Genomic DNA, 113,952 nt, shown 5'->3' on the forward strand with positions numbered 1-113,952 from the left:
CGCTGTTCTTCTTCTGCGTCTCCGAGCCGCTGACGCACATGCTGCAACCGCCCCAGGGCGAGGGCGGCACCGCCGAGGCCGGGCGCGAGGCGATGAAGCTGCTGTTTCTGCACTGGGGCCTGCATGGCTGGGGCGTGTTTGCCTTTGTCGGCATGGCGCTGGCCTACTTCGCCTACCGGCACAACCTGCCGCTGGCGCTGCGTTCGGCGCTGTACCCGCTGATCGGCAAGCGTATCAACGGCCCGATCGGTTACGCGGTGGATGGCTTCGGCATCATTGCCACGGTGTTCGGCCTGGGCGCCGACATGGGCTTTGGTGTGCTGCACCTTAACTCCGGCCTCGATTACCTGTTCGGCATCCCGCACAGCCAATGGGTGCAGGTCGCGCTGATCACGCTGATGATGGGCGCCGCAGTCGCGGTTGCCGTGGCCGGGGTCGAGAAGGGCGTGCGGGTGATGTCCGACATCAACCTGTTCCTGGCCTGCGCCTTGCTGCTGTTCGTACTGTTTGCCGGCCCGACCCAGCACTTGTTCAATACCCTGATCCAGAACCTCGGTGACTACCTTGGCGCCTTGCCAGGCAAGAGCTTCGACGTCTATGCCTACGGCGAGAACCGCGACTGGCTGGGTGGCTGGACAGTGTTCTACTGGGCCTGGTGGATTGCCTGGGCGCCGTTCGTGGGCCTGTTCATCGCGCGGATTTCCCGTGGCCGGACCATTCGTGAATTCGTCTTCGGCGTGCTGTTGATCCCGCTTGGTTTCACCCTGGCGTGGATGTCGATCTTCGCCAACAGCGCGATGGACCAGGTGCTCAACCACGGCCTGGTCGCGCTCGGCCAGTCGGCGCTGGAAAACCCGTCGATGAGCCTGTACCTGCTGCTCGAAACCTATCCGTGGAGCAAGGCGGTAATCGCTGTGACGGTGTTCATCAGCTTCGTCTTCTTCGTCACCTCGGCCGACTCCGGCACCGTGGTGCTGTCGACCTTGTCGGCGAAGGGCGGCAGCCCTGACGAAGACGGCCCGAACTGGCTGCGGATCTTCTGGGGGGCGATGACCGCGTTGATCACCAGTGCCTTGCTGTTCGCTGGCAGCATCGATTCGCTGAAGTCTGCGGTGGTGCTGACCTCATTGCCGTTCTCGCTGATCCTGCTGTGCATGATGTGGGGCCTGCACAAGGCGTTCTACCTAGAGTCGCAGCGGCGGATTGCCCAGTTGCACTCGCTGGCACCTGTCGCCCAGAGCCGCCGTGGTCGCGGCGGCTGGCGTCAGCGCTTGAGCCAGGCTGTGCACTTCCCATCGCGCGATGAGGTGTACCGCTTCATGGATGACGTGGTGCGCCCGGCGATCAATGACGTGCGCGAGGTGTTCGAGCAGAAAGGCCTGGTGCTGATCACTCAGGATGACCCGAGCCACGACAACGTCAGCCTGAAAGTCGGCCATGGTGAAGAGCAGCCGTTCATCTACCAGGTGCAGATGCGCGGTTATTTCACGCCGTCCTTCGCCTTGGGTGGGTTGGGTGCGCAAGAGCTGAAAAACCGTCGCTATTACCGCGCCGAGGTGCATCTGTCAGAAGGTAGCCAGGATTACGATCTGGTCGGCTACAGCAAGGAGCAGATCATCAACGACATCCTCGACCAGTACGAACGGCATATGCAGTTCCTGCACATGGTCAGGTAGTTGCGTGAGGGGCTGCTGGGCAGCCCCTCGCCTGCGCTAGAACGGCGCGTCGCCAAGGATGGTGGCGCGGTGCATGACCCGCCGCTGCGGGCGGTAGTCATCAACGGCGTAATGCTGGGTCACGCGGTTGTCCCAAAAGGCCACGTCGTTTTCCTGCCAGCGCCAGCGGATGCTGTACTCCGGCCGCGTCGCATGGGCAAACAGCAGCTTGAGCAGGGCCTCGCTTTCCTGCTCGTTGAGCTCGTTGATGCGCGTGGTAAACCCTTCATTGACGAATAACGCCTTGCGCCCGCTGACCGGATGCGTACGCACCACCGGGTGCGTCAGCGGCGGGTTGTTGCGCCGGGTCGCTTCCCAGCGGGCGAGGTCTTCGGCGGTGGTGCCGAAGCGCTCCAGCGGGAATGACTTGGTGAAGTCATGGGTGGCTGTGAGGCCGTCGAGCATCGTCCGAAGGGGCGCCGACAAGCCTTCGAATGCCGCTACGCCACTGGCCCACAAGGTATCGCCGCCGTAGGCCGGCAACTGCTTGGCACTCAGTACCGCGCCCAGCGCCGGGGTCGGCAGGAAGGTCACGTCGGTGTGCCACACGGCATTGTCGCGCACGTCGGTGACGGCGGTATCGAGGATCAGCACTTGTGGCGTTTGCGGCACATTGGGGTAGATCGGGTGGATATGCAGATCGCCAAAACGCGCAGCGAAGCGGGCTTGCTGCTGCGGGTTGAGCGGCTGCTCGCGGAAGAACAGCACTTGATGCTTGAGCAGCGCCTGCTCGATGGCGTCGCGTTGTTCGGCTGTGATTTCACGGCTGATGTCGACGCCAGTGATCTGCGCGCCGAGGGCCGGGCTTAACGGAGTGATGGTCAGGCTCATGGCAGTCTCTTTGTCGGGCGCCGGAGTGCCGGCGTGGTCAGTCGTGCTTAGTGGGTCTGGCCGTGCCAAGGCACCAGCTTGCGTTGCAGGGCGCGCAGGCCCATTTCCAGGGCGAAGGCGATCAGGGCAATCAGCAGGATCCCCAGCACCACCACGTCAGTGACCAGAAACTGCGCCGCTGACTGGACCATGAAGCCGAGGCCGCTGGTGGCGGCGATCAATTCCGCTGCAACCAGGGTCGACCAGCCGACGCCCAGGCCGATACGCACGCCGGTGAGGATGTCGGGCAGGGCGCTGGGCAATATCACATGGCGAATCAGCTGGGCCTTGGTGGCGCCCAGCGACTGCGCGGCGCGCAGTTTGGCCGGGTCGACGGTGCGCACGCCGGTGGCGGTGGCGATGGCAATCGGGGCGAAGATCGCCAGGTAGATCAGCAGCACCTTGGACAGCTCACCGATGCCGCACCAGATCACGATCAGCGGCAGGTAGGCCAGCGGCGGAATTGGCCGGTAGAACTCGATCAGTGGGTCGAAAATGCCCCGGGCAATGCGGTTGGAGCCGATGGCAATGCCGATCGGGATCGCCGTGAGGATGGCTGCGCCGAGCGCCAGGCCAATCCGCCCAAGGCTTGCGCCCAGGTGCTGCCACAGGCTGGCGTCCATGTAGCCCTGGGTCAGCAGCACCCAGGCTTTGCCGAGGATGTCTGCCGGTGGTGGCAGAAACAGCGGTTCGACCAGCTCGGCGGCGGTCACCGCCCACCACAGCAGTAACAGGCTGGCCAGGGTCAGGGCGCTGATCCAGCGGGTCGACAGTGGTTTGCGCGGCAGCGTGTTGAGGTTGGCCGGTTTGGCGGCCAGCGGCAGTTCGACAGTGCTCATGCTGAGTGCTCCCGGCGGGCGTCTTCGCGTTGCGAGAAGACTCTCGCCAGCACGTGTTCGCGGGTTTCGATAAAGCGCGGGTCGGACTTGATCGCCCGCGCCGATTCTCCGGCGGCGTAGCGTTGGCCGAAGTCCAGTTGCAGGTGTTCGACGACACGCCCTGGGTTGGGCGCAAGCAGCACTAGTTCGCTGGCGAGAAACACCGCTTCTTCGATGTCATGGGTAATCAGGAATACTGGTTTGGCTGTGCGTTGCCACACCTGCAGCAACAACTCCTGCATCTGCTCGCGGGTAAACGCATCGAGGGCGCCGAACGGCTCGTCCATCAGCAGCACACGCGGGTTGGCGGCCAGGGCGCGGGCCAGGCCGACGCGCTGCTTCTGGCCGCCCGAAAGCTGCCAGATGCGCCGCTCGGCGAAACCTGCGAGGTCGACCAGTGCGAGCATTTCGCGCGCCTTGGCTTCGCGCTCGGCACGGCTTACGCCGGCCAGCTCCAGGCCGAAGGCGACGTTGCCGAGCACGTTTTGCCAGGGCAGCAGGGCGTCGTCCTGAAACACCACGCCGCGCTCGGCACTCGGGCCTTGCACCGGCACGCCGTCGAGGCTGATACGGCCAGCACTGGCAGGCACGAAGCCAGCGATCAGGTTGAGCAGCGAGGTCTTGCCGCTGCCCGATGGCCCAAGGGCCACCAGCAGCTGGCGCGGACCCAGGCTCAGGTTGATATCGGCCAGCACCGGGGTGTCGGCACCGGGGTACTGTGCGCTGATGCGCTCCAGCTCGAGCAAGGCCATGACGGGCTCCGGATCAGTTGGGCAGGTATTTGGCGGTGACGTATGGGGCGTAGTCAGGCAGCACGGCGTCGACCTTGCCTTGCTCCTTGAGGAAGGCTGCGGTGTTGCTCAGGGCCTGGGTGGTCGGCGCGCCGAGGGCGCTGGCCTGGTCGGCGGCCAGCGGGTAGACGTTGCCTTGCAGCAGCACCGGGATATCGCTGCTCTTGGCGCCCGAGAGCTTGGCCAGTTTGGCGACGTTGTCCGGGTTGGCCAGCCAGGCTGCCGGGTCCTTGCGGTAGTCGGCGTAGGCATCCAGGGTGACCTTGGCGAAGGCCTTGACCACGTCCGGGTGTTTGGCGGCAAAGTCTTTGCGCACGATCCAGGCGTCGAAGGTCGGCGCGCCTTTTTGTGCCAGCTCACCGGAGGTGATCAGCACCTTGCCGTTCTCCTTGGCGACGCCCAGCGCTGGGTCCCAGACGTAGGTGGCGTCGATATCGCCACGCTTCCAGGCGGCGATGATGGCCGGCGGGGCGAGGTTGAGGATCTGCACCTTGGACGCATCGATGTTCCACGCTTTGAGCGCAGCGAGCAGGCTGTAGTGGCCGGTCGAAACGAACGGTACGGCGACCTTTTTGCCGATCAGGTCCTGCGGGGTCTTGATGCTGTCGCGGGCAACCAGCGCTTCACCGGCGCCGATCTGGGTGGCGATCAAAAAGGTTTCGACCGGCAGCTTGCGGGTCGCGGCTGCGGCCAGCGGGCTGGAGCCGAGGTAGCCGATCTGTACATCGCCCGAGGCCACGGCCGTGATCACGTCGGCGCCGTTATCGAATTTGCGCCAGTCGATATCGGCCTTGCTGGCTTTTTCGTAGGCGCCATCGACTTGGGCAACCTTGGCTGGGTCGACGGTGGTCTGGTAGGCCACGGTAAGGTCAGCGGCCTGGGCCAACCAGCTGCTGCTGGCGAGGGTCAGGGCGGCGAACAGGCGCAGCGGAGCGTGCGGGATCATGGGTTTGCCTCTCGTCAGCAATCTGGGTAGTTGATGGCGAGAGACTAAATGATCTAAGAATCTTCAAATAAATAACTTTTTAGTATTAGCTTAGGTGCCTTTTGGGGGCGCTGCGCGCCCCTTTCGCGACACAAGGCCGCTCCTACAGGGACCGCGTTGCCTGCACGTTGCGCGGTCGGCGTAGGAGCGGGCTGGCGTAATGACCGTTCACTGCTACGCTTTCCCGGCCTAGAGCAAAAGGAAATAAGGTTATGAGCAAACGTTTGCAAATAACCTAAAGCTCTTAAGGGGCCCTGCCGATACCGCAAATGGTAGTAAAGGTTCCTACGATATGCCGCAATAGTCTTAGCAATTCATAAAACAGTCATTTTGGATTTATAGGATTGTCATTATCCTGTAGCCCAGGGTGGTGGCTTAGACCTTAGTCGTGAAACGTTCGGAAATGATTGACTGGACGGTCACGCTCTGCGACTAAATCGCCAGTCCATGGTGAGTGAGGCAATAGACCTCGCCGCCACTGATATACAAAAATTAGAACGTAGAGGAGCAAAACATGTACAAGTCAAGCCTGGCTCTGGCCGTGGCACTGGGGGTTCTCGCCCAACAAGCAGGTGCTGCTGGCTTCGTCGAGGACAGCAAGCTGTCCGTAAGCTCGCGTACCATGTACTTCAACAACGATAACCGTGAAGCCGGCGGCAACAAGCCACGTCCTGACAACCGCGAGTCGGGTCAGGGCTTCAAGCTTGACTTCATTTCCGGCTTCACCGAAGGCACCGTTGGTTTTGGTGTAGATGCTCAGGCGCTGTGGGGCATCCACCTTGACGGCGGCAAGGGCTACCACCCTGATGGCAGCAGCTTCTTCCCAAGCGACTCCGACGGTTCGTCCGAGAAGCAATGGGCACGCTTTGGCGCCAACGCCAAGGCTCGTTTCTCCAAGACCGAAGCTCACTTCGGTAGCGCGCTGTCGCCAGCCTTGCCGATCCTGGTTGCCAACGATGGCCGTCTGCTGCCGCAGACCTTCGAAGGTGCCACCATTTCCTCCAAGGAAATCGACAACCTGACCATCAACGCCGGTCAGATGACTCACGCCATGGGCCGTGCGTCCAGCAACCGGACTGGTCTGTCGGTCAACGGTGCTACCGCTGACAGCAACAAGTTCCGCTACGGTGGTCTGGACTACAAGCTCACCCCAGACCTGACCCTGCAGTACTACTACTCGAACCTGGAAGACTTCTACAAGCAGCACTTCCTGGGCGCGACTCACGTCTTCAAGATCGCTGACGACCAGTCGTTCAAAACCGACCTGCGCTACTTCGACAGCAGCAGCGACGGCAAAAACGGCAACGGCGGTGGTTACAACTTCAACAACAACGGTGGCTACGCCAAGAACGTAGGCGAGGTCGACAACAAGACCTGGTCTGCCATGTTCACCTACTCCCTGGGTGGTCATGCCTTCTTGCTCGGTCATCAACGCGTCAGCGATGACGGCGGTTTCGTCTGGTTGAACCAGGGTTCGGTACGTGATGGCAATGGCCGTCCGGAAGGCGCAGGCGGCGCGAGCTTCTACCTGTTCACCGACAGCATGATCAACCAGTTCGCCAAGGCCGGTGAAAACACCACCTTCGGTCAGTACTCCTATGACTTCGCGCGCGTTGGCGTGCCGGGTCTGAAAGCGGCTGTTTCGTACCTGCGCGGTGAAGATGGCCGCAACGCCAACGGCAACGGCACCTTCTCTGAATGGGAACGCGACGCCCGGATCGACTACGTGATCCAGCAAGGCACCCTGAAAGGCCTGGGCGCTACCCTGCGCCATGGTATGTACCGCGGCACTGGCACCAGCTCGCTGGCTGACCAGGACCAGACCCGCTTCATCGTCAACTACACTTACGCTTTCAAGTAAGTCGTAGCTGCACGCCAAAAAGCCTCGCCTAGTGCGAGGCTTTTTTATGCCTGCAATTCGTAATGCATTCTGGTTATAAATAAATCGATATTTATTCTTTTTAATCTCTTTCGATTGCAGGCACATTGGACCCATAACGCAGACACAGGAGCCGCACCATGAGCCTCAAACTCGGCGACATCGCCCCCGATTTCGAACAGGATTCCAGCGAAGGCAAGATTCGCTTCCACGAGTGGTTGGGCAATAGCTGGGGCGTGCTGTTCTCGCACCCTGCCGACTTCACCCCGGTGTGCACCACTGAGCTGGGCCTGACCGCCAAGCTCAAGGACGACTTCGCCAAGCGCGGGGTCAAGGCCATCGCGCTGTCGGTCGACCCGGTCGATTCGCACCACAAGTGGATCGATGACATCAATGAAACCCAGAACACCGTGGTCAACTTCCCGATCATTGCCGATGCTGATCGCAAGGTCTCCGACCTGTACGACCTGATCCACCCCAACGCCAACGACACCCTCACCGTGCGCTCGCTGTTCGTCATCGACCCGAACAAGAAGGTGCGTCTGACCATTACCTATCCGGCCAGCACCGGGCGCAACTTCAACGAAATCCTGCGGGTGATCGACTCGCTGCAGCTGACCGACAACTACAAGGTCGCCACGCCAGGCAACTGGCAGGACGGCGACGAGGTAGTGATCGTGCCTTCGCTCAAGGATGAAGCCGAGATCAAGGAACGCTTCCCCAAAGGCTACCGCGCCGTGAAGCCCTATCTGCGCCTGACGCCGCAGCCCAACCGCTGAATACAGAATCCTCGTTGCACATGCTCTTAGCCAAGCAGGGATATTCGGGCCGCTCACGCGGCCCTTTTTTATTCGCCCCCCCCGGCCCCTGTAGGAGCGGCCTTGCGTCGCGAAAGGGCTGCGTAGCGGCCCCAGCAATCTGTGCTGCTGCATAAATCTTGGGGCCGCTACGCGACCCTTTCGCGACGCAAGGCCGCTCCTACAGAGGATTGTGCGAGGCTTGGCTTTATATGCATTAAAAGAATAAACAAATGAAAAAATATGATTTATAGGTATATACGAACTGCTGTTAAGGTCACTTACATCAAGCGGGAGCACTACTGAACAGGCCCCGCCACGAATCGAAGGAAGCGTTGCTCATGTTGGTTGTCTCGGTAGGTGGTAGCCCAAGTACCCGTTCCCGCTCCGGCGTGTTGCTGGAGCGTTCACGCCAGTGGCTGCAAGAGCGTGGGGTCGAGGTCGTGACCTTTCAGGTCCGCGAGTTTGCTGCCGAAGACCTCCTCCATGCGCGCTTCGACAGCCCGCAGGTGCAGCACTTTCAGCAGCTGGTAGCGCAGGCCGATGGCCTTATCGTCGCCACCCCGGTGTACAAGGCGTCGTTTGCCGGCGCCCTGAAAACCCTGCTCGATCTGCTGCCCGAGCGCGCTCTGGAACACAAGGTGGTGCTGCCAATCGCAACCGGCGGCAGCATCGCCCACATGCTGGCGGTGGACTACGCCCTCAAGCCCGTGCTGTCGGCACTCAAGGCGCAAGAGACCCTGCAAGGGATCTTCGCCGACGACAGCCAGATCGCCTATGGCGAAGGCAGCGCCCCGGCGCAGCTCGCGGCCAGCCTCGAAGCGCGCCTGCTGGACTCGCTCGACACGTTTCACAGCGCCTTGGTTCGCCGGCCACAACCGGTCGCCCCAGGCGTGCTCAATGAACGCTTGATCAGTGCTCGCTGGAGCATCTGAAGCCACACGTTTTTCCACCTTACTCGCCCGTCAACGAGGCAAGCAGGTGCAACCCGAACCCTATACGTCTTGGAGAGCGCCATGCGCACAGTCTTCTTGCGTCGCGGTCTGGTCGCCCTGTTTGCGGCGGCTGTATCCTTCGGCGCCATTACTCAAGCCCAGGCCGAGAGCCTGCGCATCGGTTATCAGAAATACGGCACGCTGGTGCTGCTCAAGGCCAAGGGCACGTTGGAAAAGCGCCTGGCCGAGCAAGGCATTCAGGTGCAGTGGACCGAATTCCCCGGCGGCCCGCAGCTGCTTGAAGGGCTCAACGTCGGCTCGATCGACTTTGGCGTCACTGGCGAAACGCCGCCGGTGTTTGCCCAGGCCGCCGGCGCCGATCTGCTCTACGTCGCCTACGAGCCGCCAGCGCCGCACAGCGAAGCGATCCTGGTGCCGAAGGGCTCCACGGTGCAGTCGGTAAAAGACCTCAAGGGCAAGAAAGTCGCCCTCAACAAAGGCTCCAACGTGCACTACCTGCTGGTGCGTGCGCTGGAAGATGCCGGCCTCAAGTACAGCGATATCCAACCGGTTTACCTGCCGCCCTCAGATGCCCGCGCCGCGTTCGAGCGTGGCAGCGTCGACGCCTGGGTGATCTGGGACCCGTACCAGGCCGCCGCCGAAAAGCAGCTGCAGGCGCGTACCCTGCGTGACGGCCAGGGCCTGGTCGACAACCACCAGTTCTACCTGGCGACTCGCGACTATGCGACCCAGCACCCGGCGGTGATCAACACCTTGATCGAAGAAGTCCGCGCGGTTGGCCAGTGGTCCCAGGCCAATCCGCAGGAGGTCACCGATCAGGTCGCACCGCTGCTGGGCCTGCCGGCCGACATCACCCTGACCTCGGTCAAACGTCAGGGCTACGGCGCAGCGCCGCTGACCCCCGAAGTAGTCGCGGCACAACAGAAAATTGCCGACACCTTCCAGGCGCTCAAGCTGATCCCCAAGCCGCTGAGCATCAAGGACGTGATCTGGACACCCCCGGCCAAGGTCGCAACTGCGCCTTGATTGATCTGCCTGCGCCGGGGCGCCGCTCCGGCTTGAGCCACCTTTGAGGAGACAACTCCAGTGAGCCTTAATATTTTCTGGTTCCTTCCAACCCACGGTGACGGCAAGTACCTGGGTACTTCCGATGGCGCCCGTGCGGTCGACCACGGTTACCTGCAACAGATTGCCCAGGCGGCGGACCGCCTTGGTTTCGGCGGCGTGCTGATCCCGACCGGACGCTCCTGCGAAGACTCCTGGCTGGTGGCCGCGTCGCTGATCCCGGTCACGCAGAACCTGAAGTTTCTGGTCGCGCTGCGTCCCGGCATCATTTCGCCGACCGTGGCGGCGCGCCAGGCAGCCACGCTGGATCGGCTGTCCAATGGCCGGGCGCTGTTCAACCTGGTCACTGGCGGTGATCCGGATGAGCTGGCCGGCGATGGCCTGCACCTCAACCACCAGGAGCGTTACGAAGCCTCGGTCGAGTTCACCCGTATCTGGCGCAAAGTGCTCGAAGGCGAAAACGTCGACTACGAAGGCAAACACATTCAGGTCAAGGGCGCCAAGCTGCTCTACCCACCGATCCAGCAACCACGTCCGCCGCTGTACTTCGGCGGCTCTTCGGAGGCCGCGCAGGACCTGGCTGCCGAGCAGGTCGAGCTGTACCTGACCTGGGGCGAACCGCCTGCAGCAGTAGCCGAGAAGATCGCCCAGGTGCGCGAGAAGGCCGCCGCGCAAGGCCGCGAAGTACGCTTCGGCATCCGCCTGCATGTGATCGTGCGGGAAACCAACGAAGAAGCCTGGGCCGCCGCCGACAAGCTGATCTCGCACCTGGACGACGCCACCATTGCCCGTGCCCAGGCCTCGCTGGCGCGCTTCGACTCGGTTGGCCAGCAACGCATGGCCGCTCTGCACGGCGGCAGCCGCGACAACCTTGAAGTCAGCCCAAACCTGTGGGCCGGGGTTGGCCTGGTGCGCGGCGGTGCTGGCACCGCGCTGGTCGGCGATGGCCCGACCGTGGCAGCGCGGGTCAAGGAATACGCAGCGCTGGGCATCGACACCTTCATCTTCTCTGGCTACCCGCACCTGGAAGAGTCATACCGCGTGGCCGAGTTGCTGTTCCCGCACCTGGATGTACAGCGCCCGGAGCAACCGAAAGCGGGTGGCTACGTCAGCCCGTTTGGCGAGATGGTCGCCAACGACATCCTGCCCAAGTCCGTGTCGCAGAGCTGAGGACCGGACCATGAGTCGTGCAACCTCATCCACCCTGGCTCAGCGCCTGGCCCCTTGGGCACTGCCGGTACTGCTGCTGGCGATCTGGCAACTGGCGGTCAGCGCTGGCTGGCTGTCGACGCGCATCCTGCCCGCCCCCAGCGCAGTGGTCAGCGCTGGTGTCGAGCTGGTACGCAGCGGCGAGATCTGGACTCACCTGGCCATCAGCGGCTGGCGTGCAGGGCTGGGTTTTGTCATCGGCGGCAGCATCGGCCTGGTGCTGGGCTTTATCACCGGCCTGTCGAACTGGGGTGAACGCCTGCTCGACAGCTCGGTGCAGATGATTCGTAACGTGCCGCACCTGGCGCTGATCCCACTGGTGATCCTGTGGTTCGGTATCGATGAGTCGGCGAAGATCTTTCTGGTCGCGCTGGGCACGCTGTTCCCGATCTACCTGAACACCTACCACGGTATCCGCAACGTTGACCCGGCCCTGGTGGAAATGGCCCGCAGCTACGGCCTGTCCGGCTTCAGCCTGTTCCGCCAGGTGATCCTGCCGGGTGCGCTGCCATCGATTCTGGTCGGTGTGCGCTTTGCTCTGGGCTTCATGTGGCTGACCTTGATCGTCGCCGAAACCATCTCGGCAAACGCCGGTATCGGTTACCTGGCGATGAACGCTCGGGAGTTTCTGCAGACCGACGTGGTGGTGCTGGCAATCGTGCTCTACGCCGTGCTCGGCAAGCTTGCTGACCTCGCCGCCCGCGGCCTGGAACGCGCCTGGCTGCGCTGGCACCCGGCCTATCAAGTGGCCAAGAAGGAGGGCGCATGACCGTGCTCAAGGAACAACCGCCGCGCTTGTTGCGTGGCATCCCGCTGGCCACCCAGGGTGTGCGCAAGAGCTTTGGCCAGCGCGAAGTGCTGCGCGGCATTGATCTGCATATTCCGGCCGGGCAGTTCGTCGCCATCGTGGGCCGCAGTGGCTGCGGCAAGAGCACCTTGCTGCGCTTGCTGGCGGGCCTCGACCAGCCCACCGACGGCCAGTTGCTGGCCGGCGCTGCGCCGCTGGCCGAGGCCCGCGAAGAAACCCGCTTGATGTTCCAGGACGCGCGCCTGCTGCCGTGGAAAAAGGTCATCGACAACGTCGGCCTCGGCCTCAAGGGCGACTGGCGGCAAAAGGCGCTGGACGCACTGGAAGCCGTCGGCCTGGCCGACCGCGCCAATGAGTGGCCAGCGGCGTTATCTGGCGGGCAGAAGCAGCGTGTGGCCCTGGCCCGCGCACTGATTCACCAGCCACGCCTGCTGCTGCTCGACGAGCCACTTGGCGCGCTGGATGCGCTGACCCGGATCGAGATGCAGCAACTGATCGAACGCCTGTGGCGCCAGCATGGCTTCACCGTGCTGCTGGTCACCCATGACGTCAGCGAGGCGGTTGCCGTGGCCGACCGGGTGATCCTGATCGAAGACGGTGCGGTCGGCCTCGACCTCAACGTCGAGCTGGCGCGGCCCCGGGTGCGCGGCTCGCACCGTCTGGCTGCACTGGAAAGCGAAGTTCTCAACCGAGTTTTGTCTGTACCGGGCGCTGCGCCCGAGCCGGACCCTGTAGCACCTTTGCCCACGCAGTTGCGTTGGGCTCACTGAACCCTGAAACCAGCACAAAGGAATCACACCATGACTATCAAAGCGATCAACGTCCGCAACCAGTTCAAAGGCACTGTGAAAGAAATCCTCGAAGGCCCGGTATTGTCGGAAATCGACGTGCAGACCGCCTCCGGTGTGGTCACCTCGGTGATCACCACGCGTTCGGTAAAAGAGTTGGAATTGCAGGTGGGCAGTGAAGTGATTGCCTTCGTCAAATCGACCGAAGTCTCTATCGCCAAGCTGTGATGGCGTTTGGTGTGTCGGGGCCGTTTTGCGGCCCTTCGCGGGCAAGCCCGCTCCCACAGGGATCGTTGTGGGAGCGGGCTTGCCCGCGAAGGATCGCAAAGCGCCCCAAAACTATCAGCGTTTAGGCAGGAACAGCGGCAAATACAACCCCAGATACGCCTCACACACCCGCTTGCCTTCCTCGGCCATGCGCGGGGTGATCTGCTCGTGCAGCTGCACCGAACGGGCATAGACCCGGTCGCTCAGTTCCATCGCCAGGGCAAACACATCGACGTCGTGGGGCATTGCCGGTAGCTGGAAATGCTGATCGAACAGCTTGTGCATCAGCTCGCCCAACTCCAGATCATGCTTGCGATCCGCCTGGGTCACTTCGCTCAAGCCATGCTGGGCCAGAATCAACTGCCGCGCTGCGGCATCCTCCTGATAGATCTCCAACATACGTTGCTCGATCAGCCGCGACAGGTCATGCCAGGTGGTCAGCGCGCTGCTGTCGATCGGCGCGCGCAGTGCCTCACGAAAGGCCCGGTGCACATCTGCCGTCAGCGCTTCGAGCAGGGCCGGCACGCTGGCAAAGAAGTGGTACACCGACGACGGCGGGATCTGCGCGTGTTCAGCCACGCTGTAGATCGACAGCCCGGCCACACCGTGCGCCGCAAGCAACTCGCGGGCTGCCGCCAGGATCGTGACGATCCTGGCCTGGCTGCTGGCGCGCGGCTTGCGTGGTGTGGGCGTGCGGGTCATCAGTTGCTGATGGCCAGGATGCTGGCCTGGTAGGCACCGACGAACAGGTCGAAGTCACCCACCTCGTCCTGCTCCAGGCGCGCCTGCTCGGCCAGCGAGTCACGTGCCAGCGTCTCGAAAGCTTGCTGGCGCTCGGGGCTCAACGGCTGCTCACGGAAGGTTTCGGCATGCAGACGGCTCTGACGCATGGAGAATTCGACAAAGCTCTCATCGTGCTCGGTCATGCGCGCCAGCACCTGCGCCGACGGCGTCAGTTCGGGATCATCGACCTTGGCCTGCTGCGCTTCAACCGCTTTGGCGTGGGCGTCGCCGCCGTTGGCTTGATCGAGCAACGCGGCCAGCGGCGCGATACGCTCGATCAGCTCGCCGGCCCACTCCTTGAGCGTCACCGGTTGGCCATTGCGCTGCAGCTCCAGGCCCGGCTTGCGGCCTTGCTTGACCACGCTGAGGAAGTTGCTGGTGCACTGGCCGCATTCGCCGTTGCTCAGCTGCGGGCTGTCGTCCAGCGCGCACAGCAGCAGGAATGCATCGAGGAAGCGCGACTGCTGCAGGTCGATACCGACCGGCAGGAACGGGTTGATGTCCAGGCAGCGCACTTCGACGTACTGCACGCCGCGCGAGGCCAGCGCCTGGATCGGCCGCTCGCCGGTGTAGGTCACGCGCTTGGGGCGGATGTTCGAGTAGTACTCGTTTTCAATCTGCAGGATATTGGTGTTGAGCTGAACCCACTCGCCATCCTTGTGCGTACCGATCTCGACGTATGGCGGGTACGGCGTGCCGACCGCCTTGCGCAGGCTGTCGGTGTAGCTGGCGAGGTCGTTGTAGCACGGCGTCAGGCCGGCCTGGGCGTTGCTCTGGTAACCCAGGTCGCTCATGCGCAGGCTGGTCGCGTAGGGCAGGTACAGGGTGTCGGGGTCGAGCTGTTCGAGCTGGTGCGCACGGCCACGCATGAAGCCTGCATCCAGCGCCGGAGAAGCGCCGAACAGGTACATCAGCAGCCAGCTGTAGCGGCGGAAGTTACGAATCAGGGCGATGTACGCCGCCGACTGGAAGTCACGGTCGCTATCGGCGCCGCCTTCCTTTTCGCGCAGCAGAGGCCACAGGGCCTCGGGCAGCGAGAAGTTGTAGTGAATACCGGCAATGCACTGCATGGTACGGCCGTAACGCAGGGCCAGGCCCTTGCGGTAGACATACTTGAGCTGGCCGATATTGGAGGTGCCGTAATAGCCGATCGGAATATCCTCTTCGGCCGGCAATGCACAGGGCATCGACGGGCTCCACAGGTATTCGTTACCCAGCTTGGACTGGACGAAGCGATGCACCTCTTCGAGGTTATCCAGCACCGCTGCCGGGTCGGCCAGGGCCGGAGTAATGAACTCCAGCAGCGATTCTGAATAATCGGTGGTGATCTGCTCGTTGGTCAGCGCCGATCCCAGGGCCTCGGGATGCGGGGTCTGGGCCAGGCGACCTTGATCGGTCACGCGCAGGCATTCGCGCTCAATACCGTGCAGGCACTGCTTGAGCAAGGGGAGATTGGCACTGAGCAGGCTCAGGCGGCTGTTGAGGAGTTCGCTCAAGATGTATTCCTTCACGCGTCAGTCGCCCCAATATGGGGGTAGAAATAACGGTCTACAAGGGTAGGGACAAAGGAACTGGCGTTGTCGCCTGGTTACGCGGTTTCGGCAGTGCCATCACACTGCCGAAAATACCGCAGATAGCGCTTTGTGAGCTAGAGAACCGCGAAGGTTCCCTGAGCTTTCGCAACCAGCTTGTCGTCTTGGACTACGTCGGCGTCGACCACCAGTGTGCGCCGGCCCGCGTGCAGCACGCGCGCGGTGCATAGCACCTCGCCGTCGCTGACGGCGCGCATGTAGTTGATCTTGCATTCGATGGTCACGCTTTGCTGGTCAAAGCCATGGCTGGCCGAGCAGGCCAGGCCCATGGCGATGTCGACCAGGCTGAAGATCGCCCCGCCGTGCAGCTTCTGGCCGCGATTACGCAGCTGTGGCGTCAGTGTCAGGGCCACCGTCGCAACACCCTCTTCAAGGCGCTGCAGGCGGCAGCCAAGCAACTGGCTGAAGGCGCTTTCGACGTATTCGCTGGGCAGGTTGGTCATTTCTTCTTCAACTGCTTGGCGTTGGCGAACAGCGAGGCCATGGCGTTGTTGGCTGGTGCGGCCGTGGTAGTTTCACGCGGGCGCGCTGGCTGCTGCGGGCGGTTGCCGCCATTGGCCCGGCCACCACCGCGGTTGCCTTCGACCTTCTCGCCCGGGGTGTCGCCCATGCGCATCGACAGGGCGATACGTTTGCGCGGGATATCCACCTCCATCACCTTGACCTTGACCACATCGCCGGCCTTGACCGCTTCACGCGGGTCCTTGATGAACTTCTCCGACAGCGACGAGATGTGCACCAGGCCATCCTGATGCACGCCGATATCGACGAAGGCACCGAAGTTGGTGACGTTGGTTACCACACCTTCGAGGATCATCCCAGGCTCGAGGTCCTTGAGCTCTTCGACGCCGTCCTGGAACGAGGCGGTCTTGAACTCCGGGCGCGGGTCACGGCCGGGCTTGTCCAGCTCTTGCAGGATGTCGGTGACGGTCGGCAGGCCGAAGGTCTCGTCGGTGAAGTTCTTCGGGTCGAGGCGCTTGAGAAAGGCGCTGTCGCCGATCAGCGAGCGGATGTCGCGGTCGGTGCCGGCGGCAATCCGCTGCACCAGCGGGTAGGCTTCCGGGTGCACGGCGGAGGCGTCCAGCGGGTTGTCGCCGTTCATCACACGGAGGAAGCCGGCGGCCTGTTCGAAGGTTTTTTCGCCGAGGCGGCTGACCTTTTTCAGTGCAGCGCGGGTGGCGAAGGGGCCATTGGCGTCGCGGTGGGCAACGATATTCTGCGCCAGGGTCCCGTTCAGCCCAGAGATGCGCGTCAGCAGCGCCACCGAGGCGGTGTTGACGTCGACGCCAACGGCGTTCACGCAGTCTTCCACTACCGCGTCCAGGCCGCGGGCCAGCTTCAACTGGGAGACATCATGCTGGTACTGGCCGACGCCGATCGATTTCGGGTCGATCTTGACCAGCTCGGCGAGCGGGTCCTGCAGGCGTCGGGCAATCGACACCGCGCCACGGATCGACACGTCCAGGTCCGGGAACTCGCGTGCTGCCAACTCCGAGGCGGAGTACACCGAAGCGCCGGCTTCGGAGACCATCACCTTGGTCATCTTCAGTGCTGGGTATTTTTTGATCAGTTCAGCAGCCAGCTTGTCGGTCTCGCGGCTGGCGGTGCCGTTGCCGATCGCGATCAGCTCCACCGAATGCTTGGCGCACAGTGCGGCCAGCACGGCGATGGTGCGGTCCCAGTCGTTGCGCGGCACGTGCGGGTAGACCGTGGCGGTGTCTAGCAGTTTGCCGGTGGCATCCACCACCGCAACCTTGCAGCCGGTACGCAGGCCCGGGTCCAGGCCCAACGTCGTGCGCGGGCCTGCCGGGGCGGCGAGCAGCAGGTCGTGCAGGTTATGCGCGAAGACGTTGATCGCTTCGCTCTCGGCGGCTTCACGCAGCTCGCCGAACAGGTCGGTTTCAAGGTGGGTGTAGAGCTTGACCTTCCAGGTCCAGCGCACCACTTCGCCGAGCCATTTGTCTGCCGGGCGGGCGCGGTTTTCCACGCCGAAGTGCTGGCCGATCATCAGCTCGCACGGGTGCAGGGTGCCCGGCAGCTCTTCGCCGACTTTCAGCGCGGCGCTGAGTACGCCTTCGTTGCGGCCACGGAAGATTGCCAGCGCACGGTGCGACGGCGCGCTGCGCAGCAGCTCGTCATGGGCGAAGTAATCGCGGAACTTGGCGCCTTCCTCTTCCTTGCCCGGTACCAGGCGGGCACTGAGTACGGCTTCCTGCTTGAGGAAGTTGCGCAGTTTTTCCAGCAGGCCGGCGTCTTCGGCGAAGCGCTCCATGAGGATGTACTTGGCGCCTTCCAGCGCGGCCTTGACGTCAGCTACGCCCTTGTCGGCATCGACGAAGCGCGCGGCTTCGCTTTCCGGGGTCAGTTGCGGGTCGTTGAACAGGCCGTCGGCCAGCTCGCCGAGGCCGGCTTCGAGAGCGATCTGGCCCTTGGTGCGGCGCTTTTGCTTGTACGGCAGGTACAGGTCTTCGAGGCGGGTCTTGGTGTCGGCCAGCTTGATTTCGCGGGCCAGCTCCGGGGTCAGCTTGCCTTGCTCGTCGATGCTGGCAAGGATGCTCGCGCGACGGTCATCCAGCTCGCGCAGGTAGCGCAGGCGCTCATCCAGGTGGCGCAGCTGGGTGTCGTCGAGGCTGCCGGTGACTTCCTTGCGGTAACGGGCGATGAAGGGCACCGTCGAGCCTTCGTCCAACAGGGCCACGGCCGCCTCGACCTGTTGCGGGCGAACGCCGAGTTCTGCGGCAATACGGCTGTTGATGCTGTCCATGAAAACCACCTGACAATATGTGAATACTGGAGGCCGCAGGTGGGCATTCGTGCCCGGCGGCGCTGGGTGAAAGGCGCGCATTATACCCATCGCGCCGGGCTTGCGGTGATAGCGCCGCGCCATCGGCGGCCGCGTGGAAGTGGCGCCCGGGGAAAAATCTGCTAACAATGCACACGGCACGCGCTGCAATGGCTACGCCATAATGCGCAGCGATCTCAGAGGAGTTATTGATGACCAGCACGCCTAACACAGTTGAAGGTGACAAGATTCTCATCGTCGACGACGATCCGGGGCTCAGCAGCCTGCTGGAGCGTTTTTTCACCAGCAAGGGCTACCGCACCCGGGCAGTACCCAATGTCGAACAGATGGACCGGCTGCTGGCCCGTGAGGTGTTCAACCTGGTTGTACTCGACCTGATGCTGCCTGGCGAAGATGGCTTGTCTGCCTGCCGCCGCCTGCGCGCAGCGAACAACCAGATCCCGATCATCATGCTTACCGCCAAGGGCGACGAGTTGAGCCGGATCAAGGGCCTGGAACTGGGCGCCGACGATTACCTGGCCAAGCCGTTCAACCCCGACGAGCTGATGGCGCGGGTCAAGGCCGTGCTGCGCCGCCAGTCGGCGCCGGTGCCTGGTGCGCCTGGCAGCGAAGACGAGACCGTGACCTTCGGTGACTACGAGCTGTCGCTGGCCACCCGCGAGCTCAAGCGTGGCAATGAAGTGCACATGCTCACCACCGGCGAATTCGCCGTGCTCAAGGCGCTGGTGATGCACGCCCGCGAGCCGCTCACCCGCGACAAGCTGATGAACCTCGCCCGTGGCCGCGAGTGGGATGCGCTGGAGCGCTCCATCGATGTGCAGATCTCGCGCTTGCGCCGCATGATTGAACCGGACCCGTCCAAGCCGCGCTATATCCAGACGGTCTGGGGCGTGGGCTACGTGTTCGTGCCGGACGGAAACTCCGGCAAATGAGTCTGCAGGCTTGCCACTACGCTGCAGGGCGACCCGAACGGGCCGCCCTGTTTGCGTCTTTGGCCAGCCGGCAATCTGGCGGGCTCTGCTCGCGCCTGTTCTGCAGTAGATGTCCTCGATGAAAACCCCTGTTTGGTTCCCGCAAAGCTTCTTCGCCCGCACCCTGTGGCTGGTGCTTATCGTCGTGCTGTTCTCCAAGGCGCTGACCCTGGTCTACCTGCTGATGAACGAAGACGTGCTGGTCGACCGTCAGTACAGCCATGGCGTGGCCCTGACCTTGCGCGCCTATTGGGCAGCCGATGAAGAAAACCGCGAGAAGATCGCCGAAGCGGCCGGCCTGATCCGGGTAACCGGGGCCGGCGTGCCGGAAGGCGAACAGCACTGGCCGTACAGCGAAATTTATCAGCGGCAGATGCAGGCCGAGCTGGGCGAGGACACCGAAGTGCGCCTGCGCGTGCATGCGCCGCCGGCGCTGTGGGTCAATGCGCCGAGCCTGGGCCCAGGCTGGCTGAAGGTGCCGCTGTACCCGCACCCGTTGCGCGGGCAAAAAATCTGGAACGTACTCGGCTGGTTCCTGGCCATTGGTTTGCTGTCGACAGCGTCGGCGTGGATCTTCGTCCGTCAGCTCAACCAGCCGCTCAAGCGCCTGGTGTTTGCCGCGCGTCAGCTTGGCCAGGGGCGCAGTGTGCGCTTGCCGGTCAGCGACACGCCAAGCGAGATGGCCGAGGTGTACCGCTCGTTCAACCAGATGGCTGAAGACGTCGAACAGGCCGGGCGCGAGCGTGAGCTGATGCTGGCGGGGGTTTCGCATGACCTGCGCACGCCGCTGACGCGCTTGCGCCTGTCGCTGTCACTGATGGACAACGACAACGACCTGACCGACGACATGGTCCGCGACATCGAAGACATGGACGCGATTCTCGATCAGTTTCTGGCGTTTATCCGTGATGGCCGTGACGAGCCGTTGGAAGAAATCGACTTCTCCGACCTGGTGCGTGAGGTGGTTGCGCCGTACAACCAGCCGGAAGAACGCGTGCGCTTGTGCCTGGAGCCTATTCCGCCGTTCCCGCTGCGCCGTGTTTCGCTCAAGCGTATGCTCGGCAACCTGATCGGCAATGCCTTGCACCATGCGGGGCAGGGCGTTGAAGTAGCAGCTTATGTATCGGGCGACGATAGCGCGCCGTATGTGGTGTTGAGCGTGCTCGACCGCGGCGCGGGGATCGACGAGTCGGAGCTGGAAACCATCTTCAACCCGTTCATCCGGGGTGACCGTGCGCGCGGTGGCAAGGGCACGGGGCTGGGCCTGGCCATCGTCAAACGGATTGCGGCGCAGCATGGCGGCAATGTCGAGTTGCGTAATCGCTCTGGCGGCGGCATTGAAGCGCGGGTGCGTTTGCCGTTGGGCTTGCTGCTACCGCGCAACGCAGTGTGATTGCCGGGGCCGCTCAGCGGCCCCGACAATGTCAGCCCTTACCTTTGGTGCGGGTCTGATTCGGCCCGCCGTTCTTCTCCAGGTGCTCGATGATCATCCCGGCAACGTCCTTGCTGGTGGTGACCTCGATGCCTTCCAGGCCTGGCGATGAGTTGACCTCCATCACCAGTGGGCCGTGGTTGGAGCGCAGGATGTCGACGCCGGCCACGCTCAAACCCATGACCTTCGCCGCGCGAATGGCGGTGATGCGCTCTTCCGGGGTGATCTTGATCAGGCTGGCAACGCCGCCACGATGCAGGTTTGAACGGAATTCACCCGGCTTGGCCTGACGCTTCATCGAGGCAATTACCTTGTCGCCAACCACGAAGCAGCGGATATCGGCGCCGCCGGCTTCCTTGATGTATTCCTGAACCATGATGTTCTGCTTCAGGCCCATGAACGCCTCGATCACCGATTCGGCGGCCTGGGTGGTCTCGCACAGCACCACGCCAATGCCCTGGGTGCCTTCCAGCACCTTGATCACCAGGGGCGCGCCGTTGACCATCTGGATCAGGTCGGGGATATCGTCCGGCGAATGGGCAAAGCCGGTAATCGGCAAGCCGATACCGCGCCGCGACAGCAGTTGCAACGAGCGCAGCTTGTCCCGCGAGCGGGCGATTGCCACCGATTCGTTGAGCGGATTCACGCCCATCATCTCGAACTGGCGCAGCACTGCGCAGCCATAGAAGGTAACGGACGCGCCGATCCGCGGGATCACCGCATCAAAGCCCTCCAGCGGCCGCCCACGATAGTGGATCTGCGGCTTGTGGCTGGCGATGTTCATGTAGGCACGCAGGGTATCGATCACAACCATCTCGTGGCCACGCTGGGTACCGGCTTCAACCAGGCGGCGGGTGGAATACAGACGCGGGTTCCGCGACAGCACAGCGATCTTCATGCAGCACCTGTGACAGGGAGAGGGTTGACCGGAAAGGCCGGTTTTTCCTGAACGTATTTCGAGCTTGGGTCCACCACCAGTTGGCCGTGGATCAATGCCTTGGAACCGAGCAGCAAGCGGTAGCGCATGGCCTTGCGACAGGCCAGTGTGAATTCGACCTCCCAGACCCGGTCTCCCAGCGCCAGCGGCGTGCGGATCACATAGCGGACCTGGGCATGGCCGTTGGAGCTCTTGATGCTTTTCATGGTCACCAGCGGGGCTTCACAGCGGCGATGGCGCAGCTGCACCACGGAGCCGAGGTGTGCAGTAAATCGGACCCACTGCTCACCGTCGCGTTCAAACGGCTCGACATCGGTGGCGTGCAGGCTCGAGGTGCTGGCGCCGGTGTCGATCTTGGCGCGCAGGCCGGCCAGCCCGAGCTCGGGCAGCGCCACCCACTCGCGCAGGCCGATCACACTCAGATGGTCAAATGTCTTCACTAATCACACCCTGGGGATAAGGTGGTGAACTTTAAGCACCGCGCAGAATTTTTGCATCCGTCAGTGACGGTAGTACAGTTCGGTTAAAGACAGAATTCGAGGTAAAGAGATGGCACAAAAGTCGGAAGAAGACGACAAGGTACGCCTGGACAAATGGCTGTGGGCCGCGCGGTTCTACAAGACCCGCGCCCTGGCCAAGGCGGCCATCGAAAGCGGCAAGGTGCACTGCCGCGGCGAGCGCTGCAAGCCCGGCAAGGAGCCACGGGTGGGCGACGAGTTCGTCCTGCGTACCGGCTTTGACGAGCGCACCATCGTCGTCAAGGCGCTGTCGGTGGTACGCCGTGGCGCGCCTGAGGCGCAGCTGCTGTATGGCGAAACCGAAGAGAGCATCCGCCGCCGCGAGCAGGCCGCGCAGCAGCGCAAGGATGGCGCCCTGGGGATGACGACCGATGGTCGGCCCAACAAGAAACAGCGCCGGCAGATCCACCAGCTGCACGGCAGCTTCGACTGATCTGTGCTGTTGTAAGAGGATGAGACAGGGAGCGCCTCATGCGTGGGCCGTACCAGGCCTGTTAATATGTGGACATTATTTTTCCAGATAGCCAGAACCTTATGAGCGACCTCCCTGCTACCGATTTCACTCAACGTTTCCTGTTCGACGACCGCGACGTGCGTGGCGAGATGGTCGGGCTGGAGCGCAGTTATGCCGAAGTGCTGGCCAAGCACCCCTACCCGCAGCCGGTCGCGCTCCTGCTCGGTGAGTTGATGGCCGCCGCCGCGCTACTGGTGGGCACCCTCAAGTTCGACGGCCTGTTGATCCTGCAGGCGCGCTCTGAAGGCCCAGTGCCGTTGCTGATGATCGAATGCTCCAGCGAGCATGACATCCGTGGCCTGGCCCGTTATGAGGCGGACCAGATTGCCGCCGATGCAACCCTCACCGACCTGATGCCAGACGGCGTGCTGGCCTTGACCGTCGACCCGATCAACGGTCAGCGCTACCAGGGCATGGTCGACCTGCACGGCAAGGACCTGTCGGAGTGCTTCACCAACTACTTCGTCATGTCGCAGCAGATCAACACCACCATCACCCTCGCTGCCGACGGCTCGCGTGCCCGTGGCTTGCTGGTGCAGCAGTTGCCTGCCGACCGTCAGAAAGACAGCGATGAGCGCGATGAAAGCTGGAACCACGTCAAGGCTTTGGCGAACACTGTCAAAGCCGAGGAATTACTGGGCCTGGACAACGAAACCATGCTCCATCGCCTGTACCACGAAGAGGCTGTGCGCCTGTTCGACCTGCAGCCGTTGCAGTTCCGCTGCAGCTGCTCACGGGAACGTTCAGGCAATGCCTTGGTCAGTCTCGGTCAGGAAGACGCTCAGCAGCTGGTAGTCGAACATGGTGGCCAAATCGAGGTCGATTGCCAGTTCTGCAATCAGCGTTATCTGTTTGATGCGACCGACGTTACGCAATTGTTTGCTGGCGGCGGCACAAGCGGCGCAGCAGAAACACGTCACTGAAACGTTTAATTCCAGTGGATTCTCCTGTCGTTCTGCGATAAACCGCAGTTCTGACAGGAGGGGTCTACTTTTTTTGGGCTTTTCTGGCATAATCCGGCCACTTTTTTCGCTGTAGTCGTTTTTTTCGGACCACTACAAAACGTTTGGAGCACTCGGCCTCGGGCCGGATGGGGTATCTCATGACGCAAGCCAACAACACCGTGTACACCGACCTGAGCGTCGATGAGCTGGTAAAAGAAGCGCTGTCCCGCGGTGAAGGCGAGCTGGCCGATACTGGCGCGCTGGTCGTGAAAACCGGTCACCGCACCGGCCGTTCGCCAGCTGACCGTTTCATCGTCGACGAACCCAGCACCACCGAGGCAATTGCCTGGGGCCCGATCAACCGCAAGTTCCCGGCCGACAAGTTCGATGCCTTGTGGGCTCGCGTTGAAGCGTTCAACAACGCCCAGGACCATTTTGTGTCCTACGTTCATGTAGGTGCTGCCGCCGAGCACTACCTGCCAGTGCGCATGACCACCCAGACTGCCTGGCAGAACCTGTTCGGTCGTTGCCTGTTCATCAACCCGGAGCAGTACAACCCGGCCGGTCGTGATGAGTGGCAAGTGCTCAACGTTGCCAACTTCGAATGCTCGCCTGAGCGCGATGGCACCAACTCCGACGGTTGCGTGATCATCAACTTCGCCCAGAAGAAGGTGCTGATCGCGGGCATGCGTTACGCCGGCGAAATGAAGAAAGCCATGTTCTCGGTGCAGAACTTCCTGCTGCCGGCCGCTGACGTACTGCCTATGCACTGCGCAGCCAACATCGGCGAAGAAGGCGATGTAACCCTGTTCTTCGGCCTGTCCGGCACTGGCAAGACCACTCTGTCGGCCGATGAAAGCCGTTACCTGATCGGTGACGACGAACACGGCTGGGGCGAAGGCGTTGTCTTCAACATCGAAGGCGGCTGCTATGCCAAGTGCATCGACCTGTCCGAGAAGAACGAACCGGTCATCTGGAAAGCCATCAAGCACGGTGCAGTTCTGGAAAACGTGGTCATCGACGACGCCTCCAAGCACGCCGACTACGCCGATGTCAGCCTGACCCAGAACAGCCGCGCGGCCTATCCGCTGGAGCACGTTGCCAAGCGTTCCGAGAAGAACCTGGGCGGCGAGCCAAATGCCGTTATCTTCCTGACCTGCGACCTGACCGGCGTGCTGCCGCCAGTGTCGATCCTGAACAACGAGCAAGCGGCCTACCACTTCCTGTCGGGTTACACCGCGCTGGTCGGTTCGACTGAGATGGGTTCGGGCGGCGGCATCAAGTCCACCTTCTCCACCTGCTTCGGCGCGCCGTTCTTCCCGCGTCCTGCTGGCGAATACGCTGAGCTGCTGATCAAGCGCATCAACGGCTTCGGCTCCAAGGTCTACCTGGTCAACACCGGCTGGACCGGCGGCGGCTACGGCGTTGGCAAGCGCTTCAGCATCCCGACCACCCGTGCTGTGATCGCTGCGATCCAGAGCGGCGCGCTGGTGGGTGCCGAAACCGAACACCTGGACATCATCAACCTCGACGTGCCGAAAGCCGTTGAAGGTGTTGATACCAACCTGCTCAACCCACGCACCAACTGGGAAGACAAGGCTGCCTACGACGAGGCTGCCAAAGGTCTGGCCAAGCTGTTCATCGAGAACTTCAAGAAGTTTGAAGTTTCCGACGCGATCAAGGCTGCTGGGCCGAAGCTGTAAGCTTTAACCGGTACGCTGGATAGAAGCCGCCCTTAGGGGCGGCTTTTTTTTAACTGTGGTTTTGTTCAGGGCCACTGCTGCCGTGCATGCAGGATGCGAATAATCTCGAGTTTTTCACCTGCGCAGCGGTAGACCATCACGTAATTGGGGCGAACCACGATCTCTCTGGTGCCGGGATAACGCCCCTGCTTGTATAGATTGGGTTGCTGAGCCGCTTGCCTTGCTTTGTCTCTGAATTCAGTATCCAGCGTGATGGCCGCGCCAGGGTTGCTTTCGGCAATGATATTCATGATTCGCAAGCGGTCTTCCAGAGCCATATTCAACCAAACCAGACGCATCAGTGCGGTTTGGCCCTGAGCGCGGCCCGGCGGGCGGCGAAGGCGCTCTCGGCGTCTTCGTCATCCGTCGCCGGCGTTGTATCACTCAGGCTGGCCTCAACCTGTTCAAAAAACCAAGTCTCGTAGGCGGCTGCATCATGCACCCTCTTCAGCGCTTCAGCTCGATCAGGCCGTTGATAAGTGCTCAATTGGCGAGGATCGTAATTGGAACTGTCGATCTCGAAGTGATCAATGCCCAGTTCATGTAGATAAACGACCAAGGTCTCCAGCTTCTTGAATAGCCTGACACTGCCGCTGCGTTGGGCGGTAAGCAGATGCTCGCTTTCATCGACATTGATCTGCACGGCCCAGCCACCCGGCTGGCCTACTACATGTGTCGCATGGACGCGGCCGGTCTCTGCTATCCGCCGAAGCTCGGCATGATTGAGTTGTAGTGTAGGCACGGGGGTATGTCTCGGTTTCATAGGAGCGACCATGCTATGCGATCTACAATTGATTGCGACTATATGACTTCCCCAGCCTTTGTGGGAAGCTTCGCCTTCATGTAACCAACCCGCGTGGCAAGCCATGACCGAATCCCCCCTGCGCTCCGACTTCAACCACTTCCACCCAATCCTCACCCGTCCGCAAGACAACGACGTCAACGGCCACATCGCTGGCGCCACTGTGCATGGCTTTTTTGAAACCGCGATACAGGCATTTCTGGTGGAGCAGGCCGAGCTCGACCTGCGCGACGGCGCGCTGGCGGGGCTGGTGATCAGTTCGGCAGCCGACTTCTACGCCTTGCCGGCGTTTCCGGATGTGCTCGAGGTGGGCCTGGGCGTGACGCGGCTGGCTGGCAGTACCGTTGAGTACCGTTTGGCGCTGTTCCGCCCAGGCGAGACCCAGGCGTGTGCGGCGGGCAGCCTGGTGCAGGTCTTCATCGAGCGCAGCTCAGGCCAGCCTGCCGTGCTGCCTGAGGCCATGCAGGCGACCCTCGCAGGCCTGCGGCCCAACCTTTAAAGGGTACAAATGCAAAGGCCCCGCCGGGAGGGGCGGGGCCTTTTGATGCCTGGGCCAAGCCCTTGGCTATCAGTGACGCCAGTGGCGTTTCGGCTTGTGCTTGCGATGGCCATAGTGGTGGCCGCGGTCGTAGTGACGACGGTCATCGTAGCCGCGACGGTAACGACGGTCGTCGCGCTCGTCTTCATCGGCCTTGTTGCCCATGTAGTTACCCAGCGCGCCACCTGCGCCGCCGCCTGCGGCTGCACCGATGTAGCTGCCGTTGGTGCCGCCTACGCTGCGGCCAATCACGTTACCGCCGGCTGCGCCCAGGGCACCACCGATTGCGGCTTCACCGCGTTGACGTTTATCGGCACCGACCGCACTGCCGGCTGCGCCGCCCAGGCCTGCGCCAATCGCGCCGCCGGTGCTGCCGCCAAGCTGCTGGCCGACCACTGAGCCGAGTACCCCACCCAGTGCGCCGCCAATACCTGCTTCAGTCGTGCCGCCTGCCATGGCAACGCCGCTGAGCAAGCCAAAAGACAACAACAGAATCGAGGAGTACTTCTTCATCAAGAGAACCTCAGAGGGATGACGAGGGCGAATTTGAGGCTCGGCGAGCACTCTGGCAATTGAAATCCGACGAGTAACACGAGTTGTACACAATTCTCTAAGTTACTGTTTTCAATATGAAACTTAATCGTTTTTTGCCTGTCATACGCTACTTGAGACAAAGCCCTGACCATTGCGGACAGGGCTTTTTTTTGTCTCCAGAAAGCCGATGAGGCTATGCCGTCAGAGGATTCGACCGGTGTCGCTGGCACGTTCCAGCTTGATCGCGATGAACTTGGAAGTCGGCGTGTGGCTGCCGTCGCCAATGCTCTCCAGCGGCACCAGCGGGTTAACCTCTGGATAGTAGGCCGCCGCCTGCCCAGCCGGAATATCGTAGGCCAGCAGAGTGAAGCCACGTACCCGGCGCTCGATGCCATCGTCCCACAGCGACACGATATCGGCCTTCTGCCCAGGCGCGAAGCCCAGACGAATGATGTCGGCTTCGTTGACGAACAGCACGTCGCGCTGCGCCTTGACCCCGCGGTAACGGTCATCCAGGCCATAGATGGTGGTGTTGTACTGATCGTGCGAGCGCATCGATTGCATGATCAGGTCCGGCAACTGGCCGCTGGCGCGTACGCGCTCATCGAGCAGCGAGTCGGGCAGCAGGTTGGCCTTGAAGTTGGCGCGCCCGTTCGCGGTTTGCCACTTGCGGCTGCCAGCGCTGTTGCCCAGGTAGAAACCGCCCGGGTGTTTCAAGCGCTGATTGAAGTCGGCAAAACCGGGGATGGTGTCGGCGATCAGCTGGCGAATGCGGTCGTAGTCAGCCACCAGCCAGTGCCAGTCGACCGGGCGCTTGCCCAGCGTTGCGGCGGCAATACCGGCAATCACTGCAGGCTCGGAACGCATCTGTTTCGACAGCGGCTTGAGCTGGCCATTGGAGGCGTGGACCATGCTGAACGAGTCTTCCACCGTGACCGCCTGCGGGCCATCGGCCTGCATGTCGATATCGGTACGGCCCAGGCACGGCAGGATCAACGCCTGCTTGCCATGCATCAGATGGCTGCGGTTGAGCTTGGTACTGATCTGCACGGTCAGGTCGCAGTTGCGCAGCGCCTGAGCGGTGCGCGCGGTGTCTGGCGTGGCTTGGGCGAAGTTGCCACCCAGGCCGATGAATACCTTGGAACGGCCATCGAGCATGGCGTGGATCGCCTCGACGGTGTTGTGGCCGTTGGCGCGCGGCACCGGGAAGGCGAAGCGTTGTTGCAGGGCATTGAGCAGCGCTGCTGGCGGCCGCTCGTTGATGCCCATGGTGCGGTCGCCCTGCACGTTACTGTGGCCGCGCACCGGGCACAGGCCGGCCCCGGGCTGGCCGATGTTGCCGCGCAGCAGCATCACGTTGACCATTTCCTGAATGGTAGGCACTGAGTGGCGATGCTGGGTGATGCCCATCGCCCAGCACATGATCACGCGCTTGCCCTTGCAGTACATGCGCGCAGCCTGTTCGATCTCGGCCAGCTCCAGGCCCGACTGGGCCTGCAGCTGATCCCATGGGGTGGCATCAACCACCGCCAGGTACTCATTGATGCCGTGGCCGTGCTCGGCAATGAACACATGATCGAAGATCGCCGGCTCGCCCTTGGCCTGGGCCTCGCGCTCCCACTGCAGGAGGAACTTGGCCATACCGCGCAGCAGGGCCATGTCGCCGCCCAGGGCCGGGCGGAAATACGCCGAGTTGGTTGGGCGGTCGCTGTTGGTGAGCATCTCCAGCGCGTTCTGCGGGTGCTGGAAGCGCTCCAGGCCACGCTCCTTGAGCGGGTTGACGCAGATCACCTGTGCGCCGCGTTTGACCGCATCGCGCAGCGGGTCGAGCATGCGTGGGTGGTTGGTGCCGGGGTTCTGGCCCCAGACGAAGATCGCATCGGCGTGCTCGAAATCATCGAAGGTCACCGTGCCCTTGCCGACCCCGACGCTCTGGCCCAGGGCCACGCCGCTGGCTTCGTGGCACATGTTCGAGCAGTCCGGGAAGTTGTTGGTGCCGAACGCGCGGACAAACAGCTGATACAGGTAGGCCGCTTCGTTGCTGGCCCGGCCCGAGGTGTAGAACTCGGCCTGGTCCGGGCTGGTGAGGCCGTTCAGGTGCTGGGCGATCAGGGCGAAGGCGCTGTCCCAGTCGATCGGCTGGTAACGGTCGCTGGCCGGGTTGTAGAGCATCGGCTCGGTCAGGCGACCCTGGTACTCGAGCCAGTAATCGCTCTGCTCAAGCAGCGAGGTCACGCTGTGGCGAGCGAAGAAGGCCGCATCGACACGGCGCTTGGTGGCTTCCCAGTTGACTGCCTTGGCGCCGTTCTCGCAGAACTTGACCATGCCGCTTTCAGGCGAGTCGCCCCAGGCACAGCCCGGGCAGTCGAAACCGCCGTTCTGGTTGGTCTTGAGCAGGGCGCGGATGTTCTTCAGTGCGTTGTCGCTGCCGACCCAGGCCTTGGCCACACTGCGCAGCGCACCCCAGCCGCCGGCGGCGCCGTTGTAGGGCTTGTAGCGAGGTGGGGTTTGTTCTTGCGGAAGCTTCTGATGGGAGGTCACGGCGATTTCGACTCCGCCACGGGGCTGAACACCCGTGGTGCACTGTGTTTGGGCAAATGAATAAGGTTGAGCTGATGCTTGCGCGCCCATTGCAGGGCAAGGCCGGTGGGCGCCGACAAACTGACCAGGGTCTGGATGCCTGCGCGCAGCACCTTCTGGATCAGTTCCAGGCTGCAGCGGCTGGTGACGATGGCCAGGCCGCCCTGGGTGTCGATCTGCTCGCGCAGCAAGGCGCCGATCAACTTGTCCAGCGCGTTGTGCCGGCCGATGTCTTCACGGCCCAGCAACAGCTCACCTTGGCTATTCATGAACAACGCCGCATGGACTGCACCACAGTGCTGGCCCAGCGGTTGAAACTGATCGATGCGCCGGCGCAGGTCGTGCAGCCACTCGACCGGCGGCAGCGGCGCGCCGGGCAGGCTGGCCAGTTCTGGCAGCGCTTGCTCCAACGCTTCGACACCGCACAGGCCGCAGCCACTGGTACCGGCCAACTGGCGGCGCTGGTTTTTCAGGTTCCAGAACGCCCGGCTGGCAATCTCCAGGTCGGCATACAGCGCCGAGCCACTGCCAGAAACCTTTACGTCGTAGATTTCATCGGTGCTTTCGACGATGCCGCTGCCGACACTGAAACCGACGGCAAAATCTTCCAGATCGGTCGGGCTGACCAGCATCACGGCCTGGCTCAAGCCGTTGTAGGCGATCGCCAGCGCGACTTCTTCGGCAAGCGGCGTGCTGGCACGCTCGGCATCGCTGAGTTGGACGTAGTCGTAGGTGTTGCTGGCGGCAGGCAGGGACAGTGCAGTGGACGCCGCGCAGACCGGAGGTTTGCTGTTCATCGGGCGCAGTACCGTCTGGCTCATTAGTGCACAAGCCTAGGCTTGTGCGTCGGCGACGTCTAATCGCAAGGTTCTATGCCGTGATAGAGCGCGTCGATTGGTCGCACCCGGGCGGGTTGGGCAAACCTGTCCTAGACTTGCCGTTCCGAGGATTTATCAACATGGAGCGCGCAATGAGCCTATTCAGTTTCGTGAAGGAAGCCGGCGAGAAGTTGATCGACCTGCTTACGCCTGGCAATGCCAAGGCCGAAGAGCAGATCAAGGAGCACGTGAGCAAGGTGGGGCTGGGTAACCCCAACATCACCGCTACGGTTGATGGGGACAAGATTACCCTCACGGGCGACGTGGCCAGCCAGGAGGAGAAGGAAAAGATCATTCTCGCGGCGGGCAACATCGAGGGTGTGGCCAGCGTTGACGACCAGATTACCGTGACCGGGCCGGTGGTTAAGGCGGCTGTTTTCGTCACTGTCGTGAAGGGTGACACGCTGAGCGCGATCTCCAAGCGGGTTTATGGTGACGCGAACAAGTACAACAAGATTTTTGAGGCTAACAAGCCGATGTTGTCGCATCCGGACAAGATTTATGTGGGGCAGGTTTTGCGGATTCCTGAGTAAGGAATTCAGGTCCGCGTATTGGGGCTGCTTTGCAGCCCTTTCGCGACACAAGGCCGCTCCTACAGGGGGCCGCGAACGTCTAGACGACGCGGTCGATGTAGGAGCGGCCTTGTGTCGCGAAAGGGGCGCAGAGCGCCCCCAAAATCCCGAATATCACACCCTCTATCAGTGCATCCTATTCCGCGCTATCTCGATGTCATCCATGATCGCCTTGGCAAACGCACTCAGATAATCCGCTGCCCCCAACAGCTTGTGATCATTTTCCATGTCGCCCTCGCGGACCAGGTGCTTGATATAACCAAGCAATACCGACACCTGCTCATAGGCATGCTCAAACGGCACCCCCGGCATCACCCGAAAAATATGACAGGGCTTGTCGCCTGCCTCGAAAAACGTCTCTACGCCAACGGTGACGTCTGTGCGTGGGAGGTCGCTCATGCCGTTGCCTCCTGACGTGCCTGTAGCCGATGGAATACGTGCTCGACCAACCCGCGTGCGGTATCGGTACAGTGGCCGGCATTGATCAGCAAGTGGGTACCTGGCTCACCAGTATGGGTACGGCAGTGTTGCTCCAGGGTTGCTGAAACTCCGCGCAATAGTTCGCTGGCGTGGGCGTGGGCGAGGGCGTCGGGTGGGTACAGGTCGGGTTGGATGGAGGCGTAGAAGACGCTGGCGGTGGGTGGGTCGGGGACGATTTTTTTCATGGCAAAACTCCTCAATTCCATTGACGGAGGCTGCCGCTCGACTTTCTCAGGGATCGAGGGTGGCAGCCGTGCGCGGGGTGAGAAACCGAGGGAATCAAGGAAAACTCGGCCGGACCGAAGTCCGCCCGCGCACGGCCGCCATAACGGCTTGCCGCGTGATTCATTCAACGGGTTCTCACACCCGGTCACCGGAAAACGGCAACCCAAGGACGTTATCCCTGAGCCATTTCCCCGACAACAGCGAAGGTTCGGCAAGGCGCGTAGGATAGTTCCGAAGCGACGTCGATTTGAAGCATTTGGTTGCAGTTTGGGAAATGTCTTACGGCTTTGGATCGGTGGATTGGTGCCGCTTTGCGGCCCTTTCGCGCCTTGCTCACAACCCCGCCAACAACTCCCGATAATCATCAACCGCCGCAAACTCCTGGGTATCCCGCGGCGCTGCCTTGCTGTCCGGCTGCCGCACCGCGAGCAAATGCCCGACCCCATACCGCTGCGCACTGCGCAAAATCGCCAGGGTGTCATCAATGAACAAGCTGCGCGCCGGATCGAAACCGATGTCGGCCTGCAAGGCATTCCAGAACAGCGGGCTTTCCTTGGGATAGCCGTAATCATGCGAGCTGATCAAACGCTCGAAATACCCCGCCAGCTCCACCCGCTCCAACTTCAACGACAACGAATCACGATGGGCATTGGTGATCATCACCACACGCTTGCCCGCTTTGCGAATCGCCGCCAAAAACGTATCGGCATCCGGGCGCAGGGCAATCAGGTCGGCGATCTCTTGCTTCAGCTCGCGGATCGGCAGGTTCAGCTCCTGGCTCCAGAAGTCCAGGCAGTACCAGTTCAGCGTGCCGGCGTTACGCTCGAACAGCGGCTGCAGCTCGAGCTCGGCCATCGCCCGGCTGATACCGTGCAGCTCGGCGTAGCGCTGGGGCAGGTGTTGCAGCCAGAACTGGTTGTCGTAGTGCAGGTCGAGCAGGGTGCCGTCCATGTCGAGCAGAACGGTGTCGATGGCAGACCAGGGAAGAACAGGCATGGGAAACTCTCGATCAGTCGGCTAGCCACGGTATAGTAACCCGTTCACGCCAAGGAGCTGCCCCATGCGCCAGAAACCCACCGTCCTCAGCCGCGAAATCGTCGCCAATAGCCGTTTGTTCCGGGTCGAATCCGTCGAGCTGCGCTTTTCCAACGGTGTCGAGCGGACCTACGAACGGTTGGTCGGGCGCGGTAATGGCTATGGCGCGGTGATGATCGTGGCGATGCTCGACGCCGAGCATGCAGTGCTGGTCGAGGAATACTGCGGCGGCACCGACGAATACGAGCTGTCGCTGCCCAAGGGCCTGATCGAGCCGGGCGAGGATGTGCTGGCGGCGGCCAACCGCGAGCTCAAGGAAGAAGCCGGTTTTGGCGCACGCCAGCTGGAACATTTGACCGAGCTGTCGCTGTCGCCGGGCTACATGAGCCAGAAGATCCAGGTGGTGCTGGCGACCGACCTCTTTGAGGAACGCCTCGAAGGCGACGAGCCGGAGCCGATGGGTGTCGACAAGGTAAACCTGCGCGAGCTGTCGGCCCTGGCCATGCACCCGCAGTTCAGCGAAGGCCGCGCCCTGGCGGCGCTGTACCTGGTACGGGACATGCTCACCCAACGCGGGTTGCTCAGCATATGAACGATCAACAACTGATGCACGAAGTGGTCAAGCTGGCGCTGGCTGCCGGCGAAGCGATCCTGCCGCACTGGCGCGCTGATGTGGCGGTAATGTCCAAGGCGGATGATTCGCCGGTCACCGCTGCCGATCTGGCGGCCCATCACGTCATCGCTGCAGGCTTGCAGGCGCTGGCGCCGCAGATCCCGGTGCTGTCGGAAGAAGACTGCGACATTGCCCTCGCCGAACGCGCCGGCTGGAGCCGCTGGTGGCTGGTCGATCCGCTGGACGGGACCAAGGAATTCATTGCCGGCAGCGAAGAGTTCACTGTCAACATCGCCCTGATCGAGCAGGGCGAAGTGGTATTTGGCGTGGTCAGTATGCCGACCAACAACCGCTGCTATTTTGGTGGCCGCGAGCTGGGCGCCTGGCGCGCCGATCAGGACGCGCCAGCTGCGCCAATCCGGGTGCGCACTGCGCCGCCTGCTGACGCCCAATTCACGGTGGTCGCCAGCCGCCGTCACTCCAGCCCACAGCAGGAAGCGCTGCTGGCTGGCTTGAGCGGTGCAGTGGGTGAGCTGGACTTGGTCAGCGTCGGTAGCTCGCTGAAGTTCTGCCTGCTGGCAGAGGGTGAAGCCGATTGTTATCCGCGCCTGGCACCGACCTCACAGTGGGACACCGCTGCTGCACAAGGCGTGCTCGAAGGCGCTGGCGGTGAGGTGATCGGCCTGGACGGCCAGCCGTTCCGGTACCCGGCGCGGGAGTCGCTGCTCAACCCATTCTTCCTGGCCTTGCCCAGCGCCGCACCGTGGCGCCAGGCACTGATCAAGCTCGCTTCAGCGATGTAGCACGTACTGCCCGCTGAACGTGACGGCGGGCTCAGTACTGCCACTGTTGCTGACCACCGTGTCCAGCGTCAGGCGCGCTCGCCCTCGGCGCTGGTACATCGTCACGAAGCGCTCCCAGGCCTTGTCTTGCGGCGGCTGGCACCGGGCAACCGCGGCGCCGGTGACCGGCAGCGGATAGCTGATCCGGCCTTCCTGAATGACGATATGGCCGTCATCGATGCCCGCCTCGCGCAAGCGCAGGTGCAGCCAGCCCCAACCCACCAGCACCGCCGCGCAGTACAGGCTGCCGCCAAACATGGTGCTCTTGTGGTTGACGTTGGCCTCCAGCGGCAGCTGCAGTTGCAGGCACTGGTCTTGCCAGCTGAGCACTTGCAGGCCCATCTCGCGGGTCAACGGGATGTCGCTGTGCAGTACTTCTTCCAGATATCGGCGGTCGTCGCTCATGTACGCGAGTCCTCGTGATCGTCAGCGCCGCCGGCATGATCAGCAAAGCTCAGGCCGTGCTTGCGCAGCTTGTCGTGGAGGGTTTTGCGCGGTACGCCCAGCGCTTCGGCGAGGCTGCGCATGGAGCTGTGTGGCTGGGTCAGTTCGGCGGCAATCAGCGAGCGTTCAAACTGCTCGACCTGATCGCTGAGGTTGCCGCTGAGCAGCGGCGCGGCGCTGGCCGTGGCGGGCGGCTGCTGGCCGTCGAGGGCCAGTTCCAGGCCGAGGGCAAAGCGTTCCGCGGCGTTTTGCAGCTCGCGGACGTTACCCGGCCAGTCATGGCGCAGCAGCAGTGCCCGTTGCGCCGGTTGCAGGCTGTGCGGGGCGAGGCCGTGGCGCTGGCTGGCGGCATCGGCGAAGTGCTGGAACAACACCAGGATATCGTCGCCGCGCTCGCGTAGTGCAGGGATGCGCAGCGGTGCGACGTTCAGGCGGTAATACAGGTCAGCACGGAACCGGCCCTGGTCAGCAGCCTGGCGCAGGTCTTCCTTGGTGGCGGCGATCACGCGGATATCCAGCGGGATCAGCTGATTGCCGCCCAGGCGTTCGACCACCCGCTCCTGCAGCATGCGCAGCAGTTTCACCTGCACATCCAGGCTCATGCTCTCGATCTCGTCGAGGAACAGCGTGCCGCCATTGGCGAATTCGAACTTGCCGATGCGGCGCTTCTGCGCGCCGGTGAACGCGCCGGGCTCGTGGCCGAACAGCTCGCTCTCGACCACTGACTCTGCCAGGGCGCCGGCGTTGATTGCCACAAACGGGCCATCGCGGCGGCTCGACAGATCATGCAGGGCGCGGGCGACGACCTCTTTGCCGGCACCGGTCTCACCGAGAATCAGCACATCGGCGCGGGTGCCGGCGAGGGCGCCGATCTGGTCGCGCAGGCGCTGCATCGACGGCGACTGGCCCACCAGGCGGGTCGACAGTTGCTGGCGATCACTCAAGGCCAGACGCAGGCTGCGGTTGTCCAGCACCAACCGGCGCAGAGCCAGGGCGCGGCGCACGCTGTCGAGCAGGGCGTCGCTGGCGAAGGGTTTTTCAAGGAAGTCGTAAGCCCCGGCGCGCATCGCCTGCACCGCCAGCGGCACGTCGCCGTGGCCGGTGATCAGCAGCACCGGCAGCTCCTGATCGCGGCCACGCAGGTGCTCGAGCAGTTGCAGGCCGTCGATCCCGGGCATGCGGATATCGCTGACGACGACGCCCGGCCAGTCTGGCTCGATGCGCTCGGCCAGGCCCTGGGCATCGGCCAGGGTGACTACCTTGAGCCCGGCCAGGTCGAGGGTCTGGCCCAGGGCCTGACGCAGGTGCGGATCATCGTCGACCAGGATCACCTGGGTACGGCTGTCGATCAGTGTCGTCTCGGGCGTCATGCCGAGGGGTCCTCCGAAGTGGGCAGGGTCGCGCCGGGCTTGGCCACGCGCATGCGCAAGGTCAGCAGGGCGCCACCTTCAGGGTGGTTGCCGAGCAGCAGTTCACCGTCCAGCGCGAGCATCAGGCTCTCGCAGATCGCCAGGCCCAGGCCGAGGCCTTGGGTGCGGGTCTTGGTGGTGAAGAACGGCTCCTTGGCGCGCTCCAGCGCCTGGCGGGTAAAGCCTGGGCCGTTGTCGCGAATGTACAGATAGACGTGCTCGTCGCGCCGTTCGGCACTCAGCCACAGCTTGCGCGGGTTGGCTTTTTCGGTGAGCGCATCGAGGGCGTTGGCAAGCAGGTTGCCGAGCACCTGGCGCAGGCGCGTTTCGCCGGCCTGAACCCACAGCGGCGCGTCCGGCAGGTCGCGAACCAGCTCCACCGCCATCGCCCGGCGACGCTTGGCCAGCAGGGCCAGGGCGTCGTCCAGCGCCGGTTGCAGGGCGACGCTTTCCGGCGCATGGCGATCACGCCGGGCAAAGGCGCGCAGGTGGGCGATGATCGAGGCCATGCGCCCGGTCAGCTCGCCGATCAGCTTGAGGTTGCCGCGGGCGTCTTCGGTACGTTCATGGTCGAGCAGCACTTCGGCGTTTTCGGCGTAGCTGCGGATCGCCGCCAGCGGCTGGTTGAGCTCGTGGCTGATGCTTGCCGACATGGTGCCGAGCACCGACAGCTTGCCGGCCTGGACCAACTCGTCCTGAGCGCGGACCAGTTCCTGCTGGGCGCTCTCGCGCTCGAGCACGGCGCTTTTCAGCAGGGTATTAAGGCCTTCGAGGTCGGCGGTCCGCGCCACCACGCGGTTTTCCAGGTCTTGCCGGCCGCGGGCTTCGAGGTCGATGCGGTCGATATAGTGGCGCCGGCGCTGCATCACCAAACCGGTCAGCAGGATCAACACCAGCAGTGCGCCGGCGCCAATTGCCATGACCGTCTGCACCGAGCGGTCGATGAGGATGTGCGGGGCAAGGATGCTCACCTGCCAGCCGGTTTCCTTGATGTCGCGGGTCTGGATCAGCCAGGCCTCGGGGTTGAGGTTCAGCGGCTGCGGTGCCTGGGTCGGGTAGGGCTGGATGGCGAGCATCGCCGAGCGCTCCGCCGGAGTCAGCGGGCGGGTGGCACGGAAGCGCCAGTCCGGGCGCGAGGTCAGCACCACTACGCCGTTCTGATCGGTCAGCAGCAGTTGCTCGGGGGTATTGCCCCAGAGCGTTTCGGTGTGGTCAAGGTCGACCTTGACCACCAGCACGCCGATCACCCGCTCGCCATCGCGCACCGCAGCCGCGAAGAAGTAGCCGCGCTTGGCTGAGGTCGTGCCTTGGCCAAAGAAGCGCCCCAGGCGGCCTTCCATGGCTTCGATGAAATACGGCCGGAAGGCGAAGTTACGACCGACGAAACTGTCGCGTTTATCCCAGTTGGAGCCGGCCAGGGTGTTGCCGCTGACGTCCATCAGGTACATCACCTCGGCCCCGGTCTGGCGGGTGATGTCCTTGAGCAGGCGGTTGGCGTTGGTGATTGCTTCGATCCTGAACGGATCGGCCAAGGCCTGGCGTAGCGCCGGCAGCTCGCCGAGGATCTGCGGCAAGGTTTCGTAGCGGTGCAGGGTGCCGAGCAGGTTGGCCACGTACAGGTCGAGGGTCTGGCGATTCTGCGAGGCGAGCTGGTCCTGGTAATAGCGTTCGGCCAGGTGATGCAGCGGCCACAGCAGCGGCGCCAGGCACACTGCCAGAAGGGCCAGGCTGCGCCAGCGGGGGCGTCGCGGGGAGGTCGGGGTGTGCATCATGTGCCAACTGCGCCAGAAAGAGTCTGGCGCAATTATGCGCTAGTTCAGGCAGTCGTTGAGCGCGTCCCGCCAATGCGCCTGGCTGACGTGCCACTGTTGCGCCAGAAGCGAGCAGTCCAGCCGCGAATTGGCTGGGCGCTGCGCTGGGGTTGGGTACTCACTGGAGCTGATCGGGATCAGCTCGGCGCAAGGCAGGCCGCGCGCCTTGAGCTGCGCGGCGATCGCCTCGGCAAAGCCGAACCACGAGGTTTCACCTTGGGCGCTCAGGTGGTAAGTGCCCCAGGCGCCCGCATCGCCGGCCTGCCAGCGCTCGAACAAGGCCAGGGTGCTGGCGGCAATGGTGCCGGCCCAGGTGGGCGCGCCGATCTGGTCGGCGACCACCCGCAGTTGCGGTTTCTCCTGCAACAGGCGTTGCATGGTCAGGAGGAAGTTGCGCCCGTGCTGCGAGTAGACCCAGCTGGTGCGCAGGATCAGGTGCTGGCCGCCAACAGCGGTGATCGCCTGTTCACCGGCCAGCTTGCTGCTGCCGTACACGCCCAAAGGGTTGGGCGCGTCGTACTCGGTGTAGGGCGTGGCTTTGCTGCCGTCGAAGACGTAATCGGTGGAGTAGTGGATCAACGGCACACCGAGCTGGGCGGCTTCTTCAGCCAGCACCTGCGGGGCTTGGGCATTGATCGCGAAAGCCAGCTCCGGCTCGCTTTCGGCCTGGTCGACGGCAGTGTGGGCAGCGGCGTTGATGATCAAGTCCGGAGCCAGCTCGCGCAGCGGCGTGCGCAGCTGTTCGGGACGGGCCAGATCGAGCCGATCGCGGCCCAGGGCGTGCACGTCAGCTCGGCCTTTGAATTGTGCCTGTAGGGCCTGGGCGACCTGACCGTTGTGGCCGCATATGAGAATCTTCAGTGGCTTCATGGGAACAGCTCACGAAAGCTCAGCCCTTGCTGGTCTTTGGCCGACAGCAACGGCGCTTCGACCAGCCCCCAGTCGATTGCCAGGTCCGGGTCGTCCCAGCGGATGCAGCGCTCGGCAGTCGGGTTGAAGTAGTCGGTGGTCTTGTAGAGGAAGTCGGCCGACTCGCTCAGCACCAAAAAGCCGTGGGCCAGGCCCGGTGGAATCCAGAACTGGCGATGGCTTTCGGCGCTCAACCGGGTGGCCACCCAGCGGCCAAACGTCGGCGAGTCAACGCGCACGTCTACCGCAACGTCGAGCACTTCGCCCTGGACCACGCGCACCAGTTTGCCTTGTGGGTTTTCCACTTGATAGTGCAAGCCGCGTAGCACGTTTTTTTGCGAGCGCGAGTGGTTGTCCTGAACGAAGTTGATGCTGACCCCGGTCTGCTCCTTGAAGGCGCGCTCATTGAAGCTTTCGAAGAAAAAGCCACGGCTGTCGCCAAACAGCTTTGGCTCGATGATCAATACATCAGGGATGTCGGTAGCGATGACGTTCATGGGTACTCTTCAGCCAGTTTGCGCAGGTACTGGCCGTAGCCGGTTTTCTTCAAGCCTTCAGCCTTGGCCAGCAGTTGCTCACGGCAGATCCAGCCCTTCTGGAAGGCGATTTCTTCCAGGCAGGCGACCTTCAGGCCTTGGCGGTTTTCGATGGTCTGCACATATTGCGACGCTTCCAGCAGGCTCTCGTGGGTGCCGGTGTCGAGCCAGGCGAAACCACGGCCAAAGCGCTCGACGCGCAGGTCGCCGCGTTGCAGGTAGGCATTGGTGATGTCGGTGATTTCCAGCTCGCCGCGTGCCGAGGGGCGCACGGCCTTGGCGATCTCGACCACATCGTTGTCGTAGAAATACAGGCCGGTGACGGCGTAGTTGGACTTGGCCACAGCGGGTTTTTCTTCGATCGACAGGGCGCGGCCCTGCTCGTCGAACTCGACTACGCCAAAGCGCTCCGGATCTTTCACCAGGTAGCCGAACACCGTTGCTCCGGACGGCTGGCTGACTGCGCGCAGCAGCTGCTCGCTGAAGCCTTGGCCGTGGAAGATGTTGTCGCCGAGGATCAGGCACACCGGGTCTTTGCCGATGAATTCTTCGCCGATAATGAACGCCTGGGCGAGGCCATCCGGCGAAGGCTGCTCGGCATAGCTCAGGTGGATGCCGAACTGGCTGCCGTCGCCGAACAGCTGGCGGTACTGCGGCAAGTCCTGCGGGGTGGAAATCAGCAGGATGTCGCGGATGCCGGCGAGCATCAGTACCGAGATCGGGTAGTAGATCATCGGTTTGTCGTAGATCGGCAGCAGCTGCTTGGACACGCCGAGGGTGATCGGGTGCAGGCGGGTGCCGGAGCCGCCCGCCAGGACAATGCCTTTGGTCATGAGATCAGATCCTTGAATTGGGTGTTGCCCAGCCGCTCGCCCTGGTAACTGCCATCCTGGACGTTACGGCACCACTCGCGGTTGTCGAGGTACCACTGCACGGTCTTGCGCAGGCCGCTGGCGAAGGTCTCGGCCGGCACCCAGTCGAGTTCGCGCTCGATCTTGCTGGCGTCGATGGCATAGCGCAGGTCGTGGCCTGGGCGGTCCTGGACAAAGGTGATCAAGTCGGCGTACTGGCTGACCCCGGCCGGATGCTGGGGTGCCAGCTCATCGAGCAGGGCGCAGATGGCGCGGACCACGTCGAGGTTGGTCTGCTCGTTGTGGCCACCGATGTTGTAGGTCTCGCCGACCTGACCCTGGCTGACCACGGTGAGCAAGGCGCGGGCATGATCCTCGACAAACAGCCAGTCGCGCACTTGCTGGCCGTTGCCATATACCGGCAGCGGCTTGCCGGCGAGGGCGTTGAGGATCACCAGTGGAATCAGTTTTTCCGGGAAGTGATACGGGCCGTAGTTGTTCGAGCAGTTGGTCAGCAGCACCGGCAGGCCATAGGTACGCTGCCAGGCGCGGACCAAGTGGTCGGACGCCGCCTTGCTGGCCGAATAGGGCGAGCTGGGCGCGTAGGGGGTGGTTTCGGTGAACAGGTCATCGACACCGTGCAGGTCGCCGTAGACCTCGTCGGTAGAAATGTGATGAAAGCGAAACGCTTCGCGCCGCGCCGCCGGCAGCTTGCTCCACCAGGCGCGGGTGGCCTCGAGCAGAGCGTAGGTGCCAACGATGTTGGTCTGGATGAACGCTGCCGGGCCGTCAATCGAACGGTCCACGTGCGACTCGGCCGCCAGGTGCATGATCGCGTCTGGCTGGAACCGCTCGAGCACGGCGCTGACCAGCGGCTGGTCGGCGATATCGGCCTGGACGAACTCGTAACGGGTGTTGCTGGCGATCGGCTGCAACGACTCAAGGTTGCCGGCGTAGGTCAGCTTGTCGAGGTTGAGCACATCGTGTTCGGTGTGGGTGATCAGGTGGCGGATCAGCGCCGAGCCGATAAAGCCGGCACCGCCGGTGACGAGTATGCGCATCAGTCTGCCTCTGTAAAACCGGTTGACGTCGGATGGAGCGTAGCTTGTCGATTGCCGCCGGTACTGACAAGCGCATTGATTTGCGCAGCTGTTCTGTCGGCTTGTTTGCAGCTGCCCCTTGTATATCGGCCGCAGCAGTGGCGATATAAGCGACAAAAAAACCGAGGTCACACGCAAAATGCCCCTCAGCACCCTGATTCAGCGTTCCAGCCAGCCAAGCCCTTCGCTCAGCGAAGCGCAGGCACATGCTTTGCTCAGGGCGCATTTTGACCTCGACGGCAACCTGCAGGCGCTGGGCAGCCAACAGGACCTGAACCTGCGACTGGACAGCGACCAAGGCCGCTTCGTGCTCAAGGCCTGCCACGGCAGCTATGCCGAGATCGAGCTGCAGGCGCAGCATGCGGCGCTGGCCTATCTGGCCGAGCAGGGCGTGCCGGTGCCGGGTGTGCGCGCTGCGCGCAACGGCGAGACGCTGCTGGCGCTGGACGTCGACGGCCAGCCACTGCGCGTGCGCGTGCTCGAGTATATCGAAGGGCAATCGCTGACCCGCCTCAAGCATATGCCGGCCAGTTTGATGGCCGAGCTCGGCGCCTTGTGCGCGAAGGTTGACCTGGCCCTGGTCGACTTCGACCATCCGGGCCTTGCGCGCACCCTGCAGTGGGACCCGCAACATGCCCAGGCGTTGATCGAGCACCTGTTGCCGGTGCTGGGCGATACGCCGCGCCGCGCCCAGCTGCAGGCGGTGGTTGCGCAGGCAGTTGAGGTGTTGGCCAAGGTGCAGGCGCAACTGCCGAGCCAGGCGGTGCATCTGGATATCACCGATGACAATGTGGTCTGGCAGCGCGATGCCCAGCGCGAGTGGCAGTTGCAAGGTGTGATCGACTTTGGCGACCTGGTACGCACCTGGCGCATCGCTGACTTGTCGGTGACCTGTGCTGCGCTACTGCACCATGCCGAAGGTGATCCGCTGCGGATTCTGCCGGTGGTCAGCGCCTATCACGAGGTCAATCTGCTCAGCGAGGCCGAGTTGCTGGCGCTGTGGCCGCTGGTGTTGATGCGTGCTGCGGTGCTGGTGCTGAGCAGCGAGCAGCAACTGACGGTCGATCCGGACAATCAATACATCCGCGACAACATCGCCCACGAGTGGGAGATCTTCGAGACCGCCACCCGTGTGCCAGCAGCATTGATGGAAGCGGCGATTCTGCAAGCCGCTGGCCAGCAATTGCCGACGCTTGCATTGACCGACTGCGCACCTTTACTGCCGACGCTGGCAGGCCAGGCAGTCACCCGCGTCGACCTCGGCGTGCTCAGCAGGCACTGCGAGGCGGGCAACTGGCAGCAGCCTGGTTTTGATCAGGCTGTGCTGGCCGCCGAACCTGGCGTGGCTTGCAGCCTGCATGGGCAATATCGGCTGTCGCAAACCCACATCGACCGTCCCGACGAGCCGGCCACCTGTGCCCTCGGTGTCGAGCTGAAGCTACCTGAGGGCAGCCCGCTGCAAGCGCCGCATGCTGGTGTATGGCAGCGTGTGAGCGCCAACCACGGCTGCCTGCGCAGCGAGCATTTCAGCCTGTGGCTGCAAGGCTTGCAGAGCATGCCGGAGGATGGCCAAGCGCTGAATCTGGGTGAAGCGCTCGGCACTACTGGCAGCCTGCTCAGCGTGCAGCTGTGCCGCGATAGCAGCGTGCAGCCGCCGTTCTTCGCCACGCCTTCAGCGGCGGCCGCCTGGCTGGCGCTGTGCCCGTCACCGCAAGCCTTGCTGGGGTTTGCCTGCGACGCCGAGCCGCTGCCCGATGCGCAAGCGCTGCTGGCGCGCCGCGATGCCAGCTTCGCCCGCTCGCAGAAGCACTACTACGCACAGCCGCCGCATATCGAGCGCGGCTGGCGCAACTACCTGATCGACATGCAGGGCCGCTCGTACCTGGACATGCTCAACAACGTCGCCGTGCTTGGCCACGGCCACCCGCGCATGGCCGCCGAGTCGGCGCGGCAGTGGTCGCTGCTCAACACCAACTCGCGCTTCCACTACGCCGCTGTCGCGGAGTTCTCCGAGCGCTTGCTGGCGCTGGCGCCGGAAGGCTTTGATCGGGTGTTTCTGGTCAACAGCGGCACCGAGGCCAACGACCTCGCCATCCGCCTGGCCTGGGCCTACAGCGGCGGGCGTGACCTGATCAGCGTGCTGGAGGCTTATCACGGCTGGTCGGTGGCTACCGATGCGATTTCCACCTCGATTGCCGACAACCCGCAAGCGCTGCAAACCCGCCCGGAATGGGTGCATCCGGTGGAGGCGCCGAACACCTTCCGCGGTCGCTATCGCGGCGATGACAGCACTGCTGACTACCTGCGTGACGTCGATGCCAAGCTGGCCGACCTCGACGCCCGCGGCCGTCAGCTGGCGGGAATGATCTGCGAGCCGGTGTACGGCAACGCCGGCGGTATTTCGCTGCCGCCGGGCTACCTGCGCGAGGCCTACGCCAAGGTCCGTGCCCGTGGTGGGGTGTGCATCGCCGATGAGGTGCAGGTCGGTTATGGCCGCCTCGGTGATTACTTCTGGGGCTTCGAGCAACAGGGTGTTGCCCCGGACATCATCACCATGGCCAAAGGCATGGGCAACGGCCAGCCGCTGGGTGCGGTGATCACCCGTCGTGAGATCGCCGAGGCGCTGGAAGCCGAGGGTTACTTCTTCTCGTCCGCCGGCGGCAGCCCGGTCAGTTGCCGGATCGGCCTGGCCGTGCTCGACGTGATGCAGGAGGAGGGCCTGTGGGACAACACCCGCAAGGTCGGCGGCTACTTCAAGGCGCGCTTGCAGGCATTGGTCGATAAACATCCGCTGGCGGGTGCTACCCATGGCTCCGGTTTCTATCTGGGGCTGGAGCTGGTGCGTGATCGGCACACCCTTGAACCGGCCACTGAAGAAACCACTACCTTGTGCAATCGCCTGCGCGATCTGGGCATCTTCATGCAGCCAACCGGCGATTACCTGAACATTCTCAAGATCAAACCACCGATGTGCACCACCCGGGCCAGCGTCGATTACTTCGTCGATTGCGTGGATCGCATCCTGCAAGAAGGCCTTTAGCAGCGAACTGGGCCGTCTCAATACTCGATTGTTATCGGTTATTGAGTCGGCCCTTCGTCTGTATTTTCTTCTTCTTCACTATAATTACAGATAATTATCGGCTATAACTGCTCTCAGTGCATGCCGGGCTACCCTGTGCGCCCGCACATACCTCAACTGTAATGCAGAGGACACCGATGAAAACCCTCACCTCGACTCCCCGTGCCGATGGCTTCCATATGCCTGCCGAGTGGGCGCCACAGACCCAGGCCTGGATGATCTGGCCCGAGCGCCCGGACAACTGGCGCCTCGGTGGCAAGCCGGTGCAGGCGGCGCACGTGACCCTGGCCAAGGCAATCGCTCGCTTTGAGCCGGTGACGGTTGGGGTGTCTGCTGCTCAATACCAGAACGCCCGGCGCCAACTCGACCTGCCTAACATCCGCGTGGTCGAGCTGAGCAACGACGACGCCTGGGTGCGTGACACCGGCCCGACCTTCGTGATCAACGACCACGGCGAAGTGCGCGGTGTCGATTGGGCTTTCAACGCCTGGGGCGGTTTTGATGGTGGCTTGTATGCACCGTGGAACCGTGACGAAGACGTCGCAACCAAAATTCTCGAAATGGAACGCTGCCAGCGTTATCAGACCGAAGGCTTCGTGCTTGAAGGCGGCTCGATCCACGTCGACGGTGAAGGCACGCTGATCACCACCGAAGAGTGCCTGCTCAACCGTAACCGCAACCCGCACCTGAGCCGCGAGCAGATCGAACAGATCCTGCGCGACCAGTTGGCGGTAGACACCATTGTCTGGCTGCCTGACGGCCTGTTCAACGACGAGACCGATGGCCACGTCGACAACTTCTGCTGTTACGTCGCCCCAGGTGAGGTGTTACTGGCCTGGACCGATGATTCCAACGACCCCAACTACGCGCGCTGCCACGCCGCATTGGAAGTGCTGGAAAACACCCGTGACGCCAAAGGCCGCACCTTTGTAGTGCACAAGATGCCGATCCCAGGCCCGCTCTACGCAACCGAAGAAGAGTGCGCAGGCGTCGACCAGGTGGCCGGTAGCCAGGAGCGCAGCCCTGCCGAGCGCCTGGCGGGCTCGTACGTGAACTTCCTGATCGTCAACGGCGGCATCATCGCGCCGAGCTTTGATGACCCGGCAGATGCCGAAGCTAGAGCCATCCTGGCGAAGATCTTCCCCAACCATGAGGTGGTGATGATCCCCGGACGCGAGCTGCTGCTCGGTGGCGGTAACATCCACTGCCTGACTCAGCAACAACCGGCGCCGCATAAGCGCTAACTCCCTGATAGAAGAGAAGCCCGTCGATTGACGGGCTTTTTTTATGCGCGGCCGACGGCAGACGCGGTAAATGGCACACCTCTTGTATCGTTTCCCATTGTGTTTCAAGCAGATAGGTTTAAACCGATCTGTCACAAACTCAACGTAAGTTAGCCGCTCACGGGCCCAGGGAGTACGTGTTGAAATGAATGCAGCAAGTGAGTCGGTTTTGCACCCATCGGCAGTAAATCACCAATCGCTCAAAATGCTGACGCAGTGGTTGAAGCACCATGGAAGCAAGCGGGTCAGGACGACCGATACCCGACGTCTGTTGCATGAGCGCTATCCACGAGGACTGATCAGCGATGCTGAGCTTGAGGCGCTGGTAGCCATCTGGCATTGAGCAGGCAGTGCTCCCGAGCTGTTGAACAAGAACGCCACCGCTGATTGCGGTGGCGTTTTTATTGGGCGAGTGAATCAGAAGTTGTAGGTGCCGGTCACGACCAGGCTGCGCGGGTCGCCCAGCTGGATCTGTGCGGCGCTGGTGGCGGAGGCGTAGTAAGTCTTGTCGGTCAGGTTGTTCAGTGCGGCGCGCACATCCCAGTCCGTGGTGCGCAGGCCGACCAGCGCGTCCCAGCGGCCATAGCCTGGCAGCAGGGTGGTGTTCTGGTTGTCGGCAAAGCGCTCGCCAACCATTGTCAGGCCGGTTTCGGCGTACCAGCCCAGTTGCGGTTTCCAGCTGATGAACAGACTGCCGTTGCGCTTGGCCACATCATTGATGCGGTTGCCTTGCTGGTTGCTGTTGTCCTTGACGATGGTCGCATCCTGAAGGCCGATGCCACCGCGCACATACCAGTTGCCAACGATGTTGCCGGTCGCGGTCAGCTCGATGCCGCGTGAGCGTTGCAGGCCGCTGAGCAGGAACAGTTCAGGGTTATCGGCATCGCGGGTACGACGGTTGTACAGCTCCAGTTCATAGATGGCCAGGGTGGTGCTCAGGCGCTCGTCGAACCAGTCGCTCTTGACCCCGATTTCCTTCTGCCGGCTCAGCTCAGGGTCGGTTTTGTTGGTATTGCCGGCGGCGCCCGGCGTGATACCGATCAGGCCACCGCCGACTGGCGAGAAGGTCTTGCTCCACGAGGCGTAGAACGAGTGCTCGCGCCACGGTGAGTACACCACGCCGATGCGCGGGCTGGTGCTGGTGCTGGTTTGCGGCTCGCTGGCGCTGTTAAGGCGGTTGGTGGTCTCGACCTCGAAGCGGTCAAAGCGCAGTCCCGCCAGAATCTGCCATTGCTCGTTCAGGCGGATCTGGTCTTGCAGGTACAGGCCGCGGCTGTCGACCACGGTGTGGTTGTTGCTCGACACGCGCATGCGGCCGTTGTGTTGCAGGCTGCGATCAGGGTTGTCCAGGTCAAGGCTCGGCACCGCTGTGCCGCCTTGGTTGGTCGGCAAGGCGTTGCGCAACAGCGGGTCGCGGCGCTGGTGGCCCAGCTCCAGGCCGACCATCACGGTGTGGTGCAGGCCCCAAGTGGCGAACTCGCCTTCGGCTTCAAGGTTGTTGAACAGGTTGCGAGTTTTCAGATCCTGCTGCCACCGCTGGCGAGTCACCGTGTTGCTGGCGGCGTTGTAGCCGGTGGCGTAGGTATTGTCGAACTGGCTGTCGAGCTGGAACAGGCCCAGCGTGTGGCGCAACTGCCAGTTGTCGCTGAGCTGATAGTTCAAGCGCGAGCGCAGCGACTGCGCCTGGTCATCGATGAAGTCGCGCTGGGTATCGCTGTAAGTCGTGCCCCGGTCGACGTCGGCCGGGCGGCCATTGACGCCGGGAATGCCGCGGTCCGGGGTGCGGTTGAAGCGGCTGTATTCGTACTGCACCAGCCAGTTCAGGTCTGGCGTCAGTTGCCAGCTCATCGACGGCGCGAACAGCTGGCGGTTGCCATCGACGCCATCGCGAAAGCTGTTGTAGTCGAGGTTGCCCATGTTCAAACGCAGGCTGATGGTGTCGCTTGGGTCGGCGCTGAGGTCGGCGTACAGGCTGCGCATATCTTCGCTGCCCGCCTGGGCTTCGATGCTCGAGCGCCGGCCATGCTCTGGCGCCTTGCTCACCCGGTTGACGATACCGCCCTGGCCGCCACGGCCATACAGCACCGCGGCCGGGCCCTTGAGCACCTCGACCCGCTCGATATTGTGCAGATCGCGTATGTATTGGCTGTCGTCGCGAATGCCGTCCAGATAGAAGTCGTTGCTGCTCTCGAAGCCGCGGATACGCACGCTGTCGAAACGCGTATCGGCACCGCTGCTGACGTTGGGGATGCCTTCCAGCGCCTTGCCCAGGTTGTTGCTGCCGTAATCCAGCAGGTTGCTGGTCTTCACCGTGTCGATGGCTTGCGGTACGTCGCGCACCGCTGTGGAGGTGCGAGTCGCAGTGCTGACTTCCTTGACCCGGGGGTTGTCCCGTTCACGCTCGCCATCGGCGGTGACCGAGAGCTCTGGCAGGGTAGTGGTGGCGGCAGTGGCAACGCCCGCGCTGCACAGCAGCGACAGGCTCAGGGACAGGGGCGAAAGGCGGCGAGGCACACGCATGACGGCATCCAAACAAGCAGTTAATGAAAAATGGATGCGGATGGTAATGCTTGCTATTAACGCCTGCTCGGGTAATTCGTAAAGCCCTGTCTTTGCATGTGTATCTCGATGTAACAGGGTCGGCGGCGCTGATCGCAGAGCCATTTATTGCTGTATGTAGGTTGAATTATCGCCTTGTGGGAAAAAATGCCCCACGCAAGGGCAGATACGCATTGAAATGCACTATTGCTAGGTGTTTTTTTGGTTATATACACCTGCCTTTCACGATTTTTTGACATTGAGAAGCAGGGGCGGCTAGGATTCGCCATCGCTTGCTGGCCATGACATGGCCATGCGGCTGCGAAAGCCCGCCAGTTGAGCATCGGCACGGCTTGTCAGTTGGATCCGCATAACGTCGAACCTACGAAGGGGCGTTGGTTTCCGGGCGTAAAAATGCACAGTGTTTTTGATTAAAAATAAAGGAAAAGAAAATGTTGAAAACCAGGATCAGCCTGATCGCCCTGGCACTCGTTGCCGCGACCCAGGCACAGGCCAATGACCAGGCCGAGAGCAAGGGCTTTGTTGAAGACAGCCACGCCAACATCCTGCTGCGCAACGGTTTCATCAACCGTGACAAGAAACACGGCACCAATGACCAGTCCCAATGGGGCCAGGCATTCATCGGTAACTTCTCCTCCGGCTTCACCCAAGGCACCGTCGGCGTAGGCGTTGACGCCTTCGGCCTGTACGCACTGCGCCTGGACGGCGGCAAAGGCCGTAACGGCGGCGGCGGTATCGACTTCTTCAAGCGGGAAAACACCGTTGACGCAGATGGCCAGAGCGCTGCTGCCAACGACCTCGCCCGTGCTGGCGCTGCGGTCAAGTTCCGCATCTCCAACACCGTGCTGAAGTACGGCGACCAGATGCCGGCCCTGCCAGTTCTGCAGTACGACGACTCGCGCCTGCTGCCAGAAAGCTTCACCGGCACCATGATCACCTCCAAGGAGATCGAAGGCCTCGAGCTGAACGCCGGTCGCTTCACTCAGGAAGTGCGCAAGAGCGCCGAGCACCGCGACAGCGGTGGCCTGAAGTCGATCAACGTGTTGGGTGGTAGCTACAAGTTCACCGACAACTTCACCGCGTCGCTGTACACAGCCGACAACGAAGACGTCATGAAGAAGCACTACCTGGGCTTGAACTACGTCTTCCCGATCGCTGCTGACCAGTCGCTGACCCTCGACTTCAACGGCTACAAGTCGGACATCGACAAGAAGTTCGTCCAGGCTGCAGGCCTGAACGGCGACTCCAACACCATCTGGAGCCTGGCCGCTACCTACGCCTACGGCGCGCACTCGTTCACCCTGGCGCACCAGCGCAGCACCGGCAGCACCGGCTACAACTACGGCTGGTACCAGAACGAAGGCGGCGTGGGTGACGGTGGTTCGACCATCTACCTGGCCAACTCGTACTGGTCTGACTTCAACGCTGAAGACGAGCGCTCCTGGCAGCTCGGCTACGGCCTGGACTTCAGCACCTTCGGCGTGCCTGGCCTGACCTACAAGCTGGCCTACGTTGTCGGCGACAACATCAACACCCGCAACGTCGCCAACCCACAAGGCTTCGGCGAAGGCAAAGAGCGCGAGATCTTCAGCCAGGTCCGTTACGTCGTTCAAGACGGCCCGGCCAAGGACCTGTCGGTCAAACTGCGTGGCTCGTTCCTGCGTACCAACAATGCAGTGCAGCAGAACGGCTACAACGACGACGGCAACGAAGTTCGTGTGTTTGTTGAGTATCCGATCAGCATCTTCTGATTCTGGTTGGGTGACGGAAAGGGCCGCTTAGCGGCCCTTTTTGCGTTTTAGGGAGTTGGATTAGTGCTGTAGTCTCATTCCAAATCGAGGGACATCTGGAATGAGCATCATCAAGCGCCCGCCCGAGGTCATCACGGACCCGCTCGCGCTCATCAGCGCACAGCACCAGGATCAGGCAGCGCAATATTTCGCGCTGGCCCATCCGTTCGATCCGAAAGGCAGTTACCTGCACTTTGACGAGTGGCGGTTTCGGCTTCCTGCTGGGCTGGATGCCTCATTGGCTTGGTCCCTCATAAAACGTGCGAGAAGCGTTCAACTCACCCCGACGCTGATGCTCGGCGAGCCTGCTTATCAGTGCTGTTATCTGCACACGCCCGCCATGCATATGGCCGTTGCAGAATGCGACCGACATACAACCAAACGTCAGCTGGAATTGATGGGCTCGAAGGTTGGCGAGGGCAATCACCTCCAGTATTTGCTCACTGACCTGATTGAAGATGAGGCGATCAGCAGTAGTTTGCGCTGATTCAGCTACGAGCATGAGCGCCGCGAGGGCCGAGAACCCGTCTTCTACTCGCTTCTCGAGGTATACAAACCCGGCCTCCCTGAACCTGCGCTTTGAGCGAAGATCACCGGCTCAGCAAACTGCCAAAACGGTCCGGCATATGGCCGAGGCCAGCAGTTCACCACATATCAATTGATTTTCGATCTGGTCACGTATACGTTACATGTCAATCCAATTGTCTCGTATTCTAAACATGGACCACGAACTGCTAACTCAGCGCTTAGGGCGACAAATACGCACACGGCGCCTTCATCGAGGGCTCACCCAGCAACAGCTTGCAGAGCTGGCAAACCTTACTCGTCAGAAAATCATCGCTGTGGAGAAAGGTAGCCTATCCGTTGCTATCGCCGCCTATGCTAAAGCTCTTGGCGCAATGGATTGCGAGTTGCGAGTGATTGCTGCAGCCATGCCTACGTTGGAAGAGATCCAGGGGATGTTTGAATGAGCGCTTCACTGACTGTAACGACACCCCAAGGTATCAGCGGAACAATCCTTACCAGCGCTGCTGATTACCTGTTTCGTTACGCTGCGGAGGCTGAGCCGCGCGCTGCAGTCAGCCTGCTCATGCCTACCCGCACGGAAGAGTACCGCCATCGAGATTTGCATCCGGTATTTCAGATGAACCTGCCGGAAGGTTATGTGCTCGAGCAGCTACGCAACCGCCTGGCAAAGATCGCCAAAGTCGACCCCATGTTGCTACTGGCGTTATCTGGCAGCAGCTCTCCCATAGGCCGGGTGTACGTCAGCTCGCGCACGGTTGATGCGTTGCTTGAGCGTGAGCAGTTTCCTGGCGAAAAGCTGGACGAAATTTTATCTTGGGACGGCTCGCACGACATCTTCGCCGACCTGGTGGATCGCTACATCCTGCGTGCCGGTATCTCGGGTGTGCAGCCTAAAGTCCTGGTGCCTGAACAACGAAATTCAACACCACAGCGGTTCACCTCGAAGACTTCGGAATTGATCATCAAAAGTGGCCGCGACGAATATCCCGGCCTGGCCATCAATGAGTACCTGTGCATGACCATCGCGCAGGCCTCAGGGCTGCCCGTGCCGCCGTTCTTCCTCTCGGACAACGCCAAGTTGTTCGTCATGCGCCGCTTCGACCGCGACGAGCAGCACAACCCAATCGGTTTTGAAGACATGACGGCGTTGATGGGACTGCCAGCAGAGCAGAAGTACAGCAAGAGCTATGCAGCGATTGCCAAGGCAATCCGCGTGTTCTGCGCACCCGAGCACCTCAATGCCTCGCTCACGCAACTGTTCGAGATGGTTACGCTGAGCTGCATCGTCGGTAACGGCGATGCCCATCTGAAAAACTTTGGCCTGCTCTATTCTGACCCCGTGATGCGCGATGCCCGCCTGGCGCCCGCTTACGATATCGTCAACACCACGGCTTACATCCCCGAAGATGTGCTCGCGCTTACGCTCGCCGGCAACAAGTCTCTGTTTGCATCCAGGCAGGGTTTACTGGATTTCGCCGACACGTGTGGTGTAACGCAACCGGGTGAAGTTATCCGCAAGCAGTTGCAGGCGCTTGAGCAAGTACTGGCCAAAGCGCCGGAGCTATGCGAACAGGCGCCGCACGTGGTCGCGGCGATCAAGCAGAGTGCAGGACCCTTTGTGCAGAGCTTCGGTAACTGAAGCGCACAATCAGGTGCTCGAACTTAGCGGCAGATCCTCACCGCGCTTGACGTCTGCGTCTTCCGACCACGTTTCGTGCTCGTGCCAATCCTCACCAAACAGCTCGGCAGGATGCATCGTCCGATCCGCACCATTTCCGCAGGCCAGCGCTTTGGCCGGGCAGTACAGGTCGCACCCCCAACAAATGCGTTCGGGATGGCTTGGGTTGAGGGGGAATTTCTTGGCCATGCAGCGCCCTCGTTGTGGCGGTCATTGCGCTTAGGTTACTGCTGCCGTGAGTGCGGATTTTGATCGGAATCAACTTGATGCTGCTTACCCTGTGCCTCGTCTAGCTGCGCAGTGTGAGGGCCGCCGAGCGACCCTAGCTGCGCCTATGATGTCGCGCGTTGAGCTCGGTATCGCGCGATCTCGATGTCGTCCATGATCGCCTTGGCGAAGGTGCTCAGGTAATCCGCTGCGCCCAGCAGCTTGTGGTCATTCTCCATATCGCCCTCGCGGACCAGATGCTTGATGTAGCCCAGCAGTACTGACACGTGTTCATAGGCATGCTCGAACGGCACTCCGGGCATGACCCGAAATATGTGAGAGGACCTTTCACCCGATTCGAAAAACGTTTCGACGCCGGCCGTGACGTTGGTTTTTTGATCGTCGCTCATCTCAGCATTCCTCCGGCTTGGCGGGCAGGCAGGTCAATGCGTAGTCAATCAGAGCGCGTGAGGCATCGGCGGTATGGGCGGCGTTCGCCAGCATGTTCAGCCCGGCCTGGTAAGGATGGGCGCGGCGGTGTTGGTCGATGGTTTCGGCTACGCCAAGCAGCAGTTTGCTGGCATGGGCAAGGATTTCAGAAGTAGTGACGTTTGGATGGAGGCTGAAGGAGGACCGTTGGGTGAAGTCTTGGCGGGGTGGGTCGGGGACGAGTTTCTTCATGGTGGATCTCTCATTTCGTGACAGGAGCCACCAGCTCGACCTTTCTCACGGATCAAGGTGGCAGCCGTACGCAGGGTGAGAAACCGAGGAAACGAGCAAAACCCGGCCAGACCGAAGTCTGCCCGCGCACGGCTGCCATAACGACTTGCCGCTGCATTTCATGCGGGTTCTCACACCCGGTCACCGGAAACTGGCGACCCAGAGACGTTATCCCTGAGGCATTTCCCCGACAACAGCGAAGGTTCGGCAAGGTGCGTAGGATAGTTCCGAAGAGCCCTCGGCTGAAGCATTTGGTTGCAGGTTGGGAAATCTCCTACGGCGCTGCTGCGCAGCAGAGAAGAAACGCCTAACCCGTTTCTAATGAGAAGTATTACCATGTGCGACTCATTCAAGTCTCCCGTCGGATATCGCACTCATGGCCTCATCCTCGACAACCCATCAAATGGTGGGCGAACTCTATGCTCAGCATCACAGCTGGGTGGTGCAGTTACTGCGGCGCAAGCTGGGCGGGCATGAGCAGGCCGTGGATCTGGCGCAGGACACTTTCCTGCGTATTTTGAGCAGCGGCAGCGTGCCGGTTTTCCGCGAGCCTCGCGCCTACCTCACCACCGTCGCCAGCCGCTTGTGCGTGCAGTATTTCCGCCGCCAGGCCCTGGAGCGGGCGTATGAACAGTCGCTGGCGATCCTGGAGCCGGAACATATGCCGTCGCCGGAAACCCGCTTGCTGGTGCTCGAAGCGCTGGACGCGGTAGGGCAGGTACTGGACGGGTTGGGCAGCAAGGTGCGGGAGATATTCCTGCTGTCGCAGCTCGATGGCCTGACTTATCCACAGATCGCAGCGCGCATGGGCCTCAGCGTGAATGTGGTGCAAAAAGCCATGCTCAAGGCCTATCGCCATTGCTACCTGGCGGTGTACGCGCCATGAGTCGCTTCAAGGTCGCCAACGATCAGCCCCTGGACGAAAGCGTGCTGGACCAGGCCTTGAACTGGATGGTTGCCCTGCAGTCGGGCACCAGCAATGCTGCCGAGCAGCAGGCGTGCCAGCACTGGCGCAACGAGAGCCCCCAGCACGAACTGGCCTGGCAGCGTTTGGTCGGGCTGAGCCGCGACATGCGCCTCAACCAGGTGCTCACGGCCCCCGGTGCGCGGCAATTGCTGCAGGCGCGCAGTGCTGTTTCGCGACGCACCTTGCTCAAGGGCTTTGCCGGCCTGAGTGTGGCCAGCGCCCTCGGCTTGGGTGTGCGCGAGCGGGTGTTGCTGCCGGAGTTGTTCAGCGATTACCACACCGCCACCGGGGAGCGGCGCCATGTACGGCTGGACGATGGCGCTGCATTGCAGCTGGATACCCGCACCGCGATGGATGTCGAGGGGGCTCGCCTGACGCTTAACCTGGGCAGGCTGTTGCTGGCCAACGGTGCCAGCGACAGTCGGGCGATCAAGACCGCGGATGGTTGGATACGGCCAGCCGCGCTGTCGCGGTTGATCATCAGCCACGGGCTGCCAGGCCAGCCGGGTACGCAGGTGCAAATGCTCTCCGGCAGTGCGCAGGTCGAGCCATCGCGTGGCCCCCGCACCCAGGTGGAAGCCGGCCAGCAGCTGAGCTTCAACAACCTGCTGAGCGGGCAGCCGACCCGCGTGCCAGCCACCGCCGAAGCCTGGAGCCAAGGCCTGTTGATCGCCGAGCGCATGCCACTGGGCGAGGTGCTTGAGCAACTTGATCGCTACCGGCGCGGGCTGCTGCGCTGCGACCCGGCTGTGGCGGGCTTGCAGGTGTCGGGTTCGTTCTCGCTGGACCAACCCGAGGCCAGTCTCGACCTGCTGGCCAAGGTACTGCCGGTGCGTGTGCAACGGGTGTGGGGTTACCTGGCCAGCGTGGTGCCGGCTTAGTTTTGAGTATTTTTCACGGTGGCCGGCAGTATTTCCGTTCTCGAGCATCAAGACAGGCAAGACGCTGAAAAAGCGCCCGCCAACCTTCTCGACAGGACAGTCTCTATGCTCATCCGCGTCACACCCCTCGCCAGCGCGTTACGCACCGCGATCTTCGGTTTATCGTTGGTTACTGCCAGTCACAGCGCGATTGCCGCCAGCCCGGTAACCACCGGGGAACACTCCCAGGCTCAGGCCTTTGACATTCCCGCCGGTAACCTCGACCGCGTGTTGGGTGCGTTCGGGCAGCAGGCCGGTGTGATGGTTGGCATTGATTCAGCGCTTTCCTCCGGCGTGCAAAGCAGCGGTTTGCAAGGTAGCTTCGCAGTGGAAGAAGGCCTTGAGCGCTTGCTGGGCCCGGTAGGGCTGCAGGCTGAACCTGCAGACGGCGGGTATCGGGTGGTGGCCAAACCCGTGTCCCAGGATGGCAAGGTCGAGTTGCAAGCGACGCAGGTGAGTGCCAACCAGTTGGGCACCATTACCGAAGGCTCGGGTTCCTATACCCCCGGCACCATCGCCACCGCGACGCGCCTGGTACTGACGCCACGGGAAACGCCGCAGTCGATTTCCGTAGTGACGCGCCAGGCCATGGATGACTTCAGCCTCAAGTCGATCGACGACGTGATGCGTCACACGCCGGGTATCACGGTCGCGGCCTATGACAGTGAGCGTACGTCGTATTATTCGCGCGGGTTCGCCATTCGCAACTTCCAGTACGACGGCATCCCGATCCTGCAGGATGCGCAGTATTCTTCTGGTCACACCCTCACTGACACGGTGATCTACGACCGTGTCGAAGTGCTCAAGGGCGCTACCGGCCTGCTCACCGGCGCCGGCGGCCCTGGCGGCACCATCAACATGGTGCGCAAAAAGCCCACGTCCGAGTTCAAGGGTTACATCGACCTGGGCGCGGGCTCATGGGACAACTATCGCTCGGAAGTCGATGTCAGCGGCTCGTTGACCGACTCCGGCAACATCCGTGGTCGCGCCGTCGCGGCCTATCAGGACAAGCACTCGTTCCTCGACCACTACCAACGCCAGACCGCCGTGTACTACGGCATCCTCGAGTTCGATCTGGCGCCTGATACGCTGCTGACGATTGGCGCCGACTACCAGGACAGCGACCCGCAGGGTTCCAGCTGGTCTGGCTCGGCCTCGCTATATGACTCGGACGGCAATCGCATCAGCACCCACCGCGGCTTCAACAACGGCACCAAGTTCAGCAAATGGGAGCAGTACACCCGTACCGGCTTCGCGACGTTGGAGCACACATTCGACAATGGCTGGGTCGGCAAGGCGCAGTACAACCACCAGATCAACGGCTACAATGCGCCGCTCTCTGCCCTGCTGTCGCCAAACGCCGTCACCGGCAAAGCGTCGCTGCTGACCCGTGCCTACGACGGCGAAACCATCAGCGACACCGGCGACTTGTACGCCACCGGACCGTTCAGCCTGTTTGGCCGCGAGCATGAATTGGTGGTCGGCACCTCGGTATCGCGCTCGCGCTGGACCGGCAGCAACTACACCAGCGCCGTCTACAGCGATGGCAACAGCCACGACTATTTCAACTGGGACGGCGACGCCGCCAAGCCGGGCCGAGGTCCGGAAACCGCCTACAACGACGAAACCACGCGCCAGAGCGCCGGCTACATGACCGCGCGCTTCAACGTGACGGATGACCTGCACCTGATGCTCGGCACTCGCGTGAACAACTTCGAAGTCACCGGCACCAGCCAGGTCAAGGACACTGGCAAGGTACTGCCTTATGCCGGCATCACCTACGACCTCAACGAGAATTTCTCGGCGTATGCCAGCTACTCCGATATCTACCTGCCGCAGCGTGAGTATCGCGACATCAATGACAAACCGGTCGAGCCGGATGAAGGCAAGAACTATGAGCTAGGCCTCAAGGGTGAATTCTTTGACGGCCGCCTCAACGCCAGCATCGCCTACTTTGAAGTCCACGAAGACAACCGCGCAGTCACCGACGACCGCTACGTGCGAGGCAGCATCCCCGGGCTGGACGGTGCCTATAAGGGCGTTGAATCCAAGACCAAGGGCTATGAAGCGGAAATCTCCGGCGAACTGGCCCCCGGCTGGCAATTGCAGGCGGGCTACACCCACAAGATCATGCGCGACAATCAAGGTGAGAAACTCTCCACTTGGGAACCGGAAGACCAGGTCAACCTCTACACCACCTACAAACTGACCGGCCCGCTGGACAAGCTCACCCTGGGCAGCGGCGTACGCTGGCAGAGTACCGGCTGGAAACTGCTGACCAATAACTACACCACCATGACCACCGACAAGTTCTCCCAAGACCCACTTTGGGTGGTGGATGCAATGGTCCGCTATCAAGTCACCGACAACGTCTCGGCCACGCTTAACGTCAATAACGTGTTCGACAAGAAGTACTACACCAATATTGGTTTCTACAACTCGGTGTATTACGGCGATCCGCGGAACGTGATGCTCTCTACTCGGTGGAATTTCTAGCCGCGCTGGCTGCTAAAACAAAGCCCTCGTATCGCTACGAGGGCTTTGTTGCATGAGCAGCAGAAAGGAGACCGGTTTGATCGCAGAGATCAGAAATCCCAGCGTGTGGTGACCATCATGTTGCGTGGGTCGCCAGGGTAGGCCGAGTCATAGAAACCAATGTTGGTGTAATAGTGCTTGTCGAACAGGTTGTTGACGTTGAAGGTGACCGAAAGGTTATCGGTCACTTGGTAGCGGGTCATCAGATCAACCAGCCAGTAGGGGTCTTGGGTGAATTTCTCGTAGCGGCCACCACCGGGGTAGCCCCAGTTGTTGACGGTCTGCCAGCCAGCGCTTTGCCAGCGCGCGCCGCCACCGACGGTGAGCTTGTCCAGGCTGCCCTGGAGTTTGTAGGTGCTGTAGAAGCTGACCTGGTCTTCCGGTTCCCAGGTGGCGACTTTATCACCATCGCTATTGCGCGCGATCTTATGGGTATACCCCGCTTGCAACTGCCAGCCCTTGGCCAATTCGCCGGAGATTTCCGCTTCGTAGCCCTTGGTCTTGGTCTTGGTGCCGATGTACGAGTAGTCGACGCCCGGCTGCGAGTTCCAGGCCATGTCGGCCAGCGGACGGTTTTCTTCGTGCACCTCGAAGTAGGCGAGGCTGGAGTTCAAGCGGCCACCGAAGAATTCACCCTTGAGGCCGAACTCATAGTTCTTGCCTTCGTTGGGGGCTAGCATGGCACGGGTGCGGGTGCGGTACTGAGTCTGCGGCTGGAAAATTTCGGTATAGCTGGCGTACGCGGTGAAATTGTCGTTCAGGTCATATGTCAGGCCGGCATACGGCACCACCTTACCGCTTTCCTGAGTGTCGCTGGTCCCGGTCACCTGGTAGTTGGCAATACGTGAGCCGAGCAACAGGTGCAGTTCATCCGTCAGGCTGAAGCGACCGGTGACGTAGGTGCCGGTCTGGCGGGTCGTTTCGTCGTTGAACTTGGTGGCGGTCCACAGCGGCTCGGCGGCATCGCCGTCCCAGTTGTAGAAATCATAGGAGTTGTTGAAGTAGGTGGTTGCGGTGTAGTCCTTGGCTTTCCATTTGGAAATGGACAGGGACTGGCCGATCACCACTTCGTGTTCTCGGCCGAACAGCTCGAATGGCCCCGAGGCGTATACATCGAGACTGTCGCTGGTGGTCTTGCCCACGTATTTGCGCGCGTAGATGGAGCTGGCGGTGGCGGAGTCCTGGGAGATGTAGCCCAGGGGAGCGTCATAGCCGTTGATCTGGTGGTTGTATTGGCCTTTGGTGACCCAGCCATTATCAAAGGTATGTTCCAGGCTCGCGAAGGCCGTGCGGCTGTACTGTTCCCAAGAGCCCCATTTTGGGCCGTTGTTGAACGAACGCGGCAGGTCCAGCTTTTTGCCGGTCGCATCAAAGATGGTGCGTGTACCGGTCCAACTGGAGCCTTTCGGATCGCTGTCCTGATAATCGGCACCGAGGGTCAGCAGAGTGTTCTCATCCAAGTCGACCTCCAGGATGCCGTATAGCACACCGGTCTTGCGCGAGTAATGATCAAGGAACGATTGTTTGTCCTGATACGCCGCTACGACACGGCCGCGGACGTTGCCGGTTTCGGTCAGGGGACCGCTGACGTCGGCTTGGGAGCGATAGTTGTCCCAGGAACCGGCGCCCAGTTCGATGCTGCTCTTGAACGCGGAGGTCGGTTTCTTGCGAATGAGGTTGATGGTACCCCCTGGGCCGCCTGCCCCGGTGAGCAGACCTGTAGCGCCCTTGAGAACTTCGACGCGATCATAGATCGCCATGTCGGTCAGGGTCTGGCCCGCCGAATATTGGGCGTCGCGCAGAGTAGGGATACCGTCGTACTGGAAGTTGACGATGGAGAACCCGCGGGAATAGTAGTTGGTACGCTCGGTGTCATAGGTCGATACGGTGATGCCCGGGGTATGGCGCATCACGTCATCGATGGCTACAAGCCCGAAGTCATCCATCGCCTGGCGGGTTACTACCGAGATCGATTGCGGTGTTTCTCGAGGCGTCAGCACCATGCGCGTCGCCGTAGCGATAGTGCCAGGGGTGTACGAACCGGTGCCTTCAGTCACTGTGCCCAACTGGTTGGCAGTGATTTGCGTAGCCCCCAGTTCCAGGGCATCGTCGGTACTGTTCGCGACCAGTACGTACCCGCCATTGCTCTGCCGTTGCGCTTGCAGGCCACTGTTGGCGAGCAGGCGCGACAGCCCCTCCTCGACACTGTATGAGCCTTTGAGCCCGTCAGTTGTAAGATGCCGAGCCTGCTCGGTGTCGAACGAAATGGTAACCCCCGCCTGCACACCGAACTCGGCCAGGGCGCTACTCAGCGGCCCGGGGGCGACCTGGTAAGCGGTCAGGCTCTGCGCCATGACCTGAGCCGGCATCAGCGCCAGGCCAGACAGGCTGGCAAGGGAAGCGCCCAGAACGGCCAGGCGCACGGCGCGCCTCAGCAGCGTCGGAGTGTTGTGGGAAAGCGGGGGCATTCGGTGATCCTTCCGTTGTCTTGGCAGAAATCCGCTGTATCGCGGCTTATGTCATTGACGGATGAGAATCTGAATCAGCAAGGTTGCCGCTGAAGATTCTGCGACGCGGCTTCACGCCGGTTCAATGCTGGCCCAGTAACGCGACAGATAACGCACTTTCACCGGCAAGGATTTGCCCAGGTTCTCCAGCACGGTGTCGGTATCATCGATGCGAAAAGCGCCGGAAATGCTCAACCCCCGAACCTCGGCGGCACAGCGCAGGACGCCCGGTCGATAGCGCCCCAACTCCTCGATGAAGTCGCCCAGCCGCCAATCATCGACGCTGAGCATGCCCTGCACCCAGGCGGTCGAACCCGCTGGCAGGGGGCGGGCGCTGCCCACCCGATCACGATCGAACGTGACCTGCTGGCCGGTTTCCAGGCGCAGCGGGTGATCGGCATGCCTTTGCGGGCTGACTTCAACCGCCGCCTCCAGCACACCGACAAGGGTTTGCTCGGGCAGTTGGCGCACACTGAACCGGGTGCCGAGCGCGCGCACGCCCCCTTGCGCGGTCTGAACCATGAAGGGGCGCTGGGTGGGATCCTTGGCGGTTTGCACAATAATTTCGCCACGGAGTAGCTGGATTAGCCGCTGTCTGGAGTCGAAATGGATGTCCAGTGCGGTGTCGGCGTTCAGTTCCAGTTGCGAGCCATCGTCCAGGCGCAGCGAGCGACGTTCCCGGATACCCGTGCGCTGTTGCGCTAGCATCGAGCGGTACGGCACCTGCTCAACGGCCATCCATGTACCACCGCCGACCGCTATCAGCATACCGAGAATCTTCAGTACATCACGGCGTTGTGCCTGCGCTGCACCGAGGCCAGACAACGCCGCCTGCTGCGGTATCGTCGCCCACTGCTGCTGAAGCTTTTCAACCCGCGACCATGCCGCCGCATGGTCAGGGCTGGCCTGTACCCACGCCTGCCACGCCCGCGTGCGCGCCTCGCTGGCGGTGCCGTCATTGAGCTGCACATACCAGGTGGCGGCCGCCTCCAGCGTCTCCAGATTGGGCGACGCAGACATCAGTTATCCACCAGCAACAGGCAGCGCGTCATGGCGCGAATCAGATGATTCTTCACCGTGGTCACCGACACCCCAAACCGCTCGGCCGCCGCCACGTAGCTCAGACCTTCGAGCTGCACCGCCAGGAAAATCTCACGCGTGCGCTGGCCCAGCTCATCTAGCAGGCTATCGACCGCCACCAGCATCTCGATGATGGACAAGCGAATCTCCGGCGAAACATCCACCGGTTCTGGCCGTTGTGCCAACGCATGCAAGTAAGCCTGCTCAATGGCGCGGCGACGGGATTTATCGATCAGCAGCGAACGGGCGATGGCGCTTAGGTAGCCACGAGGTTCGCGGATGGGTGCGTCATTGCGCGCCGTCATCACCCGCAGGAACGTGTCCTGAGCCAGGTCCGAAGCATCGGCGGCGTTGCCCAAACGCACACGCAACCAGCCTTTCAGCCAGCTGTTATGTTCGCTGTACAACCGATGAAGAGCCGAATGATCAAGCGCCGACATGAGAGAGACACCGAGGCATAAATGGTAATCGATCTCATTATTATGATGGCGGGATTTTAATGCAAGGGGCTTCCCATAGCACCCACTGAATGAAGCACCACATAGAGCAGATTGCGAGGGTTTTACGGGCGTACGCTTACTTACTGCGGCATTTTACAAGCCAAAGCAGCGTCAGCACCGTCGGCCAAAACAGGGTGTTCAGAAGGTCGTGAGCGCTTGCCTGCCAGCGCCAGTATCCGAAGCTTCCAATATCGTCTCGTCGATCTATCCACTCGCCAGCACATGCAATGATTAAAACCGCTAGCCAGCCAAGGTATGGCCGCAATCGTCGGATGCCAACGATCAGCGTCAAGTAGATCGCCATGCCCACGTAGATATGCAGCGCGTCTTTGGACAGTCCGGTTGCCGCCACAATGGCGAGCTTGATGCTTTGGGCGGTTGAGATATCCAGTTCAAGTTCTCCTCGCTGAGCCAGTGCCAGGTTTCGTCTACATCCGAGCAACGTGAACGTCAATCTGACTGGAGAATTCGTTTGAAGTTATCCACTCAGCGGGCCTCTGCCGCCGCGCGAGGGGGGATACATGACTCTTCTTGGGCGCAGCACAGCTTTGGCGTGGCTCGGTGACCACGTCGGCGCCATCCGGCATGTCATTGAACGTGTCGCTTTAGGAGGTCACTAGCGGGGCGTCGCTGGAATGTCTTGAACCCGGAAACGAAAAAACCCGCCAGAAGGCGGGTTTTTCGTGTGTGTATGGTGCCGGCACCAGGAATCGAACCCGGGACCTACTGATTACAAGTCAGTTGCTCTACCATCTGAGCTATACCGGCACAGGGGCGCATTATAGCTATCCGAGCAGCCGTGTAAACCACTTCCTTGCAATCAATGCAAAAACCCGTAACTCACCGGCCTGAAAGGAGAAATCTCCTACCAGCCGCGGTGGATGGTGTTTATGCCTGGCTCGGCCTTGGCGGGGTTGAAAAACAGCTTGTCGTTGTCGCAGCCGCGTTTGCGGCAGGGCTGTGCGACGTGCAGCGGCAGGCCGCGGTCGCCGCCGAGTTGCATGGCGGGGGTGTCCCAGCCAAGGGCTTTGCCGGGGGCGTGGCTGGTGGTGTTGGTGCAGCCGGTGACGGCGAGGGCGAAGCTGAGCAGGGCTGTGGATTTGATCGGGATCACGATGTCGAAGTCCGTTCGGTGACAGTCTTTGTTGCGGGCAATTGTAACTCAGTAGGCATGGGCGAAGGCGGGTGGCCATCACGCTTTCAGACAATTCTGAAAATGCTTATGCACAAGCGGCATGCCAGGATTGCAGTGCGGGCATACCGTTGGTCGTAACCGCCGGTCTTTGCGCAAAGTGCTGTTTTTGCTGGGCTTGAAGGTTTAAGCGAATAAGCAGACGGCCCTAAATAGCCAGTTGGATCCACAAATCCGCCAATTTCATCAAAAGCTTGTGCACAGACTTATCCACAGGTTGCTCATCACTCGCGGTCGGCCAAAAGTAGCAAATTGCGGGGTGTAAGGGTGTAGTCGCAGAACAGCCCAAGGCGCACGTTGTAGCCTTGTTCCTGCATGTACAGCGCTCGATCGAGCACCAGCCATAACTCCAGCGGGCGGCGGAACAGGTTGCGTACGCGCTCCAGGTTGCGCACCTCGGCGAGGCGTTGCCAGCCGGCGGCTTCGAGTGCCTCCCAGTCGGGGTTGCCGGTGAGGGGCAGCTGTTTGAGCGCGGCGAGGTCCTGGCAGTACGCGGCGAAGGTCTTGTCCAGCCAGCTGACCGGCAGCGACGGCGTCGGCAGGTAGCTGTCGTTCTGGCGTTGTTCGCGTTGCAGCAGATCGAAGCCTAGGCGGCGGGCCATCGAGGCGTCGCGCTGGCGGCGGACGCGGGCGCCGGCGGTGACGGTTTCGCTCAGGGGCAGGCCGAGGTCGTCGAGGTCGAGCTGCAGAGTCGAGGCGCGGGCGTGGCTGGACAGGGCCTGATAAGCGCTGGCCTGGATGCGGTTGTAGCAGCAGGGCGCCAACGCGATGTGTTGGCAGCCTTGGCTGGCGGCTAACTGCAGCAGGCGCACGTGCAGATCGCCGCAGGCGTGCAGGGCGACCACGCTTTTGCTTTGGTCGAGGCAGCGGGCGCTGTCGGCGGCCATGACGTCTTGATGCAGGTGCTGGGCGGGCAGCTTGTGGTGGTCGCTGAGGGCCTGGCCGGCAGCGACCAGCTCGGGGTTGTACTCGAGGCAGGTCAGTTGCTGGCCGGGCTGCAGCAGGCGGCGGCCGAGGTGGCCTTTGCCGGCGCACCAGTCGAGCCAGTGCTGAGTATGTTGGCGAAAGCCGAGGCGGCGGCTGAAGGCTTCGATCTGCTGCCACTTGCGCCCGGGCACGTTGACGTCGAGGCGGTGGCCGGCGGGCGGTAAGCCTGCGTCGGGCAACTCATCCAGGGCGGTCAGTTGCCGAGCCTGGGCGGCCAGCTGTGGATAAGGTGCGGGTGGCAGGTTTGGGTCGAGGTTGGCTTCGGCGTCTTCGAGGGTGCACTGGCGCAGCCAACTGGCCAGTTCTGGGTACTGCTGTTCCCAGTCGAGCTGCAAGGCGGTGAAGGGCCTGGGCTTCCACAGCGCTTGATGCTCGACCAGAAACTGGTCGAGGGCGTGGAAGCGAGCGTGTAGCTGGTCGGTTTCGAGGATGGCCATGGGCGCCTTAGCGCCCTTGGCAGGCGTCCACCCGCAACCAGCGCTCCAGCAGCTTGAAGCCTTGCACCAGGAGGAACGAGATGACCAGGTAGAACAAACCGGCCGCGAAGAAGATCTCAACCGGTAGGTAGGTGCGGGCGATGATCGTGCGGGCCATGCCGGTGAGTTCGAGCAGGGTCACGGTGCTGGCCAGGGCGCTGGCCTTGAGCATCAGGATCACTTCGTTGCTGTAGGCCGGCAGGCCGATGCGCGAGGCGCGTGGCAGCATGATGTAGAACAGGGTTTTGCCGCGGGACATGCCCAGCGCTCGCGCTGCTTCGATTTCACCCTTGGGGATGGCCTGCAGCGCGCCACGCAGGATCTCGGCGATGTAGGCGGCGGTGTGCAGGGTCATGGTCAGCACGGTGCACCAGAACGGATCGCGCAGGTACGGCCACAGCACACTGTTGCGCACGGCTTCGAACTGGGCGAGGCCGTAATACACCAGAAACAGCTGCACCAGTAGCGGCGTGCCGCGGAAGAAGAAGATGTAGCCGTAGGGCAGGGCGCGCACGTACCAGTGGCGCGAGGCGCGGGCGACGCCCAGCGGGATCGCCAGGATCAAACCGGCGATTACGGCGATGGCCACCAGCTCCAGGGTCAGGGTCGCGCCCTGGGCGAGGCGTGGCAGCCATTTGATGATGACTTCCCAGTTCATTATTCAGCCCTCACGAAGCCGCGAGCGGCGCGTTTTTCCAGGAAGTACATGCCGGCCATCGCCACTACGGTGAGGCTCAGGTAGATGCATGCGGCAACCATGTAGAAGGTGAACGGCTCCTTGCTCACGGTCACGGCGATCTGCGAGTGGCGCATGATTTCTTCAAGGCCGATCACCGACACCAGCGCGGTGTCCTTCATCAGAATCATGAACAGGTTGCCCAGGCCCGGCAGGGCAATGCGCCACATCTGCGGCAGGATGATCCGCGAGAGGATGCGGCCTTTGGACAGGCCCAGGGCCAGCCCGGCTTCGCGGTGGCCCTTGGGGATCGCCAGGATCGCGCCGCGGAACACTTCGGTGGCGTAGGCGCCAAAGCACAGGCCCAGCGCGATCACGCCGGCGGCAAATGCGCTCAGCTCAAGGCCGGGCATGTTCAGGGCGTCGCCGAGGCTGTTGACCAGGCCGACGGTGCCGAAATAGATCAGCAATACCCACAGCAGCTCGGGAATCCCGCGCACCAGGGTCGAATAGAAGCCGCCAAGCCATTGCAGTGGCTTGAGGGCAGAAGTCTTGGCAAGGGCGCCGAGCAGGCCCAGGATCAGCCCCAGCAGCAAGGCGCAGAGCGCCAGTTTTACCGTCATCAGGGTGCCAGCCATCAAGGCCGGACCGAATCCGTGCAGGTCAATATTCATTGATTAGGTGCGTTCTAGGGACCGACACGCCGCGAGGGCGTGCCGGTCGGGCGAATCATTCGATGCTGAACGGGAAGTACTTGTCGTTGATCTTCTTGTACGTACCGTCGGCTTTGATTTCTTTCAGGGCAGCGTTGAGCTGGTCGCGCAACTTGTCGTCACCCTTGCGCACGGCAATGCCGATCTTGTCGCTGTCCATCACCGGCTCGCCTTTGAACTCATAGGCTTTGCCGTCGTTGGATTTGAGCCACTCGTACTGCACGTACTTGTCGGCGAGGATGGCGTCGACGCGGCCCGAGATCAGGTCGAGGTAGGCGTTTTCCTGGGTGTCGTACAGTTTGATCTGCACGTCGCTACCGTAGTTGTCTTCCAGCCAGGTGCCGGCCAGGGTCGCGCGCTGGGTGCCGATGATCTTGCCCTTGAGCGAGGCCTTGTCGGTCTTGAAGTCGACGTTTTTCGGCGCGATGAACTGCAGCTTGTTCGAGTAGTACGGGTCGGTGAATTCAACCGCTTGCTTGCGCTCGTCGGTGATCGACAGCGACGACACCAGGAAGTCGAACTTCTTCGCGTTCAGGGCGGGGATGATGCCGTCCCAGTCGGAGGTGACGACCGAGCAGTCGACTTTCATCTTGGCGCACAGGGCGTCGCCGATGTCTTTGTCGAAGCCGACCACGTTACCGCTGGCATCCTTGTTGTTGAACGGCGGGTAGGCCGCTTCGATACCCATGCGCAGTTTGTCTGCGGCCAGGGCATTGGCCGAGAACACCAAAGTGGCGGCAGCGGCCAGGAGAAACTTCTTGTAGGTCTGCATGTATTGCTCCGTTAGCGGTGGCTGGACATGAATTGCTTGCAACGCGCCGAGTTCGGGTTTTCGAAGACCTGCTGCGGCGTTCCTTGCTCTTCAACCAGGCCCTGGTGCAGGAAAACCACTTCACTGGACACCTGGCGGGCAAAGTTCATCTCGTGAGTTACCAGCAGCATGGTACGGCCTTCGTCGGCCAATGCGCGGATAACGTTAAGCACTTCCTGGACCATTTCCGGATCGAGCGCCGAAGTTGGCTCGTCGAACAGGATCACCTTGGGCTTCATGGCCAGGGTACGGGCAATGGCAGCACGCTGTTGCTGGCCACCGGAAAGCTGGGCGGGATAGCTGTGGCGTTTGTCGAAGATACCGACTTTGTTCAGCAGCGCTTCGGCATGTTCAGTGGCTTCGGCCTTGCTCTGGCCAAGCACGCGGCGCGGCGCCTCGATGATGTTGTCGAGGATCGACATGTGCGGCCACAGGTTGAAATTCTGGAAGACGAAACCGATTTCGCTGCGCAGGCGGTTGATCTGGCGGTTGTCCGACGGGATCAGGTCGCCGTTCTTGGCGGCCTTGAGCTTGAGCTCTTCACCGGCCAGGAGGATCTGCCCTTGATGCGGGTTTTCCAGCAGGTTGATGCAACGCAGCAGGGTGGACTTGCCGGAACCGGACGATCCGAGGATCGAGATCACGTCACCATCGCGCGCGGTCAGGGAAATGCCCTTGAGAATTTCCTGGGGGCCATAGCGCTTGTGCAGATTGCGGATTTCCAGCGCGGGCGTGGCCTGGGCCATGTGCGGTCCTCTTCGGTTCGGGTGCGTTCCCAGCTGTTGGCGGCCTTCCTGGCGAGCGCCACGCTAGCATAGCGGCTCATTGACAGCCAACGGGGTCGCAAGGGGCTCAGGTCGCTGGCGGGGCAGTTTGTCGCATCGTTGCAGTGCAACGTCGCGAGGATGTCCGCCGGCCTTGTGCCCAGCACCAGAGCCTTGATGAAAAAAGGCGCGATGGTGCCAGTTTTGTACCGCACTGGGAAGCCGTTTTTAGCCGTAGTGGCTGCTGCCCTCTTTTTCGCTTGAATGGAGGTTGCGCTGACGGTTGCACCTGGGCGCTTCGATTTTGTGCGCGGGTGTTACCAAGGAGCACCTTTGGTGCATTTGTAAGTGGGTATTTCAGTAATCTGCTCGGCACAAGCCGATTTGATGTGCATTCGGTCAAGCCTTGGCCAGATGCCCTGCAGGCCCCGCCGGGATTGATATCGGGCCTGGCGCTGATGAGCCAAGCACGGAGATGGCGCGGTAATTGCCACAGGAGATTTCCAGAATGCAGCGACGCCTACCTAAATCCCGGGTGCGCTGGCCAGTCATTCAGGTAGTCCACCTCCTTACAAAGGTAGTTTTATGAGCGGTAAGCACAATTCCAATGACCTCGCTCAGGGGCTCAAATCGCGTCACGTCACCATGTTGTCCATCGCCGGTGTGATCGGCGCGGGGCTGTTCGTTGGCTCCGGCCACGCCATTGCGGCGGCCGGCCCTGCTGTGCTGTTGGCCTACGCGGCAGCCGGTACCCTGGTGGTGCTGGTGATGCGTATGCTTGGCGAAATGGCGATCGCCTCGCCCGACACTGGTTCGTTCTCGACTTACGCTGATCGCTCGATCGGCCACTGGGCCGGCTTCACCATCGGCTGGCTGTACTGGTGGTTCTGGGTGCTGGTGATCCCGCTCGAAGCCAACGCCGCGGCTGCGATCCTCAATGCCTGGTTCCCCGCGGTTGATCTGTGGGCGTTCTCGCTGTTGATCACTCTGGCGCTGACCGTTACCAACCTGTTCAGTGTGAAGAACTACGGCGAGTTCGAGTTCTGGTTCGCGCTGCTCAAGGTGCTGGCGATCATCGGCTTCATCGTGGTCGGTTGCGCGGCCATGTTCGGTATGGTGCCGGGCAGCCAGGTCAGCGGCGTCAGCCACCTGTTCGACACCCAGGGCTTCATGCCCAACGGCCTCGGCGCAGTGCTGGCAGCCATGCTGACCACCATGTTCTCGTTCATGGGTACTGAAATCGTCACCATCGCCGCCGCCGAATCGAAAGACCCGGGCAAACAGATCAGCAAGGCTACCAACTCGGTGATCTGGCGGATCTGCCTGTTCTACCTGGTGTCGATCTTCCTGGTCGTGGCCCTGGTGCCGTGGAACGACCCAGCCCTGGCGGCCACCGGTTCGTACCAGACCGTGCTGAGCATGATCGGCGTGCCGAATGCCAAGCTGATCGTCGACATCGTCGTCCTGATCGCCGTGACCAGCTGCCTCAACTCGGCGCTGTACACCTCCTCGCGCATGCTGTTCTCGCTGAGCAAGCGTGGCGATGCGCCGGCCGTTGCCCAGCGCACCACCAAGGCGGGTACGCCGCACTGGGCAGTGCTGCTGTCGACCGCTGCGGCGTTCCTCTGCGTATTTGCCAACTTCGTCGCGCCAGCGCAGGTGTTCGAGTTCCTGCTGGCCAGCTCCGGCGCGATCGCCTTGCTGGTGTACCTGGTGATCGCCGTGTCGCAACTGCGCATGCGCAGCCAGCGTGAAGCACGCGGCGAGAAGATCGAGTTCAAGATGTGGCTGTTCCCGGGCCTGACCTGGGTGACCATCGCCTTTATCGTCGCCGTGCTGGTGGTGATGGCGATTCGTCCAGACCACCGCATCGAGATCATCGCCACCGCGCTGCTGAGCCTGGCTGTGGTCGCTGCCGGCCTGCTGGTGCAGCGCAAGCGCAAGGCCGCCGTGGCAGCTGGGCGGGTTGTGCTGAGTAACTGATCTGCCGGCTCGTTGAGCTGAATGCAAAAAGGCCGCGCTCTGGTTCAGGGCGCGGCCTTTTTTAATGTCGCAACGCTGCCGGTGTAGGAGCGGCCTTGTGTCGCGAAAGGCCCGAGTAGCGGGCCCGGCAATTTCGGCGGCGAAGCTGAGAATCCGGGGCCGCTGCGCAGCCCTTTCGCGACACAAGGCCGCTCCTGCAGGGGCCGCTGAGGCAGAGTTAGCCGAACTGCTTCTGTTGCAGCTGCTGCTTGGCCACCACTTCGGAGGCCGCTACGTAGGCTTCCTGGAACTCGTCGCTCTCCAGCCAGGCCATGGTGGTTTCTTCGTCGGCGCCGTCCAGCCAGGTGCGGTAGGCGGTGAACACCAGCACGATGTAGTCGGTGGCGTGCTCTTCCTTGTGGCCTTTGAGCACCAGGGTCAGCAGTGGGTCGACCAGGAACACCGCGATCATTGCCACCAGGCCGGTTTCCTGAGCGGCTTTCATCTTGCTGAACAGCTCGCTGTAGCTGTCCGACTCCAGCGCCTTGTTGAAGATCTGCTCGACGCTGGCGCTGTCACCGGCGCTCGCCTTGACTGCCTGGCCGCTGCGCACCATGCGGTTTTGCTTGGCTTTGCTGGCGGCGCGCTTGGCGCGTTTTTGCTGCTTGGTGTTGGAAGCCATGGGGCCTGAAATCCTTGGAGGGGCAAAAGTGCGCGTATTGAATCGCACTTGCCCGACAAACCCAAGAGGCACGCGTCGCGATCAGGCCGCCGGCGCCTCATCTTCTTCAAAGCCACGCGATGCCCGGCCGACCAGCAGCGGGTCGGGCGCATGGGCCACGCGCAGGTCCTTGCCGGGGTACTCCAGCGAATGCAGGAAGTGGCGGATGCAGTTGATCCGCGCGCGCTTCTTGTCATCCGACTTGATCACCGTCCACGGCGCATCGCCGGTGTCGGTATGGAAGAACATCGCCTCTTTGGCGCCGGTGTAGTCGTCCCACTTGTCCAGCGACTTGATATCGATCGGCGACAGCTTCCAGTGCTTGAGCGGGTCGTCCCGGCGCGAGACGAAACGGCGTAGCTGCTCTTCGCGGTTGACCGAGAACCAGTACTTGAACAGCAGGATGCCGCTGTTGGTGAGCATCCGCTCAAGGTCTGGCGCCTGGCGCATGAACTCCAGGTATTGCATCGGGGTGCAGAAGTCCATGACCCGCTCGACCCCGGCGCGGTTGTACCAGGAGCGGTCGAAGAAGACCATTTCCCCGGCGGTCGGCAGGTGCTGGATGTAACGCTGGAAATACCACTGGCCCTGTTCCTGCTCGGAAGGCTTCTCCAGCGCCACGATGCGCGCGCCACGCGGGTTCAGATGCTCCATGAAGCGTTTGATGGTGCCACCCTTGCCGGCCGCGTCACGGCCCTCGAACAGCACCACAATGCGCTGGCCGGTGTCCTTGGCCCAGCTCTGCACCTTGAGCAGCTCGATCTGCAGCTCGGTCTTGGCCTTCTCGTATTCGTTGCGGCGCAGCCGGGTGCGGTACGGGTAGCTGGCGGGCAGGCGCGCCGAGGTGCTGTCCTCGTTGCTGCCTTTGCGTGCGCTGGCCACCTGCAGCGCGGCGGGCTGCTGGCTGATGCTGAGAATCGCCGGTTCGGCGCTGACCTTGGCGGCCGGCTTGCGCTGGCGTGGGCGACGGCTGCGCGGGGCCGGTGTGGCGCTTGCGCTGAGGGTGGCGCTGGTGTCGGCAGCAGGGGCGGGGGGGAGAAGCGGGGTGGATTCGTCGCTCATGGAAATCCTTGCGGGTCGGTTCGAGTGTCCACCGATCATGCTAAGGATATTGCGCCAATGGCTTTTTGATACTGGTCAACGACGCGTGCGTTGCGCCACGGCTGGCAGGCAGACGGGCGCAGCGGATACGCTGTTACTGGCTGGTCAAGGCTGCATGGCCTGGCTGTATACGGGCTGCTGGCGTTGGTCAGTCTCGCCCAACTCGTTGATGCAGTAGTTGATGTAGTACAGGTTGAGCACGAAGGTGTTGAAGCCGTTCATGCGGAAGTGGATCTGGTTGTTGGCGTGGGCGAAGGCCAGCAGTATGCGTCGGGCATTGAATGCCCAGACGATTTGCAGCACAAGGGTAGCAATGCTCAGCAAGCCGGCTGCAACTTCCAAGGCCAGTTGCTCATCGTTGATGAACAGGCCGCTCAGGCCCGTGCAGACAAACATCCAGATAATGTAGGTCTCACTGCACGCCTCTTGGCCGGTGGCTTCACGCAGGTGCTGATTGGTCTTGTACAGCCACAGCAGCAGGTACAGGCCGCCGGTCGCCATGGTCAGCAGCACCATGTGCAGCGTCTTGCGGTTGACCTTGTTCATGAGTTCGCTTGGGGATGTCATAGCGCTTCCGATTTTCGAGTGTGAAAAACGGGCTGAGACATTGCGTGTCTTGGGAGGCAGTCCATGCTCAACCATCGTCCTTGGGGGCTATCTGCTCAGGGAGGGCAGATTCGGCGCGGATGATAGCACGGGGCCACACATGCTCTGCGGCCTGCTGATTAAATCCCAGGCATAAAAAAACCCTGAATCTTTCGATTCAGGGTTTTAGTGTTTTGGTGCCCAGAGACGGAGTCGAACCGCCGACACGAGGATTTTCAATCCTCTGCTCTACCGACTGAGCTATCTGGGCAACGGGGCGCATTAAAAGACTTTTTCAGGTTTGCGTCAACGACTTTTTGAAATTTTTTTAAATTAATTCCGTCGCTTACGCTTTTACGGGGTCATTCGCTAGGCGGAACGTAGCCTTCGGCCTTGGCGTAGTCCTCGCCGGAGAAGTACTTGTCCATCTCCACCTGGAGGAATTTGCGGTCCTCGGCGTTCATCATGTTCAGGCGCTTCTCGTTGATCAGCAGGGTCTGGTGCTTGAGCCAATCACCCCAGGCTTGCTGGGAGATGTTATCGAAGATGTCCTGGCCCTTGGCACCCGGGTACGGTGGGCGCTCGAGGCCGGGCAGTTCCTGGTGGTATTTGCGGCAGTTCACGGTGCGGGTCATTGCGGCTCTCCTGCAATCAATTCGTCGGCCGCGCGTTTCAGCAGCTTCTTGACCGGGGCGGCGAGGCCCAGGCGCGGCGGGGTGGCGAGGTTATACCAGAGCCAGTCAGGCTCGGCCACGTGCGTGCCCAGTGGGTCGACGCGCACCAGCCAGGGCTCGATGGCCAACTGGAAATGGCTGAAGGTGTGGGTAAGGCCGTCCAGCGCCTGTGTGCCGTTCAGGCGCAGGCCGTGCTGATAGGCAAGGTCATCGAGCTGCTTGAGGTCATCCAGCTCAGGCAGGCTCCACAAACCGCCCCACAGGCCGCTAGACGGGCGCCGGTATAGCAGGATGGCGCCCTCGCGGTTGGCCAGCATCGGCATCAGCGTGCGCCGCTGTGGCAGCGCCTTGCGTGGCTTGGGCTCGGGGTAGTGGGTTTCCTGGCCGAGCAGGTGCGCTTCGCAGCCGCGCTGCAGCGGGCAGATCAGGCACTTGGGCTTGCTGCGGGTACACAGGGTTGCGCCAAGGTCCATCATCGCCTGGGTGTAGTGGTTGGCCCGGGCTTGTGGGGTGTAGCGCTCGGCTGTCGCCCACAAGGCGTTGGCAACCTTGGGTTCGCCCGGATAACCGCCCTGGGCGGTGAAACGGGCCAGCACGCGCTTGACGTTGCCGTCGAGGATCGGCGCGCGGATACCCATGCTGATGCTGGCGATCGCGCCGGCTGTGGAGCGGCCAATGCCGGGCAGCTCGGTGAGCTGCTCGACACTGCGCGGGAACTCGCCACCGTGTTGGCTGACGACGATCTGCGCGGCCTTCTGCAGGTTGCGGGCGCGGGTGTAGTAACCGAGCCCGGTCCACAGGTGCAGCACTTCGTCTTCCGGCGCTTCGGCCAGGGCCTGCACGGTGGGCAGGGCCTGCATGAAGCGGTCGAAGTAGTTCAGCACGGTGCTGACCTGGGTCTGCTGCAGCATGATTTCCGAGACCCACACCCGGTATGGGTTGATGTCTTGCTGCCAGGGCAGGTCGTGGCGGCCGTGCTGGTCATACCATGCCAGCACGGCGCCGGAGAATTGCTCGGGGCTCATCGTTTGAACAGCCCCTTGAGCGCGTCTTTGAGTTCCGGGCTGACCTTGTCGCCCAGCTTCTCATCGAGTTTCTCGTCGATCTTGTCCTTGAGGCGGTTGCCGGCCAGCTTGGCGGCGACCTTGCCCAGGCCGTCCTGATCCAGGCGGCAGGCTTTGGCACCCAGTTCCAGCGGGCCACGGCAGCGCAGTGGCAGCTCGACGCCGACAAAGCGCTCGTTGACCTGGCAGGCAGGGTCCGGCATGGCGCGTTGGTCACCTTCGACCACCACGCCAACGCGGTAGTCCATACCGAGCACGCGCAGGTCCAGGTCGCCCTGGCCGTTGACGGTCAGGCCGGGGATGCGCGCTTTCAGGTCAGGGTTGCTGGCCACGCCGTTACGCACTACCAGGCTGCCGCGCAGCTCTTGGAATGGAGTGTCCTTGCCACGCGGGTCGCCGCTCAACTGTTTGCGGTTGAGGGTGGCGATGGCCTGGCACAGTTGCTGTTCAAGGTTGGCATTGACCAGCACACCATCGTTGATGGTGAAGTTGGCGTTGCCGTTGAGGGTGTCGATCAGCGCTTTCTGGCTGTTGCCGCTGGCGGTGAGGTCGCTGCTCAGGGTCAGCAGGCCTTTGACTGGCGGCGCCTGTTCCGGGTTGTCGGACTTGATGAAGTGCTCGACCGGGACCCGGTTGATCTTGGTGTTGATGCCGATCTGCGGCACGGCCGGGCGTACATCGACGCTGCCCGTTGCTTCAAAGGTGCCGTTATACAACTCGCCGCGCAGGCTTTGCAGAGCAATCAAACCGCCCTGGCCGCTGGCCTTGAGTTGGGCATCGTTGATCGGCAGTTTGTCCAGGGTCAGTGCGCCAAAGCTCAGGTCGGCTTGCAGGTCGAGGGCACGCAGGCGGTCGACCGGCAGCAGTTTGTCGGTGCTCCAGGCAACCTGGGTCGGTGCGCTTGGCAGCGGCGAGCTGCCGGCACCGGCAACGGCGGTTGCTTCCTGCTGCTGGACCTCGGCCTGACGCGCCGCCTTGGCGCCCTTGGCCTGCTCGCTTTTGGCCGGGAAGTAGCGATCGGCGTCGAACTTGTCGCCTTTGAGCTGAATGCGCAGGGCTTGCTTGGCGAAGTCTTCAACCGCTACGCGGCCACTGAAGCTGCTGTCATCCAGTTTCACTGCCAGGCCTTCCAGAGCCAGGCTGGTCGGGCTGGCGCTGAGCCGGCTGACCAGTTCCAGTTTGCTGAAGGCGGCCGGGTCGGCAGTGGCTGGCAATGGCTGGCCAATGCTGTCGAGGAAGGTGCGCAGGTCGAACTGGGCGATGGAGATACCGCCGCCGACCAGCGGCGTCTTGTCCAGCTCGCGCACGTTCAGCTCACCCAGTGCACGCAACTGGTTGGCGGAAACCTTCAGGCCATTCCAGGACGCGACATTGGCAGCCATGTCGACCAGCAATTGGCCCTGAGCAGCAAAGGTCATGCTCTTGCCGGCAAACGGCTCGCCCGAGGCTTCGCCGGACAGACGCATGTCTTCGAGGTTGTAGCGCTTGAGCTTGCGATCAAAGCGCAGTTCGCCGGCCAGCTCGCTGCGCACCTTGATGTTCGGTTGCGCGGCGCTGATGAAGGCGCTGGCCTTGAGCGGGATGTTCGCTCCTTCGTGGACCGCGCCGGTGCTCAGCTGGATGCTCTCGGCGGTCAGGCTCTGGCCAGTCTTGGCATCGGTGTACTGCACACGGGCGTTGTTCACGGTCAGGCTGTCGATATCCAGCTTGACCGAGCGCTCGCTGGCGCTTTCTTCGCTGCCTTTTGGTTCGCTCGGCGCCGGCGCAGGCTGGCCAGGCGTGGTGCTGGCCTGGGTCGGCAGTGGTTTGCCAATGTCCTGCCAGTTGCCGTGGCCGTTTTCGTCACGCACCAGGCTCAGGTTGAGGCCCTCGACGCGTACGTCGCTCATCTGCACTTCACGGCGCAGCAATGGCAGCACGCGCACCGACAGGCCGAGCATCTGCAGGTCGGCAAACGGTTCGGTGGGTTTGTTCAGGGTGGCGATGCTGGCTTCATGCAGCTCCAGGCCCAGCCATGGGAACAGGCTCCAGCCAATGTCGCCGTTGAGGGTCAGCTCGACATGAGCCTTGTCCCGTGCCAGCTGGCGAATCTCGTCTTTATAGTCGTTGGGATCGAAGAGGTGGGTCAGGGCAAAGCCCAGTGCCACGATGATCAGCAGCAACCCGAGAAGCCCCAGCCCCAGGATTTTGCCGAACGCTTTCATGGGCGAGTCCTTGTAGTCCGAAATGAAAATTCAAGCGCCAGAGTATAGCGCCGTGGCTGGTTAGCCTGAGTACCCGCCAGTAGATATAGGTTATTTCCTGCCTAAGTATCGGTTTCGCCGGGTTGCGCAGCCTGGTTCTACTCAGGCTTATCAGTTTCTGACCGCCAGCTACTCTACAGTTCAGCCGGCTTGCGCAGGTGGCAAAAAATAACGATGTCAGATTGCTTCCATTGAGCGTTTCAGCTGGTTAACCTTGCGCCGCTTTCGCCGCATTACGCGACCGATTGTCGCGGATGCCGTGAATGTCCGATCGCAGCGTGCGTGCAGCCAACCAGGCCGAAGAGCCGAAGGCAACGTCTACTTACAAGAGGAAACACCATGAGCAGCAGTACTGCGGGAGAAGCGGCGCGCGCGCCGGGCTTCCTGTCCAAGGAGCGCATCATCGCCCGGCCGGGCTTCAACCGTTGGCTGGTGCCCCCAGCAGCGCTGGCAATCCACCTGTGCATCGGCATGGCGTACGGTTTCTCGGTGTTCTGGCTGCCGTTGTCGCAAGCCATCGGCATCACCGCACCGGTTGCCTGTTCGGCGGACATGGGCTTCATCGCGCGGATGTTCAGCGCCGAGTGTGACTGGCCGATCTCGATGCTGAGCTGGATCTACACGCTGTTCTTCGTCTTCCTCGGCTGCTCGGCTGCCGTGCTCGGCGGCTGGCTGGAACACGCCGGCCCACGCAAGGCTGGCCTGGTTTCGGCGCTGTGCTGGTGCGGTGGCCTGCTGATCTCGGCGATCGGCATCAAGACCCACCAGCTGTGGCTGATGTGGCTCGGCTCGGGGGTGATCGGTGGTATTGGTCTGGGCCTGGGCTATATCTCGCCAGTGTCGACCCTGATCAAGTGGTTCCCGGACAAGCGCGGCATGGCTACCGGCATGGCGATCATGGGCTTTGGCGGCGGCGCGATGGTCGGCGCTCCCCTGGCCACTGCGCTGATGGGCCATTTCGGCAGCTCGGTTGAAGTCGGCGTGTGGCAGAGCTTTGTGGTCATGGCGGCGATCTACTTCGTGTTCATGACGGCTGGCGCTCTGACTTACCGCGTACCGCCAACCGGCTGGAAGCCTGAGGGCTGGACGCCGCCGGCGAAAAAAGCCAACGCGATGGTCACCGACCGTCACGTGCATGTCAGCGTTGCCTGGAAAACCCCACAGTTCGCGCTGGTTTGGCTGGTGCTGTGCCTGAACGTTTCAGCCGGTATCGGCATCCTCGGCATGGCCTCGCCACTGCTGCAGGAAGTGTTCGCCGGCAAGCTGATCGGCAACGAGCTGAGCTTCAGCGAGCTGAACAGCGCGCAACTGGCGCAGATCGCGGCAATCGCCGCCGGCTTCACCGGCCTGCTCAGCCTGTTCAACATTGGTGGGCGGTTCTTCTGGGCTTCGTTCTCCGACTACATTGGCCGCAAGAACACCTACTTTGCCTTCTTCGCCCTCGGCGTCGGCCTCTACAGCCTGGTACCGAACATGGGCCATCTGGGCAACGTGGCGCTGTTCGTGGCGGCGTTCTGCATCATCCTGTCGATGTACGGTGGTGGTTTCGCGACGGTGCCGGCTTATCTGGCTGACCTGTTCGGTACGCAGATGGTCGGTGCGATCCATGGTCGCCTGCTGACCGCCTGGGCTGCTGCTGGCGTGCTCGGCCCGGTGCTGATCACCTATCTGCGCGAGTCGCAACTGGCGGCCGGGGTTGCCCGTGCGGCGGCCTACGACATGACCTTGTACATCCTCGCCGGCCTGCTGGTGCTGGGCTTTATCTGCAACGCCCTGGTGCGTCCGGTGGCCGACAAGTACTTCATGACCGATGCCGAGCTTGCGGCCGAGCGCGCGCTGAGCCACGACAAAGGCGTCGACAATGCTCGCTCGCTGGAATGGCACGCCGCGCCGGGCAGCCTTCCGCTGGTGCTGCTGGCCTGGGCCGTGGTGGTGATTCCGCTGGCGTGGGGTATCTGGATTACCCTGCAAAAGACTGCCGTACTGTTCCACTGACAACCGCGCTGGCTGGCTTGCATGCCAGCCAAACCGGATCAAACGCGGGTAAATTCGCTGTCGCAGGGCGCTTATAGCCCTGCTGCCAGTGGGTTTACCCGCGTTTGCATTTGCCCCGGCGAGTTGCCATATGTCATCCGCGTTTCAAGCTGGCGCGTTCTAGGCCTATAATGTCGACCTTTTCGCCCAATGATTTTGCGGAGCTGGTGATGGTCGAACGTAAGGCTTCCGTCGAGCGCAATACCCTGGAAACCCAGGTGAAGGCCTCGATCAACCTCGATGGCAGTGGCAAGGCCCGATTCGATATCGGCGTGCCCTTCCTTGAACACATGCTCGACCAGATCGCCCGGCACGGGCTGATCGATCTGGACATCGAATGCAAGGGCGACCTGCATATCGATGATCACCACACCGTCGAAGACGTCGGCATCACCCTCGGCCAGGCGTTTGCCAAGGCCGTTGGCGACAAGAAAGGCATCTATCGTTACGGTCACGCCTATGTGCCGCTCGATGAAGCCTTGTCGCGTGTGGTCATCGACTTCTCCGGCCGCCCAGGCCTGTCGATGCACGTGCCTTACACCCGGGCTTCGGTCGGGGGCTTCGATGTCGACCTGTTCCAGGAGTTCTTCCAGGGCTTCGTCAACCATGCGCTGGTCACCCTGCACATCGACAACCTGCGCGGGCACAACACCCACCACCAGATCGAGACCGTGTTCAAAGCCTTCGGCCGTGCCCTGCGCATGGCGGTCGAGCAGGACGAGCGCATGGCCGGGCAAATGCCGTCGACCAAGGGATGCCTGTAAATGCAGACCGTAGCCGTAATCGACTATGGCATGGGCAACCTGCACTCGGTGGCCAAGGCGCTTGAGCACGTTGGCGCCGGCAAGGTGCTGGTCACCAGCGACGCTGCGGTGATCCGCGAGGCCGATCGCGTGGTGTTCCCCGGTGTAGGCGCGATTCGCGACTGCATGGCCGAGATTCGCCGGCTGGGCTTTGACAGCCTGGTCCGTGAAGTCAGCCAGGACCGGCCGTTTCTCGGCATCTGTGTCGGCATGCAAGCGCTGCTCGAGCACAGCGAAGAAAACGACGGCGTCGATTGCATCGGCTTGTTCCCCGGCCAGGTGCGCTTCTTCGGCAAGGACCTGCAAGAGCAGGGCGAGCACCTCAAGGTGCCGCACATGGGCTGGAACGAAGTCAGCCATGCCATCGAGCACCCGCTCTGGCATGACATCCCAGACCGTGCCCGCTTCTACTTCGTGCACAGCTACTACATCAATGCCGGCAAGCCTGGCCAGGTAGTCGGTCGCGGCCACTACGGCGTCGACTTCGCTGCTGCGCTGGCCGAAGGCTCGCGCTTTGCCGTGCAGTTCCACCCGGAGAAGAGCCATACCCATGGCCTGCAGTTGCTGCAGAACTTCGCTGCCTGGGATGGCCGCTGGTAAATGAGCAAGTCGCGGACCAAGCCACCGATCCTGACCCTCGCCCCCGAACAGGAGCGCGAGGCCCTGGACAAGCTCAAGCGCTTTCTTGAAGACCGCTTCGAGCTTGAACTGGGGTCGTTCGAGGTGGCCGAGGTCCTCGACCTGTTTTCCCGAGAAGTGGCTCCGTATTACTACAACAGGGCGATTGCCGATGTTCAGCTGCACCTCAAGGAGCGGTTCGAGAGCATCGAAAGCGACCTGTGGGCGCTCGAGAAGCCCTGAACCCCAACGATTAGACAGGTTGCCAAGATGCTGATTATTCCCGCTATCGATCTCAAGGACGGTGCTTGCGTGCGCCTGCGTCAGGGCCGCATGGAAGACTCCACGGTGTTCTCCGATGACCCGGTGAGCATGGCCGCCAAATGGGTCGAGGGTGGCTGCCGCCGCCTGCACCTGGTTGACCTCAACGGCGCCTTCGAAGGCCAGCCGGTCAACGGCGAAGTGGTTACTGCCATCGCCAAACGCTACCCACAACTGCCAATCCAGATCGGCGGCGGTATCCGTTCGCTGGAAACCATCGAGCACTACATCAAGGCTGGCGTCAGCTACGTGATCATCGGCACCAAGGCGGTCAAGCAGCCTGAGTTCGTCGCCGAAGCGTGCAAGGCGTTTCCGGGCAAGGTCATCGTTGGCCTGGACGCCAAGGACGGATTCGTCGCCACCGACGGCTGGGCTGAAGTCAGCTCGGTGCAGGTGATCGACCTGGCCAAGCGTTTCGAGGCTGATGGCGTGTCGGCAATCGTCTACACCGACATCGCCAAGGACGGCATGATGCAGGGCTGCAACGTGCCCTTCACCAAAGCCCTGGCCGAAGCCACGCGCATCCCGGTGATCGCCTCGGGCGGCATCCACAACCTGGGTGACATTCGTGCCCTGCTCGACGCCAAGGCGCCGGGGATCGTCGGTGCCATCACTGGCCGGGCGATCTACGAAGGTACCCTGGACGTCGCCGAGGCCCAGGCCTTCTGCGACACCTACCAAGGCTGAGGAGCAACCCATGGCACTGGCCAAGCGCATCATCCCTTGCCTGGACGTGGACAACGGCCGGGTGGTCAAGGGCGTCAAGTTCGAGAACATCCGCGATGCCGGTGACCCGGTAGAAATCGCCCGTCGTTACGACGAGCAGGGCGCCGACGAGATTACCTTTCTCGACATCACCGCCAGCGTCGATGGCCGTGACACGACCTTGCATACCGTCGAGCGCATGGCCAGCCAGGTGTTCATCCCGCTGACCGTGGGCGGTGGCGTGCGCACCGTGCAGGATATTCGCAACCTGCTCAATGCTGGTGCCGACAAGGTCTCGATCAATACCGCGGCGGTGTTCAACCCCGAGTTCGTCGGCGAGGCTGCGCAGCGTTTTGGCTCGCAGTGCATCGTGGTCGCCATTGACGCGAAGAAGGTCTCTGGCCCGGGCGAAACCCCGCGCTGGGAGATTTTCACCCACGGCGGGCGCAAGCCGACCGGGCTCGATGCAGTCGAGTGGGCGAAGAAGATGGAAGGCCTGGGTGCCGGTGAGATTCTGCTGACCAGCATGGATCAGGACGGCATGAAAAACGGCTTTGATCTGGGCGTGACCCGGGCTATCAGCGATGCGCTGGGGATTCCGGTGATTGCCTCAGGTGGTGTGGGCAACCTGCAGCACCTGGCGGACGGCATTCTGGAAGGGCATGCCAGCGCGGTGCTGGCAGCGAGTATCTTCCACTTTGGCGAATACACCGTGCCCGAGGCCAAGGCTTACATGGCCGCGCGCGGTATCGTCGTTCGCTGAGCCATTGTATTGGGGCCGCTTTGCGGCCCTTCGCGGGTAAACCCGCTCCCACAGGGTCACGGCGGCGCTGCAAAACCTGTGGGAAGGGTTTACCCGCGAAGGGCTGCGAAGCAGCCCCAATAGCAGTCAACCGTGATTTTTGCCGAGCAACGCGTGATACAGCTCGGTATCCCCAAGAATCCCGACCACCTTGTCGTTATCCTGCAACACCAGCTTGTTGCCGGTCTGATAGCGAATCTGCAGCGCTTCGCGCATGCCGATATCGGCGTGCACCACGGTCGGGCGACGGTCGAGCAACGCCACATCCTGCCCCGGCGCCCAGTTCTGCATGTCCATGCCGTTCTGGCCCTGGCGTGCGCGGGTCAACGAGTTGCCTTCGCCCAGGTCGAGCCAGGAGTCGCCACTCGGGTCCAGACACACTGAGCCATTGACGCGCTTGCACTTGTCCAGGGTGCGCATCAGGCTGCGTCCGCACAGCACGTTGAGTGGGTTGGTGTGGGCAACGAAGGTGCGCACGTATTCATCGGCTGGGTTCAGCACGATTTCTTCGGGCTTGCTGTACTGGATGATCCGGCCGTCTTTCATGATCGCGATGCGGCTGCCCAGCTTGAGCGCCTCGTCGAGGTCGTGGCTGACGAACACGATGGTCTTGTTCAGCTTGCTCTGCAGCGCCAGCAGCTCGTCCTGCAGGCCTTGGCGGATCAGCGGGTCGAGGGCCGAGAACGGTTCGTCCATCAGCAGAATGTCGGCATCCATGGCCAGGGCGCGGGCCAGGCCGACACGCTGTTGCATACCGCCGGAGAGCTCATCAGGTTTTTTGTTGCGCCACTGGGTCAGGCCAACCAGCTCGAGCTTCTCGTCCACCAGCTTGCGCCGGTCCTTCTCGGGCCTGCCTTGCATCTCTAGGCCAAAACTGATGTTTTCCCGCACCGTCAGCCACGGCATCAGGGCGAACTTCTGGAACACCATGGCGATGCGCTTGGTGCGCATCATCTTCAGTTCGGCCGGGGTGCAGTGGGCGATGTCGATGTGCTTGCCTTCGTGCTCGACAAACAGCTTGCCGCGGCTGACCGTGTTAAGGCCGTTGATGCAGCGCAGCAGGCTCGACTTGCCCGAACCGGATAAGCCCATCAGCACGCAGATTTCGCCTTTCTGGATGTCCAGGTTGGCCTTTTCGACGCCGACCACCAGGCCGGTCTGCTTGAGGATCTGCTCGCGAGTCTGGCCCTGGTCGAGCAGCGACAGCGCCTCGCGCGGCTTGTTGGTGAAGATGACGTCGACGTCTTCGAATCGAATGATGCTCATGCCTCACTCCTTGCCGTAGCTTCAGGTTGCTTGCAGATACGGTCGAGCATGATTGCCAGCAGCACGATCGCCAGGCCTGCTTCGAAGCCCAGGGAGATATCAGCGGTGTTCAGTGCGTTGACCACAGGTTTGCCCAGGCCGTCAGCGCCGACCAGGGCGGCGATCACCACCATCGACAGCGACAGCATGATGCATTGGGTGACGCCAGCGGCAATGCTCGGCATTGCGTGTGGCAGTTCGATGCGCGTCAGCAGTTGCCGGCGCGAGCAGCCAAAGGCCTTGCCGGCATCGAGCAGCTCTTGCGGTACGTCGCAGATGCCCAGGTAGGTCAGGCGAATCGGCGCGGCAATCGCAAACACCACGGTAGAGATCAGCCCCGGCACTACGCCCAGGCCGAACAGGGTCAGGGTTGGGATCAGGTAGACGAAGGTGGGTACCGTCTGCATCAGGTCGAGTACCGGGCGCAGGCCGGTGTAGAACATCGGTTTGTGCGCGGCAAGAATGCCCACCGGCACGCCGATGGCAACGCATACCACCGTGGCGAAGGTGACCTGGGCGAGGGTCTCCATGGTTTCCTGCCAGTAGCCCAGGTTGAGAATCAGCAGAAACGACAGTGCGACAAAGGCCGTCAGCGACCATTTGCGCTGGATCAAGTGCGCCAGCGCGGCAAACAGTGCGATCAGCACCAGTGGGTTGAACCAGGTCAGGGCGCTGGTCACCCCGTGAATCATGAACTCCAGGCCTTGAGCGATGGCATCGAAATAATCTGCGCCGTTCTGAGTCAGCCATTCGACGAACGACGCGATGTACTGCCCCAGAGGTATTTTCTGATCAATAAGCATGATAGCGAGCTTCCACCTGCATAGATTGGAATCAGTCCGGGGCAGGCACGGTCCTGCCCCGAGAGAGTGCCGGTTGTGTGTTGGTTATTGCGCCAACTTGGCCTTGGCTGCCTCCAGCCCTGGTTTGCCATCTACGGTGGTGACTCCGGCGAGCCAGGTATCGAGCACTTGTGGGTTGTTTTTCAGCCACGCCTTGGCCGCGGCATCAGGCTTCATCTTGTCGTCGAGCACATTGCCCATCAGCTCGCTTTCCATGTTGAGCGAGAACGACAGGTTCTTCAGCAACTGGCCAACGTTGCTGCACTCCTGGGTGTAGCCCTTGCGGGTGTTGGTCAGCACGGTGGCCTTGCCAAAATCAGGGCCGAAGAAGTCGTCGCCGCCGGTCAGGTACTGCATCTTGAAGCGCTTGTTCATCGGGTGCGGTTCCCAGCCGAGGAACACCACCGCTTCACCGCGCTTCTGCGAGCGATCGACCTGCGACAGCATGCCTGCTTCACTGGACTGGACGATCTTGAAACCAGCCGTCTTGAGGCCGAAGGCATCCTTGTCGATCATGCTCTGGATGGTGCGGTTGCCATCGTTGCCAGGCTCGATGCCGTAAATCTTGCCGCCCAGTTCGTCTTTGAATTTGGCAATGTCGGCGAAGTCTTTCAGGCCCTTGTCATACAGCGCCTGTGGCACTGCCAGGGTGTACTTGGCGTTTTCCAGGTTGGCGCGTACGGTCTCGACGGTACCGGCGTCGCGGTACTGTTTGATGTCGTTTTCCATGGTCGGCATCCAGTTGCCGAGGAATACATCCAGATCCTTGCCTGCGGCCAGCGACTTGTAGGTTACCGGGACCGAGATCATGGTGGTGTGGGTCTTGTAACCCAGCGCTTCGAGCACCGCACTGGTAACCGCCGTGGTTACCGTGATATCGGTCCAGCCGACATCGGAAAAACGTACCGTCTGACACTGTTCCGGCTCTGCAGCCTGAGCCAGCAACGGTGCCGTGAGCATCGCAACCAGCAACAGCGAGGGTGAACCTTTCATAGGTGGACTCCTGTAGTTTTTTCTTCGGGTTCGCGTGGGTCGCCGGGGCTTCTCAGGGTCCGGTCGACCAGGCCTGCAGAGGGCAGGTTGCGTGGCCGTGCAATACGAGTCGCTTTCGATAATCCTCCAGCGCCGGGCAATCGCCTACTGCCTGAGTCGCATCCAGTACAGGATGGGTCGTATCCAGTACGGGCAATGTCGCATATGGATTTTTCCACCCCCTGCACCCCCTCTTTGCGGCATTTGCCCAGCCGAAAACGGCTTGAACAGTGGCGTAGCAGCGCCAGTACATCGCGGCGCGGCCTGACAAAAGTACGTCGGTTGCAGACGGCGAGTGGCGGCGCAAAAGGCTGATGATGCGGGTAATAGCGGCAGCTCGCAGGTTCAGCCTAGCAGTTGCCAGACGCGCCACATGGCGCGGCCAGACAAGCCCAGCAAGAGGTGTTCCGACCATGGCCATCAGCGTGTTCGACCTGTTCAAGATTGGTGTAGGGCCTTCCAGCTCGCACACTGTCGGCCCAATGCGCGCCGCAGCGCTGTTCGTCGAGGGTTTGCGTGAGCGCGGCGAGCTTGAACAAGTGACGCGTATCGAGGTGCGCTTGTATGGCTCGCTGTCGGCCACCGGCATCGGCCATGGCACCGATCACGCCACCATCATGGGCCTGATGGGCGAATGGCCAGACGCGATTGACCCAAGCCAGATCGTCCCGCGTATTGCCGATCTGCGCGAAACCAATACCCTGTTGCTGGACAACCGCCTGCCGGTCCAGTTTGTCTGGGCGCGCGACATGCTGCTGCTCGACGAGAACCTGCCGTACCACCCCAACGCCATGACCTTGAAGGCCGAGGGCGCGCACGGCGAGCTGCACCAGGACACTTATTACTCGGTTGGCGGCGGCTTTGTGGTCGACGCCAAGCAGGCTGCCAGCGGTGTGCTCGATGCAGATCAGACCGAGCTGCCGTACGATTTCAACAGCGCTGCCGAGTTGCTCCGGCTGTGCAAGCAAAACGACCTCAGCGTGTCGCAATTGATGCTGGCTAACGAGAAGGTTTGGCGCAGCGAGGCAGAGATTCGCGCCGGCCTGATCAAGCTCTGGAGCGCCATGCAGGACTGCGTCAACAACGGCTTGAAGCATGAAGGGATCCTGCCTGGTGGGCTCAATGTGCGTCGCCGGGCAGCCAAGCTGCACCGCAGCCTGCAAGAGCTGGGCAAGCCCAACGTGATCGGCTCGACCCTCAGTGCAATGGAGTGGGTTAACCTGTTCGCCCTGGCGGTCAACGAAGAAAACGCCGCCGGCGGGCGTATGGTCACCGCGCCTACCAATGGCGCTGCCGGGATCATCCCGGCGGTGCTGCATTACTTCATGCGCTTCTCCGACGTGGTCGATGAAAGCCACGTCGTTGATTTCCTGCTGGCTGCAGCTGCGGTAGGCATTCTGTGCAAGAAGAACGCCTCGATCTCGGGCGCCGAAGTGGGCTGCCAGGGTGAAGTCGGCTCCGCCTGCGCAATGGCCGCCGCCGGCCTGGCTCAAGTGCTTGGGGCAACTCCGGCGCAACTGGAAAACGCCGCCGAAATTGCTCTGGAGCACAACCTCGGCCTGACCTGCGACCCGGTCGGCGGGTTGGTTCAGGTGCCGTGCATCGAGCGCAATGCAATTGCCGCAGTGAAGGCAATCAACGCAGTGCAGATGGCCTTGCGCGGTGATGGCGAGCACTTCATCTCGCTCGATCAGGTAATCCGCACCATGCGCGATACCGGCGCCGATATGCACGACAAGTACAAGGAGACCTCCCGCGGAGGTCTTGCCGTCAGCGTCATCGAATGCTGATTCAGCGTTGATTCCCAAGGGCCGCATGCGGCCCTTTTTTGCAGCCGAATGCGCACCTCGCACAACTCGAATTTGCCATTAATGACCACTGCGCCTCTTTTTGGTGCGCCGGTCATCTGTATTTTCAAACAAGTTGTTTAACAGGCTGATACTGGAGCGGTGACAAGGTTACATGTCGTTTAGAGACATGTTTCCCAGCACTGCTACTTAAATGCTCACGGGCGATAACGAAAAGCCCTACGGCGGGGCTTGCGGCTAGAACTGTCGCGGTAGCAGAAGCCCATGGACGCTGGTGCGCAAGGTCGTTTTTGGACTTTGTTGGCGGGCCATTCAATTTAGGCATGCCAATTGCGTTGTAATCGGTAGTGCTATTAACAGAGCCCCCGCAGACGAACTGGGGCCATGACAAGAACCAGTGCCCGCCTGAGGCACCCCTGTATTCGAGTGAGGAGAAATCGCGATGACGTCGTACACTTCCGGGACCCAAACCCAGAACCGCAGCGCACCCCAGTCCATCGGATTTCTTCTCCTGGACAACTTCACCCTGATATCTCTGGCGTCGGCGGTAGAGCCGCTGCGCATGGCCAACCAACTGTCGGGTCGCGAGCTGTATCGCTGGCATACCCTGACCGTCGATGGCGGCCAGGTGTGGGCCAGCGATGGCTTGCAGATCACCCCGGATGCCTCCATGCACGCCGCGCCGCAGATCGATACGGTGATTGTCTGCGGCGGTGTCGGCATTCAGCGCACGGTTACCCGCGAGCACGTCACCTGGCTGCAGGCACAAGCGCGTCAGTCGCGTCGCCTCGGTGCGGTGTGCACCGGCAGCTGGGCCCTGGCTTGTGCCGGCCTGCTCGACGGCTTTGATTGCAGCGTGCACTGGGAGTGCCTGGCGTCGATGCAGGAGGCGTTCCCGCGGGCCAACATGAGCACCCGCCTGTTCACCCTCGACCGCAACCGCTTCACCAGCTCCGGTGGCACCGCGCCGCTGGACATGATGCTGCACCTGATCAGCCGTGATCACGGCCGTGAACTGTCGGCAGCCATCTCCGAGATGTTTGTCTACGAGCGCATCCGCAACGAACAGGATCACCAGCGCGTGCCGCTCAAGCACATGCTCGGCACCAACCAGCCGAAGCTGCAAGAGATCGTCGCGCTGATGGAAGCCAACCTCGAAGAGCCGATCGATCTCGACGAGCTGGCAGTCTATGTCGCCGTCTCGCGTCGTCAGCTCGAGCGCCTGTTCCAGAAGTACCTGCATTGCTCGCCGTCGCGTTACTACCTCAAGCTGCGCCTGATCCGCGCCCGCCAGTTGCTCAAGCAGACGCCGATGTCGATCATCGAAGTGGCTTCGGTGTGCGGTTTCGTTTCCACGCCGCATTTCTCCAAGTGCTACCGCGAGTACTTCGGCATTCCGCCGCGCGATGAGCGCGTCGGCTCCAACACCACCCAGCAGGTGGCAATGATGCCAATTCCGCAGGCCATGACCCTGTCGCCGCACAGTGGGCCGTTGGCTGCACTGAGCCAGGCGCGCAACGAGTCGACGTTTGCCAGCGTAAGGCTGTAACTGCCTGCAGGCCTTCGCGGATTTGCCGCGAAGGCGGGGCTAGGTAGCGTGAATCGGTTGATAATGATTCTCGACTACAGGTAACATCGCCGCCCCGAGCATTGCTGGCATACCACCCCGTGGCGGACGACAAACTGCAGCTGTACCTGAGCCACCGGGCGGCGTTGCTTGATTACGCCGCGCCGATCGTAGGTTGCCGCGCCCGCGCCGAGGATGTTGTGCAGGAAGCCTGGTTGCGTTTCAGCCGCCAGGACGACAGCGCCGACATCCGCCATCCAGCCAGTTACCTGTACCGCATCGTGCGCAACCTGGCGCTCGATCAAACCCGCCGCAATGCCACCGAAAAGGCCCAGCCCGGCGGCGATGAGCTGCTTGCCGATATACCCTCGAGTAGCGCCTCCCCGGAGCAATCCGTCAGCCAGCAGAATGAGCTGGCAGCCATCAGCCGCGCGCTGGAAGAGCTGCCCGAGCGCACGCGTCTGGCGTTCGAGATGCATCGCCTCGGCGGCTTCACCTTGCAGCAGGTGGCCAATCACCTGAACGTCTCGGTCAGCCTCGTCCATCAGCTGGTACACGATGCCCTGCGCCATTGTCTGGAGCGGCTGGAGGGCGATCTTTGAAAGCATCTGTGAAAAAACCACGTGCTGCCGCGTCTTTTGCTCAACGGGCCGACTCTATGCGACCCTTCGCGCCCGCTAATCCACAGGAGACTGGCCGCTCATGACGTCAGCAGACCCCGCTTCCAGCCGTCGTGACCAGGCGCTGGACTGGCTCCTGCGTGTGCAGCAGGCGCCCGACGACATTCAGCTGCGGGCTGAGCTTGCGCAGTGGTGCGCCAGCGATGTGGCCAATGCCGAGGCCTATGGCAAGGCCGAGCGGGTCTGGCGCCTGACCGCTCAACTGACGCCGACCAGCGCCGCCCAGTGGCCGCTGCCGGTAACCAGCAATCCCGTTTCGCTGCCGCCAGCGGCTCGGCCAACGCGGCGCCGGCGGCGCTGGCTCGGCGCGGCTGTAGCTGCCTGCTTGCTGGTGGCGCTGGCGCCTTCGCTCAGCTTGCGCATGCAGGCCGACTACCGCACCGGCCAGGGCGAAACCCGCGACATTACTCTGGCCGATGGCAGTGTGGTGCAGATGGACAGCGACAGCGCCATCGCCGTCCAGTACGCCGGCACTCAACGCGATGTGCGTCTGCTCGCCGGGCAGGCCTTCTTCAAAGTCACCCCGGACGCTACCAGGCCGTTTCATGTCCGCGCCGACGCTGTGCAGGTGACGGTTACCGGCACTGCTTTCAATGTTGAGCTGCGCCCGCAGCAGGTGGACGTCGAGGTCGAGCACGGCTCGGTGCGCGTCGCTGATGCCAGCCAGGCGCGGGTGTTGTCCAGCGCGCTGACGGCAGGGGAGCGCCTGCGCTATATGGACGGGTTGGTTCAGGTCCGCACCTTCCAGCCGTCGCAGGCGGCTGCCTGGCGCAAGGGCCAGTTGATTGCCGATGACGTCTCGATAGCCGAGCTGATCGGCGAGCTTGAGCGTTACCTGCCAGGCAAGGTGCTGTTACGCGACCAGAGCCTGGGCAGCAAACGCGTGACCGGTGTGTATGACTTGCGCAAACCCCAGGCGGCGCTGAACGCCGTGTTGCGGCCACATGGTGGCAAGGTCGAAAATTTTGGCCCCTGGTTGCTTGTTGTCAGCCGGCCTTGAGACCTGTTCGGGGCTGAGCGACAGCCCTGAAGCCACTCCCAGAAAAAATATTTCAAAATTTTCTGAAAAATCCGCGAACCACCCCGTCTTCTACCCCGCGCGCAATAACTGAGATCGATTCGTATTCTATTTGCTACCCGGACTGTGTTCGGGGCGGGGACGTGGGATGACTGTAGTAACAAGCCGTAGGTCGCGCCCAGCGCGGGGTTGGTCGTTGCGCCTTAAGAACGTCGCAGGCAGCGGCATGCTTGGGTTGTGCTGCTTGTTTGGCGCGCTGCCAGCGCATGCCGAAGAGGCCGCCGAGCGCACGCTGTTGAGCCAGGTGCACATGTTCGACATCCCCGCGCAGAACCTCGCTATCGCGCTGATCAACTTCGGCCAGCAGAGCAACCTGCAGGTGACGGTCGACCCAGACCTGCTCGACGGCCTGCAATCGAGCGCCATCAGCGGCCAGTTCAGCAGCGAAATCGCCCTGTCGCGCTTGCTCCAGGGCAGCGGCCTGGCCTGGGACTACGAGTACGGCGCGCTGGTCTTTCGTCGCCTGCAAAGCGCCGCCGACGGCGCGCTGGAGCTGCATAACACGGTGGTTTTGGGCGATACCGAAGAAAACAGCTACATGGGCGCCACTGTCATCGACCGCAAGGCGATCAAAGCATTCCCCGGGGCCAACGGCGACATCACTACGCTGCTGCAGATGCACCCCAACGTGCAGTTCAGCACCGACCAGAAAAGCTCGAACACGCCCGGCGAAATCGACCCGGCCGACATCAGCATCAACGGCGCCAGGTTCTATCAGAACAACTTCATGATCGATGGCATCTCGATCAACAATGACCTTGACCCCGGTGCCCACGGTTACACCGAAACCCGCCAGTTCGACTCGGCGCCGAGCCGCTCCCACGGCATCGCGCTGGACGCCGACCTGCTTGAAGAAGTGAAGGTCTACGACAGCAACGTGCCGGTCGAGTTTGGCGGCTTCAATGGCGGTGTGGTCGATGCCATCACCCGCCGCCCGAGCCAGGATCTGCACGGCAAGATTTCCTACGCCATGACCCGTTCGGAGTGGACCAGCTACCACATCACCCGGGAAAACAAAGAGAACTTCGAGACCTCGTCGAACGAGAAAAATCAGCCGGAGTTCACCAAGACGACATTGCGCGGCACCCTCGAGGGCCACCTCACCGACAACTTCGGCGCGTTGCTGAACTTCTCGCAGAAGCGCTCGTACCTGCCCCTGCGCGGCTACGCCAACGGCTACAGCAGCCCCACCAGCGACAACGACCAGGAGCAGACCCGCCAGCTCGACAACTTCCTGCTCAAAACCTACTGGACGGTCAACGACCGCCTGACCCTGGACACCTCGATCGTCTACGCGCCACAGGAAAACACCTACTACCGGGAAGACTACCGGGACTCCGGCTACACCAATATCAACGGCGGCTGGCAGGGCTCGTTCAAGGCCATCTATGAGGGCGACAACGCGCGCTGGACTCAGCAACTGGCCATGAGCGATCTGTATGCGTCGCGCGAGTCTGATCGCGATCAGGAGATCAAGTGGTACTGGTCCGATAGCAAGGACTGGGGTAACCCGGGCCTGAACAATGCGCGCAGCTCGGAGGGTGGTTTTGGTGATATCTACCAGACCCAGCGCAGCCTCGACTACAAGCTCAAGGCCGACTGGCAGACCTTCAACCTGGGCAGCAGTACCCACAGCCTGACCACAGGCCTTGAACTTGGCTACCAGCAAGCCACTTGGGAGCGGGAAGACTCGGCGTTGTCTATCACCACCCTCAAACGCGACAACGGTGCCTGCGGCGGCAGCGACCCATGGTGCTCCAACGGGTTGCTGCTTACTGGTCAGAATCGCCAATGGGGCTCGGCGATGATGAACTACGGTGCCGGCAAAATCGACATGGCGCAGAAGAAGTACGCTTTGTTCATTCAGGATGAAATCGGCTACGGCAACCTCACCCTGCGCCCGGGCCTGCGCTATGAGGGTGATGACTACATGGAGAAGAAAAGCCTGGCGCCGCGCTTTGCCGGCGACTACGACTTCTTCGGTGATCGCAGCACAGTGCTGGTGTTCGGCGCCAACCGTTACTACGGTCGCAACCTGTTCAAGTACCGACTTGCCGATGGGCGCCAGGGTTTTACCAATCGTTATACCCGCACTGCCCAGTCTGACGACTGGACCCTGGCCAGCCGCAACCCGGACCTGAGCAAGTTCTCGACGATGGACATCCCCTACGACGATGAGTGGATGCTGGGTCTAAATCAACGCTGGTTCAACACCGAGTTCCAGCTCAAGTACGTCAACCGCACCGGCAAGGGGCAGATCTACCGGACTCGTCCGTATTACTACCTCGACGCCAAGGACATCCCCGAGGGCTACAGCAAGGATTACTACACCTACCTCAATGCGGGCAGCAGCAAGAGTGAAAACCTCAGCCTGACGGTCACGCCGATGCAGCCGCTGCGTTTCCATGGCACCAGCACCAGTGTGCAATTGGCACTGGACTGGTCGCGTTCCAAAAATGCTTATGGCGCCACCTACGAAGCAGGCCTGGACGGCGACCAGCTGGACAACGAAGACGTGGTGCTCGACGGCAAGCGCATCGCTTACCACGAACTACCGGCCAGCGACTTCAATCGGCCGTGGACCGGGCGCCTGACCACCATCACCGACATCCCTCAGTGGAACCTGTCGGTAAGCAACTTCTTCCGCTACCGCGGCCCGTACGACCAGGTAGTCGGGGTCAGCCCGGATGCCGAGGTCAACGGTGAGGTGCTCAAGCGTTACGAAACCGTAGCTACCCCCGGCGCGCCAACCTGGGACATGCGTGTGGCCTGGGAGATCCCGACCGGCAAGGACCAGGCGATGTTCGTCAATGTCGACGTGACCAACGTCACTGACCGGGTCAACAAGATCGCCAGCCGCGAGTCGGTCAGCCTGGTCAGCTACGAAGTCGGCCGCCAGTACTGGCTGGAAGTCGGCTACCGCTTCTGATCCTCCTATAAAAAACCGTGGACACCTTGATGAAAAAGCTCATTGCCGGCCTGCTTGGCCCGCTGCTGCTCGGCGCCTGCGCAGCGCTGCCTGACGCCGATACACCGCTGCCGTGGGACACGGCAGTCAGCCAGGGTACCCTGGCCAACGGCCTGCAATACCGGCTGGTGCGCGAGACCAGCCAGCCCGGCCGGCTCGATTTGCGCCTGGCGGTGAACGCCGGCTCCATCGACGAAGCTGAAGACCAGGTTGGCGTCGCGCACATGGTCGAGCACTTGCTGTTCCACAGCCGCGCCGGGCAGAACAGCAACGTGCGCGAGCGCATGACCGAGCTGGGCTGGGTGCAGGGCAGGCACTTCAATGCCATGACCAACTATGAACGCACCCAGTACATGCTCAGCCCGCCGGCTGGCGTGAAGCAGACGCCGCAGGCCTTGCAGGTACTTGCAGACATGGTTTTTGCGGCTGACTACACGGCGGCGGACCTTGAGCGCGAGCGGCCGATCGTCATCGAAGAATGGCGCGGCGGCCTTGGCGTGGCCCAGCGCATGAACCAGCAACGCACGGCGTCGCAGCGGGTCGGCTCGCGCTACCCCGAACACCGCACCATCGGCAATGAAGCGGCGATCCGCAGTGCCAGCCTGGGCAGCCTGCAGGCGTACCAGGCGAAGTGGTACCAGCCTGGCAACATGGTCATCTCGGCGGTCGGTGACTTTGAACCGGCGGCGATGTTGGCGCAGATCGAGCAGGCCTTCGGCAAGGCCGCTGGCACTGGCAGCCCGGCGCGGGCCTATCGCGACCTGCCGCTGGACAACAGCCTCAAGGTCTTCCACCTGCACGACCCGCAGTCGGGCAGCAATCAAGTCTCGCTGCTGCTGCGCCTGCATGAGCCGGACAGCCGCGGCAGCAGCCGCAATGCCTTGCGTGAGCGGCTGATCGACCGCATGACCCTGGCCGTCCTGCTCGACAGCCTGCGCCGCCAACCGCTGCAACCGGGCGTGCGTAGTCTGATTGCGCAGAAGACCCTGATTGGCAGCCAGTCGACCGTGCTGGGGATCGCCGCCGGTGTCGAGGGCCAGGCTCACGATCAGGCGCTACGCCAGTTGCTCAGCGAGATCGAGCGGCTGCGCCAGCATGGGTTCAGCGAGGCCGATTTCCAACGCGAGCAGGCGCATATTCGCGGCCTCGGTGAGAAGACGGTGGCCAATACCAAACCGCGCAGCTTCGAACAGTGGGTCGAGCAATTGAGCAACGCTACTGCCCCTGAGGGGCGGGTGACTGATCGTCAGGCCACCGCCGGGCGTTATCTTGAAGTGCTTGAGCAGATCGATCGCAGCGACCTTGAGCAGCGCCTGCAGCGCTGGCTCGCCAGCCGTGACCGGGTGCTGCAGATCAGCGCGCCAGAGGCCAGCCTGGTGCGCCTGCCAACTGCCGCGCAAGTCGAAGCGCTGCAGGCAAGCATTGCCCAGACACGCCTGTCGGCACCCGTCAGCGAAGCGCCCAAGGTCGCTGCAACGCCTCGCTTCGAGCTGCCTGCACCCGGCCCGGCCGGCACCATCGTTGCGCGCAAGGCTTTTGCTCAAGAGCAGGTCGAGCACTGGCAGTTGAGCAACGGTGATCGGCTGGTCTGGCTGCGCCGCAATGGCCCGGACGGCAAGTGGTTGCTGCAAGCGGAATCATCGGCGGGCTACAACATCGACGGTGCGCCGGCCTGGCGCTTGCAGATGGCGGCGCAACTGGCGCTGGCCAGTGCCCCGCAGGCAGGCGCAAGCCAGGCGTTGACCGAGTGGCGCAAACAGCAGCGCGCCACCATCAGCCTGGAGCACTCACCGCAGCGCCTGCAGATGAACCTCAGCGCAGCGCCCGAGCAGCTGCCAAGCCTGTTTCAGAGCTATCGCCTGAGCCAGCAGGCGAACATCGACCCGGCGCTGTTCAGCGAGGCACGCGCTGATCTGCTGGCACGCAGCAACAGCCGGCCGGATGATGTGCGCAGCCAGCAGGACAGCCAGCAGCGCCGGCTCAAGTTCGGCGCCGATGCCTGGCAGTCGCCAACGCCTGCCACGCTGCAAGCGTTGACCAGCGAGCAACTGCGTGCTGATTGGCAGCGCTTGGCGGGTGCGCCAGTCACCTATTACCTGATGGCCGACATTGACCGTGCCCAACTGGAGCCGCTGGTGCGCGAGCAGCTCGCCAGCGTGCCGCGCACGTCCGCCTTGCCGAGCAAGCCGGTTATGCAGCAACCCGGCCAGCGTCGGCATGACCTGGCCATCGCGCTGGAGCCCAGGGCGGTGCTCGAGGCCAGCAGTTATCAGCCGCAGGCCTGGAGCCCTGAAGCGGCCATGCGCGTGTCCACCCTGCGCGATCTGGCCAACCAGCGCCTCAAGCAGCGCCTGCGCGGGGAAGCCTCGGGGATCTACCGCTTGCAGTTCGACAGCGAACTCAACCCACAGACCCAGCGCATCGAGAGCCGCTTGAACTTCACCTGCGACCCGGCCCGGGTCGATGAGCTGTGGGCGCTGGCGCAGCAGACCCTGGCCGAACTGGATGTGGATGCACAGTGGGTCGCCGTGCAACGAAGCGAACTGTCCCGCCAGGAAGCCGAGCGCCGCGACGACCCGCAGACTCAGTTCAAGCGCTTGATCCTCAGCGAACGTCACTGGCAAGACCCACGCTACCTGCGCACCCAGGCGCAGTTGCCGGCAGCGCTAAGCTTGCCGGCCCTGCAGCAGCAGGCGCGGCTGTTGTTCCCGCAGGATAATCAGGTGCAATTGCGCTTGCTGCCGTCGGTGACTGCGCTGGAGCAGGCGCTGTGAATACGCTGCGCAGATTCGTCCGTCTGAGCCGGCCCTTTTGGCATGATCGCGGCCAGTGGCAAGGCTGGTTGATGCTGGCGGCAGTGATCGGCCTGGGCTTGCTGGTGGTGCAGATCAATGTGCTGATCAACAGCTGGAGCAAGACTTTCTACGACACCCTGGCGGCGTTCGATACCGCTGCCTTGTATGGGCTGGTGGGCCAGTACGCGCTGTACCTGGGCGCTTACGTACTGATCATCGTCGGCCTCGATTACATCCGCAAACGTCTTGAACTGCGCTGGCGCCAGGCCATGACCGCACGCCTGACCGATGCCTGGCTGGCCGATCACGCCTTCTATCGGCTGGGCCTGAGCGGCGAGCCGGACAACCCTGACCAACGTATCGCCCAGGACGTCGACCTGATGGTGGGGCTGAGCATCGAATTGGTGGCGTCACTGGTGATCAACCTGGCCCAGGTTGGCGCCTTTGCGCTGATCCTGTGGAACCTGTCCGGGGTGCAGACCTTCAGCCTGTTCGGCGCGACCGTTACCGTGCACGGCTATCTGCTGTGGATCGTGGTCATCTATACCCTGACCGGCAGTGTCCTTACGCACCTGATCGGTAAGCCGCTGCACGCACTGAACTACGAACGCGAGCACCGTGAGGCGGACTTTCGCGCGAGCCTGCTGCGCAAGCGCGACCATGCCGAGCAGATCGCCCTGTACCGCGGCGAAGGGGTCGAGCGCGAGCAACTGGCCCGGCGTTTTCAGGCGATTGCGAGCAACTGGCGGCAGTTGATCGGCCGTGAGCGCGACTTGAGCTTGTTTACCGTCGCCTACCAGCGCTTGAGTCTGATCATTCCGGTGTTTGCGGCCATGCCGGCGTTCATGAGCAAAGCCATCACCCTGGGTGGCTTGATGCAGATCCGCAGCGCGTTCAGCGCCGTGCACGATTCGTTGAGCTGGTTCATCAAGCTGTACAACAAGCTGGTGCGCTGGAGCGCGGCACTGGAGCGGCTGGATCAGTTCGAGCGGGCCATCGAAGCCAGCCGGCAGCAGGTAGTCAGCGCGCCGCAGGGCAGTTGCCTGTGCGCGCAAGGGCTGACCCTGTGCCGGCCAGATGGCAGTGCGCTGCTGAGTAATCTCGATCTGCGGGTGGGTCAGGGCCAGTGGCTGCGCCTGGCCGGCCGCAGCGGACTGGGCAAGTCGACCCTGCTGCGCACCCTGCAAGGCTTGTGGCCGTACTGCCGGGGTAATTGGCAGTTGCCGCCTGGGCGCAGCCTGCTGCTGCCGCAAAAGCCGTATCTGCCGCAGATGCGCCTGGATGAACTGCTGGCGTATCCGCAGTTGCAGCGCTTCGACGATGTGCTGTTGATCGACGCACTGGTCAAGGTCGGTTTGAGCGAACTGGTCAGCCGCCTGGGTGACGAAGCAGAGTGGGAGCGGGTGCTCAGTGGCGGTGAACAACAGCGCCTGAGCCTGGCGCGGGCGTTGCTGTACCAACCCGACACGCTGTACCTGGACGAAGCCACCAGCCAGCTCGACTTCAACGCCGCCTATGGCCTGTTGCGCATGCTCCGTCGCGAGTTGCCGCAGTGTACCGTGGTAGGGGTGACCCACCAGGTCGGCCTCGGCGAATTGTTCGAGCGCACGCTGGAGCTGGAGCCCCAGCCCCAGCCCGCATGAGCCGAATCAGGCGCGCTTGTTGAACTGCGCCAACGCCGGCAGCAGCTGTTTTTCGATGGCCTGGCGCACTGCCGGGAGGATTGTCGCGCTGCCGGTGTACATCTGCTCGACCATGCCCTTGAGTGCACGTGCGTTGGGTTCGGTCAGCCCGCGCACGACCACTTCGCAGGCTTGCTCGGCGCTGGCGCCGGCGGGAATATCAAAGCCGCGAGCGCGCATTTGCCCCAGCAGGTCGTCCTGATCAATCAAATCCGCATGCATCATGGTTGTTGTCCCTTCTTATCGCCAAGAGAGTGCTGCTGTGATTTACGACCGATTCTGTGACGACCGCGACATGCCCGCAACAACAGAATGCCGACGTGGCTGCTTTGGCTATGAACAGGTCGCTCATGGCTAACTCGATCAACCAATGGGCCCGCACACTGGGGTCATTCACCGCAACGTGGGGTTTGGTCACCCTGACTCGTCACAGTGAATATCGCTCACTCTCCCGCCCCGGCAGCTCACGGCTTGTCGGGGTTTTTTTTGCCCGGTAGCTGCAAGGTACGACCGATCCATGTGTCTGCTGGCAATGGCGCTTGAGCCGCAACCATGGCCTGCAGTTGCGACCGGCTGTAGTCGCTGAACGGCGCCGCACTGGGCCCGGCCAGGTCCACGTGCAAGAGCATCTGCTCGCTGGCCGCCAGTGCCTGTTCGAGGTCTGCCCGGTGCAGGCTGTGGTAAAGGTGCAGGCGTTTGCTGTCAAAGCCGAGGATGTGGGTTTGCACCCACACCTCGCTGCCCAGTTTGACCTCGTGCAGGTAATTGATATGCGCCTCGAGGGTAAACAGCGAATGGCCGCTGTGCCCACGCGCGTCGGCGTCCAGGCCGATCTGCTCCATCAGCGCATCGGTGGCGTAGCTGAAGATCAACAGGTAATAGGCATCGCGCAGGTGGCCGTTGTAGTCGACCCAGTCCGCTTGGACTGGGGTGCGGTAGGTAATCAGTGCAGGCATCATCTGCTCCTCAGTCGGCAAAGCTCATGCCGTGCTGGGCTTTGCTGGTTTTCACCGCTTCCAGCACGGCCAGCAGGGCGTCGTCACGGTAGCGTTCAAGGGCCGCGATACTGCGCTCGCCGAGTTGCTCCGAGGTGCCGGCAACCACGTCTTCGATCAACTGTTCGCTGAGCTCCGGCGCGGGTAGGTAGGTCCAGGGCAGCTTCAGCGCCGGGCCGAACTGGGCCATGAAGTGGCGCATGCCAGCGTCGCCACCCGCCAGGGTGTAGGTGAGGAAGGTGCCCATGAACGACCAGCGCAGGCCGGCGCCAAAGCGGATCGCATCGTCGATCTCGCCTGTGGTGGCGACGCCGTCGTTGACCAGGTGCAAGGCCTCGCGCCAGAGCGCTTCAAGCAAGCGGTCGGCTATAAAACCGGGGACTTCCTTGCGCACGTGCAGCGGGCGCATGCCGAGCGCGGTGTAGATGACCTTGGCGGCTTCGATGGCCTCGGCAGCGGTATTGCGACCGCCAACGATTTCGACCAGCGGCAGCAGATAGACCGGGTTGAACGGGTGGCCGACCACGCAGCGTTCGGGGTGGCTGGCCGACTCGTAGAATTCACTCGGCAGCAGCCCTGAGGTGCTCGAGGCGATGATTGCAGCGGGCTTGGCGGCAGCGCTGATGCGCGCATGCAGATCGAGCTTGAGCTCCAGTCGCTCGGGTGCGCTTTCCTGGATGAAGTCGGCGTTGCGCACGCAGTCTTCGATGCTGTCGACAAAGCGCAGCCGCTGTTGCGCGGCACCTGCGGCAAGGCCTTGCTTCTCAAGCGCGGGCCAGGCATTGGCGACCCGTTGGCGCAGGGCTTGTTCGGCACCGGGGGCTGGGTCCCAGGCGATTACATCAAGGCCGTGGGCGAGGGCGCGGGCGACCCAGCCGCTGCCGATGACGCCACTGCCAAGCGCGGCAAAAATCTTGATATCGGTAATGAAAGGCATGTTCGACTCCTGAGGGAATTACCGGCGCTTGAGGTTCATTTTTGCCCGACCTTCAGCCGGCGTGAGCACGCGTGCACCAAGCCGGCTGAGGATCTCCACGGCACGCTCGACCAGTTGGCCGTTGCTGGCCAGCACGCCTTTGTCCAGGTACAGGTTGTCTTCCAGGCCGACCCGCACGTTGCCGCCGAGCAGCACCGCTTGCGCGGCCATCGGCATCTGCATACGGCCAATGCCGAAGCCAGCCCAGGTCGCGCCCTGCGGCAGGTTGTCGACCATCGCCTTCATGGTGCCGGTGTCGGCTGGCGCGCCCCAGGGGATGCCCAGGCACAGCTGGAACAGCGGGTCATCGAGCAGGCCTTCCTTGATCATCTGCTTGGCGAACCACAGGTGGCCGGTGTCGAAGATTTCCAGCTCGGCCTTGACCCCCAGCTCGGTGATCCGTTTGGCGCCCGCGCGCAGTTGCGCTGGAGTCGACACATAGATGGCGTTGCCGTCGCCAAAGTTGAGCGTGCCACAGTCCAGCGTGCAGATTTCCGGCAGCAGCGCCTCGATGTGCGCCAGCCGCTCCAGCGGGCCGATCAGGTCGGTGCCGGGGCCGAAGTCCATCGGCGACTCGCCCGGGCCGATTTCCAGGTCGCCACCCATGCCGGCGGTGAGGTTGACGATGATGTCGACGTCGGCCTCGCGGATGCGCTGCATGACTTCGCGGTACAGCTCGACATCGCGGCTGAAACGGCCGGTCTGCGGGTCGCGGACATGGCAGTGGACGACCGTGGCGCCGGCCTTGGCGGCCTCGACCGCGGCGGCGGCGATCTGCGCCGGGGTGATCGGCACCAGGTGGCTCTTGGCGACCGTGTCGCCAGCGCCGGTGAGGGCGCAGGTAATGATGACGTCGTGGTTCATGCTGGGGGTTCCTGGTCAAAATACGGGTGCAGGGCTCCCGCACCGACCGGTTGAACCGGTCAGTGGGCGGAAAAGCCGAATCAGTTGGCGCTGAGCTTGAGGTTGTCGGCAGCCGGCTTGCCGTCGAAGGTGGTCACCCCTTCAAGCCAGCGGGCTTTGTCTTCGGGGTGCTCCTGCAGCCACTTGCGGGCTGATTCCAGCGCGTCCTTGTGATCGAGCAGCGGCTGCATCATGCGGCTCTCGGTCTCGGCACTGAAGGTCAGGTTGGCCAGCAGCCGGCTGGCGTTGGGGCAGCGCTCGGCATAGTCAGGCGCGGTCACCGTCCACACTGTGGCGCGGCCTTCGTCGGGGCCGAGGGCGTCTTCACTGGCGCCCAGGTAGACCATGTCGATGTTGACGTTCATCGGGTGTGGGGTCCAACCGAAGAACACCACCGCTTCCTTACGCCGTACCGCGCGGTCAACCGCCGCGAGCATGCCGGCCTCGCTGGACTCGACCAGCTGGAACTTGCCCAGGCCGAACTGGTTCTTGGCGATCATTGCCTTGATCTGGGTATTGGCACCTGAGCCGGGCTCTATGCCGTAGATCTTGCCGCCCAGCTGCTTCTCGAACTTGTGGATGTCGGCAAAGCTTTGCAGGCCCTGATCGGCCAGGTACTTGGGCACCGCCAGGGTAGCGCGGGCATCGTTCAGGCTCGGCTCAGCGAGCACCTTGACCTGCTTGGCCTCGACGAACGGGGTGATGGTCTGGTTCATGATCGGGTTCCAGTAACCGAGGAACATGTCCAGGCGCTTGTCGCGGATGCCGGCAAAGATGATCTGTTGCGAGGCACTGGTCTGTTTGGTCTGGTAACCCAGGCCATCGAGCAATACCTGAGCCATGGCGCTGGTGGCGATGACGTCGGTCCAGTTGACCACGCCGAGGCGGACCTTCTGGCACACCGCAGGTTCGCCAGCAAATGCTGGCAGGGCAAAGCTGGTACTCAACACAAGGGGTAACAGGCTGCGGCGGATCAAGCTGTGCATGGTGGCTCTCCATCGGCAGTGCATGTTGTTATGGTGGGCGACCTCTGCGGGCCGTGTGACTAAGCTACCCGGCAAGCCCAGGCAAAAGTCGCACGCTGGCGACCAACATTTGCACCCTGGCGACTACCTTGTGCGGGAGCCCTCGATGGCCGTTACCATTCACTTTCTGCTGTTGCCGGGTTTTTCCGCGATGGGCTTTATCAGTGCCCTGGAGCCGTTGCGGGTGGCCAACCGCTTTCGCGGGACGTTATATCGCTGGCGCGTGCTCAGCCTGGACGGCGGCGCGGTGCAGGCGAGCAATGGCATGTCGGTCAATGCCGATGCTGCATTGGCGGGGGAGGCGGCGCCGCAGATGCTTTTGGTGGTGGCCGGCTTTGACCCGCTGGCGCACTACAGCCTGGGGTTGCAGCAGGCACTGCGCCGGCTCGAGCATGAAGGAGTGATCCTCGGCGGGATCGATACCGGCGCGATGCTGCTGGCTGAAGCCGGCTTGCTCGAAGGCTACCGGGCGACTTTGCACTGGGAAGCGCTGGAGGCGTTCAAGGAGCGCTACCCACGCTTGCAGGCCACGCAGGAGTTGTTCGAGATCGACCGACGGCGGATCACCTGTGCCGGTGGTACGGCCTCGATCGACCTGATGCTCGATCTGATCGCCCAGGCCCATGGCAGCGAGTTGGCGGTACAGGTCTCGGAGCAATTCGTGCTCGGCCGCATCCGCCCACGCCAGGATCACCAGCGCATGCAGATTGCCGCGCGCTACGGGCTGAGCAACAAGAAGTTGGTCAAGGTGATCGGCGAGATGGAGCGCAATACCGAGGAGCCGTTGCATACCCAGGTGCTGGCCGACCTGATCCAGGTCACCCGGCGCCAGTTGGAGCGGTTGTTCCGGCTGCACCTGAACGACACGCCGAGCGGCTTCTATCTGCGCCTGCGGCTGGACAAGGCGCGCCAGTTGCTACGCCAGACCGACATGAGCGTGCTGCAGGTCAGCATCGCCTGCGGCTTTGACTCGGCGTCATACTTTACCCGCTGTTACCGGGCGCGCTTCGAGCGCTGCCCGCGGGCCGACCGCCACACCAGTGCGGCGTCATGAAGGCGGCGGATTATTGCTGGCCGATCGACTGCAGGTATTCGGAGCGATCATCGCTGCGCTGCGCCACGCAGGTGTTCCAGGCGGCTTCGAAGGCCTTGCTGCCGGGTTTTTCAGCGGCGGTCTCGACCTTGCAGTCGGCATCGCGCAGTTGCGTCCACAGGGTCTGCGCAGCGCGGAAACGCTCGGACAGGCTCTGCACCTTGTCGCCCTCATCCGGATACTGGTCGCGAATCCGCTGGATCAGGTCATCGAACGCCGCTTGCAGCTCACGCTCGGCGGTCTGCTTGTTGTAGGCGGCGCAGGCGTAGCCCTGGGCATCGCTGTCGACGTTGTCGCATGGGGTGGACTCATCGTCGGCGGCGAACGCGAACGGCGCGCTCAACAATAAAGTCAGGCCTATCAATGAATTGATCCGCAGCATGTTCACTTCCCATGAAAAAGTCGGGCAATTCTCGCTCAGCGCTGCCCCCTTGAACAGGCTTGAGCGACATTTGTCATGAAGCCAACTGTCGCGATGAGGGCTTTGACGCTTTCGGTATGGCCCTTGTCGTTTTTGCATCCGGCTCGTCGTTCGCGCAGGCATATGCTGGCCCTAAACGCCGACACCTGATTCGGCGCAACCTATATCAAAAAGGGGACAGCCTGATGAGCCCAGCCGAATTACACGCCGACAGCATCGTCATCGATGGCCTGATCATCGCCAAGTGGAACCGCGAGCTGTTCGAGGACATGCGTAAAGGCGGCCTGACCGCAGCCAACTGCACAGTGTCGGTGTGGGAAGGGTTCAAGGCCACCGTCGACCAGATCGCCGCCAGCCAGAAGCTGATCCGCGACAACAGCGACCTGGTGATGCCGGTACGCACCACCGCCGACATCCGCAAGGCCAAGGAGCTGGGCAAGACCGGCATCCTCTTCGGCTTCCAGAACGCCCACGCCTTCGAGGACCAGATCGCCTACGTCGATGTGTTCAAGCAGCTCGGCGTCGGCATCGTGCAGATGTGCTACAACACCCAGAACCTGGTCGGCACCGGTTGCTACGAGCGTGATGGCGGCCTGTCTGGTTTCGGTCGCGAAATCGTCGCCGAGATGAACCGCGTCGGGATCATGTGCGACCTGTCCCATGTCGGCTCGAAAACCTCCGAAGAAGTCATCCTCGAATCGAAAAAACCGGTGTGCTACTCGCACTGCCTGCCGTCGGGCCTGAAAGAACACCCGCGCAACAAGTCCGATGCCGAACTCAAGTTCATCGCCGACCACGGCGGCTTCGTTGGCGTGACCATGTTTGCGCCGTTCCTGGCCAAGGGCATCGATTCGACCATCGACGATTACGCCGAGGCGATCGAATACACCATGAACATCGTCGGTGAAGATTCCATCGGCATCGGCACCGACTTTACCCAGGGTCACGGCCAGGAGTTCTTCGAATACCTGACCCACGACAAGGGCTACGCCCGCCGTCTGACCAGCTTCGGCAAGATCATCAACCCGCTTGGCATCCGCACTGTAGGCGAGTTCCCCAACCTCACCGAAACCCTGCTCAAGCGCGGCCACAGCGAACGCGTGGTGCGCAAGATCATGGGCGAGAACTGGGTCAACGTGCTCAAGGATGTGTGGGGCGAGTAAGCCGCACTCCAAACCGCTCTGCCCAGGCCAAAACAGTCTGGGCCATCTCTCAAAAATTTCTGGAGTTAAGTTTCCATGGCCAAGATCGCCCCGCAATTGCCAATCGAAGTCGACAGCGAGACCGGTGTCTGGACTTCCGACGCGCTGCCGATGCTGTATGTGCCACGCCATTTCTTCGTCAACAATCACATGGGTATCGAAGAAGTACTGGGCGCCGACGCCTATGCCGAGATCCTCTACAAGGCCGGCTACAAGTCGGCCTGGCACTGGTGTGAAAAAGAAGCCGAATGCCATGGCCTGGAAGGCGTGGCGGTGTTCGAACACTACATGAAGCGCCTGTCCCAGCGCGGCTGGGGCCTGTTTGAAATCGAAGCCATCGACCTCGACAAGGGCACCTGCAGCGTCAGGCTCAAGCACTCGGCGTTCGTCTATGTGTACGGCAAGGTTGGCCGCAAGGTCGACTACATGTTCACCGGCTGGTTTGCCGGCGCCATGGACCAGATTCTCGCCGCCCGTGGCAGCTCGCTGCGCACCGTGGCAGAGCAGGTCTACGGCGGGTCGGAAGAGGGCCACGAAGATGGCCTGTTCGTTACAAAGCCGTTGTAAGCCTGAGCCGGAGATAGCGTCATGGCCTTCGAAGCAATGTTCCAGCCGATCCAGATCGGCAAACTGACCATCCGTAACCGCGTGCTGAGTACTGCTCACGCCGAGGTGTATGCCACCGACGGCGGCATGACCACCGACCGTTACGTCAAATACTACGAAGAGAAGGCCAAGGGCGGTATCGGCCTGGCCATCTGTGGTGGCTCGTCGGTGGTTGCCATCGACAGCCCGCAGGAATGGTGGGCTTCGGTCAACCTGTCGACCGACCGGATCATCCCGCACTTCCAGAACCTTGCCGACGCCATGCACAAGCACGGCGCCAAGATCATGATTCAGATTACCCACATGGGCCGTCGCTCACGCTGGGACGGTTTCAACTGGCCAACCCTGATGTCGCCGTCGGGTGTGCGTGAGCCAGTGCACCGTGCGACCTGCAAGACCATCGAGCCGGAAGAGATCTGGCGGGTGATCGGCAACTATGCACAAGCCGCGCGCCGGGCCAAGGAAGGTGGCCTGGATGGCGTCGAACTGTCGGCGGTGCACCAGCACATGATCGACCAGTTCTGGAGCCCGCGGGTCAACAAGCGTACCGACGAATGGGGCGGCAGCTTCGAAGGCCGGATGAAGTTCGGCATGGAAGTGCTCAAAGCCGTGCGCGCCGAGGTTGGTGACGATTTCTGCGTGGGCATGCGCATCTGTGGTGACGAGTTCCACCCCGATGGCCTCAGCCACGAAGACATGAAGCAGATCGCCGCGTATTACGATGCGACCGGCATGCTGGATTTCTTCGGTGTGATCGGTTCGGGCTGCGATACCCACAACACCCTGGCCAACGTTATCCCCAACATGAGCTTCCCGCCCGAGCCGTTCCTGCACCTGGCAGCCGGTATCAAGGAAGTGGTCAAGGTCCCGGTACTGCACGCGCAGAACATCAAGGACCCGAACCAGGCGCAGCGCATCCTCGAGGGCGGCTATGTCGACATGGTCGGCATGACTCGGGCGCACATGGCTGACCCGCACCTGATCGCCAAGATCAAGATGGGCCAGATCGATCAGATCAAACAATGCGTCGGTGCCAACTACTGCATCGACCGCCAGTATCAAGGGTTGGATGTGCTGTGCATCCAGAACGCCGCGACCTCCCGTGAATACATGGGCGTGCCGCACATCATCGAGAAGACTACCGGCGTCAAACGCAAGGTGGTGGTGGTCGGTGCCGGCCCTGCCGGCATGGAAGCGGCGCGGGTTGCCGCCGAGCGTGGCCACGACGTCACCGTGTTCGAGAAGAAAGAGCAGATGGGCGGGCAGATCACCATTGCTGCCAAGGCTCCGCAACGCGACCAGATTGCCGGTATCACCCGCTGGTATCAGCTCGAATTCGCCCGCTTGAAGATCGACCTGCGCCTGGGCACTGCGGCCGACATCGCGACCATCCAGGACCTGCGCCCGGACGTGATCGTGCTGGCGGTCGGCGGCCATCCGTTCGTCGAGCAGAACGAGCATTGGGGCGCTGCCGAAGGCCTGGTGGTCAGCAGTTGGGACGTGCTCGATGGCAAGGTTGCGCCGGGCAAGAACGTGCTGGTGTACGACACCATCTGCGAATTCACCGGTATGTCGACCGCGGACTTCATTGCCGACAAAGGCAGCCAGGTCGAGATCGTCACCGATGACATCAAGCCAGGCGTGGCCATGGGCGGCACCACCTTCCCGACCTACTACCGCAGCATGTACCCGAAAGAAGTGATCATGACCGGCGACCTGATGCTGGAAAAGGTCTACCGCGAAGGCGACAAGCTGATCGCGGTGCTGGAAAACGAATACACCGGCGCCAAGGAAGAGCGGGTGGTTGACCAGGTGGTGATCGAGAACGGTGTGCGTCCTGACGAAGAGCTGTACTACGGGCTCAAAGAGGGGTCGCGCAACAAGGGCCAGATCGATGTGGAGGCGCTGTTTGCCATCAAGCCACAGCCGATCCTCAGCCAGCCGGGCGAAGGCTACTTGCTCTATCGCATTGGTGACTGCGTGGCCCAGCGCAACGTGCACGCGGCGATCTACGACGCCTTGCGCCTGTGCAAGGACTTCTGATCGATCGCACATGAACTGGCCCTCCTGTAGGAGCGGCCTTGTGTCGCGAAAGGGTCGCGAAGCGGCCCCGGCGATCTTGTGACGCTACATAGATCCTGGGGCTGCGTTGCAGCCCTTTCGCGACGCAAGGCCGCTCCTACAGGGGTCCGCGCCGCGCTTGCTTGAGCGCGGCGCACGATTTCAGCTGTTGTGGGAGCCTCCCATGTTGAACACCCTTTTACCCATTCTGCTGTTCGCGGCCCTTGGCCTGGCAGTGCTCGGCGCGTTGCGCCGGGTGCGCATGTGGCGCCGTGGCCGGCCGTCCAAGGTCAACCTGCTCGGCGGCCTGCTGGCCATGCCGCGGCGCTACCTGGTGGATCTGCACCATGTGGTCGAGCGCGACAAGTACATGTCCAACACCCACGTCGCCACTGCAGGCGGCTTTGTGTTGTCGGCAGCGCTGGCGATTCTGGTGCATGGCTTTGGCCTGCAGAACAAGATCCTTGGCTACGCCCTGCTGGTCGCCACCGTGATCATGTTCACCGGCGCACTGTTCGTCTTCAAGCGGCGCCTCAATCCGCCTGCGCGGCTGTCCAAAGGGCCGTGGATGCGCCTGCCGAAAAGCCTGTTGGTATTCGCGGCGAGCTTCTTCATTGCGACGCTGCCGGTGGCCGGCATCCTGCCCGCCAATACTGGCGGCTGGGTGATGGTCGCGGTGCTGGGCCTTGGTGTGTTGTGGGGCGTGTCCGAGCTGTTCTTCGGCATGACCTGGGGCGGGCCGATGAAGCACGCCTTCGCCGGTGCCCTGCACCTGGCCTGGCACCGCCGCGCCGAACGCTTTGGCGGTGGCCGCTCGACCGGGCTCAAGCCAATCGATCTGGAAGACCCGAACGCGCTGCTCGGTGTAGAAAAGCCTGCCGATTTCACCTGGAACCAACTGCTCGGTTTTGACGCCTGCGTGCAGTGCGGCAAGTGTGAGGCGATGTGCCCGGCGTTCGCCGCTGGTCAGCCACTGAACCCGAAGAAGCTGATCCAGGACATGGTCATCGGCCTGGCCGGTGGCACCGACGCCAAGTTCGCCGGCAGCCCGTATCCGGGCAAGCCGCTGGGCGAGCATGGCGGCCATCCGCATCAGCCGATCGTCAATGGCCTGGTCGATGCCGACACGCTGTGGTCCTGCACCACCTGCCGTGCCTGCGTCGAGGAATGCCCGATGATGATCGAGCACGTCGATGCCATCGTCGACATGCGCCGTCACCTGACTTTGGAACGCGGCGCCACGCCGAACAAGGGCGCCGAGGTGCTCGACAACCTGATCGCCACCGACAACCCGGGCGGCTTCAACCCGGGTGGGCGAATGAACTGGGCCGCCGACCTCAACCTGCAGCTGCTCAGCGAGGTGAAAACCACCGAGGTGCTGTTCTGGGTCGGTGATGGCGCCTTCGACATGCGCAACCAGCGCACCCTGCGTGCCTTCGTCAAAGTGCTGAAGGCGGCAGGCGTGGACTTTGCCGTGCTCGGCCTGGAAGAACGCGACAGCGGCGACGTCGCCCGTCGCCTGGGCGATGAAGCTACCTTCCAGCAACTGGCCAAACGCAATATCCAGACCCTGGCGCAGTACCGCTTCAAGCGCATCGTCACCTGCGACCCGCACAGCTTCCATGTGCTGAAGAATGAATACGGCGCGCTCGGTGGTGACTATCAGGTGCTGCACCACAGCACTTATATCGCCGAGCTGATCGCCGCCAACAAGCTCAACCTCGGCCAGCACAAAGGTTCCAGCGTGACCTATCACGACCCGTGCTACCTGGGCCGCTACAACGGCGAGTACGAGGCGCCGCGCGAAGTGCTCAAGGCGCTGGGCATCGAAGTACGCGAGATGCAGCGCTCGGGCTTCCGTTCACGCTGCTGCGGCGGCGGTGGCGGTGCGCCGATCACCGACATCCCGGGCAAGCAACGGATCCCCGATATGCGCATGGACGACATCCGCGAAACCGAGGCCGAAGTGGTCGCCGTGGGTTGCCCACAGTGCACCGCGATGCTTGAAGGCGTGGTCGAACCACGGCCACTGATCAAGGACCTCGCCGAGTTGGTCGCCGATGTGCTGATCGAAGCCGATGCTCCAGCTACTGCGAAAGCTGCAGCAGCCAAACGTGAACCTGCGGAGGTGCATTGATGAGCGACATCATCCGCCGCGACCCACGCGCCGAGTGGATCGCCCGTAACCGTCTGCATCCGCTGCACGCAGCGATGCAGACCCAGCAAACCAGCTGGATGGGGCCCAATGGCATCATCCGCAAGAACCCCCACGCAATTGCCGCAGGCTTCATTGCGGCCAGCGGCCTCAAACGCCTGGACCGCAGCGGTGCCCAGCAAGGCACCGCTACCGGAGGCCGGCGTACGGCTGCAGCTGAAGTGCAGTTGCCGCTACATCAGGTGGCAGATCCTGCGTTCTACATCGCCGTGGTCCCGGACATGGTCGGCGGCCGCCTTGGCCCTCACGACCGCGACTTGCTCGGCCTGGCCCACAGCCTGGCCGGCAAGGATGGCGCGGTGCTGGCGATTGTTTTTGGCGAGCACAAGGAAGGCAATTTCGGCGCCGCCGGTGTCGATCGCCTGCTGGTGATCGAAGGCGAGGCATTCCATGGTTATGCACCGGAGCAACTGGTGCAGGGCCTGCGCGCTGTGGATAACCAGTTTGCCCCGCAGCACTGGCTGCTGCCCGACAGCCGCACCGGTGGCGGTGAGCTTGGCCGGCGCTTTGCTGCATCACTGGGTGAACGCCCGGCGACGCGGGTCTGGCAGATCAAGGATGGCCAGTGCATCGGCCGTGCTGGCGCGGGCCAACAAGACCTGCAACGGGGCATGGCACGGCTGATTCTGGCCGCTGCCGAGTGCGCCGAGCCGGTCAGTGAAACCCGCCATGAGGCGCTGCCGGTCGAGTTGTCCACAAGCGTTGCGCGTAGCTTGTCGCGCATCGAGGACCTTGGCTCGGTGGCGGTCGACCCGGCCGCCATTGCCATGGCCGAGTCGGAATTCATCGTCTCTGGCGGTAACGGCGTCAAGGACTGGGAGCTATTCCACCGTGCCACCGCTGCATTGGGCGCCACCGAAGGTGCCTCGCGGGTGGCGGTCGACGACGGCTTCATGCCGCGTACGCGCCAGGTGGGTGCCACCGGTACCTGGGTTACCGCACGGGTGTACGTCGCGGTCGGCATCTCAGGCGCGATCCAGCACCTGCAGGGCATTGGTGCCTGTGACAAGGTGGTGGCGGTGAACATGGACCCTGGCTGCGACATGATCAAACGGGCCGACCTGTCAGTGATTGGCGACAGCGCGGCGATTCTTCAGGCTCTGATCGAAGCTGTGGATAACTACCGCAGCGGCGGCCAGCGCGACGCGGCATAAGGGTTCCAACATGAGTACAAAGGTCATTAGCCTGGTTTCCATTGGTGCTCATCCCGGCTCTGGCCGTAGTCGCCGGGCCGAGCAGGATGCCCGTGCGGTCGAGCTGGGATTGCAGCTGGCTGGGGATAACTTGCAGGTGGTGCATGCTGGCGATCACCGCCAGGAGGCGCTGCGTGCTTATCTGGGCATGGGCCTGGATCATCTGGATGTACTTGAGCAACCGGAAGGGGCTGATGTGCTCGAGGTGCTTGGCGACTATCTACGTGATGCTGGCGCCCAGCTGGTGTTGACCGGCAGCCAGGCCGAGACCGGCGAGGGTTCGGGCATGTTGCCGTTCTTGCTCGCCGAGAAGCTGGGTTGGCCATTGATTGTCGGGCTGGCCGAGGTCGAGTCGATCGAGAATGGCACCGCCCAGGTATTGCAGGCGCTGCCGCGTGGTCAGCGGCGCCGGTTGAAAGTGCGCTTGCCGTTGCTGGCCACTGTGGATAACGCAGCGCCCAAGCCACGCCAAAGCGCGTTCGGACCTGCGCGGCGTGGCGTGCTGGCAGCGCGTGATGTGGCGATTGTCGAAGATGAGCTGCTGGCGGATGCCGAGCTGCAACCGGCCCGACCAAGGCCCAAGCGGCTCAAGGTGATCAAGGCCAAGAGCGGCGCGGATCGGATGAAGGCTGCAACAGCCAAGGCCAGCGGTGGTGGCGGCAAGGTGCTGAAGGATGTTTGCCCCCAGGAAGGCGCCGAGGCCATCCTCAAGCTGCTGGTAGAGGAAGGAGTGCTGCGCTAGTAGCGGCCTCCCGACTCATGCGGCTACGGCGGTGGCGCGCGGTCCCTGTAGGAGCGGCCTTGTGTCGCGAAAGGGCTGCGAAGCGGACCTACATTTTCAACTTCACCGCTGACATCATTGGGCCCGCTCTGCGGGCCTTTCGCGACACAAGGCCGCTCCTACAGGGGGCAGTGGTGTTACGCACATTTGCTGTTAGCCAGGCTGTGGATAAAGTGTTCGCTAATGCCTGCAGCCCTTTGAATTCGCGGCGTACAGCCAGCTGTACAATAATTGATCAGGCTAAGCCATGGATTTTCATGGCTTTTTTGCGTGTTCAAGCTTTGAAGTTGCCCACAATCGCTGTTAGCCGGCCTGTGGATAAACTGTTCGGCTAACTCGCTAGGCCACGTAGTCCGTGGCTTACATGGGATTGATCAAAATTCGATCAATCTTCTTCACAAGATGCTCAGATGCCTGAGATTCAGGGCTCTCGATAGCTTATCCACATGCGTAGCGAGCGTTGTTCACAAAGTCTGTTGGCGCTTCTGTGGACAACATGTTCGGCATCCGCTGCAAGCCACGTATCTAAAGGCCTGCATGGAATTGATCAATAATTGATCAGGAGGGGAGTGGAGCGAGGTCTGAAGATGCTGCCGGGTACCTGTGGACAACTTGCCGGGCACACCATAGGCATGCTCGGCAGGTCTATTACTGCGTAACGACTTCTTTCAGATAAGGCGCAGGTTCCGCCCCGAGGTTTTCCAGCACGCGCTGGCTGTACCAGTCGATGAAGTTGACCACACCAAACTCGTAAGTCTTGGAGTACGGCCCAGGCTGATAAGCAGTGGAGTTGATCCCGCGCTGGTTCTCTTCAGCCAGACGGCGGTCCTGGTCGTTGGTGGCGTCCCACACCTTGCGCATCTGCTCTGGGTCGTAATCAACGCCTTCAACAGCATCTTTGTGTACCAGCCACTTGGTGCTTACCAGGGTCTCCTGAGCGCTGATCGGCCACACCGTGAAGACAATCATGTGATCGCCCATGCAGTGGTTCCAAGAGTGCGGCAGGTGCAGGATGCGCATCGAGCCCAGGTCTGGGTTCTGGATGCGGCCCATGAGCTTCTTGCTCGCCTGCTTGCCGTCCATGGTCATCGACACGGTGCCCTTGAGCAGCGGCATGCGCACGATGCGGTTACGCAGGCCGTGGCTCTTGTGCAGGTAAGGGATCTTCTCCGCTTCCCAGGCCGTAGCGCAGGCGGCGACGTGGTCCTTGAACGACTGATCGGCACGCGGGTCGTTGGTGTCGTCCCACTCGAGCAGGGTCTTGAGCAGCTCTGGGTGCGAACCGGAGCAGTGGTAGCACTCGCGGTTGTTCTCCAGCACCAGCTTCCAGTTGGCTTTCTCCATCAAGGTGGTTTGCACCGCCACCTTGGTGTTCTCCATGTCGTACGGTTCCATGTAGTGGTCGAGCGTAGCCAGGAACTCGTCGATAGCCGGCGGGTTCTGCGCCAGGCTGATGAAGATGTAGCCACCAGCGACCTTGACGTTGACCGGCTTGAGGCCGTACTCCTTCATGTCGAAGTCATCGCCCATTTCGGTGCCGGCAAACAGCAGGCGACCGTCCAGCTCGTAGGTCCACTGGTGGTAATGGCAGACCAGCTTGGCGACCTTGCCCTTCTCGCTGGTGCACAGCCGCGAACCGCGGTGGCGGCAGACGTTGTGGAACGCATGCACCTTGCCTTCGGCGCCGCGGATGACAATGATCGGGTTTTTGCCGACTTGCAGGGTGAGGAAGTTGCCCTTGGTCGGGATCTCGCAGGTCATGCCCGCGATCAGCCATTCCTTCTGGAAAATTTCCTGCATGTCGATCTGAAACAGACGCTCGTCAGTGTAGAACGGCTGGGGCAGCGAGTAGGTGCGCTCGCGGGTCTGCAGCATCTCGGCGGTGGCCTTGCGTGCAGCTTCCAGTGGATCGCCCAGGCTCAGGGTTGCGGTGACGTCCATCGTTGTAATCCTCAAGGCCGATAAAGGCCGGCGAAAGGTGGCTAATCGTTGTTTTAGTGCCGCAAGGCAGGTGCAGAAAACATCAGGTCTATTTGCCGTGGAGTGTGCGATCAAGGGCGCCTTGAGCCGTATCCATGGGCGACATGGCCGAATCGAATTCCGACGCGCCAGCCCTTGTCGTGCGGGGCTGGTCGCGATAAGCACGCCGATGTCGCTGATGGGAATGTGCCGGGCCACGGCCTTGAGCATTATCGGAGCCATAAAAGGCCGGTAGTCGGCCGTTGGAGAACAACATGTCCGAAACATTCCTCAACCCGGTCAGCACCCAGACCTGGGCCAACGGCCGCCACATCGTGCGCTGCGTCAAGGTCATCCAGGAAACCTGGGATGTGCGCACCTTCTGCTTCATGGCCGACCAGCCGATCATGTTCTTCTTCAAGCCCGGCCAGTTCGTCACCCTGGAGCTTGAAATCGAAGGCAAGCAGGTGATGCGCTCGTACACCATCTCCAGTTCGCCGTCGGTGCCGTACAGCTTCTCGATCACGGTCAAGCGGGTACCGGGTGGGCATGTTTCCAACTACCTGCACGACACCATGCACGAAGGCGCCGAACTGCCGGTGCACGGCCCGGTCGGCTTGTTCAACGCAATCGATTTCCCGGCACCGAAGGTGCTCTACCTTAGCGGTGGCGTCGGTATCACCCCGGTGATGTCGATGGCGCGCTGGTTCTATGACACCAACGCCAATGTCGACATGGTGTTCGTCCACAGCGCGCGTTCACCGAAGGACATCATCTACCACCGCGAGCTGGAACAGATGGCCTCGCGCATTCCCAACTTCAGCCTGCACATCATTTGTGAGAAGCACGGGCTGGGCGAGCCGTGGGCAGGTTATCGGGGGTATCTGAACCAGCGCCTGATGGAGCTGATCGCCCCGGATTACATGGAGCGCGTGGTGTTCTGCTGCGGGCCTACGCCGTACATGAGCGCGGTCAAGCGTATGCTCGAGGCGGTCGGCTTCGACATGAAGAACTACCACGAGGAGTCGTTTGGCGCGACCCCGGCGGAGGCCAAGGCCGACGCTGTCGAGCACGCCGAACAGGCAGCCGATGCTCCGGAAGTGGATCTGTCCGATCTGAACCTGGTGGAGTTCGTCGGCAGCGAGAAGAGCATCCGCGTGGCCCCGGGCGAGACCGTGCATGCGGCGGCGGCCAAGGTCGGCCTGATGATCCCGAAAGCCTGCGGCATGGGCATCTGCGGCACCTGCAAGGTGCTCAAGCTGGGCGGCGAAGTGGACATGGAGCACAACGGCGGCATCACCGAAGAGGATGAAGCCGAGGGCTACATCCTCTCCTGCTGCAGCGTGCCGCGCGGCGACGTTCGTATCGAGTACTAAGCCGAGGCCGCTTGAGCGCTCTTGAGCGCTGCAGCCTGGGTCAGACGCGGAAGCGTGCAACCAGGCTGCTGAGGTCGACGGCCAGGCGCGACAGCTCGGCACTCGCCGCGCTGGTCTGGTGTGCCCCGGTGGCGCTTTGCACCGACAGGTCGTTGATGTTGACCAGATTACGGTCAACTTCGCGGGCGACCTGAGCCTGCTCTTCGGCCGCACTGGCGATGACCAGGTTACGCTCGTTGATGTGTGCTACGGCCGTGGCGATGGTGTCCAGCGCCAGGCCTGCGCCGCGGGCGATGTTCAGGGTCGATTCGGCGCGTTCGGTGCTGGTGCGCATCGACTCGACCGCCTGGCCGGTGCCGCCCTGGATGGTGCCGATCATGC

General features: G+C 62.3%; 105 protein-coding genes and 2 tRNA genes (2 of these 107 only partly in view). 49 read left to right on the forward strand and 58 right to left on the reverse strand.

What is annotated here, in order from left to right:
• A protein-coding gene (gene betT, locus M2396_RS17625; protein ID WP_150570521.1) for a choline transporter BetT crosses the window boundary here: on the forward strand, positions 1-1,676 show its 3' portion. Its footprint begins 328 nt before the window's first position; the window shows 1,676 of its 2,004 coding nt (coding positions 329-2,004); the start codon falls outside the window, past its left edge; its stop codon occupies positions 1,674-1,676.
• A gap of 36 nt (positions 1,677-1,712) precedes the next feature.
• Here betT and tauD read toward each other — a convergent pair whose 3' ends face one another.
• From tauD to tauA, 4 genes are read right to left on the reverse strand one after another with little or no spacing between them, the layout of a single operon-like run.
• The gene (tauD, locus tag M2396_RS17630; protein WP_101322567.1) at positions 1,713-2,546 is read right to left on the reverse strand and encodes a taurine dioxygenase; all 834 of its coding nucleotides are present in this window, start codon (positions 2,544-2,546) and stop codon (positions 1,713-1,715) included.
• Between the two features lie 47 nt (positions 2,547-2,593).
• Positions 2,594-3,424, reverse strand: a complete 831-nt coding sequence (gene tauC, locus M2396_RS17635; RefSeq protein ID WP_259076699.1) for a taurine ABC transporter permease TauC — start codon at positions 3,422-3,424, stop codon at positions 2,594-2,596.
• On the reverse strand, positions 3,421-4,215 hold the full coding sequence (gene tauB / locus M2396_RS17640; RefSeq protein ID WP_259076702.1) for a taurine ABC transporter ATP-binding subunit: 795 nt from the start codon (positions 4,213-4,215) through the stop codon (positions 3,421-3,423). Before tauB ends, tauC begins: the two co-directional genes overlap by 4 nt.
• Positions 4,216-4,228: 13 nt before the next feature.
• Entirely contained in the window at positions 4,229-5,200 is a 972-nt protein-coding gene (gene tauA / locus M2396_RS17645) for a taurine ABC transporter substrate-binding protein (RefSeq protein ID WP_150573321.1), read from the reverse strand.
• 553 nt (positions 5,201-5,753) lie between these two features.
• On the opposite strand from tauA, the gene M2396_RS17650 reads away from it, so the two are divergent.
• The 8 genes from M2396_RS17650 to M2396_RS17685 all read left to right on the forward strand — a co-directional run bounded on the left by M2396_RS17650 (position 5,754) and on the right by M2396_RS17685 (position 12,969).
• Positions 5,754-7,100, forward strand: coding sequence for an OprD family porin (locus M2396_RS17650; RefSeq protein ID WP_150570517.1), 1,347 nt, complete (start codon positions 5,754-5,756; stop codon positions 7,098-7,100).
• A 158-nt stretch (positions 7,101-7,258) separates the two neighbouring features.
• Positions 7,259-7,897, forward strand: a complete 639-nt coding sequence (locus tag M2396_RS17655; protein ID WP_101322562.1) for a peroxiredoxin — start codon at positions 7,259-7,261, stop codon at positions 7,895-7,897.
• A 359-nt stretch (positions 7,898-8,256) separates the two neighbouring features.
• Complete coding sequence (ssuE, locus tag M2396_RS17660; protein WP_101322561.1) at positions 8,257-8,850, forward strand: NADPH-dependent FMN reductase; 594 nt, start codon at positions 8,257-8,259, stop codon at positions 8,848-8,850.
• Between the two features lie 81 nt (positions 8,851-8,931).
• Positions 8,932-9,897, forward strand: coding sequence for a sulfonate ABC transporter substrate-binding protein (locus tag M2396_RS17665; protein ID WP_101322560.1), 966 nt, complete (start codon positions 8,932-8,934; stop codon positions 9,895-9,897).
• Between the two features lie 60 nt (positions 9,898-9,957).
• Entirely contained in the window at positions 9,958-11,106 is a 1,149-nt protein-coding gene (gene ssuD / locus M2396_RS17670) for an FMNH2-dependent alkanesulfonate monooxygenase (RefSeq protein WP_101322559.1), read from the forward strand.
• A 10-nt stretch (positions 11,107-11,116) separates the two neighbouring features.
• On the forward strand, positions 11,117-11,914 hold the full coding sequence (gene ssuC, locus M2396_RS17675) for an aliphatic sulfonate ABC transporter permease SsuC (protein ID WP_103435326.1): 798 nt from the start codon (positions 11,117-11,119) through the stop codon (positions 11,912-11,914).
• Complete coding sequence (gene ssuB, locus M2396_RS17680) at positions 11,911-12,723, forward strand: aliphatic sulfonates ABC transporter ATP-binding protein (RefSeq protein ID WP_259076711.1); 813 nt, start codon at positions 11,911-11,913, stop codon at positions 12,721-12,723. Before ssuC ends, ssuB begins: the two co-directional genes overlap by 4 nt.
• 30 nt (positions 12,724-12,753) lie before the next feature.
• A complete protein-coding gene (locus M2396_RS17685) occupies positions 12,754-12,969 on the forward strand; it encodes a molybdopterin-binding protein (RefSeq protein WP_101322556.1) in 216 nt (71 codons plus the stop codon).
• Between the two features lie 114 nt (positions 12,970-13,083).
• On the opposite strand, the gene M2396_RS17690 is transcribed toward M2396_RS17685, so the two are convergent.
• From M2396_RS17690 to M2396_RS17705, 4 genes are all read right to left on the reverse strand, one after another.
• Entirely contained in the window at positions 13,084-13,710 is a 627-nt protein-coding gene (locus M2396_RS17690) for a TetR/AcrR family transcriptional regulator (protein WP_101322555.1), read from the reverse strand.
• Complete coding sequence (gshA, locus tag M2396_RS17695; RefSeq protein WP_219860607.1) at positions 13,710-15,287, reverse strand: glutamate--cysteine ligase; 1,578 nt, start codon at positions 15,285-15,287, stop codon at positions 13,710-13,712. Before gshA ends, M2396_RS17690 begins: the two co-directional genes overlap by 1 nt.
• A gap of 152 nt (positions 15,288-15,439) precedes the next feature.
• The gene (locus tag M2396_RS17700; protein ID WP_101322553.1) at positions 15,440-15,826 is read right to left on the reverse strand and encodes a PaaI family thioesterase; all 387 of its coding nucleotides are present in this window, start codon (positions 15,824-15,826) and stop codon (positions 15,440-15,442) included.
• Positions 15,823-18,147 (reverse strand): Tex family protein, encoded by a 2,325-nt coding sequence (locus M2396_RS17705; protein WP_259076720.1) that lies wholly within the window; start codon positions 18,145-18,147, stop codon positions 15,823-15,825. Before M2396_RS17705 ends, M2396_RS17700 begins: the two co-directional genes overlap by 4 nt.
• Before the next feature lie 230 nt (positions 18,148-18,377).
• Between M2396_RS17705 and ompR the strand changes: the two genes are divergently transcribed.
• Together ompR and M2396_RS17715 are read left to right on the forward strand one after the other, a co-directional pair.
• Positions 18,378-19,118 (forward strand): two-component system response regulator OmpR, encoded by a 741-nt coding sequence (gene ompR / locus M2396_RS17710; protein ID WP_101322551.1) that lies wholly within the window; start codon positions 18,378-18,380, stop codon positions 19,116-19,118.
• Positions 19,119-19,236: 118 nt separating this feature from the next.
• Complete coding sequence (locus M2396_RS17715; RefSeq protein ID WP_178080802.1) at positions 19,237-20,550, forward strand: ATP-binding protein; 1,314 nt, start codon at positions 19,237-19,239, stop codon at positions 20,548-20,550.
• Positions 20,551-20,581: 31 nt separating this feature from the next.
• Here M2396_RS17715 and rimK read toward each other — a convergent pair whose 3' ends face one another.
• Positions 20,582-21,487: a 30S ribosomal protein S6--L-glutamate ligase gene (gene rimK / locus M2396_RS17720; RefSeq protein WP_101322549.1), complete on the reverse strand. Its 906-nt coding sequence runs from the start codon at positions 21,485-21,487 to the stop codon at positions 20,582-20,584.
• A complete protein-coding gene (locus M2396_RS17725) occupies positions 21,484-21,933 on the reverse strand; it encodes an ATP-dependent zinc protease (RefSeq protein ID WP_224785582.1) in 450 nt (149 codons plus the stop codon). Before M2396_RS17725 ends, rimK begins: the two co-directional genes overlap by 4 nt.
• 142 nt (positions 21,934-22,075) lie before the next feature.
• Between M2396_RS17725 and M2396_RS17730 the strand changes: the two genes are divergently transcribed.
• The 3 genes from M2396_RS17730 to M2396_RS17740 all read left to right on the forward strand — a co-directional run bounded on the left by M2396_RS17730 (position 22,076) and on the right by M2396_RS17740 (position 25,205).
• Entirely contained in the window at positions 22,076-22,477 is a 402-nt protein-coding gene (locus tag M2396_RS17730) for an RNA-binding S4 domain-containing protein (RefSeq protein WP_101322547.1), read from the forward strand.
• A 101-nt stretch (positions 22,478-22,578) separates the two neighbouring features.
• Positions 22,579-23,481, forward strand: a complete 903-nt coding sequence (gene hslO / locus M2396_RS17735) for an Hsp33 family molecular chaperone HslO (RefSeq protein WP_101322546.1) — start codon at positions 22,579-22,581, stop codon at positions 23,479-23,481.
• Between the two features lie 179 nt (positions 23,482-23,660).
• Positions 23,661-25,205, forward strand: a complete 1,545-nt coding sequence (locus M2396_RS17740; RefSeq protein WP_150570512.1) for a phosphoenolpyruvate carboxykinase — start codon at positions 23,661-23,663, stop codon at positions 25,203-25,205.
• 65 nt (positions 25,206-25,270) lie between these two features.
• On the opposite strand, the gene M2396_RS17745 is transcribed toward M2396_RS17740, so the two are convergent.
• Together M2396_RS17745 and M2396_RS17750 are read right to left on the reverse strand one after the other, a co-directional pair.
• Complete coding sequence (locus tag M2396_RS17745; RefSeq protein WP_150573325.1) at positions 25,271-25,543, reverse strand: type II toxin-antitoxin system RelE/ParE family toxin; 273 nt, start codon at positions 25,541-25,543, stop codon at positions 25,271-25,273.
• Entirely contained in the window at positions 25,543-25,887 is a 345-nt protein-coding gene (locus M2396_RS17750; RefSeq protein ID WP_224785581.1) for a hypothetical protein, read from the reverse strand. Before M2396_RS17750 ends, M2396_RS17745 begins: the two co-directional genes overlap by 1 nt.
• A 223-nt stretch (positions 25,888-26,110) precedes the next feature.
• Here M2396_RS17750 and M2396_RS17755 point away from each other — a divergent pair, with 223 nt between their 5' ends.
• Complete coding sequence (locus M2396_RS17755; RefSeq protein ID WP_101322544.1) at positions 26,111-26,545, forward strand: thioesterase family protein; 435 nt, start codon at positions 26,111-26,113, stop codon at positions 26,543-26,545.
• A 69-nt stretch (positions 26,546-26,614) separates the two neighbouring features.
• On the opposite strand, the gene M2396_RS17760 is transcribed toward M2396_RS17755, so the two are convergent.
• From M2396_RS17760 to fdhD, 3 genes are all read right to left on the reverse strand, one after another.
• Positions 26,615-27,097, reverse strand: a complete 483-nt coding sequence (locus M2396_RS17760; RefSeq protein ID WP_101322543.1) for a glycine zipper domain-containing protein — start codon at positions 27,095-27,097, stop codon at positions 26,615-26,617.
• A gap of 222 nt (positions 27,098-27,319) precedes the next feature.
• Positions 27,320-29,659 carry an FdhF/YdeP family oxidoreductase gene (locus tag M2396_RS17765; RefSeq protein ID WP_101322542.1) on the reverse strand — a complete coding sequence of 780 codons (2,340 nt, stop codon included), beginning with the start codon at positions 29,657-29,659 and terminating at the stop codon, positions 27,320-27,322.
• Positions 29,656-30,495, reverse strand: coding sequence for a formate dehydrogenase accessory sulfurtransferase FdhD (gene fdhD, locus M2396_RS17770; RefSeq protein ID WP_259076725.1), 840 nt, complete (start codon positions 30,493-30,495; stop codon positions 29,656-29,658). Before fdhD ends, M2396_RS17765 begins: the two co-directional genes overlap by 4 nt.
• Positions 30,496-30,668: 173 nt before the next feature.
• On the opposite strand from fdhD, the gene lysM reads away from it, so the two are divergent.
• Positions 30,669-31,109, forward strand: coding sequence for a peptidoglycan-binding protein LysM (gene lysM / locus M2396_RS17775; RefSeq protein WP_101322541.1), 441 nt, complete (start codon positions 30,669-30,671; stop codon positions 31,107-31,109).
• Positions 31,110-31,274: 165 nt separating this feature from the next.
• On the opposite strand, the gene M2396_RS17780 is transcribed toward lysM, so the two are convergent.
• From M2396_RS17780 to yrfG, 3 genes are all read right to left on the reverse strand, one after another.
• Positions 31,275-31,547, reverse strand: a complete 273-nt coding sequence (locus tag M2396_RS17780; protein ID WP_101322540.1) for a DUF3077 domain-containing protein — start codon at positions 31,545-31,547, stop codon at positions 31,275-31,277.
• Positions 31,544-31,813: a hypothetical protein gene (locus M2396_RS17785; protein ID WP_259076729.1), complete on the reverse strand. Its 270-nt coding sequence runs from the start codon at positions 31,811-31,813 to the stop codon at positions 31,544-31,546. The genes M2396_RS17780 and M2396_RS17785 overlap by 4 nt, the downstream gene beginning before the upstream one ends.
• A 373-nt stretch (positions 31,814-32,186) precedes the next feature.
• The gene (gene yrfG / locus M2396_RS17790) at positions 32,187-32,849 is read right to left on the reverse strand and encodes a GMP/IMP nucleotidase (protein ID WP_259076732.1); all 663 of its coding nucleotides are present in this window, start codon (positions 32,847-32,849) and stop codon (positions 32,187-32,189) included.
• A 64-nt stretch (positions 32,850-32,913) separates the two neighbouring features.
• Here yrfG and nudE point away from each other — a divergent pair, with 64 nt between their 5' ends.
• Positions 32,914-33,480 (forward strand): ADP compounds hydrolase NudE, encoded by a 567-nt coding sequence (gene nudE / locus M2396_RS17795; RefSeq protein ID WP_259076735.1) that lies wholly within the window; start codon positions 32,914-32,916, stop codon positions 33,478-33,480.
• Positions 33,477-34,304, forward strand: a complete 828-nt coding sequence (cysQ, locus tag M2396_RS17800) for a 3'(2'),5'-bisphosphate nucleotidase CysQ (protein ID WP_150573327.1) — start codon at positions 33,477-33,479, stop codon at positions 34,302-34,304. Before nudE ends, cysQ begins: the two co-directional genes overlap by 4 nt.
• Here cysQ and M2396_RS17805 read toward each other — a convergent pair.
• From M2396_RS17805 to rfbB, 7 genes are read right to left on the reverse strand one after another with little or no spacing between them, the layout of a single operon-like run.
• Entirely contained in the window at positions 34,293-34,748 is a 456-nt protein-coding gene (locus M2396_RS17805; RefSeq protein ID WP_259076740.1) for a thioesterase domain-containing protein, read from the reverse strand. The genes cysQ and M2396_RS17805 overlap by 12 nt on opposite strands.
• Positions 34,745-36,157 carry a sigma-54 dependent transcriptional regulator gene (locus M2396_RS17810; RefSeq protein WP_259076743.1) on the reverse strand — a complete coding sequence of 471 codons (1,413 nt, stop codon included), beginning with the start codon at positions 36,155-36,157 and terminating at the stop codon, positions 34,745-34,747. Before M2396_RS17810 ends, M2396_RS17805 begins: the two co-directional genes overlap by 4 nt.
• A complete protein-coding gene (locus M2396_RS17815) occupies positions 36,154-37,968 on the reverse strand; it encodes an ATP-binding protein (RefSeq protein WP_188036830.1) in 1,815 nt (604 codons plus the stop codon). Before M2396_RS17815 ends, M2396_RS17810 begins: the two co-directional genes overlap by 4 nt.
• Positions 37,969-38,007: 39 nt before the next feature.
• The gene (gene rfbD / locus M2396_RS17820) at positions 38,008-38,868 is read right to left on the reverse strand and encodes a dTDP-4-dehydrorhamnose reductase (protein ID WP_259077224.1); all 861 of its coding nucleotides are present in this window, start codon (positions 38,866-38,868) and stop codon (positions 38,008-38,010) included.
• 5 nt (positions 38,869-38,873) lie between these two features.
• Positions 38,874-39,413: a dTDP-4-dehydrorhamnose 3,5-epimerase gene (rfbC, locus tag M2396_RS17825; RefSeq protein ID WP_150570501.1), complete on the reverse strand. Its 540-nt coding sequence runs from the start codon at positions 39,411-39,413 to the stop codon at positions 38,874-38,876.
• Positions 39,410-40,285, reverse strand: a complete 876-nt coding sequence (gene rfbA / locus M2396_RS17830) for a glucose-1-phosphate thymidylyltransferase RfbA (protein WP_101322531.1) — start codon at positions 40,283-40,285, stop codon at positions 39,410-39,412. Before rfbA ends, rfbC begins: the two co-directional genes overlap by 4 nt.
• The gene (rfbB, locus tag M2396_RS17835; RefSeq protein ID WP_259076750.1) at positions 40,282-41,364 is read right to left on the reverse strand and encodes a dTDP-glucose 4,6-dehydratase; all 1,083 of its coding nucleotides are present in this window, start codon (positions 41,362-41,364) and stop codon (positions 40,282-40,284) included. Before rfbB ends, rfbA begins: the two co-directional genes overlap by 4 nt.
• A 178-nt stretch (positions 41,365-41,542) precedes the next feature.
• Between rfbB and M2396_RS17840 the strand changes: the two genes are divergently transcribed.
• On the forward strand, positions 41,543-44,443 hold the full coding sequence (locus tag M2396_RS17840) for an aminotransferase (protein ID WP_259076751.1): 2,901 nt from the start codon (positions 41,543-41,545) through the stop codon (positions 44,441-44,443).
• A gap of 176 nt (positions 44,444-44,619) precedes the next feature.
• Positions 44,620-45,726 carry an agmatine deiminase gene (gene aguA, locus M2396_RS17845; RefSeq protein ID WP_101322529.1) on the forward strand — a complete coding sequence of 369 codons (1,107 nt, stop codon included), beginning with the start codon at positions 44,620-44,622 and terminating at the stop codon, positions 45,724-45,726.
• A gap of 456 nt (positions 45,727-46,182) precedes the next feature.
• Here aguA and M2396_RS17855 read toward each other — a convergent pair whose 3' ends face one another.
• Positions 46,183-48,285 carry a TonB-dependent siderophore receptor gene (locus M2396_RS17855; RefSeq protein ID WP_259076754.1) on the reverse strand — a complete coding sequence of 701 codons (2,103 nt, stop codon included), beginning with the start codon at positions 48,283-48,285 and terminating at the stop codon, positions 46,183-46,185.
• A 470-nt stretch (positions 48,286-48,755) separates the two neighbouring features.
• On the opposite strand from M2396_RS17855, the gene M2396_RS17860 reads away from it, so the two are divergent.
• The 4 genes from M2396_RS17860 (at position 48,756) to M2396_RS17875 (ending at position 52,281) form a co-directional block, all read left to right on the forward strand.
• Entirely contained in the window at positions 48,756-50,075 is a 1,320-nt protein-coding gene (locus tag M2396_RS17860) for an OprD family porin (protein WP_101322526.1), read from the forward strand.
• Positions 50,076-50,175: 100 nt separating this feature from the next.
• Positions 50,176-50,601, forward strand: coding sequence for a hypothetical protein (locus M2396_RS17865; RefSeq protein WP_259076756.1), 426 nt, complete (start codon positions 50,176-50,178; stop codon positions 50,599-50,601).
• Between the two features lie 232 nt (positions 50,602-50,833).
• Positions 50,834-51,085 (forward strand): helix-turn-helix transcriptional regulator, encoded by a 252-nt coding sequence (locus tag M2396_RS17870; protein WP_101323130.1) that lies wholly within the window; start codon positions 50,834-50,836, stop codon positions 51,083-51,085.
• On the forward strand, positions 51,082-52,281 hold the full coding sequence (locus M2396_RS17875; protein ID WP_259076758.1) for a type II toxin-antitoxin system HipA family toxin: 1,200 nt from the start codon (positions 51,082-51,084) through the stop codon (positions 52,279-52,281). The genes M2396_RS17870 and M2396_RS17875 overlap by 4 nt, the downstream gene beginning before the upstream one ends.
• A 9-nt stretch (positions 52,282-52,290) precedes the next feature.
• Here M2396_RS17875 and M2396_RS17880 read toward each other — a convergent pair whose 3' ends face one another.
• From M2396_RS17880 to M2396_RS17890, 3 genes are all read right to left on the reverse strand, one after another.
• Positions 52,291-52,509 carry a DUF3079 domain-containing protein gene (locus M2396_RS17880; protein WP_101322523.1) on the reverse strand — a complete coding sequence of 73 codons (219 nt, stop codon included), beginning with the start codon at positions 52,507-52,509 and terminating at the stop codon, positions 52,291-52,293.
• A gap of 143 nt (positions 52,510-52,652) precedes the next feature.
• On the reverse strand, positions 52,653-52,937 hold the full coding sequence (locus M2396_RS17885) for a DUF3077 domain-containing protein (RefSeq protein ID WP_259076760.1): 285 nt from the start codon (positions 52,935-52,937) through the stop codon (positions 52,653-52,655).
• Position 52,938: 1 nt separating this feature from the next.
• The gene (locus M2396_RS17890; RefSeq protein WP_259076762.1) at positions 52,939-53,208 is read right to left on the reverse strand and encodes a hypothetical protein; all 270 of its coding nucleotides are present in this window, start codon (positions 53,206-53,208) and stop codon (positions 52,939-52,941) included.
• A 415-nt stretch (positions 53,209-53,623) separates the two neighbouring features.
• Here M2396_RS17890 and M2396_RS17895 point away from each other — a divergent pair, with 415 nt between their 5' ends.
• The 3 genes from M2396_RS17895 (at position 53,624) to M2396_RS17905 (ending at position 57,630) form a co-directional block, all read left to right on the forward strand.
• Positions 53,624-54,133 carry a sigma-70 family RNA polymerase sigma factor gene (locus tag M2396_RS17895; protein ID WP_150573246.1) on the forward strand — a complete coding sequence of 170 codons (510 nt, stop codon included), beginning with the start codon at positions 53,624-53,626 and terminating at the stop codon, positions 54,131-54,133.
• Entirely contained in the window at positions 54,130-55,095 is a 966-nt protein-coding gene (locus M2396_RS17900) for a DUF4880 domain-containing protein (protein ID WP_259076765.1), read from the forward strand. The genes M2396_RS17895 and M2396_RS17900 overlap by 4 nt, the downstream gene beginning before the upstream one ends.
• A gap of 105 nt (positions 55,096-55,200) precedes the next feature.
• A complete protein-coding gene (locus M2396_RS17905; protein WP_259076767.1) occupies positions 55,201-57,630 on the forward strand; it encodes a TonB-dependent siderophore receptor in 2,430 nt (809 codons plus the stop codon).
• An 89-nt stretch (positions 57,631-57,719) separates the two neighbouring features.
• Here the strand turns inward: M2396_RS17905 and M2396_RS17910 are convergent, their stop codons facing one another.
• The 11 genes from M2396_RS17910 to M2396_RS17960 all read right to left on the reverse strand — a co-directional run bounded on the left by M2396_RS17910 (position 57,720) and on the right by M2396_RS17960 (position 67,357).
• Positions 57,720-60,137, reverse strand: a complete 2,418-nt coding sequence (locus tag M2396_RS17910) for a TonB-dependent siderophore receptor (protein ID WP_259076769.1) — start codon at positions 60,135-60,137, stop codon at positions 57,720-57,722.
• A 111-nt stretch (positions 60,138-60,248) separates the two neighbouring features.
• Positions 60,249-61,196, reverse strand: coding sequence for a FecR domain-containing protein (locus M2396_RS17915; RefSeq protein ID WP_259076771.1), 948 nt, complete (start codon positions 61,194-61,196; stop codon positions 60,249-60,251).
• A complete protein-coding gene (locus M2396_RS17920) occupies positions 61,196-61,696 on the reverse strand; it encodes a sigma-70 family RNA polymerase sigma factor (RefSeq protein WP_150573250.1) in 501 nt (166 codons plus the stop codon). Before M2396_RS17920 ends, M2396_RS17915 begins: the two co-directional genes overlap by 1 nt.
• Before the next feature lie 136 nt (positions 61,697-61,832).
• The gene (locus M2396_RS17925; protein ID WP_310504240.1) at positions 61,833-62,147 is read right to left on the reverse strand and encodes a hypothetical protein; all 315 of its coding nucleotides are present in this window, start codon (positions 62,145-62,147) and stop codon (positions 61,833-61,835) included.
• A gap of 301 nt (positions 62,148-62,448) precedes the next feature.
• A tRNA-Thr gene (locus M2396_RS17930) sits at positions 62,449-62,524 on the reverse strand.
• Between the two features lie 97 nt (positions 62,525-62,621).
• Positions 62,622-62,870 carry a hypothetical protein gene (locus M2396_RS17935; RefSeq protein WP_371918887.1) on the reverse strand — a complete coding sequence of 83 codons (249 nt, stop codon included), beginning with the start codon at positions 62,868-62,870 and terminating at the stop codon, positions 62,622-62,624.
• A 302-nt stretch (positions 62,871-63,172) separates the two neighbouring features.
• Positions 63,173-64,372 (reverse strand): SAM-dependent methyltransferase, encoded by a 1,200-nt coding sequence (locus M2396_RS17940; protein ID WP_259076775.1) that lies wholly within the window; start codon positions 64,370-64,372, stop codon positions 63,173-63,175.
• A gap of 7 nt (positions 64,373-64,379) precedes the next feature.
• Positions 64,380-65,069 carry an ABC transporter permease gene (locus M2396_RS17945; protein WP_101322513.1) on the reverse strand — a complete coding sequence of 230 codons (690 nt, stop codon included), beginning with the start codon at positions 65,067-65,069 and terminating at the stop codon, positions 64,380-64,382.
• On the reverse strand, positions 65,069-65,761 hold the full coding sequence (locus tag M2396_RS17950; protein ID WP_101322512.1) for an ABC transporter permease: 693 nt from the start codon (positions 65,759-65,761) through the stop codon (positions 65,069-65,071). Before M2396_RS17950 ends, M2396_RS17945 begins: the two co-directional genes overlap by 1 nt.
• Positions 65,762-65,816: 55 nt before the next feature.
• Positions 65,817-66,572: an ABC transporter substrate-binding protein gene (locus M2396_RS17955; protein WP_101322511.1), complete on the reverse strand. Its 756-nt coding sequence runs from the start codon at positions 66,570-66,572 to the stop codon at positions 65,817-65,819.
• 11 nt (positions 66,573-66,583) lie between these two features.
• On the reverse strand, positions 66,584-67,357 hold the full coding sequence (locus tag M2396_RS17960) for an ABC transporter ATP-binding protein (protein WP_259076783.1): 774 nt from the start codon (positions 67,355-67,357) through the stop codon (positions 66,584-66,586).
• A gap of 603 nt (positions 67,358-67,960) precedes the next feature.
• On the opposite strand from M2396_RS17960, the gene gabP reads away from it, so the two are divergent.
• Positions 67,961-69,358 carry a GABA permease gene (gabP, locus tag M2396_RS17965; RefSeq protein WP_101322509.1) on the forward strand — a complete coding sequence of 466 codons (1,398 nt, stop codon included), beginning with the start codon at positions 67,961-67,963 and terminating at the stop codon, positions 69,356-69,358.
• A gap of 217 nt (positions 69,359-69,575) precedes the next feature.
• On the opposite strand, the gene M2396_RS17970 is transcribed toward gabP, so the two are convergent.
• From M2396_RS17970 to M2396_RS18000, 7 genes are all read right to left on the reverse strand, one after another.
• Entirely contained in the window at positions 69,576-70,019 is a 444-nt protein-coding gene (locus M2396_RS17970; protein ID WP_101322508.1) for a hypothetical protein, read from the reverse strand.
• Positions 70,020-70,100: 81 nt separating this feature from the next.
• Positions 70,101-71,120 (reverse strand): polyphosphate kinase 2, encoded by a 1,020-nt coding sequence (gene ppk2 / locus M2396_RS17975; RefSeq protein ID WP_259076786.1) that lies wholly within the window; start codon positions 71,118-71,120, stop codon positions 70,101-70,103.
• A 144-nt stretch (positions 71,121-71,264) separates the two neighbouring features.
• Positions 71,265-71,726 carry a DUF4234 domain-containing protein gene (locus M2396_RS17980; RefSeq protein WP_259076788.1) on the reverse strand — a complete coding sequence of 154 codons (462 nt, stop codon included), beginning with the start codon at positions 71,724-71,726 and terminating at the stop codon, positions 71,265-71,267.
• 213 nt (positions 71,727-71,939) lie between these two features.
• A tRNA-Phe gene (locus M2396_RS17985) sits at positions 71,940-72,015 on the reverse strand.
• A 91-nt stretch (positions 72,016-72,106) separates the two neighbouring features.
• A complete protein-coding gene (locus tag M2396_RS17990; protein WP_101322505.1) occupies positions 72,107-72,379 on the reverse strand; it encodes an oxidative damage protection protein in 273 nt (90 codons plus the stop codon).
• The gene (gene mutY, locus M2396_RS17995) at positions 72,376-73,443 is read right to left on the reverse strand and encodes an A/G-specific adenine glycosylase (RefSeq protein ID WP_181108065.1); all 1,068 of its coding nucleotides are present in this window, start codon (positions 73,441-73,443) and stop codon (positions 72,376-72,378) included. The genes M2396_RS17990 and mutY overlap by 4 nt, the downstream gene beginning before the upstream one ends.
• Positions 73,440-75,686 (reverse strand): AsmA family protein, encoded by a 2,247-nt coding sequence (locus M2396_RS18000; protein WP_150572807.1) that lies wholly within the window; start codon positions 75,684-75,686, stop codon positions 73,440-73,442. Before M2396_RS18000 ends, mutY begins: the two co-directional genes overlap by 4 nt.
• Before the next feature lie 378 nt (positions 75,687-76,064).
• Between M2396_RS18000 and M2396_RS18005 the strand changes: the two genes are divergently transcribed.
• From M2396_RS18005 to hisF, 6 genes are all read left to right on the forward strand, one after another.
• On the forward strand, positions 76,065-77,720 hold the full coding sequence (locus M2396_RS18005; protein ID WP_101322502.1) for an OFA family MFS transporter: 1,656 nt from the start codon (positions 76,065-76,067) through the stop codon (positions 77,718-77,720).
• A 209-nt stretch (positions 77,721-77,929) separates the two neighbouring features.
• Positions 77,930-78,523 (forward strand): imidazoleglycerol-phosphate dehydratase HisB, encoded by a 594-nt coding sequence (gene hisB, locus M2396_RS18010; protein ID WP_101323128.1) that lies wholly within the window; start codon positions 77,930-77,932, stop codon positions 78,521-78,523.
• On the forward strand, positions 78,524-79,162 hold the full coding sequence (gene hisH / locus M2396_RS18015) for an imidazole glycerol phosphate synthase subunit HisH (RefSeq protein ID WP_101322501.1): 639 nt from the start codon (positions 78,524-78,526) through the stop codon (positions 79,160-79,162).
• A complete protein-coding gene (locus M2396_RS18020) occupies positions 79,163-79,423 on the forward strand; it encodes a DUF2164 domain-containing protein (protein ID WP_101322500.1) in 261 nt (86 codons plus the stop codon).
• A gap of 27 nt (positions 79,424-79,450) precedes the next feature.
• Positions 79,451-80,188: a 1-(5-phosphoribosyl)-5-[(5-phosphoribosylamino)methylideneamino]imidazole-4-carboxamide isomerase gene (hisA, locus tag M2396_RS18025; RefSeq protein WP_101322499.1), complete on the forward strand. Its 738-nt coding sequence runs from the start codon at positions 79,451-79,453 to the stop codon at positions 80,186-80,188.
• A 10-nt stretch (positions 80,189-80,198) separates the two neighbouring features.
• The gene (gene hisF, locus M2396_RS18030; RefSeq protein ID WP_101322498.1) at positions 80,199-80,969 is read left to right on the forward strand and encodes an imidazole glycerol phosphate synthase subunit HisF; all 771 of its coding nucleotides are present in this window, start codon (positions 80,199-80,201) and stop codon (positions 80,967-80,969) included.
• A 126-nt stretch (positions 80,970-81,095) separates the two neighbouring features.
• On the opposite strand, the gene choV is transcribed toward hisF, so the two are convergent.
• The 3 genes from choV to M2396_RS18045 all read right to left on the reverse strand — a co-directional run bounded on the left by choV (position 81,096) and on the right by M2396_RS18045 (position 84,148).
• Complete coding sequence (gene choV, locus M2396_RS18035) at positions 81,096-82,274, reverse strand: choline ABC transporter ATP-binding protein (protein WP_101322497.1); 1,179 nt, start codon at positions 82,272-82,274, stop codon at positions 81,096-81,098.
• A complete protein-coding gene (choW, locus tag M2396_RS18040; protein WP_178080849.1) occupies positions 82,271-83,119 on the reverse strand; it encodes a choline ABC transporter permease subunit in 849 nt (282 codons plus the stop codon). Before choW ends, choV begins: the two co-directional genes overlap by 4 nt.
• Before the next feature lie 81 nt (positions 83,120-83,200).
• Positions 83,201-84,148 (reverse strand): choline ABC transporter substrate-binding protein, encoded by a 948-nt coding sequence (locus tag M2396_RS18045; RefSeq protein WP_101322495.1) that lies wholly within the window; start codon positions 84,146-84,148, stop codon positions 83,201-83,203.
• Positions 84,149-84,600: 452 nt separating this feature from the next.
• Between M2396_RS18045 and M2396_RS18050 the strand changes: the two genes are divergently transcribed.
• The 7 genes from M2396_RS18050 to M2396_RS18080 all read left to right on the forward strand — a co-directional run bounded on the left by M2396_RS18050 (position 84,601) and on the right by M2396_RS18080 (position 96,726).
• Positions 84,601-85,977, forward strand: a complete 1,377-nt coding sequence (locus M2396_RS18050) for an L-serine ammonia-lyase (protein ID WP_259076793.1) — start codon at positions 84,601-84,603, stop codon at positions 85,975-85,977.
• Between the two features lie 460 nt (positions 85,978-86,437).
• Entirely contained in the window at positions 86,438-87,544 is a 1,107-nt protein-coding gene (locus M2396_RS18055) for a GlxA family transcriptional regulator (RefSeq protein ID WP_101322493.1), read from the forward strand.
• A 119-nt stretch (positions 87,545-87,663) separates the two neighbouring features.
• Positions 87,664-88,164, forward strand: a complete 501-nt coding sequence (locus tag M2396_RS18060) for a sigma-70 family RNA polymerase sigma factor (protein WP_181089912.1) — start codon at positions 87,664-87,666, stop codon at positions 88,162-88,164.
• A 100-nt stretch (positions 88,165-88,264) separates the two neighbouring features.
• Positions 88,265-89,242: a FecR domain-containing protein gene (locus M2396_RS18065; RefSeq protein ID WP_259076797.1), complete on the forward strand. Its 978-nt coding sequence runs from the start codon at positions 88,265-88,267 to the stop codon at positions 89,240-89,242.
• 214 nt (positions 89,243-89,456) lie between these two features.
• The gene (locus M2396_RS18070; protein ID WP_259076799.1) at positions 89,457-92,249 is read left to right on the forward strand and encodes a TonB-dependent receptor; all 2,793 of its coding nucleotides are present in this window, start codon (positions 89,457-89,459) and stop codon (positions 92,247-92,249) included.
• A 29-nt stretch (positions 92,250-92,278) separates the two neighbouring features.
• A complete protein-coding gene (locus M2396_RS18075; protein ID WP_259076802.1) occupies positions 92,279-95,062 on the forward strand; it encodes a M16 family metallopeptidase in 2,784 nt (927 codons plus the stop codon).
• On the forward strand, positions 95,059-96,726 hold the full coding sequence (locus tag M2396_RS18080) for an ABC transporter ATP-binding protein/permease (protein WP_259076804.1): 1,668 nt from the start codon (positions 95,059-95,061) through the stop codon (positions 96,724-96,726). The genes M2396_RS18075 and M2396_RS18080 overlap by 4 nt, the downstream gene beginning before the upstream one ends.
• 6 nt (positions 96,727-96,732) lie before the next feature.
• On the opposite strand, the gene M2396_RS18085 is transcribed toward M2396_RS18080, so the two are convergent.
• The 5 genes from M2396_RS18085 to choX form a co-directional block, all read right to left on the reverse strand.
• Positions 96,733-96,990 (reverse strand): hypothetical protein, encoded by a 258-nt coding sequence (locus M2396_RS18085; protein ID WP_101322488.1) that lies wholly within the window; start codon positions 96,988-96,990, stop codon positions 96,733-96,735.
• 239 nt (positions 96,991-97,229) lie between these two features.
• A complete protein-coding gene (locus M2396_RS18090) occupies positions 97,230-97,721 on the reverse strand; it encodes a thioesterase family protein (protein ID WP_220632692.1) in 492 nt (163 codons plus the stop codon).
• 10 nt (positions 97,722-97,731) lie between these two features.
• Positions 97,732-98,697 (reverse strand): L-carnitine dehydrogenase, encoded by a 966-nt coding sequence (locus tag M2396_RS18095; protein ID WP_150572813.1) that lies wholly within the window; start codon positions 98,695-98,697, stop codon positions 97,732-97,734.
• 18 nt (positions 98,698-98,715) lie between these two features.
• Positions 98,716-99,600 carry a 3-keto-5-aminohexanoate cleavage protein gene (locus M2396_RS18100; protein ID WP_101322485.1) on the reverse strand — a complete coding sequence of 295 codons (885 nt, stop codon included), beginning with the start codon at positions 99,598-99,600 and terminating at the stop codon, positions 98,716-98,718.
• Positions 99,601-99,680: 80 nt separating this feature from the next.
• Positions 99,681-100,625 (reverse strand): choline ABC transporter substrate-binding protein, encoded by a 945-nt coding sequence (gene choX / locus M2396_RS18105; RefSeq protein WP_150570468.1) that lies wholly within the window; start codon positions 100,623-100,625, stop codon positions 99,681-99,683.
• Positions 100,626-100,770: 145 nt separating this feature from the next.
• Here choX and M2396_RS18110 point away from each other — a divergent pair, with 145 nt between their 5' ends.
• Positions 100,771-101,718 (forward strand): GlxA family transcriptional regulator, encoded by a 948-nt coding sequence (locus tag M2396_RS18110; RefSeq protein WP_086976920.1) that lies wholly within the window; start codon positions 100,771-100,773, stop codon positions 101,716-101,718.
• 10 nt (positions 101,719-101,728) lie between these two features.
• Here the strand turns inward: M2396_RS18110 and M2396_RS18115 are convergent, their stop codons facing one another.
• The gene (locus tag M2396_RS18115; RefSeq protein WP_371411593.1) at positions 101,729-102,130 is read right to left on the reverse strand and encodes a lysozyme inhibitor LprI family protein; all 402 of its coding nucleotides are present in this window, start codon (positions 102,128-102,130) and stop codon (positions 101,729-101,731) included.
• Positions 102,131-102,363: 233 nt separating this feature from the next.
• Here M2396_RS18115 and M2396_RS18120 point away from each other — a divergent pair, with 233 nt between their 5' ends.
• The 6 genes from M2396_RS18120 to M2396_RS18145 all read left to right on the forward strand — a co-directional run bounded on the left by M2396_RS18120 (position 102,364) and on the right by M2396_RS18145 (position 110,197).
• Positions 102,364-103,341: a dipeptidase gene (locus tag M2396_RS18120; RefSeq protein ID WP_259076818.1), complete on the forward strand. Its 978-nt coding sequence runs from the start codon at positions 102,364-102,366 to the stop codon at positions 103,339-103,341.
• A 75-nt stretch (positions 103,342-103,416) separates the two neighbouring features.
• Positions 103,417-103,947 (forward strand): DUF5943 domain-containing protein, encoded by a 531-nt coding sequence (locus tag M2396_RS18125; protein ID WP_101322482.1) that lies wholly within the window; start codon positions 103,417-103,419, stop codon positions 103,945-103,947.
• A gap of 21 nt (positions 103,948-103,968) precedes the next feature.
• The gene (gene dgcA, locus M2396_RS18130) at positions 103,969-106,029 is read left to right on the forward strand and encodes a dimethylglycine demethylation protein DgcA (protein WP_101322481.1); all 2,061 of its coding nucleotides are present in this window, start codon (positions 103,969-103,971) and stop codon (positions 106,027-106,029) included.
• Positions 106,030-106,231: 202 nt separating this feature from the next.
• Entirely contained in the window at positions 106,232-108,184 is a 1,953-nt protein-coding gene (dgcB, locus tag M2396_RS18135; protein WP_101322480.1) for a dimethylglycine demethylation protein DgcB, read from the forward strand.
• Positions 108,184-109,416, forward strand: a complete 1,233-nt coding sequence (locus M2396_RS18140) for an electron transfer flavoprotein subunit alpha/FixB family protein (protein ID WP_259076822.1) — start codon at positions 108,184-108,186, stop codon at positions 109,414-109,416. Before dgcB ends, M2396_RS18140 begins: the two co-directional genes overlap by 1 nt.
• 10 nt (positions 109,417-109,426) lie before the next feature.
• Positions 109,427-110,197, forward strand: a complete 771-nt coding sequence (locus M2396_RS18145) for an electron transfer flavoprotein subunit beta (RefSeq protein WP_259076824.1) — start codon at positions 109,427-109,429, stop codon at positions 110,195-110,197.
• Positions 110,198-110,884: 687 nt separating this feature from the next.
• Here M2396_RS18145 and gbcA read toward each other — a convergent pair.
• The gene (gene gbcA / locus M2396_RS18150; protein WP_150572818.1) at positions 110,885-112,177 is read right to left on the reverse strand and encodes a glycine-betaine demethylase subunit GbcA; all 1,293 of its coding nucleotides are present in this window, start codon (positions 112,175-112,177) and stop codon (positions 110,885-110,887) included.
• 293 nt (positions 112,178-112,470) lie between these two features.
• Between gbcA and gbcB the strand changes: the two genes are divergently transcribed.
• Positions 112,471-113,571: a glycine-betaine demethylase subunit GbcB gene (gene gbcB / locus M2396_RS18155; protein WP_101322475.1), complete on the forward strand. Its 1,101-nt coding sequence runs from the start codon at positions 112,471-112,473 to the stop codon at positions 113,569-113,571.
• A 40-nt stretch (positions 113,572-113,611) separates the two neighbouring features.
• Here gbcB and M2396_RS18160 read toward each other — a convergent pair whose 3' ends face one another.
• Positions 113,612-113,952: the 3' end of a methyl-accepting chemotaxis protein gene (locus tag M2396_RS18160; protein ID WP_101322474.1), read on the reverse strand. Its footprint extends 1,285 nt past the window's final position; the window shows 341 of its 1,626 coding nt (coding positions 1,286-1,626); its start codon lies off the right edge, out of view — the gene reads right to left on this strand; it ends in the stop codon at positions 113,612-113,614.

Origin of the sequence: Pseudomonas sp. BIGb0278 (assembly GCF_024809895.1) — a bacterium.
GTDB lineage: Bacteria > Pseudomonadota > Gammaproteobacteria > Pseudomonadales > Pseudomonadaceae > Aquipseudomonas > Aquipseudomonas shirazensis.

Bases quoted from the DNA above. Each gene is read 5' to 3' on its own strand.
- aguA (WP_101322529.1), top strand. From the start codon at position 44,620: ATGAAAACCCTCACCTCGACTCCCCGTGCCGATGGCTTCCATATGCCT.
- yrfG (WP_259076732.1), bottom strand. From the start codon at position 32,849: ATGCCTGTTCTTCCCTGGTCTGCCATCGACACCGTTCTGCTCGACATG.
- M2396_RS17910 (WP_259076769.1), bottom strand. From the start codon at position 60,137: ATGCCCCCGCTTTCCCACAACACTCCGACGCTGCTGAGGCGCGCCGTG.
- M2396_RS17665 (WP_101322560.1), top strand. From the start codon at position 8,932: ATGCGCACAGTCTTCTTGCGTCGCGGTCTGGTCGCCCTGTTTGCGGCG.
- gabP (WP_101322509.1), top strand. From the start codon at position 67,961: ATGAGCGGTAAGCACAATTCCAATGACCTCGCTCAGGGGCTCAAATCG.
- M2396_RS18110 (WP_086976920.1), top strand. From the start codon at position 100,771: ATGGCCGTTACCATTCACTTTCTGCTGTTGCCGGGTTTTTCCGCGATG.
- M2396_RS17940 (WP_259076775.1), bottom strand. From the start codon at position 64,372: ATGGCCATCCTCGAAACCGACCAGCTACACGCTCGCTTCCACGCCCTC.
- M2396_RS17855 (WP_259076754.1), bottom strand. From the start codon at position 48,285: ATGCGTGTGCCTCGCCGCCTTTCGCCCCTGTCCCTGAGCCTGTCGCTG.
- M2396_RS18075 (WP_259076802.1), top strand. From the start codon at position 92,279: ATGAAAAAGCTCATTGCCGGCCTGCTTGGCCCGCTGCTGCTCGGCGCC.
- tauB (WP_259076702.1), bottom strand. From the start codon at position 4,215: ATGGCCTTGCTCGAGCTGGAGCGCATCAGCGCACAGTACCCCGGTGCC.
- M2396_RS18065 (WP_259076797.1), top strand. From the start codon at position 88,265: ATGACGTCAGCAGACCCCGCTTCCAGCCGTCGTGACCAGGCGCTGGAC.
- rfbB (WP_259076750.1), bottom strand. From the start codon at position 41,364: ATGCGCATACTCGTCACCGGCGGTGCCGGCTTTATCGGCTCGGCGCTG.
- M2396_RS17785 (WP_259076729.1), bottom strand. From the start codon at position 31,813: ATGAAAAAAATCGTCCCCGACCCACCCACCGCCAGCGTCTTCTACGCC.
- M2396_RS17655 (WP_101322562.1), top strand. From the start codon at position 7,259: ATGAGCCTCAAACTCGGCGACATCGCCCCCGATTTCGAACAGGATTCC.
- tauD (WP_101322567.1), bottom strand. From the start codon at position 2,546: ATGAGCCTGACCATCACTCCGTTAAGCCCGGCCCTCGGCGCGCAGATC.
- gbcB (WP_101322475.1), top strand. From the start codon at position 112,471: ATGTCCGAAACATTCCTCAACCCGGTCAGCACCCAGACCTGGGCCAAC.
- M2396_RS17745 (WP_150573325.1), bottom strand. From the start codon at position 25,543: ATGCGTCTGGTTTGGTTGAATATGGCTCTGGAAGACCGCTTGCGAATC.
- M2396_RS17915 (WP_259076771.1), bottom strand. From the start codon at position 61,196: ATGTCTGCGTCGCCCAATCTGGAGACGCTGGAGGCGGCCGCCACCTGG.
- M2396_RS17955 (WP_101322511.1), bottom strand. From the start codon at position 66,572: ATGCAGACCTACAAGAAGTTTCTCCTGGCCGCTGCCGCCACTTTGGTG.
- ssuC (WP_103435326.1), top strand. From the start codon at position 11,117: ATGAGTCGTGCAACCTCATCCACCCTGGCTCAGCGCCTGGCCCCTTGG.
- M2396_RS18090 (WP_220632692.1), bottom strand. From the start codon at position 97,721: ATGCCTGCACTGATTACCTACCGCACCCCAGTCCAAGCGGACTGGGTC.
- cysQ (WP_150573327.1), top strand. From the start codon at position 33,477: ATGAACGATCAACAACTGATGCACGAAGTGGTCAAGCTGGCGCTGGCT.
- M2396_RS17840 (WP_259076751.1), top strand. From the start codon at position 41,543: ATGCCCCTCAGCACCCTGATTCAGCGTTCCAGCCAGCCAAGCCCTTCG.
- M2396_RS17885 (WP_259076760.1), bottom strand. From the start codon at position 52,937: ATGAGCGACGATCAAAAAACCAACGTCACGGCCGGCGTCGAAACGTTT.
- nudE (WP_259076735.1), top strand. From the start codon at position 32,914: ATGCGCCAGAAACCCACCGTCCTCAGCCGCGAAATCGTCGCCAATAGC.
- M2396_RS17780 (WP_101322540.1), bottom strand. From the start codon at position 31,547: ATGAGCGACCTCCCACGCACAGACGTCACCGTTGGCGTAGAGACGTTT.
- M2396_RS18125 (WP_101322482.1), top strand. From the start codon at position 103,417: ATGGCCAAGATCGCCCCGCAATTGCCAATCGAAGTCGACAGCGAGACC.
- M2396_RS17990 (WP_101322505.1), bottom strand. From the start codon at position 72,379: ATGACCCGCACCGTGAACTGCCGCAAATACCACCAGGAACTGCCCGGC.
- M2396_RS17740 (WP_150570512.1), top strand. From the start codon at position 23,661: ATGACGCAAGCCAACAACACCGTGTACACCGACCTGAGCGTCGATGAG.
- M2396_RS17650 (WP_150570517.1), top strand. From the start codon at position 5,754: ATGTACAAGTCAAGCCTGGCTCTGGCCGTGGCACTGGGGGTTCTCGCC.
- tauA (WP_150573321.1), bottom strand. From the start codon at position 5,200: ATGATCCCGCACGCTCCGCTGCGCCTGTTCGCCGCCCTGACCCTCGCC.
- M2396_RS17815 (WP_188036830.1), bottom strand. From the start codon at position 37,968: ATGATGCACACCCCGACCTCCCCGCGACGCCCCCGCTGGCGCAGCCTG.
- M2396_RS18045 (WP_101322495.1), bottom strand. From the start codon at position 84,148: ATGAAAGGTTCACCCTCGCTGTTGCTGGTTGCGATGCTCACGGCACCG.
- M2396_RS17715 (WP_178080802.1), top strand. From the start codon at position 19,237: ATGAAAACCCCTGTTTGGTTCCCGCAAAGCTTCTTCGCCCGCACCCTG.
- gbcA (WP_150572818.1), bottom strand. From the start codon at position 112,177: ATGGACGTCACCGCAACCCTGAGCCTGGGCGATCCACTGGAAGCTGCA.
- dgcB (WP_101322480.1), top strand. From the start codon at position 106,232: ATGTTGAACACCCTTTTACCCATTCTGCTGTTCGCGGCCCTTGGCCTG.
- M2396_RS17730 (WP_101322547.1), top strand. From the start codon at position 22,076: ATGGCACAAAAGTCGGAAGAAGACGACAAGGTACGCCTGGACAAATGG.
- dgcA (WP_101322481.1), top strand. From the start codon at position 103,969: ATGGCCTTCGAAGCAATGTTCCAGCCGATCCAGATCGGCAAACTGACC.
- M2396_RS18145 (WP_259076824.1), top strand. From the start codon at position 109,427: ATGAGTACAAAGGTCATTAGCCTGGTTTCCATTGGTGCTCATCCCGGC.
- ppk2 (WP_259076786.1), bottom strand. From the start codon at position 71,120: ATGAGCGACGAATCCACCCCGCTTCTCCCCCCCGCCCCTGCTGCCGAC.
- M2396_RS17760 (WP_101322543.1), bottom strand. From the start codon at position 27,097: ATGAAGAAGTACTCCTCGATTCTGTTGTTGTCTTTTGGCTTGCTCAGC.
- M2396_RS17875 (WP_259076758.1), top strand. From the start codon at position 51,082: ATGAGCGCTTCACTGACTGTAACGACACCCCAAGGTATCAGCGGAACA.
- M2396_RS18005 (WP_101322502.1), top strand. From the start codon at position 76,065: ATGAGCAGCAGTACTGCGGGAGAAGCGGCGCGCGCGCCGGGCTTCCTG.
- fdhD (WP_259076725.1), bottom strand. From the start codon at position 30,495: ATGAACAGCAAACCTCCGGTCTGCGCGGCGTCCACTGCACTGTCCCTG.
- choX (WP_150570468.1), bottom strand. From the start codon at position 100,625: ATGCACAGCTTGATCCGCCGCAGCCTGTTACCCCTTGTGTTGAGTACC.
- M2396_RS18055 (WP_101322493.1), top strand. From the start codon at position 86,438: ATGACGTCGTACACTTCCGGGACCCAAACCCAGAACCGCAGCGCACCC.
- M2396_RS17755 (WP_101322544.1), top strand. From the start codon at position 26,111: ATGACCGAATCCCCCCTGCGCTCCGACTTCAACCACTTCCACCCAATC.
- rfbA (WP_101322531.1), bottom strand. From the start codon at position 40,285: ATGACCAAAGGCATTGTCCTGGCGGGCGGCTCCGGCACCCGCCTGCAC.
- M2396_RS17895 (WP_150573246.1), top strand. From the start codon at position 53,624: ATGGCCTCATCCTCGACAACCCATCAAATGGTGGGCGAACTCTATGCT.
- M2396_RS17980 (WP_259076788.1), bottom strand. From the start codon at position 71,726: ATGACATCCCCAAGCGAACTCATGAACAAGGTCAACCGCAAGACGCTG.
- ssuE (WP_101322561.1), top strand. From the start codon at position 8,257: ATGTTGGTTGTCTCGGTAGGTGGTAGCCCAAGTACCCGTTCCCGCTCC.
- M2396_RS17810 (WP_259076743.1), bottom strand. From the start codon at position 36,157: ATGACGCCCGAGACGACACTGATCGACAGCCGTACCCAGGTGATCCTG.
- M2396_RS18000 (WP_150572807.1), bottom strand. From the start codon at position 75,686: ATGAAAGCGTTCGGCAAAATCCTGGGGCTGGGGCTTCTCGGGTTGCTG.
- M2396_RS17945 (WP_101322513.1), bottom strand. From the start codon at position 65,069: ATGAACTGGGAAGTCATCATCAAATGGCTGCCACGCCTCGCCCAGGGC.
- hisH (WP_101322501.1), top strand. From the start codon at position 78,524: ATGCAGACCGTAGCCGTAATCGACTATGGCATGGGCAACCTGCACTCG.
- M2396_RS18085 (WP_101322488.1), bottom strand. From the start codon at position 96,990: ATGATGCATGCGGATTTGATTGATCAGGACGACCTGCTGGGGCAAATG.
- M2396_RS17685 (WP_101322556.1), top strand. From the start codon at position 12,754: ATGACTATCAAAGCGATCAACGTCCGCAACCAGTTCAAAGGCACTGTG.
- M2396_RS17860 (WP_101322526.1), top strand. From the start codon at position 48,756: ATGTTGAAAACCAGGATCAGCCTGATCGCCCTGGCACTCGTTGCCGCG.
- M2396_RS17805 (WP_259076740.1), bottom strand. From the start codon at position 34,748: ATGAGCGACGACCGCCGATATCTGGAAGAAGTACTGCACAGCGACATC.
- M2396_RS18020 (WP_101322500.1), top strand. From the start codon at position 79,163: ATGAGCAAGTCGCGGACCAAGCCACCGATCCTGACCCTCGCCCCCGAA.
- M2396_RS17870 (WP_101323130.1), top strand. From the start codon at position 50,834: ATGGACCACGAACTGCTAACTCAGCGCTTAGGGCGACAAATACGCACA.
- hslO (WP_101322546.1), top strand. From the start codon at position 22,579: ATGAGCGACCTCCCTGCTACCGATTTCACTCAACGTTTCCTGTTCGAC.
- mutY (WP_181108065.1), bottom strand. From the start codon at position 73,443: ATGAGCCCCGAGCAATTCTCCGGCGCCGTGCTGGCATGGTATGACCAG.
- M2396_RS17900 (WP_259076765.1), top strand. From the start codon at position 54,130: ATGAGTCGCTTCAAGGTCGCCAACGATCAGCCCCTGGACGAAAGCGTG.
- hisF (WP_101322498.1), top strand. From the start codon at position 80,199: ATGGCACTGGCCAAGCGCATCATCCCTTGCCTGGACGTGGACAACGGC.
- M2396_RS17905 (WP_259076767.1), top strand. From the start codon at position 55,201: ATGCTCATCCGCGTCACACCCCTCGCCAGCGCGTTACGCACCGCGATC.
- M2396_RS17970 (WP_101322508.1), bottom strand. From the start codon at position 70,019: ATGGCTTCCAACACCAAGCAGCAAAAACGCGCCAAGCGCGCCGCCAGC.
- M2396_RS18120 (WP_259076818.1), top strand. From the start codon at position 102,364: ATGAGCCCAGCCGAATTACACGCCGACAGCATCGTCATCGATGGCCTG.
- M2396_RS18100 (WP_101322485.1), bottom strand. From the start codon at position 99,600: ATGAACCACGACGTCATCATTACCTGCGCCCTCACCGGCGCTGGCGAC.
- M2396_RS17950 (WP_101322512.1), bottom strand. From the start codon at position 65,761: ATGAATATTGACCTGCACGGATTCGGTCCGGCCTTGATGGCTGGCACC.
- ssuB (WP_259076711.1), top strand. From the start codon at position 11,911: ATGACCGTGCTCAAGGAACAACCGCCGCGCTTGTTGCGTGGCATCCCG.
- M2396_RS17890 (WP_259076762.1), bottom strand. From the start codon at position 53,208: ATGAAGAAACTCGTCCCCGACCCACCCCGCCAAGACTTCACCCAACGG.
- lysM (WP_101322541.1), top strand. From the start codon at position 30,669: ATGAGCCTATTCAGTTTCGTGAAGGAAGCCGGCGAGAAGTTGATCGAC.
- M2396_RS17920 (WP_150573250.1), bottom strand. From the start codon at position 61,696: ATGTCGGCGCTTGATCATTCGGCTCTTCATCGGTTGTACAGCGAACAT.
- hisB (WP_101323128.1), top strand. From the start codon at position 77,930: ATGGTCGAACGTAAGGCTTCCGTCGAGCGCAATACCCTGGAAACCCAG.
- M2396_RS17690 (WP_101322555.1), bottom strand. From the start codon at position 13,710: ATGACCCGCACGCCCACACCACGCAAGCCGCGCGCCAGCAGCCAGGCC.
- rimK (WP_101322549.1), bottom strand. From the start codon at position 21,487: ATGAAGATCGCTGTGCTGTCGCGGAACCCGCGTCTGTATTCCACCCGC.
- M2396_RS17880 (WP_101322523.1), bottom strand. From the start codon at position 52,509: ATGGCCAAGAAATTCCCCCTCAACCCAAGCCATCCCGAACGCATTTGT.
- M2396_RS17960 (WP_259076783.1), bottom strand. From the start codon at position 67,357: ATGGCCCAGGCCACGCCCGCGCTGGAAATCCGCAATCTGCACAAGCGC.
- M2396_RS18095 (WP_150572813.1), bottom strand. From the start codon at position 98,697: ATGCCTTTCATTACCGATATCAAGATTTTTGCCGCGCTTGGCAGTGGC.
- M2396_RS17700 (WP_101322553.1), bottom strand. From the start codon at position 15,826: ATGACCAACCTGCCCAGCGAATACGTCGAAAGCGCCTTCAGCCAGTTG.
- M2396_RS18140 (WP_259076822.1), top strand. From the start codon at position 108,184: ATGAGCGACATCATCCGCCGCGACCCACGCGCCGAGTGGATCGCCCGT.
- tauC (WP_259076699.1), bottom strand. From the start codon at position 3,424: ATGAGCACTGTCGAACTGCCGCTGGCCGCCAAACCGGCCAACCTCAAC.
- M2396_RS17705 (WP_259076720.1), bottom strand. From the start codon at position 18,147: ATGGACAGCATCAACAGCCGTATTGCCGCAGAACTCGGCGTTCGCCCG.
- rfbC (WP_150570501.1), bottom strand. From the start codon at position 39,413: ATGAACGTCATCGCTACCGACATCCCTGATGTATTGATCATCGAGCCA.
- M2396_RS18050 (WP_259076793.1), top strand. From the start codon at position 84,601: ATGGCCATCAGCGTGTTCGACCTGTTCAAGATTGGTGTAGGGCCTTCC.
- M2396_RS17865 (WP_259076756.1), top strand. From the start codon at position 50,176: ATGAGCATCATCAAGCGCCCGCCCGAGGTCATCACGGACCCGCTCGCG.
- hisA (WP_101322499.1), top strand. From the start codon at position 79,451: ATGCTGATTATTCCCGCTATCGATCTCAAGGACGGTGCTTGCGTGCGC.
- ompR (WP_101322551.1), top strand. From the start codon at position 18,378: ATGACCAGCACGCCTAACACAGTTGAAGGTGACAAGATTCTCATCGTC.
- choV (WP_101322497.1), bottom strand. From the start codon at position 82,274: ATGAGCATCATTCGATTCGAAGACGTCGACGTCATCTTCACCAACAAG.